Origin of the sequence: Streptomyces sp. NPDC056480 (assembly GCF_042795405.1) — a bacterium.
Lineage (GTDB): Bacteria > Actinomycetota > Actinomycetes > Streptomycetales > Streptomycetaceae > Streptomyces.
The window spans coordinates 1-81888 of the sequence record NZ_JBHTSA010000031.1; the positions used below are offsets into that span (position 1 = coordinate 1).

Here is an 81888-nt window from a genome sequence, read left to right on the forward strand (position 1 = left end):
GTAGTACCCCACGACCAACCACCGGTTGGAACCGCCGCCTGCGGCCTCGTCGGGGAACCAGTGCTCACCGCCCCCGACGGCCTTCCCTTCGCGCCCGCGCACCCGACGCTCGCGCGCACGATCCGAGCGGAGCACCAGATGAGAGGTCAGCGAGCCGCCCTGCGGCCCTCCCGCGCCCAGACGCGCGGCGCGGCGATCGCCGCACTCGTGGCACTCGCCCCCCTTCTCCCCGCGGCCGCCGTGGCCCTGGGCGCGCACGAGGTCGACACCCGGCTCCCCTACCTCTGCACCCTGCCCTCGGGCCCGCAGCCCGCCACGGTACGAATCAGGGCGACCGTCCCCGACCGGGCGACCGTCGGCGAGACGATCGAGGCCACCGACGTCAGCACGACGCTGGAACTCCCGGCCGCGGTCGCGGCCGAACTCACCGCCCTCGAGGCCGCCACCGTACGGGCGGAGACGACGCTCACGGTCGGCGTGGGCCAGAACGGCGAGCGTACGGACGTCACATGGCTCGGCACGGCCCAGCCCGCCGCCGTCCCCGCCGAAGGCCCGCTCACGCTCACCGGCACCGGTGACGTCCCCGCCCTCACGACGGGCACCGCCGGCGACCTGACCCTCACCGCCGGAAGCCTCGCCGTCGCCCTCGCCCCGAGCAAGGCCGACGGTACGCCCACCAGTCCGGCGTCCCTCTCCGTCAGCTGCGTCCCCGGGCCGGACGCGGAGGGCCGTACGGCGCTCGCCGCGATCCCCGTCACACCGGGCTCCACCGCCCCCACGAGCCCCGGCACGCCGTCCACTCCCCCGACCGCCCCCTCCTCGTCCCCGCCCCCCTCCGCCTCGCCCTCGTCCTCGACCACCCCCTCCGGACGGCCGTGGACCCCGGCCGGCCGGGAGACCACGGACGGAACGACCGGAGCGCCGCCCGACCCGGGGTCCGCCACGGACGCCGGCAAGGGCCCGAGGGTGGCCGCCGAGGAGGCGCCCGGCACCGCAGTCCGCCCGAAGGCACCGCCCTGCATCACCGAGAAGCCGACCTCCACCTCGCTCTCCGCGTACATCACCGGCTACTCCAACGTGCGCAAGCTCGACGGGGCCTCGCTCATCCCGGTGTCCTGCGTGCAGCTCGAACAGGGCGAGCCGGTGATCGACTTCCGCCCGGACGGCACCCTGCACCTGCTCCAGAAGTCGGAGGGCTCCCTCCGGTACCAGGGGCGCAAGCAGTCCCCGCCCTTCACGTCCACCTTCCTGACCTTCGGCTTCGCGCCCACCACGGCGACCCTGGTGCTGGAGCAGGCGGGACCCCTGGTCGTCGAGTCGGACGTCCTCCTCGTCTTCCCCGACAACATCGCGGAGACCTACGTCCGGGTCCCGCTCGTCCTGCGCGTTCTCGACGTCGAGGTCAACGGCACCCCGCTGGACGTCGGCCCCGACTGCCGCACGGTCACACCGCTCAGGTCCCCCGAGCCCCAGCCCTCCAAGTACCCCGGTGACCACCTGGTGCTGCTCGGCAAGGGACAGCTCCTCAACGGCACCGACGCCACCGGCTACGTCCTCACCAGCGGCGGCCCGCTCACCGGCGAGGTGACGATCCCCGCGTTCAAGGGCTGCGGCGCCGGCGGCGAGAGCCTCGACCGCCTCCTCACCGCTTCCATCTCCGGCCCCGGCAACCACATCAGGCAGATCCAGGGCCAGACCTGCGCGGTGGGCGTGGAGGTGCCCACCGAGGGCCAGTGCACCGCGGACCGCCAGCCGTACGTGGTCCCCAAGCCCGAGCGCTGAGCCCGCGCACCCGGTCGGCCCCGGCCCACCCCGGGCCACCCCGGGTCACCCCGGGCCCGCGCCCCTCACACCCTCTCCCCCTCTCCCCTCGCCCCTCGCCCCCCTCAACGAAAGGCATCGTCATGCCCCTGGTCTCCTCCCGCACGCGCCTCGCCACGCTCTCCGCCCTGACGGCGCTCGGCGCCTTCGCCTCCATGGGGACGGCGACGGCCGCCGACCCGCAGCTGAACGGCAGTTGGGGACCGTCCACCCGCTGCCCCGTCGACGCGGGGGCGATGCTCGCCTCGGACGGTCTCGACACCTCGCCCCAGTGCGTCGTCTCCTACTCCGCGAGCGGCTCCATCAAGCTGGGCAACACCACCGTGACCACCGGCAGCACCAACCTCCAGATCGGCGTCGTCCAGAACGCGGACGGCACCAGCACCGTCGCCGCACCCGCCGGCGGCGCGCTGATCGCCGCCCCGGCCACCGTCCCCGGCGGCCTCCTCGGTCTGATGTGTCCCAGTGACATCCCGTTCATCACCGACATCTGCCGGCAGCTGACCGACGCCAAGCTCAACAAGATCACCGCCACCATGGAGTCGGTCGGCACCCCCTCGGACTTCGACCAGATCGCGGGCGTCCTCACCGACAAGCCGATCGTGTCCATCCCGGTCCGCATCCGGCTCGAGAATCCGTTCCTGGGCAGCAACTGCTACATCGGGACGAAGGCCAACCCCATCATCCTGCGCCCGAGCAACCTCACGTCGCCCGACTTCGGCGTCGAGCGCTTCAACGGCGACGGCTCCCCGAACGAGGAGGGCGACATGAGCCGTCTCAACATCCTCGGCTCCACCCAGAGCGACAAGACCTTCGCCGTCCCCGGCGCCAGCGGCTGCGGCCTCGGCTGGTTCGGTCTGATCGACGCCGCCGTCAACCTCAAGACGGGGCTGCCCTCCGCCGCCGGCAAGAACAGCCTCACCCTCAACAACACCCAGACCCACCTGACGGGCCTCTTCGCCCCCGGTCTCGCCGCACCCGACGCGGGCAAGGTCCTCTCCCGGAACTGGCACTCGGCCGTTCGGTAACGGCCATCCAGGGTCGATTCCCGGCCTACTAGGTAAGCGCGTACCCCTCCGGCACGCCAACTCTTGCTCAACGTGTGTACAGCACACAGCAGTTGACTTAGCTTCAGCAGTCCACGTAGGTACGCACCTGACGACCACGGCGGCGCCCACCACGCCAGGCTGGGCTCCGCACCGTCGCTCCCCCACCGGTCGCGTAGGAGAGCAAGGGATCGGTTCATGCCCGCAATCGCCCAGTCGCCGGACATCGGTGAACCGCTCGAACCGCTCCCCAGGGAGTTCGCCGCCCTGATGAGGCCGGAGATCCCCGGCCTCATCAAGGAGATCGGCATGGAGGTCCAGCGGACCTACCCCGTGTACGCCCATCTCTTCAACGGGCCGCACTCGGACGCGATCCGCCAGGGTGTGGAGCAGGCGCTCGCCGCCTTCGTGGAGCGGGTCGCCGACCCCGGGACGAACTCGGCCCTCAGGGACGAACTGCTCCGCAAGTTCGGCCGCGTGGAGGCCTACGAGGGACGCGACCTCGACACCTTGCTGGGCGCCTACCGCCTGGGCGCGCGCGTCGCACTGCGCCGGGCCAAGATCATCGGACGTACGTACAACCTCTCCCCCACCCTGATCCTCGCCTTCGCCGACGCCCTCTTCGCCTACGTCGACGAGCTGGAGGCGCTGTCCCGCGAGGGCTACGTCATGGTCCAGACCCGCGCGGTGTCCGACGTGGCCGCGCTGCGAAGACAGTTACTCCACCTGGTCGTCGCGGGCCCGCCGCTGCCCCGGGCGACGATCGCCGAGCTGTGCCGGGACGCCTCCTGGCAGCTCCCCGCCGAGTGCACCCTGGTCGCCCTCCGCCCGCCGCTCGCCGAACTCGTCCAGGCGGGGCTCGACCGGGACGTCCTCGCCGACCTCAGCCTTCCCCAGCCCTATCTGCTCATCCCCGGCCCGCTGACCGCCGACCGCCTCGCGATGCTCGGCTCCGCCCTGGCCGGCACCTCCGCCGTCGTCGGTCTGACCGTGCCGCCGGCCCAGGCCGCGCACTCCCTCCGCTGGGCCCGGCGCGTCCTCCAGCTCATCGACGACGGCGTCGTCGCCGACGCTCCCCTCGTGCACTGCGGGGACCACTTGACAACGTTGTGGCTGCTGTCCGACCCGGCCCTGGTGGCCCAGCTCGCCCGGCGCGAACTCGCGCCGCTCGACGAGCTGTCCGGCACCCGGCGCGACCGGCTGATCGAGACCCTGCGCGTCCACATCTCCACCCGCGCGCCCGCCGAGCAGGTCGGCGAGATGCTCGGCGTGCACGCCCAGACGGTCCGCTACCGGCTGCGGAACCTGGACAGCCACTTCGGCGACCGGCTCCTCGACCCCGACCACCGGTTCGCCCTCGAAGCGGCCCTGCGGGCACTCCACCTCGGCGGGAGACGGACGGACTGAGCCGGTCCGGGTACGCGCCTGCGCGTACCCGGCCCCGGTCGTACGGACAGCCGCCTACGCCGTCCTGGGCGTGAGGCGGCAGCGGGCCGGGCCGGCCGCCTGCAGGGTGATCGCGGGCGCCACCGGCACCACCGTGTCGACGGCCTCGAAGTCGTACCGCTGGAGGATCATCGCCAGCGCGATCACCGACTCCAGCATCGAGAAGTGCTGGCCGATGCACGCGCGCGGGCCGCCGCCGAAGGGGAACCAGGCGTAGCGGGGGCGGGCGGCCTCCGCCTCGGGCGTGAAGCGGTCCGGGTCGAAGCGCTCCGCGTCCTCCCAGTAGTCCGGATGACGGTGGGTGACCCAGGGGGCGACGATGACGTCCGCGCCGGCCGGGACGGCGACGCCGCCGATCGAGGTGGCGGCGACGGCGCGGCGCCCGATGACCGGGGCGGCCGGGAAGAGCCGCATGGCCTCCTTGAGGACCCGGGTGACGTACGGCAGGGCGTCGAGGTCAGCGGCGCCGGGGGTACGGCCGGCGAGGACCCGGTCGACCTCCTCGTGGGCCCGCTTCCGCTCCTCCGGGTGCAGGGCGAGGAGGTGGAGGGCGAAGCCGAGGGAGGTGGCGGTGGTCTCGTGGCCGGCGAGCAGGAAGACGAGGACCTGTTCGCGCAGCTCGGTCGCGTCGAAGCTGCCGTCCTCGGCGCTCTCGGCCTCGACGAGGAGGGTCAGCAGGTCCTGGCCGTCGCCGGTGGCGCGGCCGGAGTCGCGGCGCTCGGCGATGATGCGGTCGCAGACCTCGTACAGCGCCCGGTGGACGGAGGCGGCACGGCGGTTGCCGGGGGTGGGCCAGTCACGGGGGACGTTGAGCGGGGAGTAGCCGCGGCGCAGGACGTAGGCGCCGACGTCGGGGAAGTTGTTCTCGACGATCTCGACGGCCGCGTCGACGTCCGTGCCGAAGAGGATGCGGGCGACGGCACGCAGGGCGAGGCGGGCCATGTCCTGGAGGACGTCGACGGACGCGGCGTCGGCCGCCCGCCACTCCTCGGTGAGGGTGGTGACCTCGGCGGCGATGGCGGCGGCGTAGCCGTCGACCCGGCGGCGGGTGAAGAGGGGCTGGACGAGCCGGCGCTGACGGAGGTAGTCCTCGTCCTGGCTGGTGAGGAGCCCGTTACCGAAGGACTCGCGGACCTCCTGGTAGAAGGCGTTGTCCTTGCGGAAGTTGGCCGATTCCCCGGCGAGGACCTGCTGGGCCCCCTCGGCGGAGAAGACGCCGTAGACGGTGGCGCGGACGCCCGGCGGCCCGGCGGTGATCCGTACGACGTCGCCGTGGTCGCGGCGGGCGCGGAGGAAGGTGCCCAGGGAGTCGTTCTTGAGGTCGAGCATGGAGCCGAGCAGCGGCAGCCCCGCGAGCAGGGGCGCTTCGGTACCGGTGGTGATGGCCATGAACGGTTCCCCTCGAAAGTCGCCTGACGGGCGATTGTCCCGCAGCGGGTGACTCACGGGTAGGGATGCCCGAACAGCGGACCGGATCTGGCCTGTTGGCTCGATCCGGGCGCCTGTCGGAGGTGCTGGATCCGGGCGGCTGTCAGTGGTGTCTGAGACGCTCGCCCCATGGAACGCCCCGAGATGACCCTGCAACTGACCATCGACTGCGCGGACCCGCAGCGCCTGGTGCCGTTCTGGCTGGAGGCCCTGCGCTACGTCCCCGATCCGCCGCCGGAGGGTCACGCCACCTGGCGGGACTACTGGGAGGCGATCGGCGTCCCCGAGGACGAGCTGGGCGAGGACGCCGGAGAGCTCCCGGAGTCCATCGTGGACCCGAAGGGCGTGGGCCCCCGGGTCTGGTTCCAGCGCGTCCCGGAGCCGAAGACGGCCAAGAACCGCGTCCACCTGGACCTGAAGGTAGGCGGCGGCCGCGGGGTGCCGCTCGCCCTGCGCCGCGAGCGGGTGGACGGCGAGGTGACGCGGCTCACGGCCCTCGGCGCGACGATCCTGTACACGATGGACGAGCCGAACGGCATGGACTACTACGCGGTGGTCCTCCAGGACCCCGAGGGCAACGAGTTCTGTCTCGTCTGACGCCCCGCCCGGCAGGGCGGGACGGGGTCGGTGGCAGACCGCATCGCGCGGACGACGAGGAACAGGAGACCGAGGTGGCCGAGACCACGGTGGCCGAGGTGATGGCCGAGCTGGCCGCGCTGGAGGACCCGAAGGCGCGCGCGGTGAACGAGAGGCACGGTGACGACCACGGTGTGAACCTCGGGAAGCTGCGCGCGCTCGCGAAGCGGCTCAAGACGCGGCAGGACCTCGCGGAGCCGCTCTGGGAGACGGACGACAGCGCGGCCCGGCTCCTTGCGCTGCTGGTCTGCCGCCCGAAGGCCTTCGGGCGGGACGAGCTGGACGCCATGCTCCGCGGGGCACGCACGCCGAAGGTGCACGACTGGCTCGTGAACTACGTGGTGCGGAAGAGCCCCCACGCCGAGGAGCTGCGCCTGGCGTGGACCGCCGACCCGGATCCGGTGGTCGCGAGCGCCGGCTGGGCCCTGACCACCGAGCGGGTCGCGAAGAAGCCCGACGGCCTCGACCTCGACGGCCTGCTCGACGTCGTCGAGGCGGAGATGAAGGACGCCCCGGACCGTCTGCAGTGGGCGATGAACCACTGCCTGGCCCAGATCGGGATCGAGCACCCCGGGCAGCGCGCCCGGGCGCTGGGCATCGGTGAGCGCCTGGAGGTCCTCAAGGACTACCCGACGTCCCCGGGCTGCACGTCTCCGTTCGCCCCCGTCTGGATCACCGAGATGGTGCGCCGCCGGGAGGAGGCGTAGGAACACGGCCCTCCGGCCCGAGAGCGTGGCGCAACGCACGCCCGAACCGTGCCTGCTTTGTCAGACCCGGGCCCTAGCCTTGGACACATGTCCCATCACCACAGAGAGACCCCGAGCCCCGAAGCCCTGAACGACGCCATTCGCACGTTGTGGGTGCGCGCCGGCGAGCAGCAGCGCTCCCTGACGGCCGACGAGCAGCGGATCTACCAGGTACTTGTGACAGCGTGGGCCGAGGCGACGCAGACCGAGCAGAGGCTCGCCGCCTGAGCTACGGCCGCCATTCGGCGCGGTAGTCGGGATGGCCTGCGTACGGCAGAGCCAGGACCCGGATCGTCCACTCCGGCGTCACGGGCGGAGCCGTGAACCGAGCGCCGGTGTCGTCGTGGACCCAGCGCTCGCCGTCGGCTTCCGTGACCGGCCCCATCCGGCGGAGGGCGCACGACCCGGTGAACGCGTGCTCGCCGCCGAGGCCGCACACGGGCGGGCAGGAGACGGCAGAGGCGTCGAGCAGCTGCCGCTTCGCCATGACCTCGGTCACCACGCGCGCCTTGGCGATCCGGAGGTGCGGATGGCCGGCGATCTCCCACGGGCGGAGGATGCCGTCGGTGTCGCCGAGCCGGGCGGCGGTCGCGACCTCCTCCTCGTAGCGGGCCTTGAGGAATGCGATCAGGTCGTCCACGGGGCTCTCCGGAAGGCGTCCCGCCCCGGTGCGTCACGACGGGGCGGGTCCGCGTGCCGCATCGGCCGGCAGGGGCGGATGGATGGCCTCACTGTACGAGCGGCCGCCGACGGTTCGGGGGCGTTCCGCGAGGTACGGCGAAGAGGCCCGCACCGGCGCGGTGCGGGCCTTCTTCCCCGGCGCTCCTCCGTGCGCGTCGCACCGGGAGTTCCGGCCGCGCAGCCGGCTACTTCGCGATGGCCCGGCTGATCACCATGCGCTGGATCTCGCTGGTGCCTTCGAAGATCGTATAGATGGCCGCGTCGCGGTGCATGCGCTCCACCGGGTACTCACGGGTGTAGCCGTTGCCGCCGAGGATCTGGATGGCCTGTGCCGTGACCTTCTTGGCGACCTCGCTCGCGTACAGCTTGGACATGGAGCCCTCGGCCGCCGTGAAGGGCTTGCCGGCCGTCGCCATCCACGAGGCGCGCCAGACCAGCAGGCGGGCCGCGTCGATCTGGGTGGCCATGTCGGCGAGCTGGAAGGCGACGCCCTGGTTCTCGATGATCGGGCGGCCGAACTGGACGCGGGTCCTGGCGTAGTCGAGGGCGACCTCGTACGCGGCGCGGGCCGTGCCGACGGCCATGGCGCCGACCGCGGGGCGGGAGGCCTCGAAGGTGGCCATGGCGGCGTTCTTCACGCGCTCCCCGCCGCCCGCCTTGGCCTTCTCCCGGGCGCGGGCCAGGCGCTCGTCGAGCTTCTCCTTGCCGCCGAGCAGGCAGTGGCCGGGGACGCGGACGTCCTCCAGGACGACCTCGGCGGTGTGGGAGGCGCGGATGCCGTGCTTCTGGAACTTCTGGCCCTGGGAGAGGCCGGGGGTGTTCGGCGGCACGATGAAGGAGGCGTGGCCCTTCGAGCCGAGCTCGGCGTCGACGACCGCGACGACGACGTGGACGTTGGCGATGCCGCCGTTGGTCGCCCAGGTCTTGGTGCCGTTGAGCACCCACTCGTCGGTGGCCTCGTCGTACACGGCGCGGGTGCGCATCGAGGCGACGTCCGAGCCCGCGTCGGGCTCGGACGAGCAGAACGCGGCGACCTTGACGTCGTTCGCGTCGCCGTACATCTGCGGGACCCAGGTGCCTATCTGCTCCTCGGTGCCGTTGGCGAGGACGCCGACGGCGGCGAGGCCCGTGCCGACGATGGAGAGCGCGATGCCGGCGTCGCCCCAGAAGAGCTCCTCCATCGCCATGGGGATGCCGAGACCGGTCGGGTCGAAGAACTGCTGGGCATAGAAATCGAGCGAGTAGATGCCGATCTTGGCGGCTTCCTGGATGATCGGCCAGGGAGTCTCCTCACGCTCGTCCCATTCGGCGGCCGCGGGGCGCATCACATCGGCGGCGAAGCCGTGGAGCCAGTCGCGGACCTGCTTCTGGTCATCGTTGAGATCGAGCGTGAACTCGCCCATATTCCCTCCCAGCAGTACGTTACTTGCGGTAACACCAGTCTGTTACCGGCGGGTATGGGCTGTCAACCTGCGGTGGAGCGGTTCGGCCCGACCGGCAACGGACACCAGCCGGGTGTTACGTTGCGACAGCCTCACGAATCGCACGGGCGGGGAGACACGCTTATGGACATCGCACACCGGACCACCGACCAGCAGACGCCCGCCGAACAGCGGCGACGCGAACTGCTGGAGGCGGCGGACCGGGTGGTGCTCCGGGACGGCCCCAAGGCGTCCATGAACGCGATCGCGGCGGAGGCGGGCATCACCAAGCCGATCCTCTACCGCCACTTCGGCGACAAGGGCGGCCTCTACCGCGCCCTCGCCATCCGGCACACGGACGCCCTCCTCGCCGCCCTGCGGGCCGCGCTCGACGCACCGTCCGACCGCCGCCGCCGCGTCGAATCCACCCTCGACACCTACCTCGCCTCGATCGAGGCGCTGCCCCAGGTGTACCGCTTCCTCATGCATCCGGCGGAGGAGTCGCACCAGACCGAGCAGGGCTTCGACGTCGGCCGCCACTCCGCCCCGCTGCTCCGGCGGATGGGCGAGGAGCTCGGCCAGGTCATCGCCGAGCGCGTCGATCTCGGCCCCGGCGCCGAGGCCCAGGCCCGGATCTGGGGTCACGGCATCGTCGGCATGATGCACGCGGCCGGCGACTGGTGGCTCGGCGAGCGCCCCTGCTCCCGCGAAGACCTCGTCCGCAGCCTGGCCGACCTCCTGTGGGGCCGCCTCGCGCAGGCACCGGACCTTCCCGGCGGACCGGGGTTCTAGCCTCCCGCCGGGGTCGCCGGGCCCCGGTGACCCCGGGCGCCTCCCGGCCCCGACCCCGGCGGCTTCCGGGCTCCGGGTTCGGGCTCCGGGTTCGGGCTCCGGGTTCGGGCTCCGGGTTCGGGCTCCGGAAGGCCCGAGAGGCCTCCGGGCCCCTCGGGCCTCCGCCCTCGTCAGCCCTCCAGGACTCCGGCCCCGCTGCCCCACGGCTGCTTGCGGATCGCGCGGATCAGACGTGACTTGCGCCACCCCGTGACGTGGTCCGCGTAGACCCCGCCGTCCAGGTGGTCGGCCTCGTGCTGGAGGCAGCGGGCGAAGAAACCCGTGCCCTCCACCCGTACCGGAGTCCCGTCCAGCCGTACTCCCTCGACCACGGCACGGTCGTAACGGGGCGTCGGAGCCTCGAGACCCGGCAGCGAGAGGCAGCCCTCGGGCCCCCGGAACAGGTCGCCGTCCGCCTCCACCAGGCGCGGGTTCACGACATGTCCCAGGTGGCGGGTCTCCTCGTCGTCGGGGCAGTCGTACACGAAGACCCGCAGGCCCACGCCCACCTGGTTCGCCGCCAGGCCGACGCCGTTCGCCGCGTACATCGTGGCGAACATGTCCTCGACGAGGCGGGCGAGTTCGGGCCCGAAGTCGGTGACGGGCGCGCAGGGTGTGTGCAGCACGGGTTCGCCGAGCAGAGTCATCGCTCGGACGTGGCCGGAACTGCCGGGGATGGGGCGGTTTCGCATGGCGGTAAGGGTACGGTCCGCCGTGACCTGGCTGTTTCGCGCGGCCGGTCGGCGGTGCCGCTGTTCGGGCTGCTGGCCGGATCTCGATAGGCTGAGCCCGGACCGACGCAAGGAGGAACAAGAACGATGTCAGGACACCCCGGTAATCCAGAGCCGCTGTCGCCGCGCGCCAAGCTGGCCGTGACGGCGGGCAGGGCCGCGGCCGCGGTGTCGCGTGCGGCGGGACGCGGCAGCGGATCGGTGATCGGCGGCAAGGTGGCGCTGAAGCTCGACCCCGACCTCCTCGGCCGGCTCGCACAGCATCTGGACGTCGTCCTGGTGTCGGCGACCAACGGCAAGACGACGACGACCCGGCTGATCGCGGAGGCCCTGCGCGCCGCCGGCCCCGTCGTATCGAACGCCCTCGGCGCCAACATGCCCGCCGGCATCACCTCGGCGCTGGCCGGTGGCTCGGACTCCAAGTACGGCGTCATCGAGGTCGACGAGAAGTACCTGGCCGGCGTCGCCCGCGACACCACGCCCAAGGTGATCGCGCTGCTCAACCTCTCCCGCGACCAGCTCGACCGCGCCGCCGAGACCCGGATGCTCGCCGAGAAGTGGCGCGAGGGCCTCAACGGAACGAAGGCCGTCGTCGTCGCGAACGCCGACGACCCGCTCATCGTGTGGGCCGCCTCCTCCTCGCCGAACGTGGTGTGGGTCGCCGCCGGCCAGGAGTGGAAGGACGACGCCTGGTCGTGCCCCGCCTGTGGCGGTGTGATGCAGCGTCCGGGCGACGACTGGTTCTGCGGCGAGTGCGGCTTCCGCCGTCCCGCGCCGAGCTGGGCGCTCAGCGGCGACCACGTGCTCGACCCGCACGGTTCGGCCTGGCCGATCCGGCTCCAGCTGCCCGGCCGCGCCAACAAGGCGAACGCCGCGACCTCGGCCGCCGTCGCCGCCGTCTTCGGAGTGCCGCCGCAGGTGGCCCTGGAGCGCATGTACCAGGTGCAGGCCGTCGCCGGACGCTACGACGTGGTGTCCTTCCAGAGCCGTGAGCTGCGCCTGCTGCTCGCGAAGAACCCCGCGGGCTGGCTCGAAACGTTTTCCCTCATCGACGGACCGCCCGCCCCGGTGATCCTCTCCGTCAACGCGCGCGGCGCCGACGGCACGGACACCTCCTGGCTGTGGGACGTGGACTACGGCCGGCTCGCCGGACACCCGATCATGGTGATCGGCGACCGCCGGCTGGACCTCGCCGTCCGCCTGGAGGTCGCGGGTGTGGACTTCCGCGTCTGCGAGACGCTGGACGAGGCCGTCGCGATGGCCCCGCCCGGACAGATCGAGCTGATCGCCAACTACACCGCCTTCCAGGACGTCCGCCGCCGCGTCGGCAACTGACCCGTAGAGGACTTGCAGCATGAGTGACAGCAGCCTGCGCCTGGTCTGGGTCTACCCGGACCTGCTCAGCACCTACGGCGACCAGGGCAACGTCCTCGTCGTCGAGCGCCGCGCCCTCCAGCGCCGGCTCAACGTCGAGCGCGTCGACGTCCGCAGCGACCAGCCGGTGCCGACCTCGGGCGACATCTATCTGATCGGCGGCGGCGAGGACCGTCCGCAGCGGCTCGCGGCCGAGCGGCTGCTCCGCGACGGCGGCCTGTCCCGGGCCGCCTCCAACGGCGCGATCATCTTCTCGGTCTGCGCCGGCTACCAGATCCTGGGGCACGAGTTCGTCAACGACGTCGGCGAGCGGCAGCCGGGCCTCGGCCTGCTCGACGTCACCACGACCCGCGGCGAGGGCGCCCGCTGCGTCGGCGACGTCCTCGGGGACATCGACCCGCGCCTCGGCCTGCCCCAGCTGACGGGCTTCGAGAACCACCAGGGCATCACCCATCTCGGCCCGACGGCCCGGCCGTTCGCGCGGACGGTGTTCGGCAACGGCAACGGGACCGGCGACGGCACCGAGGGCGCGTACAACGACACCGTCTTCGGTACGTACATGCACGGCCCCGTCATGGCCCGCAACCCGCAGATCGCGGACCTGCTCCTGAAGCTGGCCCTCGATGTGAACGCGCTGCCGCCGACGGACGACCGCTGGTACGAGGCCCTGCGCGCCGAGCGCATCGCGGCCGCCACGCAGCCCGCGTAGCGACCGCAGGACCCGTCCGGGACGGGTCCTGGGGGCAACACGCGCGCCGTTGTTGGTCCCTCGTACGAACGTACGTTGTCCACTGTGCGGACATCCGGTTCGGCCCCGCCACCCTGCGGCGATAGGGTGGCGGGGATCCAGCCGGACGACGTGGTCCGGGAGTCGGCCCACGTTGCAAAGGTTTTTGGGCTATGCGCATTGGCGTGCTCACCTCCGGCGGAGACTGCCCCGGTCTGAACGCTGTCATCCGTTCCGTCGTGCACCGCGCCGTCGTCGACCACGGCGACGAGGTCATCGGCTTCCACGACGGGTGGAAGGGCCTCCTCGAGTGCGACTACCGCAAGCTCGACCTCGAGGCGGTGGGCGGCATCCTGGCCCGCGGCGGCACCATCCTCGGCTCCTCGCGGGTCCAGCCCGCGCACCTGGTCGACGGCGTCGAGCGCGCCCGCGGCCATGTGGCCGACCTGGGGCTCGACGCGATCATCCCGATCGGCGGCGAGGGCACCCTCAAGGCGGCGAACCTGCTCTCCGAGGCCGGTCTCCCGATCGTCGGCGTCCCGAAGACGATCGACAACGACATCGCCTCCACCGACGTCACCTTCGGCTTCGACACGGCCGTGACCGTCGCCACCGAGGCCCTCGACCGGCTGAAGACCACCGCCGAGTCGCACCAGCGCGTCCTCGTCGTCGAGGTCATGGGCCGTCACACCGGCTGGATAGCGCTGCACTCCGGCATGGCCGCCGGCGCGCACGCCGTGGTCGTCCCCGAGCGCCCCTTCGACATCGACGAGCTGACCACCCGGGTGGGCGAGCGCTTCGAGGCCGGCAAGCGGTTCGCGATCGTGGTCGTCGCCGAGGGCGCGAAGCCGCGTGAGGGCTCGATGGACTTCAAGACCGCGGGCACCGACATCTACGGCCACGAGCGCTTCACCGGGATCGCCAACCAGCTCTCCGTGGAGCTGGAGCGGCGCCTCGGCAAGGAGGCCCGCCCGGTGATCCTGGGTCACGTCCAGCGCGGCGGCACCCCCACCGCGTACGACCGCGTCCTCGCGACCCGCTTCGGCTGGCACGCGGTCGAGGCCGCGCACCGGGGCGAGTTCGGCATGCTGACGGCCCTGCGCGGCACGGACATCACGATGGTCCCGCTGGCCCAGGCCGTGGAGAGCCTCAAGACGGTCCCCGCCGACCGCTACGCCGAGGCCGAGTGCGTGATCTGACGCACGTCGGTGCGGACGCGTTCGCGTGACACCGCCCCCGGTCGCAGTCGCGGCCGGGGGCGGTTCTAGTCTGGTGCGGACAACAAGCGCGAATCGGGCTCCAGGAGTACTCACGATGGATCACAGCGGGCACGGCATGACCACGGATCTGCCGCCGTTCACGCTGGGACGGGGCCTGGAGTTCTCTCCCGACCTGTTCTTCCTGATCGGCTGCCTCGCGGCGCTCGGTCTGTACGGCTGGGGCGTGGCGCGGCTGCGGCGGCGCGGGGACGCCTGGCCGGTGAGCCGGACGGTGTTCTTCACCGTCGGCGTGCTGACCATCGCGCTCGTCATGTGCACCAAGCTCAACGACTACGGCATGGTCATGTTCAGCGTGCACATGGTGCAGCACATGGTGATCTCCATGCTGTCGCCCATCCTGCTGCTGCTGGGTGCGCCGGTGACGCTGGCCCTGCGGGCGCTGCCGGTGGCGGGCCGGGGCTCGACGGGGCCGCGCGAGCTGCTCCTGAAGCTGCTGCACAGCCGGTACATGAAGGTGATCACGCACCCCGGCTTCACGATCCCGATGTTCATCGCGAGCCTGTACGCGCTCTACTTCACGCCGCTCTTCGACTTCCTGATGGGCTCCAAGCCGGGCCACGTCGGGATGATGGTCCACTTCCTGATGGTGGGCGTGGTCTTCTTCTGGCCGATCATGGGCGTCGACCCGGGTCCGCACCGTCCGGGTTACGTGATGCGGATGCTGGAGCTGTTCGCGGGCATGCCGTTCCACGCCTTCTTCGGCATCGCGCTGATGATGGCGTCGGAGCCGATGGTGAAGGCGTACGCGAACCCGCCGGCCTCGCTGGGGATCGACGCGCTCACCGACCAGAACGCGGCGGGCGGCATCGCGTGGGCGTTCAGCGAGATCCCGTCGGTGCTGGTGCTGATCGCGCTGGTCTACCAGTGGTACCACTCCGAGCAGCGGCAGGCGGTCCGCCAGGACCGGGCCGCCGACCGGGACGGGGACAAGGAGCTGGAGGCGTATAACGCGTACCTCGCCTCGCTCCAGGCCAAGCGGTGACGACCGGCGTGCGGTGAGCGGTCGGCGGTGCCTCTTCGGGCCCGGCGCGGGACCTCTGACGGGGTCCGGCGCCGGGCCCGGTCCCTTTTCGGCGCACGCCGGAGCGTCCGGGGAGTAGCGCGCGCCCCTCTCGGGGGGTCACGATGGGCTGGACGGCTTCCACGACCTCGGTCGGGAGGAGGGCGGACTGATGTCCGGTGGCACGAAGACGATGGCGGTGCTGACCTGCGCCGCGGTGGTGCTCACGACGGCCTACACGGTGGCGCTCGGCAGCAGCGGCTGGCTCTGGTTCGGCTCGGTGGTGCTCGCCGTGGCGACGATCGGCCTGGCCGCGTCGGACAGCGCGCCCCCGGCGGTCCCACGCCGCCGGCCGCCCGCGGGTCCGGGCCCGGCGAGCCCCTGAGCCGGCCCGATCGACCGGTCGCGCCTTCAGTTCCGCGGTGCGAGGACCACCCAGACCTGCCCCGGCGCGAAGGCCAGCGGCTCGCCGCCCGGGGTGGTGAAGGTGGTGCCCGACCCCGGCGACGTACGGGACCAGCGGGCCTCGTACGCGCGCCCGTCGCGCAGGACGAGCGCCGTGCCACTCCCGACGGTCTCGGTGTACGGGGAGACCGCGCCGGTGACGTCGTGGAACCGGGAGGACCGGACGGCGACGCGCTGGACGACCACGGTCGACGGGGCGAGCGGTCCCGTGTCGGTGGCGCGTGCCGCGCGGCCGTCCATCGCCACCCGCCAGGTCCGGTCGGAGGCGGACCAGGTGAAGGTGTAGCGGGCCGCCGGGTAGCGGACGGTCTCGGAGCCGACCGCGGTGCCGCCCGCCGGGGCGGGGCCGAAGCGGAAGCCGATGTCCCGGGCGTTCTGGGGCTCCGGGACGGTGGCGAGGGCCCGCTCGGGCCGCAGATAGAGGTTGTGCGGGGCGGCCCGGCCCGGGGAGCGCAGGAACGCGCCGGGGCCGGTGGTCTCGGTGACGGGCTGGAGCGGCGCGGCGCTGAGCAGCGGGTTCAGGGCGGACTGCGCCCCGGAGTAGGCGAGGACGGGCCGGCCGAAGGCGCCGAGCAGCTCGATGTCGGACTCGCGGGCGCTGCGGACTGGTCCGACGCGCTCGGGGAGGCGGGAGGAGTACACGGCGAGGAGCCGGGTCGTGCCGCCCTCGACCTGTTCGACGTAGACGAGATCGGCGGCGCCGAGCCCGGTGTGGGGGCGGGCCGCGGCCACGTTGTCGATCTTGACGGCGAGGACGGGGCCGGGCCGTGCGGGGAGCCCGGTGAAGGGCGAGAGGCCGGTCGTGACGGGTGGCGTGGTGGCGGGCGGGGGTGCCGTGGTGACGGGCGCGGGCGTGGTGGGCGCGGGTGTCGGCGTGGGGGCCGGTTCCGGCGTACCCGGGTCGGAGCAGCCGTACAGCCCGGCCGCCGTCACCGCGCACAGCAGGGCGGTGAGGACGCGGCCGGGGCGCCTGGCTCCGCGCTCGCGTGTCATGGTGACGCTCCCCCACCAGTGGACCACGGGGCCGCGCACGGATACAACGGGCTTGACGGACGACGAACGGGGGTCGCGGGTGTTCTACCACCTGATGAAGTACGTGCTGCTGGGACCGCTCCTGAAGCTGCTGTTCCGGCCGCGCATCGAGGGGCTCGAGCACATCCCGGAGGAGGGTGCGGCGATCGTCGCGGGCAATCACCTCTCCTTCTCGGACCACTTCCTGATGCCGGTCGTGCTCGACCGGCGGATCACCTTCCTGGCGAAGCAGGAGTACTTCACGGGGCCGGGGATCAAGGGCCGGCTCACGGCCGCCTTCTTCCGGGCGGCCGGGCAGATCCCGGTCGACCGCTCGGGCAAGGAGGCCGGCAAGGCGGCGATCCGGGAGGGCCTCGGGGTGCTCGGGAAGGGTGAGCTGCTCGGCATCTACCCGGAGGGCACGCGCTCGCACGACGGGCGGCTCTACAAGGGGAAGGTGGGCGTGGCGGTGATGGCGCTGACGGCCGGGGTGCCGGTGGTGCCCTGCGCGATGGTGGGGACCTTCGAGATCCAGCCGCCGGGGAAGGTCGTGCCGAGGATCCGCCGGGTCACCATCCGGTTCGGGGCGCCGCTGGACTTCTCCCGGTTCGCCGGGTCGGCGGGCGAGAAGGCGGTGGTCCGCGCGGTGACGGACGAGATCATGTACGAGATCCTCCGGCTGTCCGGGCAGGAGTACGTGGACGACTACGCGGCGGTGGTGAAGGCGGCGGAGGCGGGGGCCGACGGCTGAGCCCCGGCCGGGTTCCCCCGGCCGGAACGCTGTGAGCGGATCCGCGCTCGGCGCAAACTCCTGGGCCGCCGCACCGGACGGTCGTAGCGTCTCGATCATGACCAAGGGAACCGCGTTCGTACTGGGTGGATCGGGACAGGTGGGGCGGGCGGCCGTGCGGGCGCTCGTCGCGGACGGCTGGGAGGTGACGGCCGCCTCGCGGGGCGGCGGCAGGGACGAGAGGTGGCCGGCGGAGGTCCGGTCGGTGGCGCTCGACCGGAACCGGGAGGGCGCGCTCGAGGCCGGTCTGGGCGACGGATGCGATGTGCTGGTGGACGTCGTGGCGTACGACGCCGGGCACGGCCGGCAGCTGACGGGGCTCTCGGGCCGGATCGGTTCCGCGGTGGTGGTGTCCAGCGGCGCCGTCTACGAGGACGAGCAGGGGCGCAGCTTCGACACCCAGGACCGGCCGGACGGCTTCCCCGACTATCCGCTGCCGATCCCGGAGGACTGGCGGACGGTGGCGCCCGGCGACCGTTCGTACGGCACCCGGAAGGTGGCGCTGGAGCGGGAGTTGCTGGCGGCGGGCGACGCCCTGCCGACGACGGTGCTGCGGGCGGGCGCGATCCACGGGCCGTACTCCCCGGGGCCGCGGGAGCTGTGGTTCGTGAAGCGGGCGCTCGACGGGCGGCCGGTGCGGCTGCTCGCGTACGGCGGGGCCTCGCGGTTCCACCCGGTGCACGTGGACAACCTGGCGGAGCTGGTCCGGCTGGCGGCGTCGAACCCGGGCAGCCGGGTGCTGAACGGCGGGGACCCTGAGGCACCGACGGTGGCGGAGATCGGGGCGGCGATCGACGCGGTCATGGGCGTCGGCAGTGAGACGGTGCTGATCGAGGGCGCGCCGCCGCGGGACGTCGTCGGGTCCACGCCCTGGACCGCGCCGCGTTCCGTGGTCTACGACATGGCGGCGGCGGAGCGGGAGTTGGGGTACCGGCCGGTGGTGTCGTACGCGGACTCGCTGCCGGAGACGGTCGCGTGGCTGACCGGGCGGGTGGCGGGCCGGGAGTGGCGGGAGGCCTTCCCGGGTCTCGCGAAGTACGGGGTGGACTTCTTCGACTACGCGGCGGAGGACGCCTGGCTGGCGTCGCGGAGGTGACACGGGTGAGGGGAGGGACGGCTGTCCCTCCCCTCACCGGGCCGTCAGCGTGTTACGGCTTCGGGGTGGCGTGCGGGGCGCAGGTCTGGTCCCTGGCGTCCAGCTTGCCGGTCAGCAGGTAGGCCTCGACCTTGGTGTTGAGGCACGGGTTGACGAGGCCCGTGATGCCGTGGGAGCCGGCGTCCTTCTCCGTGATCAGGCGCGAGCCCTTGAACCGCTTGTGCAGTTCGACGGCGCCGGCGTACGGGGTGGCGGCGTCGCGCTCGGACTGGGCGATGAGCACCGGCGGCAGGCCCTTGCCGGTCTTGACCTCGGTCGGGCGCTGGCGCGGCGCGGACCAGGTGGCGCACGGAAGGTTCATCCATGCGTTGGCCCAGGTCATGAAGGGGTACTGCTTGTGGAGCCGGGTGTTGTCCCGGTCCCACTTCTTCCAGCTGGTCGGCCAGGGGGCGTCGGCGCACTCGACCGCGGTGTAGACGGCGTTGCCGTTCTCCGAGGCCGCGTTGCCGGCGGTGTCGGTCGGGTCCGAGGCCGCGTTGTCGATGAGCGGCTGCGGGTCACCCGCGGCGTACGCGCTCCACGCCTCGGCCACCGGGGCCCACATGGAGTCGTAGTAGGGGGCGTTCTGGAAGAAGCCGATGAGCTCGGCCGGGCCGACCTTGCCGCCGAGGGGCGCCTTCTTGGCGGCGGCGCGCAGGGTCACCCACTGCTGCTGGACCTCCGCCAGGGTGTCGCCGAGGTGGTAGGTGGCGTCGTTCTGGGCGACCCAGGTCATCCAGTCCTTGAGCCGGCCCTCGAAGGCGATGTCCTGGTCGAGGTTGACCTCGTACCAGATCTTGCGCGTCGACGGGTTCACGACGCTGTCGAGGACCATGCGGCGGACGTGGGTCGGGAAGAGGGTGCCGTAGACCGCGCCGAGGTAGGTGCCGTAGGAGACGCCGACGAAGTTGAGCTTCTTCTCGCCGAGGGCGGCACGGATGACGTCGAGGTCGCGCGCGGTGTTGGGCGTGTTCATGAAGGGCAGCATGTCGCCGCTCTTCTCGGCGCAGCCCTTGGCGTACTCGGCGGCGAGCTTGCGCTGCGCGCGCTTGTCGGCCTCGCTGTCGGGGACCGGGTCGGGCTTGGGGCCCTTGACGAACTCGCTCGGGTCGACGCAGGAGATGGGGGCCGACTTGCCGACGCCTCGCGGGTCGAAGCCCACGAAGTCGTAGGCCTTGGCGGCGCCCGCCCAGATCGCGTTCTTGGTGGTGACCCGGCGCGGGAAGCGCAGGCCGGAGCCGCCGGGGCCGCCCGGGTTGTAGAGGAGCGCGCCCTGGCGCTCGGCGGGGGTGCCGGTGGCGTTGATCCGGTCGACCGCGATCTTGATCTTCTTGCCGTTGGGCTTCGCGTAGTCGACGGGGACGGTGACCCAGCCGCACTGGATCGGCTTCTCGAGGCCCCAGTCGGCCGGACAGTCCTGCCAGTCGATGCCCGCCTGGGCGGCCCGCGCCGCCGCCACGGCGACGCCGATCGACTCGGCGTCACGCAGGTGGCGGTTGCTGTCGGCGTTCGCCGCCGGGGCCGCGAGCGCGCCCGCGACGAGCGTGCCCGCTATCAGGGTGCCGGCCGAGCCGAGCATTGCCGTACGTCTCAACGAGTACTCCCCCAAGATGAGCGCCACCCCCCGTGGCGGCGCTGTGTGTTGGCTGTCCGGGGGATCCTTTCGTCCCGGGGGCACCCGATGAAAGGGCGAACACGTGTTTCTTTGCCGAACCAATAACCGGTGAACGGTGTACCGCTGAGCGGTGACCTCTCGGCGGTACGTGCAGATCCGTCCAGAACTCTTCAGAACGGGGCGAGTTCGGACAGCGCGGTGTCGAGCAGACGCCGGACCGCGAGGGCGTCCGGGGCGACGACGGTGGCGAGGGCCGCGGGTCCGGCGAGCGGGGTGACGGCGGCGTGCTCGCCCAGCAGCCGCGGCCGCACCGGCTTCTCCGCGAACGCCGGGTCGACGACGAGGAGCTGCCCGGTGGCCCGGTGGCCGCCGAGGACCGCGCCGCCGTCCCAGCCACCGGGGGCGCCGGGGCCGAAGGCCAGCTCCTGGTCGAGAAGGGGCCGCCCGGCGCGGCGGACGGTGAGGCGGGTGACGAGGGTGCCGGGCGGTTCGCCGTGCCGGCCGAGGATCTGCTCCTCGCGGAGGACCAGCCGGGCCGTGGCGGCGAGCTCGACGACGGTCCGCATCCGCAGATGGGAGCCGTGCACGGAGACCACCTGCTCGGGCAGCCAGCGGAGCACCCCGTCCTCGCCGACGGTGAGCCGGACGTCGTACGCGGCCGGCTCGGCGCCCCGGCCCGGCAGGGCGAGGGTGGCGGCGGCCGAGTCGACCAGGAGCCTGGCCCCGTCCCGTACCTCGGTCTCGACGGCGAGCCGGTCACCGCCGAGCGGCGCGCTCATCGCCCCGACCACGGTCACCCGGGTGTACGACCCGGAGGCCCTGGTCCGGCGCAGGGCGAGGGGCCCGTCGCTCACGAGCAGCGGCAGGCCCCCGTCGGCGTCGGCGGAGATCCGGGCGGTGGCGCGCAGGCTCACGCGGTCCATGCCCCGAGCTGGGCCCGGACCCAGTCGGCGACCGGGGCGACGCCGTGCTCGGCGCGCAGCGAGGTGAAGGCGACGGGCAGGTCGCCGCGCTGCTCCTTGGCGTCGCGTGCCATCCGCTCCAGGTCGGAGCCCACGTACGGGGCGAGGTCGGTCTTGTTGACGACGAGCAGGTCGGCGGTGGTGACGCCGGGGCCGCCCTTGCGCGGGATGTCGTCGCCGCCGGCCACGTCGATGACGAAGATCTGGGCGTCGACGAGTCCCTTGGAGAAGGTGGCGGTCAGGTTGTCGCCGCCGGACTCGACGAGGATGAGGTCGAGCGGACCGACCGTGTCCTCGAGCTCCTCGACGGCTTCGAGGTTGGCGGAGATGTCGTCGCGGATGGCGGTGTGCGGGCAGGCGCCCGTCTCCACGGCCTGGATCCGCTCGGGCGGCAGGACGGCGTTGCGGAGCAGGAACTCGGCGTCCTCGCGGGTGTAGATGTCGTTGGTGACGACCGCGAGGGAGAGGCTGTCGCGCAGGACCCGGCAGAGGGCGGCGACGGTGGCGGTCTTGCCCGAGCCGACCGGCCCGCCGAGCCCGATGCGCAGGGCGCGGCGGGTGCCGTCGGGGCGGTGGGCGTCGGCGGAGACGGCGCCGTGGTGGGTGTGGCCGTGGTCGAGGTGCATGGGGCGGCTCCAGTGGTTCTCAGGATGCGAAGAGTCGGACGGGCCAGGACGCGTGCTGTTCGGCGGTGATGTCGAGGAGGGGCGCGGAGGCCGCGGGCAGGGCGTCGACGCCCTGCCGGGCGGCCCGCGCTGCCTCCGCGGCGACCAGGTCCATGGCGGGGGCGAGACGGGCGAGGACGGCGGTGGCCTTGAAGGGGTCCAGGCCCAGCAGCCGGACCACGGCGGTGGCGGGACCGCTGACGGTCTCGTACGCGACGCAGTGCGCGGCGTCCTCCGGGCCGAGCCCGGCTGCGCGGGCGGCGACACCGAGGACGACGGGCTGATGGGCGCCGCGCGGGAACGCGGCGGCGAGCGCGTCGAGTTCGGCGCAGGGCCAGGTGGCGCGCGCCGCCCGCATCATCTGCCGGCCGAGCTTGCGGGCGGCGGCGCGCAGGGCGGGCGAGGGGGTGCGGGCGTCGGCGGCCGCGTCGAGTCCGTCGGGGTCGAGTCCGTGCGCGGCCCCGGCGGCGAGCCCGGCGGAGGTGAGTCCGGTGGTGTGCAGCCGGCCCCGGCAGAAGGCTTCGAGTCCGGCGGCGTCCTTGATGCGGCCGGCCTTGACGGCGGCCTCGGCGCCGCCGGAGTGGGCGTGCCCGCCGGCGGGGAAGCGCCCGTCGGCGAGTACCAGGAGTGCGGAGCGACTCGCCATCAGAAGAGGAAGTAGCGCTGGGCCATGGGCAGTTCGGCGGCCGGGGCGGGTTCGACCGCTTCGCCGTCGATCGTGACCGTGAAGGTGTCGGCGTCGACCTCGACCCGGGGCATCGCGTCGTTCTCCCGCATGTCGGCCTTCGACACCCGGCGGGTGCTGCCGATCGCGGTGAACTCCTTGTGCAGGCCGAGCCGTTGTGCGATGTCGTCCTCGATGGCGGCCTGGGCGACGAAGTTGACCGAGCCGGCCGCCGCCGCCTTGCCGAGCGCGCCGAACATGGGCCGGGGCAGGACGGGTTGGGGCGTGGGGATGGAGGCGTTGGCGTCGCCCATCTGCGCGTAGGCGATCTGGCCGCCCTTGAGGACGGTGAGCGGCTTCACCCCGAAGAAGGCGGGCTCCCACAGGACCAGGTCGGCGAGCTTGCCGGGTTCGACGGAGCCGATGAGGTGGTCCATGCCCTGGGCGACGGCCGGGTTGATCGTGTACTTGGCGACGTAGCGGCGCGCGCGGTGGTTGTCGGCGCGGCCGTCCCCGGGCAGGGCGCCGCGCCGCTTCTTCATGACGTGGGCGGTCTGCCAGGTGCGCATGACCACCTCGCCGATGCGGCCCATGGCCTGGGAGTCGGAGGAGATGATCGAGATGGCGCCCAGGTCGTGGAGGACGTCCTCGGCCGCGATGGTGGAGGGCCGGATCCGGGACTCGGCGAAGGCGAGGTCCTCGGGGACGGCCGGGTTGAGGTGGTGGCAGACCATCAGCATGTCGAGGTGTTCCTCGATGGTGTTGACGGTGTGCGGCCGGGTGGGGTTGGTCGAGCTGGGCAGGATGTACGGCTCCGAGACCACCGTGATGATGTCGGGTGCGTGGCCGCCGCCCGCGCCCTCCGTGTGGTACGCGTGGACGGTGCGCCCGGCGATGGCGGCGAGGGTGTCGCCGACGAAGCCGGCCTCGTTCAGGGTGTCGGTGTGGATGGCGAGCTGGGCGCCCGTCTCCTCGCACACGCCGAGACAGGCGTCCATGACGGCGGGGGTGGCGCCCCAGTCCTCGTGGATCTTGAATCCGAGGGCTCCGCCGCGCAGTTGGGAGTGCATGGCCTCCCGGGACATGGTGTTGCCCTTGCCGAGCAGGCCGATGTTGACGGGGAAGGTGTCGAGGGCCTCGAACATCCGGGCCGTGTGCCAGGGGCCGGGGGTGACCGTGGTCGCCTTGGTGCCCTCGGCCGGTCCCGTACCGCCGCCGACGAGGGTGGTGACGCCGGTGGCGAGGGCCTGCTCGACGACGGTCGGCGAGATGAAGTGGACGTGGGCGTCGACGGCGCCGGCGGTGACGATCCGGCCGTTGCCGACGATGATCTCCGTCTCGGGGCCGATCACGAGGTCGGGGTGGACCCCGTCCATGGTGTCGGGGTTGCCGGCCTTGCCGAGGGCGGTGATCCGGCCGTCCCGGATGCCGATGTCGGCCTTGACGACGCCCCAGTGGTCGATGACCACGGCGCCGGTGATCACCGTGTCGGGGGCGCCCTCGGCCCGGGTGGTGCGGGCCTGGCCCATGGACTCGCGGATGACCTTGCCGCCGCCGAAGACGGCCTCGTCGCCGGCGCGGCCGGGGCCGCCGCTGCGGTCCTCCTCGATCTCGACGAGGAGATCGGTGTCGGCGAGCCGGATGCGGTCGCCGGTGGTGGGGCCGAACAGGTCGGCGTAGACGGCGCGATGCAGGTCAGGCACGGTCGGCCCCCTCGGCCTCGGTGGATTCGGCAGCGTGGTCGCCCGTGTCGAGCGGGCCCGCCGTGCCGCCGCGCAGACCGGGCACGATCCGGCGGCCGGCGAGCGGGACGAGTTCGACCTCGACGGGGATGCCCGGCTCGAAGCGGACGGCGGTACCGGCCGCGATGTGCAGCCGCTGCCCGTGCGCGGCGGCGCGGTCGAAGTCCAGGCCGGGGTTGACCTCGGCGAAGTGGTAGTGGGAGCCGACCTGGACGGGCCGGTCGGCGGCGTTGAGCACGGTCAGACGCGTGACGGGGCGCCCCTCGTTCAGGGCGACGGCGCCGTCCGCGTACAGGATCTCTCCGGGGATCATCGGCGCGGCCCGTTCAGACGATGGGGTCGTGGACGGTGACGAGCTTGGTGCCGTCGGGGAAGGTGGCCTCGACCTGGACGTCGTGGATCATCTCGGGGATGCCGTCCATGACCTCGTCCCGGGTGAGCACCTTGCGCCCCGAGGCCATGAGCTCGGCGACGGTGCGACCGTCCCGGGCGCCTTCGAGGATGTGGGAGGTGAGGAGGGCGACGGCCTCGGGGTGGTTGAGGCGCACACCTCGGGCCAGGCGCTTGGCGGCCACGTCCGCGGCCACATGGATGAGCAGGCGTTCCTGTTCGTGCGGGCTCAGTTGCACTCTTCCACCTCACAGTCGTCGACCGGGGACACCCGGACAGCTGCGGACCCTACCGACCGTCAACACCTTGTTGAACTGCGGAGATGCGGCTCGCGGCCAGACATTGCACGTTAGGGCGGAAGTTTTTCCGGCTCGTTAACTGCGCCTTTGCTCTTTCATGATCATCAGATCGGCTCGACCGTCATGGACATCAGGCCCCGGAGCCCGTCCTCCAGGACGTCGACGGCGACGTCGCCGAAGAGGGCCTGCTGGGCGATGAAGCCCTGGACGACGGCGATCAGCGTGCGGGCCACATGGTCGGCGGGGACGTCGGCGGGCAGGATGCCGCTCTTCTTGTAGAGGGTGACCAGGTCCGCCCAGACGACGCGCATGCCGTTGTAGCCCTCCGAGAGCGTCCGCGCGAGCTGTTCGTTGCGGAGGGTCTCGGTCCACACCTGGATGATCAGACGCGCGAAGGCCTGCCGGTCGGCGCCCTCGATCCGCTCCTCGAGGAAGAGCCGGAGCACCGCTCCGATCAGCACGTCGGGGGTGGGAGGCGGCGTGGCCCTGGAAGCCTCCTCGAAGGCACCCCTTATCCCGGCGAAGGCCTCGGTCGCGATGGCCGCGATGATCTCGTCCTTGCCGCGGAAGTACCGGTAGACCGCGCCGGCCGACAGCCCGACCTCGCTGAGGACGTCCTGCATCGAGGTGGCGTGGAAGCCGTTGCGGGCGAAGCAGCGCGCCGCGCCGTCGAGGATCTGGCGCCGCCGGGCGTCGAGGTGTTCCTGGGAGACACGAGCCATGACCCGAACTTAAAACGAATATTCATTCTTGACAACTTCCGACGCCCGCAGGACAGTGAGGGGCATATAAAAACGAACGATCCTTCTCTTTGAATCGAGGACACCATGTCCGCCAACGCCACCGCCGTCGACGCGGGGCGCAGGACCATCGCGGTGATCGTGCTGATCCCCGTCGTCGTCGCCCTGACCCTCTGGGCCTTCGCGTGGCCCGCCGCCCGGACGGCACCCCGCGACCTGCCGATCGGCGTGGCGGGCCCCGCCACGGTGGTCACCGCCCTGGAACAGGACCTCGCCCGGCACGAGGGGGCCTTCGAGGTCCACCGCTACGCGGACGAGGCCGAGGCCCGTGCCGCGATAGAGGACCGCGATGTATACGGAGCGGTGGTCGTGACCCCCGGCGGCACGGAACTCCTGACCGCCTCGGCGGCGAGCCCCGTGGTGGCCGGGCTCCTGCGGGAGGCCGTCACCGCACAGGCCCCCGAGGGCGCGAGGATCCAGGTCACGGATGTGGTCGCCGCCCCGGCGGGCGACCCGCGCGGAGCCGTGCTCGCCTCCAGCCTGCTGCCGCTCGCCCTGGCCGGAGCGGCGGCGGGGGTCGTCACGACCCTTCTCGGTCTGCGCGGCGGGCGCGCGGCGGCCGCCCTCGCCGGCGCCGCGGCGCTCGCGGGCGTCGTCGGTGCGGCCCTCGCCCACAGCTGGCTCGGCGCGCTCGGCGGGAACTGGTGGGCCGAGGCCGGGGTCCTGGGCCTCACCGTCCTGGCGATCGGCTCGACCTTCGCCGGGCTCGCGGCCCTCGTCGGAAAGCCGGGCCTCGGGCTCGGGGCGCTGCTGATGATCCTGCTCGGCAACCCGTTCTCGGGCGTGTCGAGCGCACCGGAACTCCTGCCCACCGCCGTGGGCACCCTCGGCCAGTGGCTGCCGCCGGGCGCCGCGGGCTCGGCCCTCCGGTCCGTCTCCTCCTTCGAGGGCTCGGCGGCGGGCGGACCGCTCCTCGTCCTCGCCCTCTGGGCGGTGGCGGGTCTCACGGCGACCGCGATCGGGGCCCGGAGGCGCACCGAACCCGTGGAGTCCGCGCCCGTGGCGGCGGCTCCGATTCCGGCGCGCGCGGGCTGATCCGGACCACCGAGCCCGTACGCGCGAGAAGACGGCCGCGTGCCCCCGCTGTAGCGGACGGGGGTGCGCGGCTCTTCCGTGTGCGCCAGGTGGAGACGGGGAGCGGGGGACGGCCGGGCGGGGCCGCCGGACAGGACCTAGGAGACGCCGGGCTCGCGGTGGTGGGCGGCGATGCCGAAGCGGCGCTGTTCGCCGGTAGCGGAGTCAAGGGAGTGGAGGCCGGAGACCGAGCTGATCACCTGCTCGTCGGCGGGCTTCTCGGCCGCCTCGAGTTCCTCCAGGTCAGCGGCGGAGACCAGGGCGACCAGCGGCTTCCCGTGGCGGGTGACGACGACGCGCTCGCCGCCGTACACGACGCGGTTGATCAGGTCGGCGAGCTCGGCTCGCGCTTGCGTCACCGGGATCTCGTAGGTCATGCTCCCCATCTTACGGGCTGTACGTCCTGTACATTTTTTACAGATGGAGGTACCCGCCATGGATGCTCGCTACGTCCTGCCCGAGTTCACGGAGCGCACCAGCTACGGAACCCGGACCCTCGACCCCTACTCGAAGCTCCTCTCGAACCGGATCGTCTTCCTCGGGACGCCGGTCGACGAGACCTCGGCCAACGACGTCATCGCCCAGTTCCTGTATCTGGACCACGCGGGCCCCGAACAGGACATCTCGCTCTACATCAACTCCCCCGGCGGCTCGATCAGCGCCATGACCGCGATCTACGACACGATGCGCTCGCTCCACTGCGACGTGGAGACCACCTGTCTGGGCCAGGCCGTCTCCACCGCCGCCGTGCTGCTCGCCGCCGGCACCCCGGGCAAGCGCATGATGCTCCCGGGCGCCCGGATCACACTGCGTCAGCCCGCCATGGACGAACCGCTCCAGGGACAGCCGAGCGATCTCGACATCCACGCCCGCGAACTGCTCCGTCTCCGCGCGCTGATGACGGGGATGCTCAGCGAGCACACGGGGCGGGACCGGGAGCGCGTCGAGGCCGACCTCGACCGCCTCACGGTCCTGGACGCGCCGGCCGCGATCGCGTACGGCCTGGTGGACCACGTGATCACGAGCCGGCGCGCGGGCGCCGGCGGCACGGCGGGGTGAGCCGGCCGTGGTTCCCGAGCTGCCGCCGCTGCCCGCCCTGACCCGCGCCGAGAGCGAACTCGTCGACGCCTACCTCGAAGTGGTCGACCTGCTGGGCAAGATCAATCCATCCAGGGGAACGCATACCTATGGCGCACTGCGCGCGGCACAAGCCCTGGTGGGACGGACGGAAGCACTCCTCCAGGCCCTGACGCTCATGCATATGCGGGGCGAGAACGAGGTGCACGCGGACACTTTGGCGCGTGCGCTCAGGGTGTTGGACGGTGAGCGCCGGGCGGACCGCGTCACCGTCCCGCGCACCCGCGCGAGTTGACATATCCGCGTGTCGTGTCGAGGTCCGGACGGCCGACGCGGACCGCAGAATCGCTCCCCCGTTCGGCGTAGTCGACGAGTCGACATATATGCCGGGTGAGTTGCGCAACAGGTGTACGCATCTGGCGGAATGGGGCGTTCCACCCCTGGTGCGGGGCTCGTAGGCCAAACCTCCGAAGATCACAAAGGCTCCCTGTCCACCCGTATGGATCAGTCGTGAGGAGCCTCACATATCGCCGTTTCAGCTCGGATTTCGACCTGGGTGTGGGTCAAGATCCCTGTCGACGACAAGCCCCCGCCACCGCGGCGGGGCGGTCCGGGCGGACGCCGAGTCCTGCCGCTGTCCCGGACGTCTGGTCGACAGGATTGGATCGGCAGGAGTGGAGGACCCGATTTTTACGGGGCGTACGCGCTGTTCCGGCAGCGAGGCCGTCCCTCGGGGTGAAGCCGCGTCAGCGGCCGGGCATCTTCGCCAGCCCGAACCCGACAGGTCATCCTTCGCAGGCGGCTGACGAAGGGTTGCGCATGACTGCGCAGATGCACGTCCCGTCCCTGCTGTCCCGGGCCGGAGCCGTCTCGGCTCTCACCCTCGCCGCCGTCGGCGGCACGCTGTTCGCACCCGGTGCGGCAACGGAGGCCCAGGCAGCCACCACGCACGCGAACAAGGCACTGAGCGTCGCCGCGTCCAAGAAGGGAGCTCCGTACCGGTACGGGAGCACCGGACCCTCCAGGTTCGACTGCTCCGGTCTGACGCTCTACGCGTACAAGAAGGCGGGCAAGTCGCTGCCCCGCACCGCGCAGCAGCAGTACAACAAGACCCGGCACATCTCCGCCTCCACCAGGCAGAAGGGGGACCTGGTCTTCTTCCACTCCGGCGGGAGGGTCTACCACGTGGGCATCTACGCCGGCAGCGGCAAGATCTGGCACTCGCCCAAGACGGGTTCCTGGGTGAAGCTCGACAAGATCTGGTCGTCGAAGGTCTACTACGGCCGCGTCCGCTGATCAGGCGGCGGTAGCGGTTCGTCCGTGAGGGGTGCGGTGGCGCCGCCGTACCCCTGACCGACAGCACGGGACCTAACAGCTGGCCACGGGGGCCACGGTCCACGGAAGAGTGATCCAGACCGTCTTGCCGCCGTCCTCGGTCGGCGTGACCGACAGACGGCCGCCGGCTTCGGCGGCGAGGACGCGGATGATGACCATCCCGCGTCCGTTGTCCTGCTGGACCGCCGCCGGGAGGCGACGGGGCCGGCGCGGATGGCTGTCGGTGACGCCGACGTGGAGCCGCTCCTCCCGCTCCAGGCGGACGTCGACCGTGAAGGTGGGCGACTGTCCGAGGGTGTGCAGGACGGCGTTGGTGGCAAGTTCGGAGACGATCAGCCGGATCGAGTCCGCGATCTCCGCGGCGTCGTCCAGACCCCAGCTCATGAGGACGTCCGCGACGTAACGCCGGGCCGTGGGGACCGAGGCGGGTTCGCTCGGCAGCGTGACGGATGCTTCCTGGTGATCTGCCATGGCGACGCTGTCCCTTTCCCACCGGGGCCACCGCCCCGGATTGCGCTTCGCGTCAGAGTGCCACCGATCGTGCCGCGCCGTGCGGCGTTCCACCAAGATATGTCCCCATCTGTCGCCCGAAGCGGTGAACTCTGCTGCTTGGGAACGCCCTTGGCGCGCTACCCGGCGTCGGGCGCGGTGCGCAGGATGGTCCGTACCGCGTGCTCGATCTGTGCGTCGGTCAGATCGGCGCGGGCCGTGAGCCGCAGCCGCGAGATGCCGTCGGGAACGGACGGGGGCCGGAAGCAGCCGACCGCCAGACCCTGTTCGCGGCAGTCCGCCGCCCAGCGCAGGGCCGCCTCCGGCGAGGGCGCGCGCACCGAGACGACGGCCGCGTCGGGCCGGGCCGCCGTGAGACCGGCCTCGGTGAGCAGCCGGTACAGGGTGGTCGCGACGGTACGGGCCCGCTCGGCGAGGCCCGGTTCGGCCCTGATCAGGCGCAGGCTCGCGAGGGCGCCGCCCGCGGCGGCCGGGGCGAGACCGGTGTCGAAGATGAAGGTGCGGGCCGCGTTCACCAGGTGCTCGATCACCCGGGCCGGGCCGAGGACTGCACCACCCTGGCTGCCGAGGGACTTGGAGAGGGTCAGGGTGGCGACGACGTCCTCGTCGCCCGCGAGCCCGGCCTCGTGGAGGGCGCCCCGGCCGCCTTCGCCGAGGACGCCGAAGCCATGGGCGTCGTCCACCACGAGTCCGGCGCCGTGAGCGCGGCAGGCTTCCGCGAGCTCCGTCAGCGGGGCCTTGTCGCCGTCGACGGAGAAGACGGAGTCGCTGACGACCAGGGCCCGCCGCCCGGGGTGCGCGCCGAGGGTCTTGCGTACGGCCTCGGGTTCGGTGTGCGGCACGACGGCCGTCTCGGCGCGGGCCAGACGGCAGCCGTCCACGATCGAGGCGTGGTTGGAGGCGTCGGAGACGATCAGGGAGTCCCGGCCGCCGAGCGCGGTGAGCGCGGCCAGGTTGGCCGTGTAGCCGGAGGAGAAGACGAGGGCCGCCTCGAACCCGCAGAACTCGGCGAGCTCGCGCTCGAGCCGGGTGTGCAGCCGGGTCGTGCCGGTGACGAGCCGCGAGCCGGTGGAGCCGGCGCCCCAGCGCCTCGCCGCGTCGGCCGCCGCCTCGGTGACCTCGGAGCGGCGGGTGAGGCCCAGGTAGTCGTTGCCCGCCAGGTCGAGCAGGTCCGACTCGGCGGCCCGTGGCCGCAGCGTACGGACCAGACCGGCGTCCGCCCGGCGGCGTGCCTCGGCGTCGGTCCAGTCGAACGCGGTACGGCGGGGGCCCGCGGCCCGTGCGTCGTCGGCCTGTGGCATTCGGCGATCCTTTTGTAGGCAGCGCACAGACCCTAACCGGATGATGCCGAGGTCGGGATGTGGTCATCCACACACCTCTATCGGGGGCGTTTGTTCAGATCCTCCTTGGCCCGGGGGTGGGCGGTAGGCAAGGATCAGCGCTTATGGACCTGCTGAACACGCTGGTGGAGAAGGGGCTGCGGCGCGAGCTGCCGACCCGTGAAGAAGCGCTCGCCGTCCTGGCGACCTCCGACGACGAACTGCTCGATGTGGTGGCGGCGGCCGGCAAGGTGCGCCGTCAGTGGTTCGGGCGGCGGGTGAAGCTCAACTACCTGGTGAACCTGAAGTCGGGCCTGTGCCCCGAGGACTGCTCGTACTGCTCGCAGCGGCTCGGCTCCAAGGCCGAGATCCTCAAGTACACCTGGCTGAAGCCGGACGAGGCCTCCCAGGCCGCCGCCGCGGGTGTCGCGGGCGGGGCCAAGCGGGTCTGTCTGGTCGCGAGCGGCCGCGGTCCGACCGACCGGGACGTCGAGCGGGTCGGCAGGACCATCGAGGCCATCAAGGAGCAGAACGAGGGCGTCGAGGTGTGCGCCTGTCTGGGTCTGCTCTCGGACGGCCAGGCGGAGCGGCTGAAGGACGCCGGCGCCGACGCCTACAACCACAACCTGAACACGTCCGAGGCGACGTACGCCGGGATCACCAAGACCCACACGTACGCGGACCGGGTGGACACCGTGCAGAAGGCGCACGCCGCCGGTCTGTCGGCCTGCTCGGGTCTGATCGCGGGCATGGGCGAGACCGACGAGGACCTCGTCGACGTCGTGTACGCGCTCCGCGAGCTCGACTCGGACTCCGTGCCGGTCAACTTCCTGATCCCCTTCGAGGGGACGCCGCTCGCCAAGGAGTGGAACCTCACCCCGCAGCGCTGCCTGCGGATCCTGGCGATGGTGCGGTTCGTCTGCCCCGACGTCGAGGTGCGGATCGCCGGCGGCCGTGAGGTGCACCTGCGCTCCATGCAGCCGCTCGCGCTGAACATCGCGAACTCGATCTTCCTCGGCGACTACCTGACGAGCGAGGGCCAGGCCGGCCAGGCCGACCTGGACATGATCGCGGACGCGGGCTTCGAGGTGGAGGGCGCGGGCACGACGACGCTCCCGAAGCACCGCGCCGACGCGCTCGCCGCGGCGGGCGGCGGCTGTGGTTCCCAGGCGCCGGCGGGCTGCGGCTCGCACGACGCGGCGGAGGGCGCGGGCTGCGGCTCGCACGCCGAGGCCGGTGGCGGCTGCGGTCCGTGCGGCGGTCACGCCCAGGCGGCGCCCTCGGCCGAGCCCGCCGCGGAGCCCGCCGGCGAGGTGCCGGGCGCCCGTCCCGACCTCGTGGCCGTGCGCCGCCGCGGTGCCGGGACGGAGCTCGCCCCGAATGCGTAACGACGAACTGCTCGCCCTGGACCGGGCGCACGTCTGGCATCCGTACGGGCCCATGCCGGGCCGTACGGAGCCGCTGGTCGTCGAGTCCGCGTCCGGTGTCCGGCTCCGGCTCGCCGAACCGGTGCACGGCCAGGCCGAGTTGATCGACGGCATGTCCTCGTGGTGGTCGGCGCTGCACGGCTACAACCACCCCGTGCTCAACGAGGCGGCGCACGGCCAGCTGGACCGGATGAGCCACGTCATGTTCGGCGGGCTCACCCACGAGCCGGCCGTGCGGCTCGCCACCCGTCTGGTCGAGATCACCCCGGAGCCCCTCCAGCACGTCTTCCTCAGCGACTCCGGCTCGGTCTCCGTCGAGGTCGCGGCCAAGATGTGTCTGCAGTACTGGCGCTCGGTGGGCCGGCCCGGCAAGCAGCTCCTGATGACCTGGCGCGGCGGCTACCACGGGGACACCTGGCAGCCGATGTCGCTGTGCGACCCCGAGGGCGGGATGCACGAGCTGTGGTCGGGCGTGCTCCAGCGCCAGGTCTTCGTCGACGCGCCGCCGGTCACGTACGAGGAGTCGTACGCCCGGATGCTGCGGGAGCAGATCGCCCTCCACGCGGACGAGGTCGCCGCGGTGATCGTGGAGCCCGTGGTGCAGAACGCGGGCGGGATGCGGTTCCACCCGCCCGCGTACCTGCGCGTCCTCCGCGAGGCCTGCGACGAGCACGGGGTCCTCCTGATCTTCGACGAGATCGCGACCGGTTTCGGCCGTACGGGCACGCTGTTCGGCGCCGACCAGGCCGGCGTCTCGCCCGACGTGATGTGTGTGGGCAAGGCGCTGACGGGCGGATACCTGTCGATGGCGGCCACGCTCTGCACGACGGAGATCGCCGAGGGCATCTCGCGCGGCGAGGTTCCCGTCCTGGCGCACGGCCCGACCTTCATGGGCAATCCGCTGGCCTCCGCGGTGGCCTGCGCCTCGATCGACCTGCTGATGTCCCAGGACTGGGCACAGGAGGTCAAGCGGATCGAGACGGGGCTCCGCGAGGGGCTCGCCCCCGCCGCGGAACTCCCCGGTGTCCGCGAGGTGCGGGTGCTCGGCGCCATCGGAGTCGTCCAGCTCGACCACGACGTCGACATGGCCGCGGCCACGGAGGCGGCGGTCCGGGCGGGTGTGTGGCTGCGCCCGTTCCGCGACCTGATCTACACGATGCCGCCGTACGTGACGGGCGACGAGGACCTGGCCCGCATCTGCGCCGCGGTGCGCGCGGCGGCGGTCGCGGGCTGACCGGAAGAACGGAAGAACGGAAGAGCGGGGAGAACCGTGGGAATCATCGTCGTCAGCGGTACGGGCACGGAGATCGGCAAGACCGTCGTGACCGCCGCCGTAGCCGCCGTCGCCACCGCCGCCGGCCGTACGGTCGCCGTCCTCAAGCCCGCGCAGACCGGCGTCGGGCCGGACGAGCGCGGTGACGCGGACGAGGTCGTCCGGCTCTCGGGCGCCGTGGGCTCCGCCGAGCTGGGCCGCTTCCCGGAGCCGCTGGCCCCGGGGACGGCGGCCCGGCGCGCCGGGCTCGTCCCGGTCGGGCCCGCGGAGGTCGCCGAGGCCGCCCGGAAGCTGGCCGCCGAGCACGACCTGGTGCTCGTGGAGGGGGCGGGCGGGCTGCTCGTCCGCTTCGACGAGGAGGGCGGCACGCTCGCGGACGCGGCGGCGCTGCTCGGCGCACCCGTTCTCGTGGTCGTCCCCGCCGGTCTGGGGACGCTCAACTCCGCGGCCCTGACCGCGGAGGCGCTGCGGGCGCGCGGGATCGAGCAGCTGGGCGTGGTGATCGGCAGCTGGCCGGACGCGCCGGACCTGGCGATGCGCTGCAACCTGGCGGATCTGCCGCGGGAGGCGGACGCGCCGCTCCTCGGGGCGGTGCCGGAGGGGTCGGGGTCGCTCGACCCGGCGGAGTTCCGGGCGGCGGCGGGCGGCTGGCTGGGGCCGGCGCTCGGCGGCACGTGGGAGGCGGAGGCGTTCCGGGAGCGGTTCGCGGAGCCGTACGCGGGAGCTTCGTAGCGCGGGAGCTTCGTAGCGCGCGAGCTTCGTGGCGCGGGCTCGTAGCGCGGGAGCTTCGTAGTGCGGGTTCCTAGTGCGGGTTCCTAGTGCGGGCTCGTAACGCGCGGGAGCTTCGTGACGCGGGACGCGAGGGCGCCTCGGGACGCTTGACCCGGGGTCCCGTATCCAGGGACGCGCGTGCCTCCGGTCCGTAGGCTGGGGGCATGCGCGCTCACGTTCAGGAGATCGTCTTCGACTGTGCCGACCCGGCCGCTCTGGTCAGGTTCTGGGCAGGGCTCCTCGGCGGTGCTCCGGTCGACCGGAGCGGCGACTGGTCGTACGTGGACCCGCCGGACTTCGTCCGGCTCGCCTTCCAGCGGGTGCCGGAGGGCAAGGCCGCGAAGAACCGCGTCCATCTCGACCTGGAGGTCGAGGACCCCGTCCTGGCCGCCGACGAGGCCCTGCCCGCGGGCGCGTCCCGGGTCGGTGCTCTCGTCACGGACGAGCAGGGCTCCTTCCAGGTCATGCGGGACCCGGAGGGCAACGAGTTCTGCTTCGTGACGGGCTGAGGAGGCTCCGATGACACCGCCGAACGCTCCGTCACCCGCGTCGTCCGCCTCGCCCGGCGTCCACCATCCGCTGTTCGCCCGCTTCTACGCCCGGTTCAGCGTGTCCGCCGACACCAAGGGCGGGCTCGGCGCACTGCGGGCGGAGCTGCTCGCGGGGCTGTCCGGACGGGTGATCGAGATCGGGGCGGGCAACGGACTGAACTTCGCGCACTACCCGGCCGGTGTCACCGAGGTGGTGGCCCTCGAACCGGAGGCCCGGCTCCGGCGGCTGGCCCAGGAGGCCGCGCTCCGGGCCCCGGTCCCGGTGACCCTGCTCCCGGACACGGCCGAGGCGCTGCCGCTGGAGGACGCCTCCTTCGACGCGGGGGTGGCCTCGCTCGTGCTGTGCACGGTACGGAACCTCCCGCAGGCCCTCGCCGAGCTGCACCGGGTGCTGCGCCCCGGCGCCGAGCTGCGGTTCTTCGAGCACGGCGTGGCCGACACGCCCGGCCTCGCTCGCGTCCAGCGGGGTCTCGACCGGACGGTCTGGCCGCTGCTCTTCGGCGGCTGCCACACCTCCCGCGCCCCGCTCGCGGCGATCGAGGCGGCCGGGTTCGCCCTGGGCCCGTACCGCTCGTTCGACGTACCGGAGAAGGGACCGCGGCTGCCCTCCTCGCCCTGCGTCCTGGGCGCGGCCCGGCGGTAGCCGCGCCGTCCCACGGAGCGGAAATCCTGGCGACGGCCCGGACGTGTCTGATGGGATCCGGCCATGATCGCTCCGAAGATACGTGCCGCAGTCCCCGACGACGCCGAAGCCGTACTGGCCTTCTGGAAGGAGTCCGCCGAGGGGACCTCCGTCTCGGACGACGTGCCCGGGGTGACCCGGCTCGTCGAACGCGACCCCGAGGCCCTCCTCCTGGCGTTCGCCGACGACCGGATCGTGGGGTCCGTCATCGCCGGCTGGGACGGCTGGCGTGCCTCCCTCTACCGCCTGGCGGTCCTGCCCTCGTACCGTCGCCGGGGCATCTCCACCGCGCTGCTCCGCGCGGCCGAGGAGCGGTTCCTCGCGCTCGGCGGCCGGCGTGCGGACGCCATGGTCCTGGAGGCGAACGAGACGGGGCAGCGGCTGTGGACGGCGGCCGGGTACGGTCGCGAGGACCACTGGCGCCGCTGGGTGAAGCCGCTCACGGGCTGAGCGGTGCCGACCGGACCCCGAGCCGGTCACCCAGCCGTTTTGCCGATCCTTTACCATGGTCTCTCATTCAGACGACCCGACGACCGAAAGGTGTGAGCGTCCGCCCATGGGCGAGCCTCCCAGTAGTACCGCTCTCCGTACTGCTCCCGAAAGCACCGGCCGCGCCGGCCGACATCGAGCATTCCCCCTCCCCCTGGCTGATCATGGGACGGAGGTGAACCGATGACCGAAGTGCTTCTGCTCCTCCTGGCGCTCCTCCTCGCCGTCGCGTGCGGCGCGTTCGTCGCGGCCGAGTTCTCGCTGACGACGGTCGAGCGCCGCGACCTCGAGGACGCCGCCGCGCGTGGCGAGCGCGGTGCGGCGGGAGCGCTCAAGGCCGTCAGGTCGCTGACCTTCCAGCTCTCCGGCGCCCAGCTGGGCATCACCGTCACCAACCTGGTCGTCGGCATGCTGTCCGAGCCCTCGATCTCCAAGCTGATCCGCGGTCCCCTCGAGGACCTCGGCCTCTCCGCCTCGGTCGCCTCGTCGGTGGCTCTGGTCCTGGGCACCGCCCTGTCGACCGTCGTCCTGATGGTGGTCGGCGAGCTGGTCCCCAAGAACTGGGCGATCTCCTCGCCCCTCGCGGTCGCGAAGGTGGTCGCCACCCCGCAGCGGGTGTTCACCGCCGCCTTCAAGCCGCTGATCAGCCACCTCAACAACACCGCGAACCGGATCCTGCGCCGCCTCGGGATGGAGCCGACCGAGGAACTGGCCTCGGCGCGCTCCCCGCAGGAGCTCGTGGCGCTGGCCCGCCACTCCGCGAAGGAGGGCGCCCTGGAGGCGGACACGGCCGAGCTGTTCGTCCGTACCCTCAACCTGGCGGAGCTCACCGCGGAGAACGTGATGACGCCCCGCGTGCAGGTCACCGCGCTCGACGTGCAGGCCACCGCCGAGGACGTCGCCAACGCGACCCGGGCGACCGGTCTCTCCCGCTTCCCCGTCTACCGGGGCAGCCTCGACGCGGTCGTCGGCATCGCGCACATCAAGGACGTCCTGGCCATACCGGCCGAGGAGCGGCGTCACCGCCGGATCGGCGAACTGCTGCGCGAGCCGCTGCTCGTCCCCGAGACGCTGACCGTGGACCGGCTCCTCGACCGGCTGTCCGGGAAGCAGACGATGGCCGTCGTCATCGACGAGTACGGCGGTACCGCCGGGGTCGCCACCCTGGAGGACATCGTCGAGGAGGTCGTCGGCGAGGTGCGCGACGAGCACGACCCGCACGAGACGCCCGACCTGGCGCGGGCGGGCGAGGACGCGGACGGGCGTGAGCTCTGGTCCGCCGACGGCGCCGCCCGCACCGACCAGGTGGAGGTGATCGGCCTCCGGGTGCCGGACGGTCCGTACGAGACGCTCGCGGGCTTCGTCGCCCATGAGCTGGGCCGCATCCCGGCCGTCGGCGACAGCGTGGAGCCGGGCGGCTGGCGGCTCGACGTCGTGGACGCCTCGGGCCGGCGCGCCGCGCGCGTGCTGCTGCACGCGCCCGTGTCGCAGGAGCACCGGGACGAGACCGGGGAGGCCGGCCGATGATCGTCATCCAGCTGTTGATCGGTCTGCTGACCCTGGTCGTCAACGCCTTCTTCGTCGGCGCCGAGTTCGCCCTGATCTCGGTGCGCCGCAGCCAGATCGAGCCGCTGGCCGAGGACGGGAACCGGCGGGCGCGCAGCGTCATCTGGGGCCTCGAGCACGTCTCCGCGCTGCTCGCCGCGGCGCAGCTCGGCATCACGCTCTGCACCCTGGTGCTCGGCATCGTCGCCGAGCCCGCCATCGCGCACCTGCTCGAACCGGTCTTCGACGCGGTGGGCGTGCCGCACGGCCTGGTCCATCCGATCTCGTTCGTGATCGCGCTGAGCGTGGCCACGTACCTGCACATGCTGCTGGGCGAGATGGTGCCGAAGAACATCGCGCTGGCGGAGCCGACGCGTACGGCGCTGCTGCTCGGCCCGCCCCTGGTGACGCTCGCGCGGGCGCTGCGACCGGTGATCTTCACGATCAACGCCTTCGCCAACGCGCTGCTCAAGCTGTTGCGGGTGGAGGTCAAGGACGAGGTCGCGGCGACGTTCTCGGACGACGAGCTGGCCCGGATGGTCACCGACGCCGGTCACGCGGGGCTGCTCGACGACCGGGCGGCCGAGCGGCTGCACGACGCCCTGGAGCTGGGCCGCCGTCCCGTACGGGATGTCGTGATGCCGGCGGAGAAGGTCGTGTACGCACAGGTCGGCACGACTCCGGGCGAGCTGGAGGCGCTGGCGGCCCGGACGGGCTACTCGCGCTTCCCCGTGGTCGACGAGGAACGCAGGATCCTGGGCTATCTGCACGTCAAGGACGCCCTGGACGCCTCGCCGCGCGACGAGCCGTTCCCGGTGTCCGCGCTGCGGCCGATCGCCCGCGTCCGCGCGGCCACGCCGCTGGACGACGTGCTGACGGCGATGCGCCGCAGCCGGACGCATCTGGCGGCGGTGCTCGACGAGGACGACAAGCCGGCCGGCCTCGTGACGATGGAGGACGTGCTGCGGGAGCTGGTGGGCCGCCCGGCGGCGCCGTAGCACCGGTCACCGGCACGGGAGGGCCCCGGGAACACACGTTCCCGGGGCCCTTCGCCGTTCACAGTGCGGTGGCTGCGCCCCGGGCGTCGAGGATCCGTGCGGAAGCGGAGGGGGCGGGTTCCGGAGACCGGGCTCCGGCGGAGGGCCGCGCATACCGCGCGGTATGATCTCTCCGCCATGGAGATCAATGCCACGTACAACAGTTTCGTCGCCCTCGGCGACAGCTTCACCGAAGGCATGTCGGACCGGAAGCCCGACGGTTCCTACCGGGGCTGGGCCGACGTCCTCGCGGACCGGCTGGCCGCCCGCGCCCCCGGCTTCCGGTACGCCAACCTCGCCGTACGCGGCAAGCTCATCGGCCAGATCGTCGAGGAGCAGGTCGAGACGGCCGCCGCGATGAAGGCCGACGTCGTCACGCTCGTCGGCGGGCTCAACGACACCCTGCGGCCCAAGGTCGACATGGGGCGGGTCCGCGGACTGCTCACCGAGGCCGTCGAGACGCTCACCCCGTCCTGCGGGCAGCTGGTCCTGATGCGCAGCCCCGGCCGGAACGGACCGGTCCTGGAGCGCTTCCGCCCCCGGATGGAGGAGCTGTTCGCGCACGTCGACGACCTCGCCGCCCGGCACGGCGCCCTGGTCGTCGACCTGTACAGCGCCCCGTCGCTCGCCGACCCCCGGCTGTGGGACGTGGACCGGCTCCACCTCACCGCCGACGGGCACCGGCGGGTCGCCGAGGCCGTGTGGCAGACGCTCGGTCTGGCGCCCGAGGCCGACTGGCGGACTCCGCCGCCCCCGACCCCCGTGCCGGGCTGGGCGAGCCGCCGGGCGGCGGACGCCCGCTTCGCCCGGGAGCACCTGGGCCCGTGGATAGGGCGGCGCCTCACCGGCCGCTCGTCGGGCGACGGCCGGGCGCCCAAGCGCCCCGAGCTGCTGCCGTACGAGCCGTCGACGGAGCCGTAGCCCGGCCGGGCGCCGTCACCGAGCCCCAGCCCGGCCGGGCGCCGTTCGGGAGCGGCGGCCGTGAGCTGCGTCTCGTAGCAAACTCCAGGCCGGACGGTGGCGCTGGCCTGCAGAAATCGCCAGTAAACTCTGTCCACGTGACTGCTGTGACTGCGAAGCCCCGCATCCCCAACGTTCTGGCCGGCCGCTACGCCTCCGCGGAGCTCGCCGTCCTCTGGTCCCCCGAGCAGAAGGTGAAGCTGGAGCGTCAGCTCTGGCTCGCCGTGCTGCGTGCGCAGAAGGACCTCGGGATCGAGGTTCCGGACGCCGCCCTCGCCGACTACGAGCGCGTGCTCGACCAGGTCGACCTCGGTTCCATCGCCGAGCGCGAGAAGGTCACCCGGCACGACGTGAAGGCCCGGATCGAGGAGTTCAACGCCCTCGCCGGCCACGAGCACGTCCACAAGGGCATGACCTCGCGCGACCTCACCGAGAACGTCGAGCAGCTGCAGATCCGGCTCTCCCTGGAGCTGATGCGGGACCGTACGGTCGCCGTCCTCGGCCGTCTCGGCAAGCTCTCCGCCGAGTACGCGGAGCTGGTCATGGCCGGCCGCTCGCACAACGTCGCCGCCCAGGCGACCACCCTCGGCAAGCGGTTCGCGACGGCGGCGGACGAGCTGCTCGTGGCGTACGCCCGCCTGGAGGAGCTCCTCGGCCGCTACCCGCTGCGCGGCATCAAGGGCCCGGTCGGCACCGCCCAGGACATGCTGGACCTGCTCGGCGGCGACGCCGGCAAGCTGGCCGACCTGGAGCAGCGGATCGCCGGTCACCTCGGCTTCGCCCACGCCTTCACCTCGGTCGGCCAGGTCTACCCGCGCTCGCTCGACTACGACGTGGTCACCTCGCTGGTGCAGCTGGCCGCCGCCCCGTCGTCGATCGCCAAGACGATCCGCCTGATGGCCGGCCACGAGCTGGTCACCGAGGGCTTCAAGCCCGGCCAGGTCGGCTCCTCGGCGATGCCGCACAAGATGAACACCCGCTCCTGCGAGCGCGTCAACGGCCTCATGGTCATCCTGCGCGGATACGCCTCGATGACCGGCGAGCTGGCGGGCGACCAGTGGAACGAGGGCGACGTCTCCTGCTCCGTGGTCCGCCGGGTCGCGCTGCCCGACGCGTTCTTCGCGCTCGACGGTCTCCTGGAGACCTTCCTCACCGTGCTCGACGAGTTCGGCGCCTTCCCGGCCGTCGTCGCCCGTGAGCTCGACCGCTACCTGCCGTTCCTGGCGACCACCAAGGTCCTCATGGGCGCCGTGCGCGCCGGCGTCGGCCGCGAGGTCGCCCACGAGGCCATCAAGGAGAACGCCGTCGCCTCCGCCCTCGCCATGCGCGAGCAGGGCACGGTGCAGAACGAGCTCCTCGACAAGCTGGCCGCGGACGAGCGCATCCCGCTGGACCGGGCGCAGCTCGACGAGCTGATGGCGGACAAGCTGTCCTTCACCGGCGCCGCCGCCGACCAGGTCGCGTCCGTGGTCTCCCGTATCGAGGAGATCCTCAAGCAGCACCCGGAGGCCGCCGCCTACGCCCCCGGGGCGATCCTCTGACCGGGAGCCCCCGTTCACCAAGGAGCAGCTGGAGGCCGCCCGTGACCGCGTCGTTCCCGACGTGGTGGCGGGCGGCCTCTCGGTGTTGTTCTGCGGGATCGACCCGGGTCTCATGACGTCGCGGCGCGGGCGACCGCCCGGGCCGACGAACCGAGCCGGGAGGAGTACGTCGAGGGCGGCCGGATCCTGGCCGCGAAGGCGGAGCGGCTCGCGCCCCGCCGGCTCGCGGTCGTCGGGGTCACCGCGTACCGCACGGCCTTCGGGGAGCCCAAGGCCGCCATCGGGCCGCAGGGGCGCGTGATCGGATCCACCCGGATCCGGGCACTGCCCAACCCGAGCGGGCTCGACGCGCACTGGACGGCGGCGACGACGGCCGAGGAGTACGGCCGGCTCCGCGAGGCCGCCGAGGGCCTCCGCGGGTGAGGAGGCCGGCCGTCACGTCGGCGGATCGACCGGGGTGAGGACGGCGAGCAGCTGGAACGGCAGCTCCTTGTCCCACTGGGAGACGCCGAGTCCGATCCACAGTCCGTCGGCCCGCCACAGGCGCAGGTTCGGGGTGTGGCAGCTGAGGGTCGACCAGGGCTCGGGCATCGGCTCGCCCTCCATGCTCCGCTCCAGGACGGGCCCGAGATCGAGCTCCCGCGGCTCGCCCCAGCGCGCGGTGAGCAGCACGCCGAGCCCGTCCCGTTCCGCTTCGTACTGGTCCTCGACGATCGGGCGGCGCGTGCCGTCGTCCTCCCAGAAGTCCTCGCTGGTCGCGAGCTCCGCGAGGTGGTGCTCCGGGCCGCCGTCGAATCCCCGGGCCCTGAGTAAGTCGATCGCCGCCAGATGGGCTGCCGTGGTCATGGCTCCAGTAAAGCCCCCACCACTGACAGTTGGCGTCGCGTCAGAAACCGAGGGGGCCGGCGGGCCGGGGGCGAATCCAAAGCGTCATGGGGGCGGCACTCGCCGCGACCGGGCCCATTGAGTACCATCCGCCGAAGAGGTGCACGAGCTGGGAGGACACACTGTGGGGCGGCTGACCGGCGGGGATCCGTCTCTGCTGCGGCGGATCAACTCCGCGGTGGTACTCCATGCGCTGCGCGGCGCCGAAGCGCCGACGCTCACGGATCTGACCCGGATCACGGGCCTCTCGCGGCCCACGGTCGAAGGGGTCGTCGAGGGACTCATGGAGGGCGGCCTCGTCGTCGAGGCGGCGCCCGAGGAGGGCGAGGCCAGGCGCCAGGGCCGTCCCGCGCGAAGGTTCCGCTTCCGCGCCGAGGCCGGGCATCTCCTCGGCATCGAGATCGGCCCGCACCGGGTGGCCGCGCTGCTCTCCGGTCTGGACGGCCGGATCATCGGCGCCGGTTCTCGCGAGGTGTCGGAGACGGCCCCCGAGGACGAGCGCCTCGACCGGGTCCGCACGGTCGTGGCCGACGTGCTGCGCAGGGCCGGGGTCGCCCGGTCCAATCTGCGGGCCGTCGGCGTCGGCACCCCCGGCATCGTGGAGGCCGACGGCACCGTCCGCCTCGGTACGGCCCTGCCGGGCTGGACGGGTCTCGCGCTCGGCGAACGGCTGCGGCGCTCCTTCAAGTGCCCCGTCATCGTGGAGAACGACGCGAACGCCGCGGCCGTCGCCGAGCACTGGAAGGGCGCCGCGACCGACTCCGACGACATCGTCTTCGTCCTCGCCGGGCTGAGCCCGGGCGCCGGTTCGCTGATCGGCGGCCGGCTGCACCGCGGTTTCGGCGGGGCGGCCGGGGAGATCGGCGCCCTGCACCTGCTCGGCCGGGGCGTCACCCCCGAGCATCTGCTGTCGACCACGGACGAGCCGCTGCACCCGCTGGACGAGCAGGCGGTCGCCGAGGTCTTCGCGCTGGCCCGCAAGGGCGACGCCCGCGCGGAGGCGGCGGTGGAGCGCTTCATCCAGCGGCTCGTGCACGACGTGGCGGCGCTGGTCCTGGCGATCGACCCCGAGCTCGTGGTCGTCGGCGGCTGGGCGGCCGGCCTGGACGGCGTGCTCCAGCCGCTCCGAGAGGAGCTGGCCCGGTTCTGCCTGCGGCCGCCCCGGGTGGTGCTGTCGCTGCTCGGCGAGGCCGCGGTGGGGACGGGCGCGCTGCGCCTCGCCCTCGACCACGTCGAGGAGCAGCTGTTCGCGGTCGACGGCACGGTGACGGCCCGCCGCTAGGAGGATCCTCGCGACGGGCCGTCGGCCGGTGTTCGGTGTTCGTGGGAGGGGCGCGCTACGAGGCCATGACCAGATCGCCCGAGTCGCCGAAGGTGAGGCGGCAGGTGTCGGCGCGGTAGGTGGCCACGGAGACGGCGGCGGTGCGCCCTCCGGAGAGGTAGCGGGTCGTCACGACGAGCACGGGCGCGCCCGGCAGCCGGTCGAGCTCCTTGGCGTCGTCGGCGCGGGCGGACCCGAGCTCCACGGAGCGGTCCTGGCCGTCGAGGGCGAGGTGCTGGAGTTCGCGGAGCACCGCGCGGGCGCGGGCGGGTCCGGCGGGCGCGTCGATGGCGCTGAGGCCCGGGACGGATCCGGCGGGGACGTAGAGCAGCTCGGCGGCGACGGGCTGGCCCTGGCTGACGCGGATGCGGCGGACGACGTGCACCCGCTCCTCGGAGCCGCTCTCCAGGACGCGCGCGACGGCGGCCGGGGCCACGTCGGCGGCGGAGTCGAGGGACTGCCAGGCCTCGTCACCGACACCCGGCCAGGTGTGCTGGGTGGTGGAGACGTCGACGCCGACGCGCGGCGGGGCGACGGTGGTGCCGACGCCGCGACGGCGCTGCAGTCTGCCTTCGAGCTCCAGCTGCTCCAGGGCCTGGCGGAGCGTGGCACGGGCGACGCCGAAGCGTGCCGCGAGATCGCGCTCGTTGGGGAGGATCTCCCCGACCGCGAAGTCCGAGTCGAGTGCTTCGCCGATGACTGTCTTGAGGTGCTGGTACTTCGGTTCCGGTACCGATGCCAGCTGCGTGGTCCCCACCCTGATCCTCCGCAATTCGCCGTGTCCCGCGGCGTTTTTCCGCGCCCTTGTTTATTAAAGGTTCCTGCACTAACTCTGCGACCATAAGGCGAGCCCACCCCTTGGTCAAGACCAATCCTCTGTCGAACGCCCCCGAATGTGACCCTCTGACCTAGATCGTTCACAGGACGTTCGCGCCCCCGTGTGCCCTGCGCAGCAAAACACCCCGCCTCCCTGGTGGGAGACGGGGTGAAGTTCCGGCCGATCGGCGGGATCGGGCCGGTTTGTCGCGCGGGGCGCGTCCCGGGCGCCGTCAGAGACCGGCGAGCGCCTGGAGCTTGTCGGGGTTGCGGATGATGTAGACGCACTGGACGCGCCCGTCGAGCACCTCGATCTGGAAGACGGAGTCCGGCTTGCCGCCGACGAGGGCGAGCAGGGCGGGGGCGCCGTTGAGCTCGAGGAAGCGGAACTCGAAGGTCTCGTCCGCGCCCTGGGCGGTGGCGTGCAGGAAACGGCCGACCTTGTCGGCGCTCTCGATGATCCGCAGCGGTGCCTTGGACTTGCCGCCGCTGTCGCCGACGAGCCGTACGTCGGGGGCGAGCAGGGCGAGGAGATCGCCGAGGTCGCCGCCGGCCGCGGCGGCGAGGAAGCGCTCGGTGAGGTCCCGGCGCTCGGTCGGGTCGACGTCGTAGCGCGGCTTGCCCTCGTCGACATGACGCCGGGCGCGCCCCGAGAGCTGGCGCACGGCCGCCTCGGAGCGGTCGAGGGCTGTGGCGATCTCGGCGTACGGGAAGCCGAAGGCCTCGCGCAGCACGAAGACGGCCCGCTCCAGCGGGGAGAGGGACTCGAGGACGACGAGGACGGCGAGCGAGACGGAGTCGGCGAGCAGGGCCCGCTCGGCGGTGTCGGGGGCGGTCGGTCCGAAGTCGGTGACGACGGGCTCGGGCAGCCACGGGCCGACGTAGGACTCGCGGCGCGCCTGGGCCTGCCGGAGCCGGTCGATGGCGAGCCGCGTCGTGATCCGTACGAGGAAGGCCCGGGGCTCGCGGACCTCGGCCCGGTCCTCCGCGGTCCAGCGCAGCCAGGCCTCCTGGACGACGTCCTCGGCGTCTGCGGCGCGGCCGAGCATCCGGTAGGCGACGCCGAGGAGCATCGGGCGATGCTCCTCGAAGTGCTCGGTCAGGGTGTCGGTCGGGATATCGGTGGGCACCCGTCCATCCCAGCCCACCGCGGTCGCGCTGTCCAGTTTCGGACGAGGTCTTGAACTCCAGGCTACTGATCGGTAATTCTCACTGACGGGACGTCTGAAAGCTTCAGGACAGGGAGTCCGCATGCCCGAACGGATCACGTTCACGATCGAGACCCCGGCGGGCCCCCGCACGGCGTCCCTCACGTACGAGCGCCGGGGCGCGGGGGAACCGCTGCTGCTCCTGCACGGCATCGGGCACCACTGGCAGGCCTGGGAGCCGGTGCTGGACATCCTGGCCGCGGAGCGGGACGTCATCGCCGTCGACCTGCCCGGATTCGGCGCCTCCGACGAGCTGCCCGAGGGCTGCCCGTACGACCTGTCCACCGTCGGGACCGTGCTCGGCGCCTTCTGCGAGGCCGTCGGCGTCGAGCGCCCCCATGTGGCGGGGAACTCGCTCGGCGGACTGCTCGCCCTGGAGCTCGGCCGGGAGAAGCTGGTGCGCTCGGTCACCGCGCTCTCCCCCGCCGGCTTCTGGTCGGAGGGCGAGCGGCGGTACGCCTTCGTGACCCTGCGGGCGATGCGGGGCGCCGCGAGGTCGCTGCCCGTGCCGGTGATCGACCGCCTCTCCCGGACGTCCGCCGGGCGCACCGTGCTCACCAGCACGATCTACGCCCGCCCGGGGCGCCGTTCACCCGCGGCCGCCTACGCCGAAACGCTCGCGCTGCGCGGGGCCACCGGGTTCCGCCAGACCCTGGCCGCCGGCGGGAGCGTGCGCTTCCGCGACGACGTCGCCGACGTGCCCGTCACCGTGGCCTGGGGCGCCCGCGACCGGCTGCTCCTTCCCCGACAGGGCGTCCGCGCCAAGCACACCATCCCCGGCGCGCGACTCGTCCGGCTGCCCGGCTGCGGTCATGTGCCCATGAACGACGACCCCGCTCTCGTCGCACGCGTGATCCTGGACGGCAGCGGCGTCTGAGGCCGCCCGCGGGGCCGGCCGGACAGCGCGGGTCCTTCGCGCGAAGAGGCCGGTGCCCACGGCACGGGTCCTTCGCGCGAAGAGGCCGGTGCCCACGGCGGCGCCGGCCCCCACCAGCAGGCTGCCGACCGCCTGCGGGAGGCCGAAGCCGGCGCCCGCGACCAGGACGGCGCTCAGCGCGGCGGCGACCGGGATCGCGCCGGTGAAGAGGGTGGCGCGCTCCATGCCGACCCGCTGGACACCCATGTAGAAGAGGACGAACCCGACCACGGTGGCGAGCGCCGCCTGCCAGATCAGCGCGCCCGTCTCCACCGCCGTCGGCATCCGGACGAGACCGGCCCCGTCCACGATCAGGCCCACGAGCGCCGCCTCCGCCGCGCCGACCCCGCAGACGACCGCCGTGAGCAGCTTGGGCCCGAGCAGCCGGAGGACGGGGACGGCCAGCACCGTGAAGCCGACCTCGCCCGCGAGCGCGGCCACCGACCAGCCGATGCCGGCCAGGTCCGTACGCCCCCAGCCCTGCACGGTGAAGGCACCGGCGGCGACCAGCAGCGCCCCGTACAGCACGGCGGGGGCGGGCCTGCGGCCCTCGGTCAGCGGGACGAGGACGGCGACGACGACCGGGGCGCAGCCGACGAGGACGCCGGGCACGGCCGGCTCGGCGGTCCGCTCGGCGGCGAGGACCGCCAGGTTGAAGCCGACCATGCCGACCCCCGCGAGGGTGGCGAGCCGCAGCCAGTGACGGGCGGTCAGGGTCCGCAGCGGGGCGAGCGCGCCGCGGCCCAGCAGGGGGAGCAGGAGCAGACAGGCGGCGCCGTAGCGCAGGGCCTGGCCGCCCGCGTACGGGTAGTCGCCGAGGAGGCTGTTCGCGGTGAAGGAGGCGCCGACGAGGGCGTAGGCGAGGGTCACGAGGAGGACCCCGCGGAGGGCGTTCGCGTTCATGCCTCCGACGCTAGGAAGGCGCGCGGCCCCGGTTAAGGTCCACTTCTGTCACGCCATCGGGGACCACTTCGGGCCGATGCGGTCGTCCGGGGCGCCGGCGTGGGTTCTTGTCTCCGGTGTCCCGTTCTCCGCCCGTTGTCATGGGTGATGTGCAGGGGGTGCCTGTCCACTCAGGCGGTGCCGCGCGGCCGACCGGGAAGGTCGCCGTTGGTCCCGGACTCCCGGGCCCGCGCGGTCCTGTCGGGCCACCCCCATCAGGCAGCTGCACCAAGGCAGGAGGTCGGGCGGGCGGGCGGGCGGTCGGGCGGGCGGGCCACCGGGCGGTGGGTCAGGTGAGGTTCACCCGGCGGGCCTCGGCGTGGGCGGTGATCCCGTCCGGGCCTACGGTGACCTCGGTGGGCCTCAGGCCCAGCGGGAGCGGCGGCAGTCGCCGGTGCTCGCGGGACAGGGCCCCCGCGATGGCGGGGGCGGTGGGATCGAGCGTGCGGCCGGCCAGGGTCGCGCTGTCCGCGTGCAGGGTGACGACGCCCGCGTCGAGGCGGGGTTCGGCCGTGATGACCAGGGGCATCCCCAGCACGCCGCTCTCGATCCGCAGCCGGCCGCCGCCGGCGTCGGAGAGCCGCATCTCCCGGTCGCCGGCCGTGCCGAGCGCGTCGAACGGTGCGGTGAACGCGGCGTCGACCGAGTCCGCCGCGTAGCCGCCGGGCTGTTCGGACACCCGGTGGAGGTCGACTTCGGCTTTGACGGGGATGCCGTCGGGCGTTCGGGCATCACCCGATACCCGGACCCTGGGATGGTGCCCCCGGGCGGCGTGCAACAGAAACGGATGGCCGTCGATGGTGACCCCCGGCGAGGTCAGACCACCGCCCTGACGGGCGGAGATCCGGTCGGCGAACCGCTCTTCGCCGAGCCGGCGGGCCAGGGCGTCGGCCGTGAGCAGAAGGGCGCCCACGAGGACGGTCACGACCGCCATCCGCCGGTACGGGCGGCTCGGGCGGCCAGTGCGGCCAGTGCGGCCCCTGCGTAGGTTCCGGCGCTCGGGGGCGGGTGGGGACGCGGGCGCGTGCGGGGGGGCGGAACGGCATGGGTCGGTACCTCGGGGTCGGGTCGGAGCAGGGGCGGGGCGGGGGCGGGGCGGGGGCGGGGTGGGAGCGAGGTGGGAGCGGGGTGGGGGCGGGGCGGGGCGGGGTGGATTGGCGGAGGTGGTCGGGTCGGGGTTGGGGATTCGGGGATTCGGGGGTTCGGGGGTTCGGGGGTTCGGGGGTTCGGTCGCGACGCGGGCGGATCAGGGTGCGGGAAGGCGGTCGGCTCGGGAACCGGCTGCCTCGTGCGGTCGGGCCGCGGGCTCCGCCGTGTCGTCGCACGTGCGCGGGGCGGGTGTGGGGGTGCCCTCTATGTCCACGCGCGGCAGGATCCGGTCGAGCCACGCCGGCAGCCACCAGTTGCGCGACCCGAGCAGCACCATGCTGGTCGGGACGAGGAGGCCGCGGACGACGGTGGCGTCCAGGGCCACCGCCGCGGCCAGGCCGATCCCGAACATCTTGACCACCGGGTCTTCGGACAGCAGGTAGCTCAGGAACACGCAGAGCATGATCAGCGCAGCCGAGCTGATGACCCCGGCCGTACCGGTCAGCCCCTCCACGACCGCGCGCCGGTTGTCGCGGTGTCGCAGGTAGGACGCGCGCACGGCAGTCAGCAAGAACACCTCGTAGTCCATGGAGAGCCCGAACAGCACGGCGAACATCAGCAGCGGGACGTACCCCGGGATCTGCAACGGCCCGTCGAGGCCGAGCAGGTCGGCCCCCCATCCCCACTGGAACACCGCGGTCAGCACGCCGTACGAGGCCGCGACCGAGATCAGGTTCATGGCGGCCGCCTTGGCCGCGACCACGGGCGCGCGGAAGGCGAGCAGGAGCAGCAGCCCGGCGACGAGGACGACGGTGGCGATGACCACCGGCATCCGGTCCGCGAGCCGGGCGTTCAGGTCTGCCTGGGCGGCCGTGGGCCCGCCCACGTGGGTGACGGCCCCCGTACCCGCGGTGGCCTCGGGCAGGGTGGTCCCGCGCAGGTGCTCCACGAGGGCGACGGTCCGCCGGTCGCCGGGCCCGGTGGTGGGGGTGACCTGCCAGAGGACGGTACGGCCGCCCGGGCCGATGCGTGCCGGGCCCACCGCCTCGATCCCGGGGGTCCGCGCGAGTGCCTCGGTGACCGGGGCGACGCGGTGATCGGAGGGGCCCTCCGCCGCGGTGGGCAGGGTCGCGGTCACCTGGACCGGGCCGTTCGCGCCCGGTCCGAAGGCCTCGGCCAACTGCTCGTACGCGGTGCGGCTTGCCGTGCCGGCCGCCTTGTCGCCCGCGTCGAGTTGGCCGAATGCCAACCGGGCGGCCGGCGCTGCCAGGACGGCCAGCAGGACCAGGCTCGCGAGCAGGTAGCGCCAGGGCCGGTCGGCCACGTGCGCGGCAATCCGTCGCGCAGGCGCGTGCGCGGGCTCGGTGACGTCGATGGCGCCCTCGATGTGCTCGATGTGCTCGACTTGTTCAATGGGTTCGGCGCCGGTTGACGCGGAGCGAACGGCGGGCGAAGCGATCGGATCCGCCGGGCCCGGCGTGGGCCTCGTGGCCGCGGGATTCGCCGCGGGATTCGCCTGGGCCCGCCTGCCCCCGCAGCGTCCGCCCGTGCGGTGACCCAAGCGGTGACCCAGCAGGGCGAGCAGGGCCGGGAGCAGAGTCAAGGCGGCCAGGACCGCGACGAGTACGGCGATGGCGGGGGCCAGCGCCAGGGCATACAGCAGCGGCAGCCCGCCGAGCGCCAGCCCGGCCAGCGCCGCCGCCACCGCGCCGCCGGCGAAGGCGGCGGCCTTGCCGGCACTCGCCGTGGTGTGCCCGACCGCCTCCGGCACTCCGTGACCCCGCGTCAGGAGTCCACGGAAGCGCGTGAGGCAGAACAGGGTGTAGTCGATGCCCACGCCGAGGCCGATCATCGCCGCGATGGTGGCCCCGGACGAGGGCATGTCGAGGAGGTGACCCACCAGCCCGATCACCGACAGCGAGACCACCAGCCCGAGGACCCCCACCAGCAGGGGCAGCCCTGCCGCGAGGATTCGGCGCAGTGTGAGGAAGAGGATCACTGCGGCCGCCGCGAGACCGATCAGCTCACTGTGCGCGGTGGACCGCCGGTCGACGGCCGCAGCGAGGTCGCCACCTGCCGTGACCTCGATGCCCGCCCGTCGCGCGGGTTCCGCGGCCGAGAGCACGGCCTCGCTGATCTCAGGGGTGATGTCCCGGCCCGTCACGTCCAAGCCGACGGACAGGTAGGCGGTGTGCCCGTCCGCGCTCATGGCCGCGCCGCCCGAGGGCCCGTACGGCGTGGCGACGGCGACCACATGGTCCGCCGCGGCCACGTCGGCCGCGGCCGCCTCCACCGCCCGCCGCGCGGTCGCGGAGGTCAACTCCGGGCCGTCCGGCGTCGTATGCAGGACGATCGGCTGGTTGCCGGACGCGGGTCCGGGGAGGGTCTCGGCGGCGTCCCGGGCCGCCTGGCTGTCGCTGCCGGGGATGACCACGGCCTCGGTGGTGACGCGGCCGTGCAGGGCCACGGCTGCCACCGCGGCGATCACCACGGCCGCCCACACGGCGAGCACGCGTACGGGTCTGCCGGCGCACCATCGGCCCAGGGCAAAGAACATCGTGCTGCGCACCCCTCCACGGATCCACGAATGAAGTTGCACTCCGAGTGCAGATTTACGTTTGCACTAGGAGTGCAATAATGTCAATCGGAGAGAGGGGCCCAGGTGGAACGGCAGGGCGAGGAGCAGGACCGGCAAAGGCGGGGACAAGAGCCGGAGCAGGGTGCGCGGGAAAGCCGGCGGCCCGGCATGTCACCCGCCGGGACCAAGGACGGCCGGACCGAGCGCGGTCGGCAGACCCGCGAGAGGATCGCCGACGCGCTGCTCGCCCTGCTCGACGAGGGCATGACGGAGTTCCCCGCCGACCGGGTCGCCGAGTACGCCGGCGTCTCGCGCCGCTCGGTGTTCCATCACTTCGCCGACATGGCCCAGCTCGTGGACACCGCCATCACCCGCCGGCTGGAACAACTCGCGGCGCAGATAAGGCCGTTGTCCACCGAAGGGCCGCGAGAGGCACGGGTCGCGGCGCTGGTCGAGCAGCGCTCCCGGATCCTCGAATGGATCACCCCGGCCCGTCTGGCGATGATCCGCATGGACAACCCCTCGGAACGGATCCGTCAGGTCACCGCGGACGCCTTCCGCGATGCCCGCGAGCGCTTGGAGGCAGTGCTCGCCGAGGAACTCGAACGGCTCCCGGCCCGGCAGCGCAGGGACCTGGCCGACGGGTTGGACGCGGTGACCACGTGGGGCGCCTGGCACCACTGGCGGTCCACGGGACTCGACGCCGAACAGGCGCGGCACGCCATGGAGGCCACCGTGCTGAACCTGCTCGCCGCCGCCGACCCACCGGGCGGCCGCGCCCCGGCCCTGCGGGACGACTCCGCCTGACCACCCCGGCGTGCCGTGGAGACGGTGGGCCGGTGACGCGGTCGTCCCAGCGGCCTCGCCCTTCGCCGAGCGCCTCGGATCGCCGAGGCGCTCAGCTGCAGACAAAGGGTGTCGGCCTCAATGGAGACGGTCGCCGGCGGCCGAGGACACCGGGCCGGAGGGAGACATTCCGAATGCGGCGCTACAGCCGCCGCCGTCCGGGCCGGTGCGGGCACGGGCGCGGAAGGTGCGGCGGTACGTGTCGGGGGGCACGCCGACGGTGCGGTTGAAGTGTCGGCGCAGCGTCGTCGCGGTGCCCATGCCGGTGGCGGTCGCGATGCCCTCGACGCTGTCGTCGGTGGACTCGAGCAACTCCTGGGCATGGCGGATCCGCTGGGTCAGCAGCCACTGCAGCGGGGTGGTTCCGGTCACCGACCGGAAGTGGCGGCCGAGATTGCGCGAGCTCATCCGCGCCCGGCGGGCCAGGTCGTCCACGGTCAGCGGCTGGTCGAGCCGCTCCATCACCCAGGGGAGCAGGTCGCCGAGCGGGTGGTCGTCGCGCGCGGGCACGGGGGTGGTGACGAACTGGGCCTGGCCGCCCGCGCGGTGCGGGGGAACGACCAGGCTGCGGGCGACCGTGTTGGCGACGGCCGAGCCGTGGTCGAGGCGGACCAGGTGCAGGCAGAGGTCCATCGCGGCGGCCTTGCCCGCCGAGGTGAGGACGCGGCCGTCGTCCACGTAGAGCACGTCCGGATCGACCTCCACCCGGGGGTGGCGGGCGGCGAGCTCCTCGGTGTGGGCCCAGTGGGTGGTCGCGCGCCGTCCGTCGAGCAGGCCCGCGGCGGCCAGCACGAACGCGCCCGTGCAGAGGGAAGCCACGCGCGCGCCCGCCTGGTGGGCCGCCCGCACCGCGTCGACCAGTTCGGCGGGCGGGGCCTCGTCGGTCTCGGCGAGGGCGGGAACGATCACCGTGCCGGCCCGCGCCAGCCGGTCGAAACCGCCGTCGGGCTCCAGCCGGAACCGGCCGATCCGGACGTCGGCCGGTCCGCAGAGGGAGACGTCGTACCAGGGGCCGGTCACCGCGGACGGGGGCGGGCCGAAGACCTCGTACGCCACGGAGAGTTCGAACTGACGCATCCCCTCGGTGACGGCGAGGGCGACGACGCTCAGGTCCCTGCTCGGGGCGTTGCTCGGGTCCGTCCTCAGGTCCGCGTCCATGTCCGTAATTGTACGCACGGCGTCGTTCCGGACACTCGTGCGTGACGGCGGCCGGGGCCAGGATTGCCCCAGGAGAACGGTTCGGGTCGTACGAGAGCAGGGAGAAGTCATGGAAACGGGGCTCACGGTCGCGGTGTTCGGCGCCTACGGACACACCGGGCGGTTCGTGGTGGCGGAGCTGCTCGCCCGCGGGTTCGTCCCGGTGGCCGTCGGCCGTGACGCCGACAAGCTGCGGGCCCTCGCGGAGTCCCGTCCGGGGCTCGACGTGCGGCCCGCGTCGGCCGACGACCCGGCGGCGCTCGACCGCGCGCTCGAAGGCGCGGCGGCCGTGATCAACACGGCGGGGCCCTTCGCCGTGACCGGCGCCCCCGTGATCGAGGCGGCGCTGCGGGCCGGGATCCCGTACGTGGACGTGGCGGCCGAGATCGAGGCCAACGTCGACACGTTCGAGCGGTTCACGGACCGGGTCCGCGCGGCGGGCACGGTGATCGTCCCCGCGATGGCCTTCTACGGCGGCCTCGGCGATCTGCTCGCCACCGCCGCCATGGGCGACTGGGCGTCGGCCGACGAGGCCCACATCGCGTACGGACTGAGCAGCTGGCACCCCACCGCCGGCACCCTCGCCGCCGGCAAGGTCTCCCGGGAGCGGCGGAACGGCCGCCACGTCCGCTTCACCCGGGGTCGACTGGAGTACCACGACGACGCGTTCACGGTCCAGGAGTGGCCCTTCCCGGCCCCGATGGGTCCCCGGCCCGTCATCGGCGAGTTCACGATGGCCGACGTGGTCACCGTCCCGAGCCATCTGAAGGTGCCCGAGGTCCGCACCTACATGGCGGTCGACGCGGCCCGGGACCTGTCGGCGCCCGACGCGTCGGCACCGGCCGCGGTCGACGGGGCCGGCCGGTCCGACCAGACGTTCCTCGTGGACGTCGTCGTCCGCTCGGGCGACGCGGAACGCCGGGCCGTGGCCGTCGGCCAGGACATCTACGCCGTCAGCGCGCCGCTCGCCGTGGAGGCCGTCGGGCGGATCCTCACCGGCCGGACGCGGACGACCGGTGTCGCCTCGGCAGGCGAGGTCTTCGACGCCCCGGACTTCCTCCGGGCCCTCGCACCGCACATCTCCTTCGACCTGTACCGCTGACGGGCCCGCCACCGGACCGGACCGGTCCCGATCCGCTCGGGGCGCGGCGTCAGCGGCATCATGGGCCTCGGCCGGGACCACCCGGCGCGCGGGACGAGGAGAGGGGCCGCACGGACATGAGGAGCCACGGACAGGCCGCCTGGGAGCTGCTCCTGCCGGCCGCCGCGGCCCCGGCGCGCCGACGCGGCCGGGCCCTCCAGGAGGCGCTGCGCGAGGCGGTGCGCTCGGGGCGGCTCGCGGCCGGGACCCGACTGCCCTCGACCCGTGCGCTCGCGGCCGATCTGGGCGTCTCACGGGGCCTGGTCACGGAGGCGTACGAACAGCTCACCGCCGAGGGCTATCTGCGCAGCGACCGGGGCGCGGGCACGTGGGTGGGCGACGCGGCGAGGGGCCGGCTCGGCGGCACGCCCGCGCGTGGGGCGGTCCGGGATCCGGGCGGCGGTACGCGGACGGAGGAGGCCCTCGCAGCCGTTTCCCAAGGTCCGGACCCGGCCACGCGCGCGCGTGGGGCCGTCGCCCGGAACCCGGACCCTGACACGCGGGCAGCGCGGGCACCGGGGGCGGGTGCGCCCGCCGTCCGCGTGGACTTCCGCCCCGGGACACCCGATCTGTCGCTGTTCCCGAGAGCCGCCTGGTCGGCGGCCCAGCGGGCCGTGCTCGCGCGACTCCCCCACCCCGCCCTCGGGTATCCGGACCCCCGCGGGCTGCCCGAACTGCGGGAGGCGCTGGCCGGGATGCTGACCCGGCGCCGGGGCGTGGTGGCCGATCCGGAGCGGCTCGTGGTGTGTTCGGGAGTGGCGCAGGCGTCGACGCTGCTCGGCTTCGTGCTGCGGGCGCGGGGGCTTGACGCGATCGGCATCGAGGATCCGGGCAGCCCGGAACACGGACGGCTCTTCGCCTCGACCGGTCTGGACACGGTGTGGCTGCCGCTCGACGAGGAGGGGCTGCGGCCGGAGCCGCTCGCCGCCTCCGGGGTACGGGCGGTGGTGGTGACGCCCTCGCACCAGTTCCCGTCCGGGATCAGCTGGTCGGCGGAGCGCCGTGCCGCGCTGCTCGACTGGGCGCGGGCGGTGGACGGTCACGTCCTGGAGGACGACTACGACGGCGACTTCCGGTACGACCGGGCCCCCGTCGGCGCCCTCCAGGGACTCGACCCGGAGCGGGTCGTCTACGCCGGCTCGGTCAGCAAGTCGCTCGCGCCCGGTCTGCGGCTCGGCTGGATGCTCGTCCCCGAGGCGCTGCTCGCCGAGGTCGTCGAGCGCAAGCGGACGATGGACCTGGGCAACCCCGTGCTCGACCAGGCGGTGCTCGCCGAGTTCGTGACGCGGGGCGCGTACGACCGGCAGTTGCGCCGCTGCCAACGCGCCTACCGGGAGCGGCGGGACGCCCTCCTGTCGGCGCTCGCGGAGCACCTGCCGGGCACCTGCGTGAGCGGCATCGCCGCCGGACTGCACGTCATCGCGCGCGTACCGGGGCGTTACGGGCCACCGGAACGGTTCCTGGCACGGTCGGCGGAGGCGGGGGTGGCGCTGCGGCCCCTGGAGGAGTACGGCACGGCGCGGCCCGGGGACGGGGACGTACGGCTCGTGATCGGATACGCGCATCTGACGCCGCCCGTCCTGACGGACGGGATACGCAGGGTGGCGGAGGCGGTCCGCCGGGGCTGAGGCGATCCGTTCACGTACACGGCGCGGTCCGCCGGGGCTGAGGCGATCCGTTCGCACGCCCGACGCCAGAGGCTCGCGGCGGGCCCTCGCGCGAGTGTTCACGCGGGGTTCGTGTGGGCGCCGCCCCCGGCCGTTAGGCATGGGGCGACGCACCGCCCCCGCCCGGACACCCCTCGGAGGCTCTTCCATGTCCCAGTCCGTACCCGGCAGTTCCCCCTCCCCCGCCCGCCGCAGCGTGCTGCGCGGTTCGCTCGCCGCGTCGGCGGCGCTCACGCTCGGCGGTGCCGGTCTCGCCGCGCCGGCGTTCGCCCTGTCGGGCCGGCCCCGCGCCGAGTGGGGTGTGCAGACGGGCGACGTCACGACGTCCTCGGGTCTGGTGTGGGTGCGCTCGGACCGGCCGGCCCGCATGGTCGTGGAGACCTCGGCGAGCGAGTCGTTCCGGCGGGTGCGCCGCCACCACGGGCCGCTGATCGGCGCGGGCACGGACTTCACCGGCACCACCGCGCTGCGCGGGCTGCCCGCCGGCGAGCAGATCCACTACCGCGTCACGCTCGCCGACCCGGACGACCCGCGCCGGACGGGCGAGCGGATCGTCGGCACCTTCCGTACCGCCCCGGACCGGCGCCGGGACGGGGTCCGCTTCCTCTGGTCGGGAGACATCGCCGGGCAGGGCTGGGGCATCAACCCGGACATCGGCGGCTTCCGCGCGTACGAGGAGATGCGCCGCCTCGACCCGGACTTCTTCCTGTGCAGCGGTGACTCGATCTACGCCGACGGACCGCTCCAGCCGAGCGTGACGCTGCCCGACGGGCGGATCTGGCGGAACGTCACGACGCCCGAGAAGTCGAAGGTCGCGGAGACCCTCGCCGAGTACCGGGGCAACTTCCGCTACAACCTCCTCGACCACAACGTCCGGGCGTTCAACGCGCAGGTGCCCACGGTGACGCAGTGGGACGACCACGAGGTGCGCAACAACTGGTACCCGGGCCAGATCCTGGACGACGCGCGCTACACGGAGAAGGACGTGGACGTCCTCGCCTCGCGCGCGCTGCGCGCGTTCGGCGAGTACACGCCGGTGTCCACCCTCCACGCGCGCGGGGGCGGTCGCGAGGGCCGGATGCACCGGGTGGTGCGGTACGGTCCGCTGCTCGACGTGTTCGTGCTCGACATGCGCTCGTTCCGCAACGCCAACTCCCCCGGGCGGCAGGCCGACGACACCACCGGCATCCTCGGCGCCGAGCAGCTCGCCTGGCTCAAGCGGGAGCTGGCCGCCTCCACCGCGGTCTGGAAGGTGCTCGCGGCGGACATGCCGCTCGGCCTGGTCGTCCCGGACGGCACGAACATCGAGGCGATCGCGCAGGGCGACCCGGGCGCGCCGCTCGGCCGTGAGCTGCAGATCGCGGAGCTGCTGCGGTTCGTCAAGCACCGGCGGATCACCGGCACGCTGTGGCTGACGGCGGACGTGCACCACACGTCGGCGCAGCACTACGCGCCGGAGCGGGCCGCCTTCCAGGACTTCGCGCCGTTCTGGGAGTTCGTGTCCGGTCCGCTGGCCGCGGGCGGCTTCCCGGCGAACGCGCTGGACGCGACGTTCGGCCCGGAGCGGGTGTTCGTCCGCGCGCCGGAGCGGGCCAACCTGTCGCCGATGGAGACCCCGCAGTACTTCGGGGAGGTCGACATCGACGGCCACAGCGGGGAACTGACGGTCCGCCTGCGGGCGGAGGGCGGGACGGTGCTGTTCAGCAAGGTGCTGCGGCCGGGTCGCGTCGGGCAGTGACGCCTGGTCGGAAGGGGTGCGGGAGCGGGTGCCCGGCGGTCGTGACGGCCGGACGGGCACCGGCTCCCCGGTGATTGTCAGTGCCGGGTCCTAACGTCGTTTCCATGACGCGATCCGTACAGGCACTCGCCTATGTCCGCCCTTCCGCGCTGGAGTCCACGGGCTCCGGCCGGCTGCTCGGTCTGGAGACGGCGCGGGGTCTCACGCCCCGGGGGGCCGAGGCCCATCCCCGTTTCTTCGCCGGCTTCCTGGCCTCGCCCCAGGTCGCCGCCCGCGGTCTGCTGGCGGTCGCCGACGTGGCCGCGGCCCGCTACCACCAGCGGATACGGCCGGGGTCGCTCGACCCGGTGGTGACGGGGAACGGGGACCGGCTGCGGTTCGAGTCGTTCTCCGGCTGCGGCGGGGTGTACGCGCGCCTGGACGTCCTCGACGAGGGGCTGGGCGGTACGGAGACGGGGCACGGAACGACCAACGTCGACGTCAACAACCCGCTGCGCGAGGCGCTGTCGCGGATGACGGGGGACGATCCGCTGCACCTCAGGGTGGGTCCTGAGGAGATGGCGGTGACCACGCTCGCGGGGGCGGTCGTGGAGAAGAAGGTCCCGTTGCCGGACCGCTGGCTGCGGGGCTTCGCCGAGGCGCAGGTCGCCTCGGCCCGGTTCGATCTGCGGGCCGAGCTGAGCGCGGCGGAGGCCGTCCGGTTCCTGAGGTCCCTGCCGCGCAACCAGGCCCGTGGGCGCGGGCCGATGTGGATCACGCAGTCCGGCCGGACCCTGCGGCCGACGACCCGGCCCGGTGCGGGCGCGGTGTGTCTGCCGGGACCCGACCGGCTCGTCGCCCTGGAGCGGGTGCTGCGGCACGCGACGGGTCTCCGGGTGTACGGGCCCGTGCCGGACGGCACCCTGCCCACGGCGAGCGCCTGGGAGGTGGTCCTGCCGGGCATGCGGCTCACGCTGACGCTGTCGCCCGACCCCGCGCGGGGCTTCTCCGGCGAGGGCGGGGTCCTGGAGGCCCTCGCGACGGAGGAGGCCGCGCAGGACGCCGAGCTGGTCGCGGTCCTGCTCGCCTGGGAGCCGCGGATCGACCCGGCCGACCTGGCGGCTCAGGCCGGGCTCACGATCGACCGGGTGCGGGCGGCCCTGACCCGGCTCGGCACGGCGGGGCGCGTGGGGTACGACGTGGCGGACGCGGCCTACTTCCACCGTGAGCTGCCGTACGACGCGGACCGCGCCGAGCGGCACAACCCGCGTCTGGTGAGCGCCCGCCGGCTGGTCGCGGAGGGCGCGGTGACCGTCGAAGGGGAGCTGGCGACGGTGGCCTCGGGCGAACGGCGCTACCGGGTGCGGGAGTCGGACGGGGTGCTGAGCTGCACCTGCCAGTGGTGGGCCGACTACCGGGGCCGGCGCGGCCCGTGCAAGCACGCGCTCGCGGTCCGGATGGTACGGCGGGGCGCGAGGCCCGAGCCCGTCGCTGCCGGGGACGACGGCGTGACGGTCGCCGGAGCGGCGCGATGACGGGGAGCGCCGGGACGACGGTGGACGGTGGGGGGACCGAGGTGGGGAACAGCCTGGTGAACAGGGTGATGGACAGCATGATGACCAAGGTGAGGAGCGCCGTGGTGCGTGGGGCGGGGAACGACACGGCAAGCGGCGCGGCGAGCACGAGCGGCGGCGCACGAGGCACGGGCGGTGCGGAGGGGGGCACGGTGGGGACAGAGGGACGCACGGTCGGTACGGAGGGACGCACCCCGGTCGAGCAGCTGCTGGCGGAGGTGCGCGCGGGCCGCGCCCACAAGGTGCCGGCGCTCCTGGAGCCGCTGGACGCCGCCGCCCGGAAGACCGCCCTCGGGCAGTTGAAGTCCCTGCGCTCCGAGGTGCGCGCCTGGGACTGGAAGCGGTGGAACGAGGCGACCGCCGTGCGGCGCGCGCTGTACGTGGCGGGCGCCGGCTGTCAGACCGGCGCGGCCGCGACGGCGACCTGGCTCGGCGGGCGCGACCTGCTGAGCTGGCGCTCCGAGGACGGCACCCTGGTCCTGTCGGTGCTCGCCGACCGGGATCCGGTGTGGACGGCGGACGTGGCGCAGCGGCTCGCGGCGCGGCCGGCCGTGGCGGAGAGCAGCTACGGCCTGATCCGCGGGCTCGTGGAGCGTTCCGGGTGCGCGGTGCCCGCCACCGACGGCTATGTCCTCGCGTGGACGCGGGAGATCACCGACTCGCGGCTCCTGGAGCGGCTCCGGGAGGACTCGCACACGCGGGTCCTGGTGCCGCACGCGCTCGCCATGGCCGAGACGCCCGACCGGCTGACCTGGTCGGTGGGCCCCGAGGCGCCGACGCACTGGCCGACCGCGCTCGAGGCGCTCGTCACGGAGGGCGTGCTCGACCGGGCCGAGGTCGTGGACCTGTGTGTCTCCCGGCTGCTGCGCGGCGGCCGGGCCCGGGACCTGCGTTTCCCGCTGGACGTGCTGCGGCTCGTCGAGCCGAGCGCGGACGAGCGCAGGGAGCGGATCCCGGACTGGATCGGGATGACGGCCGACGCGCCGTCCCCGGTCGCGGGGTACGCGCAGGAGGTCCTCGCGGGCCTCGCCGCCGACGGCGCGCTGTCGGCGGGGGCGCTGGCCGAGATGACGGGCGGGGTGCTGTTCCGTACCGAGAAGAAGCTGGTGCGGGCCCAGTTGACGCTGGTCGGGAAGGTGCTGGCGCGGGAGCCCGGCGCGGTGGCGGAGCTGCTGCCGGCCGTGGCGGAGGCCTTCGGGCACGAGGACACGACGATCCAGGAGCGGGCGCTGAAGCTGGTGGGCCGTCATGCGGCGGCGGTGGACGCCTCCGTACGCCGTGAGCTGGCCGAGCAGGCCGGTCTGCTGAGTCCGGTGCACCGTCCGGCGGCCGTGGCGCTGTTCGGGAACGACCTGGAGGTGGAGTCCGGGGTCCCGTACGAGGAGATCCTGCCGCCGGTCCCGGAGCGGGAGCGGGTGGCTCCCCCGGCGACGACGGTCGAGGAGCTGGTGGAGGAGCTGCTGACGCGGGGGCTGCAGCAGGATCCGGCGGCGTTCGAGCGGATGCTCGACGGTCTGGTGCGGCTCGCGCGACGGGACAGGGCGGGTCTTGAGGCGGCGGTGCGGGAGGCGTTCGCGACGGGGCCGTGGGCGCACTCGCACTTCTTCACCCACTACAACCAGGGGGCGGAGGTGGTACTCGCTGGTCTGCTGGGACTCCTGCAGAAGGGGCGCATCACAGCCGGGCGGGCGAAGGGCAACAACCGGAAGGTCTGCCACCACGACGCGTTGTCGGGGATCCTGGACGCGCGCCTGTGGGAGGCCGCCGACCTGATCGGCACGGACGCGCTGCCGTTCCTGCTCGCCGTACCGACCTGGCACACGGGCGAGATCGACCCGGTGGTGCTGGTGGAGCGGTTGCGCGGCTACCGGGAGGCGGGCGTCGAGCCGGCTCCGGCCGACTTCGCCCAGGCGCTGCTGCGGGTCGGGCGCCGGGATCCGTCGGCCGGGTGGGCCGCCGAGGAGGCCGAGGCGCTCGGCACGCGGGCGGGACGGCGGCTCGCCGCGTGGCTGCGGGCCTGGGAACCCCTGGGGATGAGGGTGCGGTTCCTCGACGGAGGGGAGGACCGGGCCTCGCTGTGGTGGCTGTCGGACCGGATCGTCGTCGAGATCGCCGACCGCCCCGCGGTGCGCAAGGAGTTCCCGGCGGCCTTCCGGTGGCTGGGCGGCGAGCCGCGGGTGACTCCTCGTCAGTGCTACCACTGGCTGGACACGCGGGCGCACTGGGCCGCGGCGCTGCCGGTGGACCGCGAGTTCGTGGCGGCGTGCGTCCTGTCCCCCCTCGCTTCGGCGGCCGACGCGGACCAGCGCGGCGTGACCGAACCGCTCACCATGATCGCCGAGGCGGGCGGTCCGGTCGGCCGGGCCGTCCATCTCGCGGTGGCGTTCGGTCTGGGCTGTCAGGACGCGGACGACCGGCTGCGCGCGGTGGACGCGCTGCTCGTCCTGGCGGCGCGGGGCGATCTGGACGCCCGGCTGCTGGGCACGGAGCTGGCGTGGCTGGTCGTGGAGGGCTCGGTGAAGCCGAACCGGCTTGCGGACGCGCTCCGGACGACGGCCGCCACGGGCGCGTACGGCACGGTCTGGGCGGTCCTTGAGCCACTGCTGCCGGAGCTGCTCGGCACGGAGAAGCCGGTGCGCGGTCTGGGCGAGGTGCTCGCGGTCGCGGCGGACTGTGTGGAGCGGTGCGGGGCCCGGGGCGAGGTGGCCGGGCTCGACGCGATGGCCTCGGCGCGGAGCGCCTCGCAGTTCGTCGTCCAGGCGAAGCGGCTGTCGGGCGCACTCCGCCGGGGGGCCGATCAGCCTTTGACAGAAACGGTCTGAATCGTTCTTTAAGCCGCTAGATGGGCGCTTAACCCGTCAGTCACAAAGCGTTCGTGATCACGCAACACCACTGGGTCACAGTGAGGTCATGACCGATGTGACGTCTTCGAAGAGCGCCCGCCGTCCGCACCACTGGCGGCACGACCTGATCGAGCTGGCCGCCCTGTTCACCGCGGTGGTGGTGGCCGACACGATCGCCAAGACCATCGCCAAGGGGCCCGACGGCCCCTACCTCCTGGTCTTCTCGGCGATCGCGCTGGTCGCCACCGCCTCCTTCCACACCTGGTGGGCGCGGAGGCGCAGTCATGCGAGCCATGCCCCGCCCGCCGCACACACCGGCGGGCACTCCCCCGTGGCCGACCCGGTGAACCCGGAGGAGGAGCGGGGGGAGACGGGGCCCGTGGGGTCCGTCGAGACCGCGCTGTGGCGGATGCGGACCACCGTCGCGGACACACCCGGCAGCCTCGCCGCGCTGTGCACGGTCCTCGCCCGGCTGGGCGTGGACATCCTCACCCTCCAGACGCATCCGCTCGCCGACGGCACGGTCGACGAGTTCCTGCTGCGGGCCCCCGCCGATCTCTCCGCCCAGGCCCTGGCCCGCGAGACGGCGGCGGCCGGCGGCCGCGACACCTGGACCGAGCGGGCCGACGCCCACGACCTGGTGGACACCCCGACCCGGGTCCTCGGCCTGGCCACCCGTACGGCGCTCGACGCGGCCGAGCTGCCGCTCGCACTGCGCCAGCTCCTGGGCCGCTGCACCCTCCACTCCGTACCCGCCGTCTCCCTCACGGGCCGTCCCACCGGCGAACACGCCCCGGTCGAGGGCGTCCTGGAGGAGACCGTGATGCGGCTGCGCGACCCGAACGGCGGCACGCTCATCGTGGAGCGGCCCTACCTCCCCTTCACCCCGACCGAGTTCGCCCGGGCCCGCGCCCTCGTGGAGCTCGACGCCCGGCTCGGCCCCCGCGTCCCGCGCAGCCAGGACGTACTGACCCTCCCCGAGGGCAACGAGATCACCGTCCGCCGCGCCGACCAGCGCGACCTGCCCGCCGCGCGCGCCATGCACGACCGCTGCTCGGCGCGGACCCTCGGCCTGCGCTACCACGGGCCCGTCGGCGACGCCGACCGCTACCTCGACCATCTGCTCAGCCCCCGCTTCGGGCGCACCCTCGCCGTCCAGACGGCCTCCGGCCGGCTCGTCGCCCTCGGGCATCTGCTCTGGGACGGCGACGAGACCGAGGTGGCGCTGATGGTGGAGGACGACTGGCAGCGGCGCGGCATCGGCTCCGAGCTCCTCGGCAGGCTGGTGGCGATGGCCGAGGAGGCCGGCTGCGCGAGCGTGTACGCGGTGACGCAGTCGTCCAACACCGGAATGGTGGCCGCGATGCGGGCGCTCAACCTCCCCCTCGACTACCAGATCGAGGAGGGCACCCTGGTGATCACAGCCCGGCTGGCCTCGGCACCGCGACCGGCCGCCCGGCCGCAGCACCGTGAGACGCAGCAGGAGCAGCCGCACGAAGGGGTGCGGCGGGCGGAGCGCTGAGCGCCCAGGTCAGATCCCGCCAGAGGTCCTCGACGTCCTCGAGACCGACGGACATCCGCAGCAGGCGGTCGCTGACGCCCGCCGAGCGCCGGTCGCCCTCGGCCACGATGCGGTGGCTGATGGAGGCCGGGTGCTGGATGAGGGTGTCGACGCTGCCGAGGCTGACGGCGGGGGTGATGAGCCGGACGCCGGCGATGACGTCGTGCGGGTCGCCGTACACCTCGAAGGCGATCATGGCGCCGCCGATCCGCGGGTAGTGGACCTGCGCGATCCGGGGGTCGGTGGTGAGGCGCCGTACGAGCTCCGCCGCCGTGCCGGAGGCGGCCCGCACCCGTACCGGCAGGGTGGAGAGACCGCGCAGCAGCAGGTAGCCGGCGAGCGGGTGCAGCACTCCGCCGGTGGCGAAGCGGACCTGGCGGAGGGTGCGGGCGAACTCCTCGTCGCAGGCGACGACGCCGCCCATGACGTCACCGTGGCCACCGAGGTACTTGGTCGCGCTGTGCAGCACGATGCGGGCGCCCTGCTCGACCGGGCGCTGGAGCACGGGCGTGGCGAAGGTGTTGTCGACCAGGAGCGGCACGGAGCCGCAGGAGTGGGCGAGGGCGCGGATGTCCGCCTCGGCGAGGGTCGGGTTGGCGGGCGACTCCACCATGACCAGGCCGGTGTCGGGCCGTATCACGTCCGCCACGCCCGCCGGGTCGGTCCAGGTCACCTCGGTGCCGAGCAGACCGGCGTCGAGCAGGTGGTCGCTGCAGCCGTACAGCGGACGGACCGCGACGACATGGCGCAGGCCCTGGCTCGCCCGGGCGAGGAGGACGGCGGTCAGGGCCGCCATGCCGCTGGCGAACGCGACGGCGGCCTCGGTGCCCTCCAGGCGGGCGAGGGCGTCCTCGAAGCGGGCGACCGTGGGGTTGTCGAGCCGGGCGTAGACCGGCGGCCCGTCGAGCCGGGCGCCGGTGGTGGCGAACTCGTCGATCCGGGCGGCCTCGGCCCGGGCGTCGCGCGAGGGGTAGGTGGTGGACAGGTCGATCGGCGGGGCGTGCAGACCGAGCGAGGCGAGGTCTTCGCGGCCGGCGTGCACGGCTTCGGTGGCGAGGGCTCTCGGGGTGTCCGAGGGGCCGTAGTCCATGGCGTCCATGGCGGCACTGTGAACGGATACCGGGAAGTAGCGGGAAATCGCCGTGCTACGTTCGCCAGATGGCCGATTCTGTCGTACTGGACGCGGTCGATCTGCACATTCTTCGCCTCCTGCAGAACGACGCCCGGACCACCTACCGCGAACTTGCCGCCGAGGTCGGAGTGGCACCGTCCACCTGCCTGGACCGGGTGGCGCGTCTGCGCCGCACGGGCGTGATCCTCGGACACCAGCTACGACTGGATCCGGCCAAACTCGGCCGAGGGCTTGAAGCGCTCCTTCTCGTCCAGGTCCGGCCGCACCGGCGGGAACTGATCGGTCCGTTCGTCGACCGGATCAGGGCCCTGCCGGAGTCCCGGGCGCTGTTCCATCTGACGGGACCCGACGACTACCTGGTGCACGTGGCCGTAGCGGACCCCGCCGACCTGCAACGACTCGTTCTCGACGAGTTCACGTCACGTCGCGAGGTGGCCCGCGTCGAGACGCGGCTGATCTTCCAGGAGTGGGAGTGCGGCCCGCTTCTGCCGCCCGTTTCGAGCCCCTCCATGTCAGCCGACTGACCCTCGACGAGGGTGACGCGGGCCCGCCGGAGACGCCAGGATGACCCCCATGCCAGAGACTTCCAGCAGCCCGCTGCCCCGCCAGGTCGCCGACGAACACGTCGACGCACTCATCGCCCTCGACCCGATCACCGGTACGTACCTGGGAGTCAAGGAGAGCGCCGGACTGCTGCCCGACTTCTCGCCGGCCGGCCAGCGGGCCGTGGCCGACCTCGCCCACCGCACGCTCGCCCGGCTCGACGCCGCGGAGCGCGTCCCGGGTGCGGACAGCGAGGCGGAGCAGCGGTGTGCCCGTCTGCTGCGGGAGCGCCTGACGGCGGAACTCGCCATGTTCGAGGCCGAGGAGGGTCTCTGCACGGTCAGCAACATGCGGTCGCCCGCGCACAGCGTCCGCATCGTCTTCACCGTGATGCCGACGGAGACCGAGGAGGACTGGGCCGCGGTCGCCGCCCGGCTGCGCGCGGTCCCGGCCGCGCTCGAGGGCTACCGTTCCGCGCTCGCGCTCGGTCTCGAGCGCAAGCTCCTGGGCGGGCCGCGCCCCACCGCCACCTTCGTCGAGCAGCTCACCGAGTGGGCGGGCGCGGAGAGCGGGAGGCCGGGCTGGTTCGAGGAGTTCGCCGCCGCGGCCCCCGACACCCTGCCCGAGGATCTGCGGGCCGGGCTCGCGAAGGCGGGCCGGGGCGCCACCGAGGCCGTCACGGCCCTGCGCGACTGGATGCGGGACGTCTACGCCCCGGCCGTCGCCGACGCGCCGAACACCGTCGGCCGCGAGCGCTACCAGCGCTGGACCCGCTACTTCAACGGCACCGACCTGGACCTCGACCAGGCGTACGCGTACGGCTGGACCGAGTACCACCGGCTGCTCGACGAGATGCGGACCGAGGCCGAGCGGATCCTGCCGGGCGCCGGCCCCTGGGAGGCGCTCGCCCACCTCGACGAGCACGGCACCCATGTCGAGGGGGTCGACGAGGTCCGGGTCTGGCTCCAGCGGCTCATGGACGAGGCGATCGAGGCGCTCGACGGCACCCACTTCGAACTCGCCGACCGGGTACGGCGGGTGGAATCCCGCATCGCCCCCGCGGGCGGCGCCGCCGCGCCGTACTACACCGGCCCGTCCGAGGACTTCTCCCGGCCCGGCCGCACCTGGCTCCCTGTGGACGGCACGACGCGCTTCCCGGTGTACGACCTGGTGTCGACCTGGTACCACGAGGGCGTGCCCGGCCATCACCTCCAGCTCGCCCAGTGGGTGCACGTGGCCGACCGCCTCTCCCGCTACCAGGCGACCATCGGCAAGGTCAGCGCCAACTGCGAGGGCTGGGCGCTCTACGCCGAGCGCCTGATGGACGAACTCGGCTTCCTGCCCGACGCGGAGCGGCGCCTCGGCTATCTCGACGGGCAGATGATGCGCGCGTGCCGGGTGATCGTGGACATCGGCATGCACCTGGGTCTGGAGATCCCGGCGGAATCGCCGTTCCACCCGGGTGAGCGGTGGACGCCCGACCTGGCCCAGGAGTTCTTCCAGCGGCACAGCAGCCGCCCGCCGTCCTTCGTGGAGAGCGAGCTGACCCGCTATCTGTCGATGCCGGGCCAGGCCATCGGCTACAAGCTGGGCGAGCGCGCCTGGCTGCTCGGCCGCGCCAACGCGCGGGCGGCGCACGGCGACGCGTTCGACGCGAAGGCCTGGCACATGGCGGCCCTCTCGCAGGGCCCGCTGGGCCTCGACGACCTGGTCGACGAGCTCTCGCGGCTGTGACGACCGAGCACTGAGATCCCCGGCCGATCGCTTGATCGGCCGGGGAATCCCCTGCTATCTCTCGTACATGACCTCCGAGTACACCCCCGACGCCACCGACTGGCGCATTCTCGAAGCCCTCCAGTCCGAGGGCCGCGCCAGCTTCGCCGAGCTCGCCCGTACGGTGTCGATGTCTCCGTCCGCGGTGACCGAGCGGGTGCGGCGCCTGGAGGAGGCCGGGGTGATCTCCGGGTACACGGCGATCGTCGACCAGGACCGGCTCGGGCTGCCGATCCTGGCGTTCGTACGGCTCCGCTACCCGCACGGCAACTACAAGCCGTTCCACGATCTGCTCGACACCACGCCGGAGGTCCTGGAGGCGCACCACGTGACCGGCGACGACTGCTTCGTCCTCAAGGTCGCCGCGCGGTCCATGCGGCACCTGGAGGAGATCTCCGGGAAGATCGCCACCCTGGGCTCGGTGACCACGAGCGTGGTCTACTCCTCGCCCCTGCCGAGGCGTTCACTCAGCCGCTGAGCGCGTCCCCGCCGGTGCGGAGCCGTACGGCCGAGCCGTTCCGCGCCTTGACGACCTCCAGTTGGGCCGGGATCCGGCGGCGCAGGTCGCCGACGTGGCTGACGATGCCGACGCTGCGGTCCCGCTCGCGCAGCGAGTCGAGGACGTCGAGGACCTCGTCGAGCGTCTGCTCGTCGAGGCTGCCGAAGCCCTCGTCGATGAAGAGGGTGTCGAGCCGTACGCCGCCCGCCTCGTCCGTGACGACGTCCGCGAGGCCGAGGGCGAGGGCGAGCGAGGCGAAGAAGGTCTCGCCGCCGGAGAGCGTGGCGGTGTCGCGCTCGTTGCCGGTCCAGGCGTCGACGACGTGCAGGCCGAGGCCGGCCCGCTTGCCGCCGGAGCGCGCGTCGGAGTGGACCAGGGTGTAGCGGCCCGAGGACATCCGCTGGAGCCGGGCGGTCGCGGCGGCCGCGACCTGTTCGAGGCGGGCGGCCAGGACGTACGACTCCAGGCGCATCCGGCGCTCGTTCTCGGCCGAGGTCCCGGCGGTGAGGGCGGCGAGGCGGGCCACCCGGTCGTACTCCTCGCGGAGCGGCCCGAGGCGGCGGACCTCGGTGAGGGCCTGCCGGGAGAGGCCGGCCAGGCCGGTGGCGCGTTCGCGGGCGGCGGCCAGGACCGAGTCGGCCTCGCGGAGCGCGCGTTCGGCCGCGGTGTGGGCGGAGCCGGCCGCCGCGGGGTCGGCCGGCGCAAGCGCGGCGGCGGCCGCGGTGCCGGGCTCGGCGAGCCGGTCCGCGACGGCCGCGGCCTCGGCCTGCCAGGCGTCCACGCGCTGCTGGTGATCGCGGCGCTCGCCCTCGCGCAGGAGCGCGGCGGCGGCCTCGGCCGGCGTGGCGAAACCCGCGCGGTAGGCCGCGTCGGCGAGACGGTCGTCGGCCTCCTTGAGCCGCTGGGCGGCGAGTTCGGCGGCCCGTACGGTGCCGGTGGCGTCGACCAGGAGGGCGATCCGCCGCTCCAGGCGGGTGGCGTGTTCGGCCACGGTGGCGAACGCACCGCGTCCCCGGGTGAGTTCCTCGTCGAGGGCGAGCTGCTCGCGGTCCAGGGCCTCGCGCCGCGAGGTCCGCGCGGCAACCCGCCGCTCGGCCTCCCGCTGCGCCGCGACCCGCTCCTCGTACTCGCGCTCGGCCCGGGCGAGCGTCTCCCGCGCGCTGTGGGTCTGCCCGGCGAGTGCGTGCGCCTCGGCGTGGAGCCCGGTCAACTCATCGACCTCAAGGGCGAGTTCGCCGACGGTGGGTTCGGGCGCCCCGGCCGGGGCGCCCGCCTGCACCTCCGCGCGGGCCGTGGACCAGGACTCGTGGGTGACGGCGAGCGCGCGCTCGGCGGCCGTACGGGTCTCCTCGGCGCCGGTGTAGGCGGCGTAGGCGGCGTCCTCGGTGGCGCGGTCGACGTGGTCGGCTGTGGTGCGGGCGGGGGCCGGGTGGGCGGTGGAGCCGCAGACCTGGCAGGGGTCGCCCGGGGCGAGGGTGACCGCGAGTTCGGCGGCGATGCCCTCCAGACGGCGGGACTTGACGTCCAGCCAGGTCTCGTGGGCGGTGTTGCGGCGCTCGCGGGCGTCCGCGAGGCGCGCCTCGGCCGCCCGGGTGTCCTCGGCGAGGGCGTCACGGCGGCGGGCCGCGTCACGGCGGCGGCGGGCGGGTTCGAGGCGGCCGGCGAGGTGCTCGGCACGGGCCGCGGCGTCGCGGGCGGCCTCGACTCGCTCGCTGAGCGCGGTACGGCGCGGCTCCCAGCCGGCGAGCCAGTCGGCGGTGTCTCGGAGGACGTCGTCGTCGGCGCGTGCCTCACGCGCGAGCGCGGCGCGTTCGTCGGCGAGCGCTGCGGCACGGCGCTCGGCGCGGCGGGCGGCCTCCAGGCCGCCGAGCTCCTCGCGCAGGCGGTGTTCGCGGGCGGAGAGCTGCTCGGCCCCGGCGTCGGCGAGGGCGGGGGGCAGCTGGGCGCGGGAGCGCGCGCGGGCGGCGTGCGCGGTGGCGTGCTCGCGCTCGGCGTCCTGGCGCAGTCCGAGCGCGGGGGCCACCCGGTCCGCCTTCAGGCTGCGGTCGAGGGCGGCCTGGAGGCGGTCCCGCTCGGGGGTGTGCGCGGTGAGCCGCTCCCGGCGGAGCAGCGCGTCGGCGTGTCGGGCCTGTCGGGCGGCCAGGTCGTTCTCGGCGTCGAGCGCGGCGCGCGCCGCGCCCTGCCGCGCCTCGGCCGCGTCGAGCCGTACGCGCGCGATGTCGAGTGCCTCGCGGGCCTCCGTGCGGGCGACGGCGGCCCAGCCGAGGACGGCGTCGGCGACACCGGGGTCGCCGGGCCGTCCTTCGACGGCGGTCCGGGCCACCGCGAGGCCCCCGGCTGCCTGGCCCATCCGGTGGGCGAGGGCGAGGAGCCGCTCGTCGCCCTCCTCGACCTGCTGCTGTGCGGCGCGCCGCAGTTCGGCGAGGCGCTCCTCCACGGCGGCGAAGCGGCGGGTGTCGAAGAGCCGGCCGAGGAGCTTGCCGCGGGCCTCGGCGTCGGCGCGCAGGAAGCGGGCGAAGTCGCCCTGCGGGAGGAGCACGACCTGGCAGAACTGCTCGCGGCTCATGCCGACGAGCTGGGTGATCTCCTCCCCTATCTCCTGGTGGGAGCGGCTGAGGCCGTTCCACGCGCGCGTGGCGGGGTCGTACTCGCGCAGCCAGGTCTGGGCCTTCTCGGTGGTGAAGCCGCCGCCGCGCTTCTTGGGGCGCTGCTGGGCCGGGCGCCGGGTGATCTCCAGGCGCCGCTCCCCCACGGTCAGTTCGAGGACGACCTCGGTGGAGGTGCCGACGGGGGCGTGGTCGCTGCGCAGCGTCGCGCCGGGGGTCTGCCGGACGCCGGGCACGCTCCCGTAGAGGGCGAAGCAGACGGCGTCGAGGACGGAGGTCTTGCCGGCGCCGGTCGGTCCGTGGAGGAGGAAGAGCCCGGCGGCGGAGAGGGCGTCGAAGTCGACGGTCTGCGTGCCGCCGAAGGGGCCGAACGCGGTGATCTCCAGACGGTGCAGCCTCACCGGCCCACCTCGCGCTCGGCCGTGTCGACCCGTACGTCGTCGAAGGCTCCGTAGAGGACCGTCCGTTCGGCGCCGTCGAGGGCCGAGCCGCCGCGCACATGGGCCACGAAGTCCTCCGCGATCTGCTGGTCGGTGCGGTCCCTGAGCCGCTGGGCGTAGGAGGCGCCGGGGTCGTCGCCCGTCCGCTCGGGGTCGAAGACCAGGTTCAGGGTGTGCGGGAAGCGCGCGGTGAGCCGGGCCATCGGCTCTGCGGGGCGCACCGGGTCGGTGAGCGTGGCCTCGATCCAGGACTGCTCGTGGCGGGTGTGCGCGGGGTCGGCGAGGAGGTCGTCGAGCCGTCCCCTGAGCCGGGCCAGGGGGCGCGGGACGGGGCAGTCGAGCCGCTCGGCACCGGTGATCGCCCCGTCGGGGGTGCCCGGGCCCAGGTCGACGAGCCACATGGTCTTGCGGTGGTCGGCCTCGGAGAAGGAGTACGCGAGGGGGGAGCCGGAGTAGCGGACGCGCGGGGTGACGGTCTGGCTGCCGTGGAGATGGCCGAGGGCGACGTAGTCGACCCCGTCGAAGACCCCGGTGGGGACGGCCGCGACGCCGCCGACGGTGATGTCCCGCTCGCTGTCGCTGGGCGCGCCGCCCGCGACGAAGGCGTGGGCGAGGACGACGGACCGCGTGCCCGCGGGCCGGTCGGCGAGGTCGGCGCGGACCCGGTCCATGGCGGCGGCCAGCACGGCCTCGTGCCCGGCCTTCTCCGCGCCGAGCCGTTCCCGGACGAGGGCCGGTTCGAGGTAGGGCAGACCGTAGAGGGCGACGTCTCCGTGGGCGTCGGTGAGGACGACGGGGGTGCCGATGCCGGCCGGGTCGGTACGGAGATGGATACCGGCGCGCTCCATGAGTCCGGAGCCGACGCCCAGGCGGCGGGCCGAGTCGTGGTTGCCGGAGATCATCACCGTGGGCACGCCGGCCTCGGCGAGGCGGTGCAGTGCGGTGTCGAACAGCTCGACGGCGGGCAGCGGGGGCACGGCCCGGTCGTAGACGTCACCGGCGACGAGGACGGCGTCGACCTCGTGGGCGTGGACGGTGGCCACGAGGTGGTCGAGGAAGGCGGCCTGGGCGTCGAGGAGACCGACCCGGTGGAAGGACCGGCCGAGATGCCAGTCCGAGGTGTGCAGGAGCCTCACGATGCCGTCCCACCCCGCATGTGCGCCGCTCCTCGCCGCTGGTTCCCGTACGTGTGCGCCCACCACGCTATCCCGCCGGGGGGTGTGGTCGGGGCCGTACGGACTTCGCCGCCGGAGGGCGCGGGTCGGGCCCCGCCTCTCACGGTTCGGCCGGGTCCGCGGGCCTCCGTGGCGCGCCACGCCCGCCCATGGGTTCCGGCACGCTCCACCCCTGCCCGTAGGCGTCCCTCAGGGCTCACGCGTCCCCGTACGCCTCGCCGCCCAGTTCGAGGGAGGCCGTGCCCGCCGTGGCGTCCGCGAGCCAGGCGCGGAAGGCGGGGACGTCCGATTCCGGGAGGCCGATCTCGATCGCGACGGCGTCGGTGTAGCGCACGTCACGGACGGCGCGCCCGGTCGCCCGCAGGTCGTTCTCCAGTCTGCCCGCGCGCTGGTGGTCGACGGTGACGGTGACGAGCCGGAAACGCCGCCGGGTCACCGTGCCGAGCGCGTCGAGGGCCTCGCCGACCACGCCGCCGTACGCGCGGATGAGCCCGCCCGCGCCCAGCTTCACGCCGCCGTAGTAGCGGGTGACGACGGCGACCACGTATCGCATCTCGCGGCGCAGGAGCATCTGCAGCATCGGGGTACCGGCCGTGCCGCCTGGTTCGCCGTCGTCGCTCGCCTTCTGGACGGAGGCGTCGGCGCCGAGGACGTACGCGAAGCAGTTGTGGCTGGCGGTCGGGTGCTCCTTGCGGACGCGCGCGACGAACTCCTGCGCCTCCCGCTCGTCGGCGACGGGCGCGAGCGCGCAGAGGAAGCGCGAGCGGTTGATCTCGGACTCGTGCACGCCCTCGCGGGCCAACGTGACGTACTGCTCCTGCATCCGGCCAGCCTACGTTCCGTGGCCGCCGCCTCCCTCCGGCGGTCGCGGCGCCCCCGCTACGTGCCTCCGGCGGTCGCTGCGCCCCGCTACATCCCCTCCGGCGGTCCCGCGGCGCGCCGCTACATCCCCTCCGGCTCGCGCTCCCCGGCGGCCGGTTCGGGCGGGGTCGCGAGACCGGCGTACGGCAGGGCGCGCAGGGCGAGGGCCCAGCCGAGCCGGGCCTCACCCGACTCGCTGGAGCGGCCGGTGAGCTCGGAGATGCGGCCGATGCGGTTGAGGACGGTGTTGCGGTGGCAGTAGAGCTGGTCGGCGGCCCGTGAGGCCGAGCAGCCGTGGTCGAGCCAGGCGCGCAGGGTGGTGAGGAGCGCGGCCCGCTCGCCGCCGGTGGCGAGCACCGGGCCGAGGTGGACGGTGACGATCCGCTCGGCGATGTCGGTGCGCCCGCTGAGCAGCACCTGGGCGAGCCGGTCGTCGAAGACGCCGACCTCGCCGCTGCCGGCGGGGAGGGTACGGAGGGTCTGCTCGGCGAGTCGCAGGGCCCGCCCCGCCTGGGAGAGACGGTCGAACTCCGGCGAGACCCCGGCGGTCGCCCCGGTCCGCTCGCGCAGGGCCGCGAGGAGTGCGCGCGTGGCCGGGTCGGTCCCGCCGAGCGGGGCGCCCGCCGCGGTCCGCCCGGCGGGCGTGTCACGCCGGGGCAGCCGGACGATCCCGGCGTACCGGCCGGAGCGGGGCCGCCAGTACGACCACATGCCCTGGGCCTCCAGGACCGGCGAGGGGTGCGGCGGGGCGGCCGGGTCCTGGGCGGCGACCACGACGACGTACCGGTCGACCGGGGGGACGCCGAGCGCGGCAGCGGCGGCGGAGGCGACGGCCGGGTCGTCCGCGCGCCCGTCGAGCAGCGCCTCGAAGAGGGCGACGCGCCGGGTGTCCTGGCGGCTCTGGAGTTCCAGCTGGGCGATCCGGTACGCGTCGGCCATCGCGACCGAGTAGCGGTCGATGGTCTCCCAGACACCGCTCGCCATGTCGAGCTCGACGTCCCGGCTGTCGGAGTCCCGCCCGGCCCTGATCCGCAGGTACTCGGCCATGACCTGCCACAGGACCCGGCCGCCGCGCCGGTAGGCCTGGAGCACGGTGTCGAGCGGCACGCCCTGTTCGGCGCGGCGGCGGCCGGTCTCGCGGGCCGCCCACTCGAAGTCTCCGCCGGTCGCGGCGAGCCCGCCGAAGTCCTCCAGGGCGCGCAGCAGGTTGTCGCGGCAGATCTCCCAGAGGTCCTCACGGGTGACCGGCGCGCCTGAGGCGTAGGTACCGGAGTGGGCGCGGATGTCGTCGACCGCGCGGTCGGTGAGCCGGTCGATGTCGGCGAGCATCGCCGTGGCGAGCGCGTGCCGCAGGGCGCCGGAGCCACCGGATCCGCTCAGCGGCGTGTGGAACCCGCCGGGGCGGGCGCCTGAGCCGGTCGGGCCCGTGGGGGAGCCGGAACCGGAACCGGTCGGGGAGGCGTGGAACCCACCGGGCCGGGCACCGGAGCCCGTCGCGGGCGCGCCGGGGCCGCCCGCGCGCCCCGGGGTGGTGCGGCTTGCGCCGGGGCGCGACCCCGGGGGCTCTCCGGGTGCGGCCGAGCTGTGCGTCATGGCTCGCACCGTAGCGCCGGGATTTGGCGAATGCCACGGGTCGGGCCGTACGCCGGTGCCGCTGCCCAGCTCGGCGGGCCACATGGTGGGCACCTGCACATGGCGCCCCGGCGGGTCGCGGCGGATTCTGTGCCGTGACACCGATCGTCAACAGAGCTGTTGACTCCGCGTATCTGGAGCGTGCCATGTCACTGAGCGTCGCCGGCGTCCTCGGCGAGTCCGCCCGCCACTTCCCCGACCGGATCGCGGTCGTCGAGGGGGCGACCCGGCTCACCTACGGCGAACTGTGGACGGAGGCGCTGCGCTGCGCCGCCGGGCTGCGCGAGGCCGGGGTGAAGCCGGGCGACCGGCTGGCCGTTCTCCTGCCGAACACGATCGAGTTCCTGCGGGTGTACTACGGTGCGCTCGCCGCCGGCGCGACGGTGGTCCCGGTGCACGCGCTGCTCGTCGCCGACGAGGTGCGGTACGTCCTGGAGCACAGCGGCGCAGTGGGCATCGTCAGCGGCGGGCCGCTGTGGGCGGTCGCCGACGAGGCGGCGCGCGCGGCGGGGGTACGTGCCTTCCAGGGGGCGCCCTCGACGGCGCCGCCCCTCGACGGCGCCGAGCCGGCGGAGCCCTCGGACACCGCGGTGATCCTCTACACGAGCGGCACGACCGGCCGCCCGAAGGGGGCCCTGCTCACCCATCTCAACATCGTCATGAACGCCTCGGTGACCTCGCAGGACCTGCTCGGGCTCGGCGCGGGCGACGTGGTCCTCGGCTGTCTGCCGCTCTTCCACAGCTACGGCCAGACCTGCGCGATGAACGGGACGCTCCGACAGGGCGCGACGCTCGTCCTGATGCCCCGGTTCAGCGGCCCGGCCGCGCTGCGGGTGCTGGCCGACGAGGGCGTGACGGTCTTCATGGGCGTACCGACGATGTACCACGCCCTGGTGGAGGCGGCGGCGGGTTCCGAGGCACGGCCGGAGGCGCTGCGCGCCGCCGTGTCGGGGGGCGCGGCGCTGCCGGTCGCCGTTCTGGAGCGCTTCGAGGAGACCTTCTCCACGCAGGTCCTGGAGGGGTACGGCCTGACGGAGACCTCCCCGGTCGCGACCTTCAACCAGCCGCACATCGGCCGCCGGCCCGGCACGGTCGGGCACCCGGTCTGGGGCGTGGAGGTGGGCATCGCGGACGCGGCCGCGGACGGCGAGATCCTGCTGCTCGCGGACGGCGCGATCGGAGAGGTCGTGGTGCGCGGGCACAACGTCTTCGCCGGCTACCTCGACGACCCGGCGGCGACCGCGGCGGCGGTCGTGGACGGCTGGTTCCGCACGGGCGACCTGGGCGTACGGGACGAGGACGGCTTCCTGCGGATCGTGGACCGGAAGAAGGACCTGGTCATCCGCGGCGGCTTCAACGTCTACCCGCGCGAGGTCGAGGAGGTGCTCGTGCGCCACCCCGCGGTCTCGGAGGTCGCGGTGATCGGCGTCCCCGACGACGCGAAGGGCGAGGAGGTCTGCGCGGTGGTGGTGCGCCGGGAGGGCGCCGCCCCGCTCTCCGAGGACGAGCTGGTCGACTGGTCGCGGGAGCGGCTCGGCCGCCACAAGTACCCCCGGATCGTGCGCTTCGTCGAGGAGCTGCCGCTGGGCCCGACGGGCAAGGTCCTGAAGCGCGCGCTGGTGGCGCAGGCCGGGCCGCAGGCCTGAGACTCCGACGTTCCGAGGAAGGGTGGCATCGATGGTGGAGCACGGACCCGAGGTCCTGACCCGGTACGGAGTCCTGCGCGGCTCGGCGAAGGACGGGGTGGCCGCCTTCCTGGGCGTGCCGTACGCCAAGGCCCCGGTGGGCCCGCTGCGGTTCAAGGCGCCGGAGCCGGTCGAGCCCTGGCACGGGGTGCGGGAGGCCACGGCCTTCGGCGCGACGGCGCCGAAACGCCCGTACGCCCCACCGCTCGACGCCCTGCTCCCCGACCCCGACGTCGCGGGCGACGACTGCCTCAACCTGAACGTGTGGGCCCCGTGGAGCGACCCGGCCGGCACGGACGGCACGGCCGGCACGGACGGGGGTCCCGGTGAGGGCGGGGGTCCCGTTGAGGGCGGGGGCCCCGTTGAGGGCGGCCGCCCGGTGATGGTCTGGATCCATGGCGGTTCGCTCGTCCACGGCTCCTCGGCGGTCCCCGTCTACGACGGCACCGCCTTCGCCCGGGACGGGGTCGTCCTCGTCTCGGTCAACTACCGCCTGGGGATAGAGGGGTTCGGGGTCTTCCCCGACGCCCCCGGCAACCTCGGCCTGCGCGATCAGATCGCGGCGCTGACCTGGGTGCGGGACAGCATCGCGGCCTTCGGCGGAGACCCGGAGCGGGTGACCGTCTTCGGCGAGTCGGCGGGTGCGATATCGATCGCCGCGTTGCTCGCCTCGCCGCTCGCGAAGGGTCTCTTCCGCCGGGCGGTGGTGCAGAGCGGGGCGCCGATCGCCCAGCCGCTCGACAGGGCGCGCCGGACCACGGAGGCGGTGGCGGCCCGGCTGAAGGTGCCGGCCACGGCGGAGGCCTTCGCGCGCGTGGACCGGGATCGGCTGCTCGCCGCGCAGACGGAGGTGACCGGCAAGGGGTCGCCGCTGACCGGCGGGCACTCCTTCCAGATCGTCGTGGACGGCGAGGTGGTGCCGCGCGACCCCGCGGAGGCGCTGGCGGACGGGGCGTCGGCCGAGGTGGATCTGCTGATGGGCACGACCGCGGAGGAGTACCGGCTGTGGTTCGTGCCGAGCGGGGTCACGGAGCGGGTGGGGCCGGTGGTCCAGCGGCTCCTGCTGTGGAGGACGAAGGTGCCGGCCCGGACGGCCCGGATGTACCGCGCGGGCCGTCCGCAGGAGAAGCCGGGCGAGATCCTGGGCGCGCTCGCCACGGACAAGCTGCTGAGGATCCCGCTGAACACCCTCGCGGACGCCCGGCTCCGCGCCGCCGGTCGCGCGGGGGCGGCGGCGCCCGCAGGAACGTATCTGTACGAGTTCGGCTGGCGCTCCCCCGTGCTCGATCTGGGCGCCTGTCACGCTCTGGAACTCGGTTTCGTCTTCGACACGCTCGACCTGCCGGAGACGCGCGCCCTCACGGGCCCGGACGCGCCCCGCCACCTGGCGGCGGCGATGCACGCCGCCTGGGTGTCCTTCGCGGCGACGGGCGACCCGGGCTGGCGCCGGTGGGACCCGGCGCGCCCGGTGATGACCTTCGGCCCGGGCGTCCCGTCCCTGGTCGAGGCCCCGCGTGAGGCCGAACGGCGTGCCTGGGACGTCTGAGGCCGTTGGCGGGAATCACGGCAGGTGACGGCCGGTTGACGAGGCTGAAGGGCCACACCGAAGAGAGGCAGCGAGCGCGATGAGCGTCGAGCACACGACCGCCGAACCGACCGGGTACTCCGCGGAGGAGACGGTACGGCGGATCCTCACGTCCACCGGCGACACCTGGGCGGTGGTCGGCCTCTCCACGAACACGCGGCGGGCCGCGTACGGCGTGGCGGCGGTCCTCCAGCGCTTCGGGAAGCGGATCGTCCCGGTCCACCCGAAGGCGGAGACCGTCCACGGCGAGCAGGGGTACGCGTCCCTCGCCGACATCCCGTTCCCGGTCGATGTCGTCGATGTCTTCGTCAACAGCGAGCAGGCGGGCGGGATCGCCGACGAGGCGGTCGCGGCCGGTGCGAAGGCGGTCTGGTTCCAGCTGGACGTCGTCGACGAGTCCGCCTTCGCCCGCACGCGCGCGGCGGGCCTGGACATGGTCATGGACCGCTGCCCCGCCATCGAGATCCCGCGCCTGGGCTGAGGCTCTCGGGGGCCCTTCGCGGGGCCCCAGGTGCGGGGACGGCCTCAGGTTCGGGACGGCCGCAGGCGCGGGGACGGCCGCAGGTTCGGGACGGCCCCAGGTGCGGGGACGGCCTCAGGTTCGGGACGGCCGCAGGCGCGGGGACGGCCTCAGCCGACCGGGACGCCGAGCCCCTCCAGGACGACGGCGCCCGGGAGTTGGGCGAAGGCCTTGCCCGGCAGGATGAGCTTGCCGCGCCTGCGGCCGCTGCCGACCAGGACCCACTCGGTGTCCACGACGGCGGCGTCCACGAGGAGGGGCCAGTCGGCCGGGAGGCCGACGGGAGTGATGCCGCCGTACTCCATGCCGGTCGCGCCGGTGGCGGTGTCCATCGGCGCGAACGAAGCCTTGCGGGCGCCGAGATGCCTGCGTAAGACCCCGTTGACGTCGACCCGTGTCGCCGACTTCACGACGCACGCGGCCAGCGTGGTCGTCTCGCCGCGCCTGCCCGCGACGACGACGCAGTTCGCGGACTCGTCGAGCAGTTCGGGTCCGTAGTGCTCGACGAAGACCGCGGTGTCGGCGATGGCCGGGTCGGTGTCCACGTACAGCAGCCGATCGGCCGGTACGGGCCCGGTCCAGGCCCGGACGGCGGCGGCGACGGGGCCGGTCAGCAGGTCCAGGCGGTCGGGGGCGGGCCGGGCGTCGTCGAAGCTTCCGATGGGTGCGCGCATACGCCTCACGCTAACAACGGACGCCGGCGTGCCGGAGGCTCGTCTCAGCGTGCGGGCGGCCGCGGGCACGCGCCCTTCGGGCGGGTCAGCGTACGGGCGGGATGGAGACGGCCATCGTCATCTCGGCGGGCTCGTCGCCGTCGTTGCGGTACTCGTGCCCGGTGTTGGCCTCGAAGACGGCGGAGGTGCCGGCCGGCAGGCGGTGTTCCTCACCGTCGACGACCAGGGTGAGGACCCCCGCGGTGACGTTGAGGAGTTCGATCGTCCCGTCGGGGTGCGGGTCGGAGGCGCTGCCGTCGCCCGGCATGAGGGTCCAGGACCACAGCTCCAGGGGGCCACGGGCCTCGGTGCCGACGAGCAGGGTGGTGTGGCTGCCGGTGGAGGTGGACCACATGCGGACGGCCTGGTCCGGCGGGACGATCCGGACCTGGGGGCCCTGCTCGTAGTCGAGCAGCGTCGTGATGGAGACGCCGAGCGCGTCGGCGAGCTTCACGGTGGTGCCGACGCTGGGGTTCGTCCGGGCCTGTTCGATCTGGATGATCATGCCGCGGCTGACACCGGCCCGTGCGGCGAGGGCGTCCAGGGTGAGTCCCCGCTCCTTGCGCCAGCGCTTCAGGTTCCGGGCGAGCGACTGCGTGAGCTGATCGAGGTCCGACACATTCCGTCCAATATTTTGGATGACAGAGTTCAATACACTGAACTACGGTGGGGTGCACCCGATTGTTCACTGCACTGTACTGCCGTCCGTGACTGCGAGGACCCATGACCGCCCTGTTCGCCCTGGCCACCAGCCTTCTGTGGGGCCTCGCCGACTTCGGCGGCGGGCTCCTGACGCGCCGGATCCCCGCCCTCACGGTCGTCGTGGTCTCCCAGCTGCTCGCGGTCGTCGTCCTCGGCACCGTCGTCCTCGCGACCGGCGCGTGGACCGAGGCGGGACCGCAGCTCTGGTACGCGGTCGGGGCGGGCGTCGTCGGCCCCGCCGCCATGCTCGCCTTCTACAAGGCACTCGCGCTCGGCCCGATGGGCGTGGTCTCGCCGCTCGGTTCGCTCGGTGTCGTCGTCCCCGTCTCGGTCGGCCTGCTCGTCGGCGACCGGCCGGGGCTCGTCCAGTTCGCCGGGATCGGCGTCGCGATCCTCGGCGTGGTCCTGGCCGGCGGACCGGAGCTCCGCGGGGCGCCCGTCCAGCGCCAGGCGGTCCTGCTCACCCTGGTCGCGGCCTTCGGCTTCGGCTCGGTGATGGCGCTGATCGCCGAGGCCTCCACGACGGTCACCGGACTCTTCCTGGCCCTCTTCGTCCAGCGCGTCACCAACGTCCTGGTGGGCGGCGGAGCCCTCTACGCCTCGGTGAAGCGCGGGGGCAGGGCCCTGCCCGAGGGCGGCCCGCAGGTGATCCGCGCGGCCCTCCCGGCCCTCGCGTTCGTCGGCCTCGCCGACGTCGCCGCGAACGGTACGTACGCGATCGCCGCCCAGCAGGGCCCGGTGACGGTCGCCGCCGTCCTCGCCAGCCTCTACCCGGTGGTCACGGCCCTCGCGGCCTACGGCGTCCTCAAGGAACGCCTCCGCGCGATCCAGGCGGCGGGCGCGGGCCTCGCCCTGGTCGGCACGGTCCTGCTCGCGACGGGCTAGGCGGGCCGGACCGACAGACCGGCCGGGCCGGGCCGACAAAGCCAGGCGGGCCGGCCCAAGGGTGCTTGCCGATCAGGCCGGACCCCCTAGCGCGCCTGCTCGACCTCCCACGCCGCGAGCGCCGCGAGCTGTTCGGAGGTCACGTGGTCGGGGATCGGGACCGGCGCCGGGGTGCGCAGCGGGGGCTGCCAGCCCTTCTCCTCGTCCCAGCTGCGGACGACCTTGGCCGGGGCGCCCGCGACCACCGAGTGGTCGGGCACCTCGCCGCGCACCACCGCGCCGGCGGCGACGACCACGTTCCGGCCGAGGCGCGCGCCGGGCAGGATCACGGAGCCCGTGCCGAGCCAGCAGCCGGGGCCGATCACGACGGGCTCCGAGCGGGGCCACTGACGGCCGACCGGCTCGTCCGGGTCGTCGTAACTGTGGTTGGTCGAGGTGATGTAGACGTACGGACCGCAGTACGTGTCGGAGCCGATGGTCACCTTCGCGTCGGCGATCACATGACTGCCCCGGCCGAGGACGACCCCGTCGCCGAGCGTCAGCACCGTCTCCGTCCCGAGGTCCAGGCCGGGCAGCATCCCGGCCGTCAGCGTGACCTGTTCGGCGACGATGCAGCACTCGCCGATCTCGATCCACCGCTCGCCGAAGACCGTGCCCTGCGGGAACGCGAGCCGGGTGCCCGCGCCGAGCCGGCGGAAACGCAGCTTCCCGGGGTGCTCGGCCGTGACGGAACCGGTCTCCTGCACCCAGCGCCAGCCGCCCTGCACGGCGCGGTTGAGCATCCGGCGCCGCCAGGCGGCGAGGGACGAGAACGTGTTTCTGTTCCTGGGCACCCGGACACCGTAGTCGGCGCCGTCGTGCCTGATCACCGCAGTGCGCTGTGATGTCCGTCATGGGCACGGCATAAGGTGCGGCCGGGGGCACCCCCGGGCGTGACACGACGGCTGACGATCAGGAGCGAACCATGACAGAGGCGTTGATCAAGGGTGTGGGCGGCAAGGAGCCGCAGATCGACCCGACCGCCTTCACCGCCCCGACCTCCGTGGTGCTCGGCGAGGTGACACTCGGCGCCCGCGCGAGCATCTGGTACCACGCGGTGCTGCGCGCGGACTGCGGTCCCATCGCGATCGGCGAGGACTCCAACATCCAGGACAACTGCACGGTCCATGTCGACCCCGGCTTCCCCGTCTCGATCGGCGACCGCGTGACCGTCGGCCACAACGCGACCGTGCACGGCTGCGTCATCGAGGACGACGTGCTCGTCGGCATGGGCGCGACCGTCCTCAACGGCGCGCGGATCGGTGCCGGTTCGCTGATCGCCGCGCAGGCGCTCGTCCCGCAGGGGATGGAGATCCCGCCGGGCTCGCTCGTCGCGGGCGTCCCCGCGAAGGTCCGCCGTCCGCTGACCGAGGAGGAGCAGGCGGGCATCCGGCTGAACGCCGAGATGTACCTGCACCTCGCCAAGGGCCACGCGGAGGCCTTCGGAGCGTGAGTCACACGTCGTCCGGCACGTGAGGGAGGGCGGCACCCGTCGACGGG

The 81888-nt window shown here is 73.5% G+C and carries 75 protein-coding genes, 2 pseudogenes and 1 riboswitch; of the genes and pseudogenes, 46 read left to right on the plus strand and 31 right to left on the minus strand.

Annotated elements, in window-relative coordinates; genetic code table 11:
• Window positions 1-138 precede the first annotated feature (138 nt).
• The 3 genes from ACFQ79_RS16205 (at window position 139) to ACFQ79_RS16215 (ending at window position 4274) form a co-directional block, all read left to right on the plus strand.
• Window positions 139-1782, plus strand: coding sequence for a DUF6801 domain-containing protein (locus ACFQ79_RS16205; RefSeq protein ID WP_383583637.1), 1644 nt, complete (start codon window positions 139-141; stop codon window positions 1780-1782).
• Between the two features lie 122 nt (window positions 1783-1904).
• Window positions 1905-2849 carry a hypothetical protein gene (locus ACFQ79_RS16210; RefSeq protein WP_383583640.1) on the plus strand — a complete coding sequence of 315 codons (945 nt, stop codon included), beginning with the start codon at window positions 1905-1907 and terminating at the stop codon, window positions 2847-2849.
• A 216-nt stretch (window positions 2850-3065) separates the two neighbouring features.
• Entirely contained in the window at window positions 3066-4274 is a 1209-nt protein-coding gene (locus ACFQ79_RS16215) for a helix-turn-helix domain-containing protein (protein ID WP_383583643.1), read from the plus strand.
• 54 nt (window positions 4275-4328) lie between these two features.
• On the opposite strand, the gene ACFQ79_RS16220 is transcribed toward ACFQ79_RS16215, so the two are convergent.
• Window positions 4329-5702 (minus strand): cytochrome P450, encoded by a 1374-nt coding sequence (locus tag ACFQ79_RS16220; RefSeq protein ID WP_383583645.1) that lies wholly within the window; start codon window positions 5700-5702, stop codon window positions 4329-4331.
• Window positions 5703-5870: 168 nt separating this feature from the next.
• Between ACFQ79_RS16220 and ACFQ79_RS16225 the strand changes: the two genes are divergently transcribed.
• From ACFQ79_RS16225 to ACFQ79_RS16235, 3 genes are all read left to right on the plus strand, one after another.
• Window positions 5871-6338, plus strand: coding sequence for a VOC family protein (locus tag ACFQ79_RS16225; RefSeq protein WP_383045473.1), 468 nt, complete (start codon window positions 5871-5873; stop codon window positions 6336-6338).
• Window positions 6339-6412: 74 nt separating this feature from the next.
• Window positions 6413-7084 (plus strand): DNA alkylation repair protein, encoded by a 672-nt coding sequence (locus ACFQ79_RS16230; protein ID WP_383583648.1) that lies wholly within the window; start codon window positions 6413-6415, stop codon window positions 7082-7084.
• Window positions 7085-7171: 87 nt separating this feature from the next.
• On the plus strand, window positions 7172-7351 hold the full coding sequence (locus ACFQ79_RS16235; RefSeq protein ID WP_383583650.1) for a hypothetical protein: 180 nt from the start codon (window positions 7172-7174) through the stop codon (window positions 7349-7351).
• 1 nt (window position 7352) lies between these two features.
• On the opposite strand, the gene ACFQ79_RS16240 is transcribed toward ACFQ79_RS16235, so the two are convergent.
• Together ACFQ79_RS16240 and ACFQ79_RS16245 are read right to left on the minus strand one after the other, a co-directional pair.
• Window positions 7353-7763, minus strand: coding sequence for a DUF6221 family protein (locus ACFQ79_RS16240; RefSeq protein WP_383583654.1), 411 nt, complete (start codon window positions 7761-7763; stop codon window positions 7353-7355).
• 226 nt (window positions 7764-7989) lie between these two features.
• The gene (locus ACFQ79_RS16245; RefSeq protein ID WP_383583656.1) at window positions 7990-9207 is read right to left on the minus strand and encodes an acyl-CoA dehydrogenase family protein; all 1218 of its coding nucleotides are present in this window, start codon (window positions 9205-9207) and stop codon (window positions 7990-7992) included.
• A 162-nt stretch (window positions 9208-9369) separates the two neighbouring features.
• On the opposite strand from ACFQ79_RS16245, the gene ACFQ79_RS16250 reads away from it, so the two are divergent.
• Window positions 9370-10017, plus strand: coding sequence for a TetR family transcriptional regulator (locus ACFQ79_RS16250; RefSeq protein WP_383583659.1), 648 nt, complete (start codon window positions 9370-9372; stop codon window positions 10015-10017).
• A gap of 170 nt (window positions 10018-10187) precedes the next feature.
• Here ACFQ79_RS16250 and def read toward each other — a convergent pair whose 3' ends face one another.
• Complete coding sequence (def, locus tag ACFQ79_RS16255) at window positions 10188-10748, minus strand: peptide deformylase (protein ID WP_383583661.1); 561 nt, start codon at window positions 10746-10748, stop codon at window positions 10188-10190.
• A 126-nt stretch (window positions 10749-10874) separates the two neighbouring features.
• Here def and ACFQ79_RS16260 point away from each other — a divergent pair, with 126 nt between their 5' ends.
• The 5 genes from ACFQ79_RS16260 (at window position 10875) to ACFQ79_RS16280 (ending at window position 15553) form a co-directional block, all read left to right on the plus strand.
• Window positions 10875-12122 (plus strand): MurT ligase domain-containing protein, encoded by a 1248-nt coding sequence (locus ACFQ79_RS16260; RefSeq protein ID WP_383583663.1) that lies wholly within the window; start codon window positions 10875-10877, stop codon window positions 12120-12122.
• Between the two features lie 19 nt (window positions 12123-12141).
• Window positions 12142-12870, plus strand: coding sequence for a type 1 glutamine amidotransferase (locus tag ACFQ79_RS16265; RefSeq protein ID WP_383583665.1), 729 nt, complete (start codon window positions 12142-12144; stop codon window positions 12868-12870).
• 191 nt (window positions 12871-13061) lie between these two features.
• Complete coding sequence (locus ACFQ79_RS16270; RefSeq protein WP_073902085.1) at window positions 13062-14087, plus strand: 6-phosphofructokinase; 1026 nt, start codon at window positions 13062-13064, stop codon at window positions 14085-14087.
• Window positions 14088-14202: 115 nt separating this feature from the next.
• Window positions 14203-15150, plus strand: coding sequence for a cytochrome c oxidase assembly protein (locus ACFQ79_RS16275; protein ID WP_383583667.1), 948 nt, complete (start codon window positions 14203-14205; stop codon window positions 15148-15150).
• Between the two features lie 190 nt (window positions 15151-15340).
• Entirely contained in the window at window positions 15341-15553 is a 213-nt protein-coding gene (locus tag ACFQ79_RS16280) for a hypothetical protein (protein ID WP_383583800.1), read from the plus strand.
• 26 nt (window positions 15554-15579) lie between these two features.
• Here ACFQ79_RS16280 and ACFQ79_RS16285 read toward each other — a convergent pair whose 3' ends face one another.
• Window positions 15580-16626, minus strand: coding sequence for a DUF3048 domain-containing protein (locus tag ACFQ79_RS16285; RefSeq protein ID WP_383583669.1), 1047 nt, complete (start codon window positions 16624-16626; stop codon window positions 15580-15582).
• Window positions 16627-16705: 79 nt separating this feature from the next.
• Here ACFQ79_RS16285 and ACFQ79_RS16290 point away from each other — a divergent pair, with 79 nt between their 5' ends.
• Both ACFQ79_RS16290 and ACFQ79_RS16295 read left to right on the plus strand, forming a co-directional pair.
• A complete protein-coding gene (locus ACFQ79_RS16290) occupies window positions 16706-17395 on the plus strand; it encodes a lysophospholipid acyltransferase family protein (protein WP_383583792.1) in 690 nt (229 codons plus the stop codon).
• A 97-nt stretch (window positions 17396-17492) separates the two neighbouring features.
• On the plus strand, window positions 17493-18530 hold the full coding sequence (locus ACFQ79_RS16295; RefSeq protein WP_383583671.1) for an NAD-dependent epimerase/dehydratase family protein: 1038 nt from the start codon (window positions 17493-17495) through the stop codon (window positions 18528-18530).
• A gap of 52 nt (window positions 18531-18582) precedes the next feature.
• Here the strand turns inward: ACFQ79_RS16295 and ACFQ79_RS16300 are convergent, their stop codons facing one another.
• The 8 genes from ACFQ79_RS16300 to ACFQ79_RS16335 form a co-directional block, all read right to left on the minus strand.
• Window positions 18583-20163 carry an alpha/beta hydrolase gene (locus ACFQ79_RS16300; RefSeq protein WP_383583673.1) on the minus strand — a complete coding sequence of 527 codons (1581 nt, stop codon included), beginning with the start codon at window positions 20161-20163 and terminating at the stop codon, window positions 18583-18585.
• 191 nt (window positions 20164-20354) lie between these two features.
• A complete protein-coding gene (locus ACFQ79_RS16305) occupies window positions 20355-21098 on the minus strand; it encodes an urease accessory protein UreD (RefSeq protein ID WP_383583795.1) in 744 nt (247 codons plus the stop codon).
• Entirely contained in the window at window positions 21095-21772 is a 678-nt protein-coding gene (gene ureG, locus ACFQ79_RS16310; protein WP_383583676.1) for an urease accessory protein UreG, read from the minus strand. Before ureG ends, ACFQ79_RS16305 begins: the two co-directional genes overlap by 4 nt.
• 19 nt (window positions 21773-21791) lie before the next feature.
• On the minus strand, window positions 21792-22457 hold the full coding sequence (locus tag ACFQ79_RS16315; protein WP_383583679.1) for an urease accessory protein UreF: 666 nt from the start codon (window positions 22455-22457) through the stop codon (window positions 21792-21794).
• Complete coding sequence (locus ACFQ79_RS16320) at window positions 22457-24178, minus strand: urease subunit alpha (RefSeq protein WP_383583681.1); 1722 nt, start codon at window positions 24176-24178, stop codon at window positions 22457-22459. The genes ACFQ79_RS16315 and ACFQ79_RS16320 overlap by 1 nt, the downstream gene beginning before the upstream one ends.
• Window positions 24171-24530, minus strand: a complete 360-nt coding sequence (locus ACFQ79_RS16325) for an urease subunit beta (RefSeq protein ID WP_383583684.1) — start codon at window positions 24528-24530, stop codon at window positions 24171-24173. Before ACFQ79_RS16325 ends, ACFQ79_RS16320 begins: the two co-directional genes overlap by 8 nt.
• A gap of 13 nt (window positions 24531-24543) precedes the next feature.
• The gene (locus tag ACFQ79_RS16330) at window positions 24544-24846 is read right to left on the minus strand and encodes an urease subunit gamma (RefSeq protein WP_030316690.1); all 303 of its coding nucleotides are present in this window, start codon (window positions 24844-24846) and stop codon (window positions 24544-24546) included.
• Window positions 24847-25010: 164 nt separating this feature from the next.
• Window positions 25011-25628 (minus strand): TetR/AcrR family transcriptional regulator, encoded by a 618-nt coding sequence (locus ACFQ79_RS16335; protein WP_383583687.1) that lies wholly within the window; start codon window positions 25626-25628, stop codon window positions 25011-25013.
• Between the two features lie 105 nt (window positions 25629-25733).
• Between ACFQ79_RS16335 and ACFQ79_RS16340 the strand changes: the two genes are divergently transcribed.
• The gene (locus tag ACFQ79_RS16340; protein WP_383583690.1) at window positions 25734-26741 is read left to right on the plus strand and encodes an ABC transporter permease; all 1008 of its coding nucleotides are present in this window, start codon (window positions 25734-25736) and stop codon (window positions 26739-26741) included.
• Window positions 26742-26878: 137 nt separating this feature from the next.
• On the opposite strand, the gene ACFQ79_RS16345 is transcribed toward ACFQ79_RS16340, so the two are convergent.
• On the minus strand, window positions 26879-27157 hold the full coding sequence (locus ACFQ79_RS16345) for a type II toxin-antitoxin system Phd/YefM family antitoxin (RefSeq protein WP_030316684.1): 279 nt from the start codon (window positions 27155-27157) through the stop codon (window positions 26879-26881).
• Between the two features lie 58 nt (window positions 27158-27215).
• On the opposite strand from ACFQ79_RS16345, the gene ACFQ79_RS16350 reads away from it, so the two are divergent.
• From ACFQ79_RS16350 to ACFQ79_RS16360, 3 genes are all read left to right on the plus strand, one after another.
• Window positions 27216-27839, plus strand: coding sequence for a ClpP family protease (locus ACFQ79_RS16350; RefSeq protein ID WP_383583693.1), 624 nt, complete (start codon window positions 27216-27218; stop codon window positions 27837-27839).
• 7 nt (window positions 27840-27846) lie between these two features.
• Window positions 27847-28152: a hypothetical protein gene (locus ACFQ79_RS16355; protein WP_383583696.1), complete on the plus strand. Its 306-nt coding sequence runs from the start codon at window positions 27847-27849 to the stop codon at window positions 28150-28152.
• A 314-nt stretch (window positions 28153-28466) separates the two neighbouring features.
• A riboswitch (cyclic di-AMP (ydaO/yuaA leader) is annotated at window positions 28467-28673 on the plus strand.
• A 3-nt stretch (window positions 28674-28676) separates the two neighbouring features.
• Window positions 28677-29153 (plus strand): C40 family peptidase, encoded by a 477-nt coding sequence (locus tag ACFQ79_RS16360; protein ID WP_356552345.1) that lies wholly within the window; start codon window positions 28677-28679, stop codon window positions 29151-29153.
• 72 nt (window positions 29154-29225) lie between these two features.
• Here ACFQ79_RS16360 and ACFQ79_RS16365 read toward each other — a convergent pair whose 3' ends face one another.
• Both ACFQ79_RS16365 and ACFQ79_RS16370 read right to left on the minus strand, forming a co-directional pair.
• A complete protein-coding gene (locus ACFQ79_RS16365) occupies window positions 29226-29663 on the minus strand; it encodes an ATP-binding protein (RefSeq protein ID WP_383583700.1) in 438 nt (145 codons plus the stop codon).
• A 158-nt stretch (window positions 29664-29821) separates the two neighbouring features.
• Window positions 29822-31003, minus strand: coding sequence for an 8-amino-7-oxononanoate synthase (locus ACFQ79_RS16370; RefSeq protein WP_383583703.1), 1182 nt, complete (start codon window positions 31001-31003; stop codon window positions 29822-29824).
• A gap of 143 nt (window positions 31004-31146) precedes the next feature.
• Here ACFQ79_RS16370 and bioB point away from each other — a divergent pair, with 143 nt between their 5' ends.
• The 11 genes and pseudogenes from bioB to ACFQ79_RS16425 all read left to right on the plus strand — a co-directional run bounded on the left by bioB (window position 31147) and on the right by ACFQ79_RS16425 (window position 41720).
• A complete protein-coding gene (gene bioB / locus ACFQ79_RS16375; protein WP_383583706.1) occupies window positions 31147-32409 on the plus strand; it encodes a biotin synthase BioB in 1263 nt (420 codons plus the stop codon).
• Window positions 32402-33682: an adenosylmethionine--8-amino-7-oxononanoate transaminase gene (locus tag ACFQ79_RS16380; RefSeq protein WP_383583709.1), complete on the plus strand. Its 1281-nt coding sequence runs from the start codon at window positions 32402-32404 to the stop codon at window positions 33680-33682. The genes bioB and ACFQ79_RS16380 overlap by 8 nt, the downstream gene beginning before the upstream one ends.
• Window positions 33683-33718: 36 nt before the next feature.
• A complete protein-coding gene (gene bioD / locus ACFQ79_RS16385) occupies window positions 33719-34453 on the plus strand; it encodes a dethiobiotin synthase (protein ID WP_383583712.1) in 735 nt (244 codons plus the stop codon).
• A gap of 203 nt (window positions 34454-34656) precedes the next feature.
• Window positions 34657-35001, plus strand: a complete 345-nt coding sequence (locus ACFQ79_RS16390; RefSeq protein ID WP_383583715.1) for a VOC family protein — start codon at window positions 34657-34659, stop codon at window positions 34999-35001.
• Between the two features lie 10 nt (window positions 35002-35011).
• On the plus strand, window positions 35012-35686 hold the full coding sequence (locus ACFQ79_RS16395; protein WP_383583718.1) for a class I SAM-dependent methyltransferase: 675 nt from the start codon (window positions 35012-35014) through the stop codon (window positions 35684-35686).
• Window positions 35687-35749: 63 nt separating this feature from the next.
• Window positions 35750-36175, plus strand: coding sequence for a GNAT family N-acetyltransferase (locus ACFQ79_RS16400; protein WP_383583720.1), 426 nt, complete (start codon window positions 35750-35752; stop codon window positions 36173-36175).
• A 222-nt stretch (window positions 36176-36397) separates the two neighbouring features.
• Entirely contained in the window at window positions 36398-37741 is a 1344-nt protein-coding gene (locus ACFQ79_RS16405; protein ID WP_383583723.1) for a hemolysin family protein, read from the plus strand.
• The gene (locus ACFQ79_RS16410) at window positions 37738-38757 is read left to right on the plus strand and encodes a hemolysin family protein (RefSeq protein ID WP_383583725.1); all 1020 of its coding nucleotides are present in this window, start codon (window positions 37738-37740) and stop codon (window positions 38755-38757) included. The genes ACFQ79_RS16405 and ACFQ79_RS16410 overlap by 4 nt, the downstream gene beginning before the upstream one ends.
• A 177-nt stretch (window positions 38758-38934) precedes the next feature.
• A complete protein-coding gene (locus ACFQ79_RS16415) occupies window positions 38935-39717 on the plus strand; it encodes an SGNH/GDSL hydrolase family protein (RefSeq protein WP_383583728.1) in 783 nt (260 codons plus the stop codon).
• Window positions 39718-39854: 137 nt separating this feature from the next.
• Window positions 39855-41297, plus strand: a complete 1443-nt coding sequence (gene purB / locus ACFQ79_RS16420) for an adenylosuccinate lyase (RefSeq protein WP_187623649.1) — start codon at window positions 39855-39857, stop codon at window positions 41295-41297.
• Between the two features lie 61 nt (window positions 41298-41358).
• Window positions 41359-41720, plus strand: a pseudogene (locus ACFQ79_RS16425) (uracil-DNA glycosylase family protein).
• Window positions 41721-41732: 12 nt separating this feature from the next.
• On the opposite strand, the gene ACFQ79_RS16430 reads toward ACFQ79_RS16425, so the two are convergent.
• A complete protein-coding gene (locus ACFQ79_RS16430; protein WP_383583731.1) occupies window positions 41733-42143 on the minus strand; it encodes a hypothetical protein in 411 nt (136 codons plus the stop codon).
• Between the two features lie 163 nt (window positions 42144-42306).
• On the opposite strand from ACFQ79_RS16430, the gene ACFQ79_RS16435 reads away from it, so the two are divergent.
• On the plus strand, window positions 42307-43464 hold the full coding sequence (locus ACFQ79_RS16435) for an ROK family transcriptional regulator (RefSeq protein WP_030316649.1): 1158 nt from the start codon (window positions 42307-42309) through the stop codon (window positions 43462-43464).
• Window positions 43465-43519: 55 nt separating this feature from the next.
• Here the strand turns inward: ACFQ79_RS16435 and ACFQ79_RS16440 are convergent, their stop codons facing one another.
• Both ACFQ79_RS16440 and ACFQ79_RS16445 read right to left on the minus strand, forming a co-directional pair.
• Window positions 43520-44260, minus strand: coding sequence for a GntR family transcriptional regulator (locus tag ACFQ79_RS16440; protein WP_383583733.1), 741 nt, complete (start codon window positions 44258-44260; stop codon window positions 43520-43522).
• 292 nt (window positions 44261-44552) lie between these two features.
• Complete coding sequence (locus ACFQ79_RS16445) at window positions 44553-45437, minus strand: RNA polymerase sigma-70 factor (protein WP_383583798.1); 885 nt, start codon at window positions 45435-45437, stop codon at window positions 44553-44555.
• 133 nt (window positions 45438-45570) lie between these two features.
• On the opposite strand from ACFQ79_RS16445, the gene ACFQ79_RS16450 reads away from it, so the two are divergent.
• Complete coding sequence (locus ACFQ79_RS16450; protein WP_383583735.1) at window positions 45571-46404, plus strand: alpha/beta fold hydrolase; 834 nt, start codon at window positions 45571-45573, stop codon at window positions 46402-46404.
• 105 nt (window positions 46405-46509) lie between these two features.
• Here ACFQ79_RS16450 and ACFQ79_RS16455 read toward each other — a convergent pair.
• The 3 genes and pseudogenes from ACFQ79_RS16455 to ACFQ79_RS16465 all read right to left on the minus strand — a co-directional run.
• Window positions 46510-47346, minus strand: a pseudogene (locus tag ACFQ79_RS16455) (EamA family transporter); the annotation flags it as partial.
• Between the two features lie 328 nt (window positions 47347-47674).
• Window positions 47675-48310 carry an LmeA family phospholipid-binding protein gene (locus ACFQ79_RS16460; RefSeq protein ID WP_383583737.1) on the minus strand — a complete coding sequence of 212 codons (636 nt, stop codon included), beginning with the start codon at window positions 48308-48310 and terminating at the stop codon, window positions 47675-47677.
• 321 nt (window positions 48311-48631) lie between these two features.
• The gene (locus tag ACFQ79_RS16465; RefSeq protein ID WP_383583740.1) at window positions 48632-51031 is read right to left on the minus strand and encodes an MMPL family transporter; all 2400 of its coding nucleotides are present in this window, start codon (window positions 51029-51031) and stop codon (window positions 48632-48634) included.
• A 189-nt stretch (window positions 51032-51220) separates the two neighbouring features.
• Between ACFQ79_RS16465 and ACFQ79_RS16470 the strand changes: the two genes are divergently transcribed.
• Window positions 51221-51859 (plus strand): TetR/AcrR family transcriptional regulator, encoded by a 639-nt coding sequence (locus ACFQ79_RS16470; RefSeq protein WP_383583742.1) that lies wholly within the window; start codon window positions 51221-51223, stop codon window positions 51857-51859.
• 117 nt (window positions 51860-51976) lie between these two features.
• Here ACFQ79_RS16470 and ACFQ79_RS16475 read toward each other — a convergent pair whose 3' ends face one another.
• Complete coding sequence (locus ACFQ79_RS16475) at window positions 51977-53056, minus strand: helix-turn-helix domain-containing protein (RefSeq protein ID WP_383583744.1); 1080 nt, start codon at window positions 53054-53056, stop codon at window positions 51977-51979.
• Between the two features lie 109 nt (window positions 53057-53165).
• On the opposite strand from ACFQ79_RS16475, the gene ACFQ79_RS16480 reads away from it, so the two are divergent.
• The 6 genes from ACFQ79_RS16480 to ACFQ79_RS16505 all read left to right on the plus strand — a co-directional run bounded on the left by ACFQ79_RS16480 (window position 53166) and on the right by ACFQ79_RS16505 (window position 63559).
• Window positions 53166-54197, plus strand: a complete 1032-nt coding sequence (locus tag ACFQ79_RS16480; protein ID WP_383583747.1) for a saccharopine dehydrogenase family protein — start codon at window positions 53166-53168, stop codon at window positions 54195-54197.
• 116 nt (window positions 54198-54313) lie between these two features.
• Entirely contained in the window at window positions 54314-55864 is a 1551-nt protein-coding gene (locus ACFQ79_RS16485) for a PLP-dependent aminotransferase family protein (RefSeq protein ID WP_383583749.1), read from the plus strand.
• A gap of 187 nt (window positions 55865-56051) precedes the next feature.
• Complete coding sequence (locus tag ACFQ79_RS16490; protein ID WP_383583751.1) at window positions 56052-57641, plus strand: alkaline phosphatase D family protein; 1590 nt, start codon at window positions 56052-56054, stop codon at window positions 57639-57641.
• Window positions 57642-57745: 104 nt separating this feature from the next.
• Window positions 57746-59155 (plus strand): SWIM zinc finger family protein, encoded by a 1410-nt coding sequence (locus ACFQ79_RS16495; protein WP_383583753.1) that lies wholly within the window; start codon window positions 57746-57748, stop codon window positions 59153-59155.
• Between the two features lie 191 nt (window positions 59156-59346).
• Complete coding sequence (locus ACFQ79_RS16500) at window positions 59347-62016, plus strand: DUF6493 family protein (protein WP_383583755.1); 2670 nt, start codon at window positions 59347-59349, stop codon at window positions 62014-62016.
• A gap of 88 nt (window positions 62017-62104) precedes the next feature.
• Complete coding sequence (locus tag ACFQ79_RS16505; RefSeq protein WP_383583757.1) at window positions 62105-63559, plus strand: GNAT family N-acetyltransferase; 1455 nt, start codon at window positions 62105-62107, stop codon at window positions 63557-63559.
• On the opposite strand, the gene ACFQ79_RS16510 is transcribed toward ACFQ79_RS16505, so the two are convergent.
• Window positions 63456-64697, minus strand: a complete 1242-nt coding sequence (locus ACFQ79_RS16510; RefSeq protein WP_383583760.1) for a trans-sulfuration enzyme family protein — start codon at window positions 64695-64697, stop codon at window positions 63456-63458. The genes ACFQ79_RS16505 and ACFQ79_RS16510 overlap by 104 nt on opposite strands.
• 59 nt (window positions 64698-64756) lie before the next feature.
• Between ACFQ79_RS16510 and ACFQ79_RS16515 the strand changes: the two genes are divergently transcribed.
• The 3 genes from ACFQ79_RS16515 (at window position 64757) to ACFQ79_RS16525 (ending at window position 67524) form a co-directional block, all read left to right on the plus strand.
• Window positions 64757-65254 carry an Lrp/AsnC family transcriptional regulator gene (locus ACFQ79_RS16515; protein ID WP_266975487.1) on the plus strand — a complete coding sequence of 166 codons (498 nt, stop codon included), beginning with the start codon at window positions 64757-64759 and terminating at the stop codon, window positions 65252-65254.
• A 49-nt stretch (window positions 65255-65303) separates the two neighbouring features.
• Entirely contained in the window at window positions 65304-67007 is a 1704-nt protein-coding gene (locus tag ACFQ79_RS16520; RefSeq protein WP_383583763.1) for a DUF885 domain-containing protein, read from the plus strand.
• Window positions 67008-67074: 67 nt separating this feature from the next.
• Complete coding sequence (locus ACFQ79_RS16525; RefSeq protein ID WP_383583766.1) at window positions 67075-67524, plus strand: Lrp/AsnC family transcriptional regulator; 450 nt, start codon at window positions 67075-67077, stop codon at window positions 67522-67524.
• On the opposite strand, the gene ACFQ79_RS16530 is transcribed toward ACFQ79_RS16525, so the two are convergent.
• The 4 genes from ACFQ79_RS16530 to ACFQ79_RS16545 form a co-directional block, all read right to left on the minus strand.
• Entirely contained in the window at window positions 67514-70552 is a 3039-nt protein-coding gene (locus ACFQ79_RS16530; RefSeq protein ID WP_383583768.1) for an AAA family ATPase, read from the minus strand. The two genes, ACFQ79_RS16525 and ACFQ79_RS16530, sit on opposite strands and share 11 nt — an antisense overlap.
• Window positions 70549-71727 (minus strand): exonuclease SbcCD subunit D, encoded by a 1179-nt coding sequence (locus tag ACFQ79_RS16535; RefSeq protein ID WP_383583770.1) that lies wholly within the window; start codon window positions 71725-71727, stop codon window positions 70549-70551. The genes ACFQ79_RS16530 and ACFQ79_RS16535 overlap by 4 nt, the downstream gene beginning before the upstream one ends.
• 235 nt (window positions 71728-71962) lie before the next feature.
• Window positions 71963-72589: a YigZ family protein gene (locus ACFQ79_RS16540; protein WP_383583772.1), complete on the minus strand. Its 627-nt coding sequence runs from the start codon at window positions 72587-72589 to the stop codon at window positions 71963-71965.
• 119 nt (window positions 72590-72708) lie between these two features.
• Window positions 72709-74220: a PucR family transcriptional regulator gene (locus tag ACFQ79_RS16545; RefSeq protein ID WP_383583775.1), complete on the minus strand. Its 1512-nt coding sequence runs from the start codon at window positions 74218-74220 to the stop codon at window positions 72709-72711.
• A gap of 185 nt (window positions 74221-74405) precedes the next feature.
• Here ACFQ79_RS16545 and ACFQ79_RS16550 point away from each other — a divergent pair, with 185 nt between their 5' ends.
• The 3 genes from ACFQ79_RS16550 (at window position 74406) to ACFQ79_RS16560 (ending at window position 78010) form a co-directional block, all read left to right on the plus strand.
• The gene (locus ACFQ79_RS16550) at window positions 74406-75905 is read left to right on the plus strand and encodes a long-chain fatty acid--CoA ligase (protein ID WP_383583777.1); all 1500 of its coding nucleotides are present in this window, start codon (window positions 74406-74408) and stop codon (window positions 75903-75905) included.
• 31 nt (window positions 75906-75936) lie between these two features.
• Entirely contained in the window at window positions 75937-77490 is a 1554-nt protein-coding gene (locus ACFQ79_RS16555; RefSeq protein ID WP_383583780.1) for a carboxylesterase/lipase family protein, read from the plus strand.
• A gap of 79 nt (window positions 77491-77569) precedes the next feature.
• On the plus strand, window positions 77570-78010 hold the full coding sequence (locus tag ACFQ79_RS16560; protein ID WP_383583783.1) for a CoA-binding protein: 441 nt from the start codon (window positions 77570-77572) through the stop codon (window positions 78008-78010).
• A 149-nt stretch (window positions 78011-78159) separates the two neighbouring features.
• Here ACFQ79_RS16560 and ACFQ79_RS16565 read toward each other — a convergent pair whose 3' ends face one another.
• Together ACFQ79_RS16565 and ACFQ79_RS16570 are read right to left on the minus strand one after the other, a co-directional pair.
• A complete protein-coding gene (locus tag ACFQ79_RS16565; RefSeq protein WP_383583786.1) occupies window positions 78160-78723 on the minus strand; it encodes a YbaK/EbsC family protein in 564 nt (187 codons plus the stop codon).
• 85 nt (window positions 78724-78808) lie between these two features.
• Entirely contained in the window at window positions 78809-79381 is a 573-nt protein-coding gene (locus tag ACFQ79_RS16570) for a helix-turn-helix domain-containing protein (RefSeq protein WP_187623628.1), read from the minus strand.
• 104 nt (window positions 79382-79485) lie between these two features.
• Between ACFQ79_RS16570 and ACFQ79_RS16575 the strand changes: the two genes are divergently transcribed.
• The gene (locus ACFQ79_RS16575; RefSeq protein ID WP_187623627.1) at window positions 79486-80349 is read left to right on the plus strand and encodes a DMT family transporter; all 864 of its coding nucleotides are present in this window, start codon (window positions 79486-79488) and stop codon (window positions 80347-80349) included.
• Between the two features lie 86 nt (window positions 80350-80435).
• On the opposite strand, the gene ACFQ79_RS16580 is transcribed toward ACFQ79_RS16575, so the two are convergent.
• On the minus strand, window positions 80436-81182 hold the full coding sequence (locus tag ACFQ79_RS16580) for an acyltransferase (protein WP_383583789.1): 747 nt from the start codon (window positions 81180-81182) through the stop codon (window positions 80436-80438).
• A 131-nt stretch (window positions 81183-81313) separates the two neighbouring features.
• Here ACFQ79_RS16580 and ACFQ79_RS16585 point away from each other — a divergent pair, with 131 nt between their 5' ends.
• Window positions 81314-81841 carry a gamma carbonic anhydrase family protein gene (locus ACFQ79_RS16585; protein ID WP_266975514.1) on the plus strand — a complete coding sequence of 176 codons (528 nt, stop codon included), beginning with the start codon at window positions 81314-81316 and terminating at the stop codon, window positions 81839-81841.
• Window positions 81842-81888: the final 47 nt, after the last annotated feature.

What these genes read in the sequence shown, in the direction of transcription:
- ACFQ79_RS16410 (WP_383583725.1), top strand. Translation starts at nt 37,738, where the DNA reads ATGATCGTCATCCAGCTGTTGATCGGTCTGCTGACCCTGGTCGTCAAC.
- ACFQ79_RS16335 (WP_383583687.1), bottom strand. Translation starts at nt 25,628, where the DNA reads ATGGCTCGTGTCTCCCAGGAACACCTCGACGCCCGGCGGCGCCAGATC.
- ACFQ79_RS16560 (WP_383583783.1), top strand. Translation starts at nt 77,570, where the DNA reads ATGAGCGTCGAGCACACGACCGCCGAACCGACCGGGTACTCCGCGGAG.
- ACFQ79_RS16515 (WP_266975487.1), top strand. Translation starts at nt 64,757, where the DNA reads ATGGCCGATTCTGTCGTACTGGACGCGGTCGATCTGCACATTCTTCGC.
- ACFQ79_RS16325 (WP_383583684.1), bottom strand. Translation starts at nt 24,530, where the DNA reads ATGATCCCCGGAGAGATCCTGTACGCGGACGGCGCCGTCGCCCTGAAC.
- ACFQ79_RS16265 (WP_383583665.1), top strand. Translation starts at nt 12,142, where the DNA reads ATGAGTGACAGCAGCCTGCGCCTGGTCTGGGTCTACCCGGACCTGCTC.
- ACFQ79_RS16575 (WP_187623627.1), top strand. Translation starts at nt 79,486, where the DNA reads ATGACCGCCCTGTTCGCCCTGGCCACCAGCCTTCTGTGGGGCCTCGCC.
- ACFQ79_RS16400 (WP_383583720.1), top strand. Translation starts at nt 35,750, where the DNA reads ATGATCGCTCCGAAGATACGTGCCGCAGTCCCCGACGACGCCGAAGCC.
- ACFQ79_RS16215 (WP_383583643.1), top strand. Translation starts at nt 3,066, where the DNA reads ATGCCCGCAATCGCCCAGTCGCCGGACATCGGTGAACCGCTCGAACCG.
- ACFQ79_RS16450 (WP_383583735.1), top strand. Translation starts at nt 45,571, where the DNA reads ATGCCCGAACGGATCACGTTCACGATCGAGACCCCGGCGGGCCCCCGC.
- ACFQ79_RS16485 (WP_383583749.1), top strand. Translation starts at nt 54,314, where the DNA reads ATGAGGAGCCACGGACAGGCCGCCTGGGAGCTGCTCCTGCCGGCCGCC.
- ACFQ79_RS16380 (WP_383583709.1), top strand. Translation starts at nt 32,402, where the DNA reads ATGCGTAACGACGAACTGCTCGCCCTGGACCGGGCGCACGTCTGGCAT.
- ACFQ79_RS16260 (WP_383583663.1), top strand. Translation starts at nt 10,875, where the DNA reads ATGTCAGGACACCCCGGTAATCCAGAGCCGCTGTCGCCGCGCGCCAAG.
- ACFQ79_RS16370 (WP_383583703.1), bottom strand. Translation starts at nt 31,003, where the DNA reads ATGCCACAGGCCGACGACGCACGGGCCGCGGGCCCCCGCCGTACCGCG.
- ACFQ79_RS16350 (WP_383583693.1), top strand. Translation starts at nt 27,216, where the DNA reads ATGGATGCTCGCTACGTCCTGCCCGAGTTCACGGAGCGCACCAGCTAC.
- ACFQ79_RS16315 (WP_383583679.1), bottom strand. Translation starts at nt 22,457, where the DNA reads ATGGCGAGTCGCTCCGCACTCCTGGTACTCGCCGACGGGCGCTTCCCC.
- ACFQ79_RS16220 (WP_383583645.1), bottom strand. Translation starts at nt 5,702, where the DNA reads ATGGCCATCACCACCGGTACCGAAGCGCCCCTGCTCGCGGGGCTGCCG.
- ACFQ79_RS16225 (WP_383045473.1), top strand. Translation starts at nt 5,871, where the DNA reads ATGGAACGCCCCGAGATGACCCTGCAACTGACCATCGACTGCGCGGAC.
- ACFQ79_RS16235 (WP_383583650.1), top strand. Translation starts at nt 7,172, where the DNA reads ATGTCCCATCACCACAGAGAGACCCCGAGCCCCGAAGCCCTGAACGAC.
- ACFQ79_RS16525 (WP_383583766.1), top strand. Translation starts at nt 67,075, where the DNA reads ATGACCTCCGAGTACACCCCCGACGCCACCGACTGGCGCATTCTCGAA.
- ACFQ79_RS16415 (WP_383583728.1), top strand. Translation starts at nt 38,935, where the DNA reads ATGGAGATCAATGCCACGTACAACAGTTTCGTCGCCCTCGGCGACAGC.
- ACFQ79_RS16210 (WP_383583640.1), top strand. Translation starts at nt 1,905, where the DNA reads ATGCCCCTGGTCTCCTCCCGCACGCGCCTCGCCACGCTCTCCGCCCTG.
- ACFQ79_RS16495 (WP_383583753.1), top strand. Translation starts at nt 57,746, where the DNA reads ATGACGCGATCCGTACAGGCACTCGCCTATGTCCGCCCTTCCGCGCTG.
- ACFQ79_RS16475 (WP_383583744.1), bottom strand. Translation starts at nt 53,056, where the DNA reads ATGGACGCGGACCTGAGGACGGACCCGAGCAACGCCCCGAGCAGGGAC.
- ACFQ79_RS16545 (WP_383583775.1), bottom strand. Translation starts at nt 74,220, where the DNA reads ATGACGCACAGCTCGGCCGCACCCGGAGAGCCCCCGGGGTCGCGCCCC.
- ACFQ79_RS16555 (WP_383583780.1), top strand. Translation starts at nt 75,937, where the DNA reads ATGGTGGAGCACGGACCCGAGGTCCTGACCCGGTACGGAGTCCTGCGC.
- ACFQ79_RS16250 (WP_383583659.1), top strand. Translation starts at nt 9,370, where the DNA reads ATGGACATCGCACACCGGACCACCGACCAGCAGACGCCCGCCGAACAG.
- ureG (WP_383583676.1), bottom strand. Translation starts at nt 21,772, where the DNA reads ATGCACCTCGACCACGGCCACACCCACCACGGCGCCGTCTCCGCCGAC.
- ACFQ79_RS16395 (WP_383583718.1), top strand. Translation starts at nt 35,012, where the DNA reads ATGACACCGCCGAACGCTCCGTCACCCGCGTCGTCCGCCTCGCCCGGC.
- ACFQ79_RS16345 (WP_030316684.1), bottom strand. Translation starts at nt 27,157, where the DNA reads ATGACCTACGAGATCCCGGTGACGCAAGCGCGAGCCGAGCTCGCCGAC.
- ACFQ79_RS16390 (WP_383583715.1), top strand. Translation starts at nt 34,657, where the DNA reads ATGCGCGCTCACGTTCAGGAGATCGTCTTCGACTGTGCCGACCCGGCC.
- ACFQ79_RS16430 (WP_383583731.1), bottom strand. Translation starts at nt 42,143, where the DNA reads ATGACCACGGCAGCCCATCTGGCGGCGATCGACTTACTCAGGGCCCGG.
- ACFQ79_RS16365 (WP_383583700.1), bottom strand. Translation starts at nt 29,663, where the DNA reads ATGGCAGATCACCAGGAAGCATCCGTCACGCTGCCGAGCGAACCCGCC.
- ACFQ79_RS16465 (WP_383583740.1), bottom strand. Translation starts at nt 51,031, where the DNA reads ATGTTCTTTGCCCTGGGCCGATGGTGCGCCGGCAGACCCGTACGCGTG.
- ACFQ79_RS16505 (WP_383583757.1), top strand. Translation starts at nt 62,105, where the DNA reads ATGACCGATGTGACGTCTTCGAAGAGCGCCCGCCGTCCGCACCACTGG.
- ACFQ79_RS16480 (WP_383583747.1), top strand. Translation starts at nt 53,166, where the DNA reads ATGGAAACGGGGCTCACGGTCGCGGTGTTCGGCGCCTACGGACACACC.
- ACFQ79_RS16490 (WP_383583751.1), top strand. Translation starts at nt 56,052, where the DNA reads ATGTCCCAGTCCGTACCCGGCAGTTCCCCCTCCCCCGCCCGCCGCAGC.
- ACFQ79_RS16295 (WP_383583671.1), top strand. Translation starts at nt 17,493, where the DNA reads ATGACCAAGGGAACCGCGTTCGTACTGGGTGGATCGGGACAGGTGGGG.
- ACFQ79_RS16205 (WP_383583637.1), top strand. Translation starts at nt 139, where the DNA reads ATGAGAGGTCAGCGAGCCGCCCTGCGGCCCTCCCGCGCCCAGACGCGC.
- ACFQ79_RS16285 (WP_383583669.1), bottom strand. Translation starts at nt 16,626, where the DNA reads ATGACACGCGAGCGCGGAGCCAGGCGCCCCGGCCGCGTCCTCACCGCC.
- def (WP_383583661.1), bottom strand. Translation starts at nt 10,748, where the DNA reads ATGCGAAACCGCCCCATCCCCGGCAGTTCCGGCCACGTCCGAGCGATG.
- ACFQ79_RS16245 (WP_383583656.1), bottom strand. Translation starts at nt 9,207, where the DNA reads ATGGGCGAGTTCACGCTCGATCTCAACGATGACCAGAAGCAGGTCCGC.
- ACFQ79_RS16270 (WP_073902085.1), top strand. Translation starts at nt 13,062, where the DNA reads ATGCGCATTGGCGTGCTCACCTCCGGCGGAGACTGCCCCGGTCTGAAC.
- ACFQ79_RS16510 (WP_383583760.1), bottom strand. Translation starts at nt 64,697, where the DNA reads ATGGACGCCATGGACTACGGCCCCTCGGACACCCCGAGAGCCCTCGCC.
- ACFQ79_RS16565 (WP_383583786.1), bottom strand. Translation starts at nt 78,723, where the DNA reads ATGCGCGCACCCATCGGAAGCTTCGACGACGCCCGGCCCGCCCCCGAC.
- bioB (WP_383583706.1), top strand. Translation starts at nt 31,147, where the DNA reads ATGGACCTGCTGAACACGCTGGTGGAGAAGGGGCTGCGGCGCGAGCTG.
- ACFQ79_RS16275 (WP_383583667.1), top strand. Translation starts at nt 14,203, where the DNA reads ATGGATCACAGCGGGCACGGCATGACCACGGATCTGCCGCCGTTCACG.
- ACFQ79_RS16550 (WP_383583777.1), top strand. Translation starts at nt 74,406, where the DNA reads ATGTCACTGAGCGTCGCCGGCGTCCTCGGCGAGTCCGCCCGCCACTTC.
- ACFQ79_RS16340 (WP_383583690.1), top strand. Translation starts at nt 25,734, where the DNA reads ATGTCCGCCAACGCCACCGCCGTCGACGCGGGGCGCAGGACCATCGCG.
- ACFQ79_RS16405 (WP_383583723.1), top strand. Translation starts at nt 36,398, where the DNA reads ATGACCGAAGTGCTTCTGCTCCTCCTGGCGCTCCTCCTCGCCGTCGCG.
- ACFQ79_RS16520 (WP_383583763.1), top strand. Translation starts at nt 65,304, where the DNA reads ATGCCAGAGACTTCCAGCAGCCCGCTGCCCCGCCAGGTCGCCGACGAA.
- ACFQ79_RS16280 (WP_383583800.1), top strand. Translation starts at nt 15,341, where the DNA reads ATGTCCGGTGGCACGAAGACGATGGCGGTGCTGACCTGCGCCGCGGTG.
- ACFQ79_RS16585 (WP_266975514.1), top strand. Translation starts at nt 81,314, where the DNA reads ATGACAGAGGCGTTGATCAAGGGTGTGGGCGGCAAGGAGCCGCAGATC.
- ACFQ79_RS16540 (WP_383583772.1), bottom strand. Translation starts at nt 72,589, where the DNA reads ATGCAGGAGCAGTACGTCACGTTGGCCCGCGAGGGCGTGCACGAGTCC.
- ACFQ79_RS16360 (WP_356552345.1), top strand. Translation starts at nt 28,677, where the DNA reads ATGACTGCGCAGATGCACGTCCCGTCCCTGCTGTCCCGGGCCGGAGCC.
- ACFQ79_RS16470 (WP_383583742.1), top strand. Translation starts at nt 51,221, where the DNA reads ATGTCACCCGCCGGGACCAAGGACGGCCGGACCGAGCGCGGTCGGCAG.